Source organism: Helicobacter zhangjianzhongii (genome assembly GCF_030249855.1).
Taxonomy (GTDB): Bacteria; Campylobacterota; Campylobacteria; order Campylobacterales; family Helicobacteraceae; genus Helicobacter_B; species Helicobacter_B zhangjianzhongii.
In genome coordinates, this window is sequence record NZ_JANURN010000003.1 from 171,034 (window position 1) to 268,226 (window position 97,193).

Sequence of the window (97,193 nt, forward strand, 5' to 3'; positions counted from 1 at the left end):
GAGCGATCTCATAGCTTAAAGCAAGCTTGCTGCTATGGGGCAGATGTGTCATAGCACTAGAGTCTAGATTCTGGCGATTTAGCAAGATAAAGCGATTATGCGCTGCGCCAAAAGGGTTGGATTCTAGGGTGTTTAAGCACACTATCTCACAATCCTTGCCTCCACGCGCAATGGGCAAAAGCATAGCCCTAGCATTAGCAAGCCCTGCTTCAAGCGAGTCTTCTGCCTTAAAGCCCACTTTGACAAAGTCGCTAGAATCTAAGCTTGCTAGTATGTCTTGGGTGGATTCTAGGGTGATGTGCAGCTGCGTGGTTTGGGACTTTTTGATCTTGCTTGTAGCACTCTGCTTAGGCGCGAAATCCGCCAAAGCCGCCGCCATAAAGAGTATCACACGAGAATCTGTGTCTTTATGCTTGTCTCTAGCTTGCTGTGCTATATCTAGGAGAGCAAGCTTGTAGTCGCTATTTGTGCGCACCTCTAGCGTGCTAATCTCGCTAGGCAGCGGCGTGGGGAAATTAGAGCTAATGAGACTAACACGCGCCCCAAGACTATAAAGCGCGATAGCAAGCGCACTTGCTTGCAAGCCGCTAGAGTGGTTGGTGATCGCACGCACAGGATCAAGCATAGCACTTGAGCCTCCACCGGTGATACACACCTCCCTATCCTGCCAGAATCCATCTTGCTTGCTTGCTTTAAGCATAGCAAAGATGATTTGACTCATATCCGCTAGCGCGCCATCTCCTGTTGTCCCGCACGCTAGCCGCGCACACTTTGGCGCAACGATCTGCACACCTTGTGCGGCTAGAGCGGTGAGATTAGCAGCAGTGGGCGTGGCGCGAAGCATTTGGGTATTCATAGCAGGGGCACAGATGATTGGCGCATTTGTGGCAAGCAAGGTTTGGATAAGCAGTGTATCTGCTATGCCGTGTGCTAGCTTGGCTATGCTGCTAGCAGTAGCGGGGGCTAGGATACATAGCTCTGCCCACTGCGCATAGGCGATGTGATTGCAAGCTAGAGTAGGCTCATCGCTAGAATCCACCTTTTGCCTAGGCTCTGTGTGCATACTCCAATCCTCACTACCTTGGTGCAAGACCTTGGTATGTGTGATTGCCTCAAAGCTTAGAGGCGTGATAAATTTCAGCGCGCTCTCGCTCATCACCACCGCCACTTTCACCCCAAGCTTAGTAAGCAAGCTCGCTAGATCTAGAGCCTTATAGGCTGCGATAGAGCCACTTACACAAAGCAAAATACGCCTTGGCATAGCAACTTGCTCTAGCAGTGAAATAAGCGCATTAGATTCTGTGCTATAAGCCATATCCACACGATCCTTATAAAGAGAAGTTATCCTGCGATTGTAGCCGATTTGCGTGGGATTTGCTAGCAGATATACTAGAATCCACTTTTTACACTTTAGCCATTGGGACTCTAAGATTGTGGTGCTAGATTGGGGCTTTCAAGGCATTTATCTAGTCGATGATGAGCAAGCCCGCGCCGCAAAATCCGTAGCCCACAAGCCCGCCCTAGAATCTCACATTGGCTTTATCTTTCTTGTCTATACTTGCAGCGTTTATGGATTTTTCTATAAACTACACCACTTTAAAGGATTAGAAATGAACACATTGCGATCAGTTATCGTAGCGACAAGTGTTGTGGCGTGTGGATTTAGCATAAGCTTTGGCGCGGATTTTAGCAAGCTTAGCGATGAAGCGTTGGTGAAGAAAGTCGCAAGCCTAAGCGCGCAAGATGAGCCAGAGTTTGTAATGGAAGTGCATAAGCGACTAAAGGCAAAAGATGAGCCACAGGCGAAAGCATTTAGAGACGCTATCCACCAAGCACGCAAAGCCGCGCACGATAAGCTATCTAAAGAGCAGCGACAAAGCCGCGCAGTAGAAGTGTGCAAAGCTATGCAGAAAAAGACAGATTCTATGAGTGGCAAGGAGATTAGAGAAGCGGGGCTGAAAATCCACGCCGACTGCGAGAGGCTAAAAGAGTCCAAACGCAAAGAGTCAAAATGCCACAATCATAAAGATAAGCCCAAAAAGGACAAATAGCACAATGGCAGCAAAACTCCTGCTTGTAGAAGATGATGTGCTGCTCTCTAGTATGCTTACTTCTATCTTACAGGAGAAGGGCTTTAGCGTGTGCTTGTGCGAAGATGTGCAAAGTGCTATGGAGGTGGGATATGAAGAGCATTTTGACCTCTATATCTTTGATGTGAAACTCCCAAGCGGTGATGTGCAAAAAGTGGATTCTAGCCTAGAATCTAATGGCTTTACTCTCCTGCGCTATCTACGCGAAGCTGGCAAAACTAGCCCTGCGATTATGCTCACTTCTCTCGCCCAAGCTAGCGATGTCAAAGAGGGCTTTGAGTCTGGCTGTGATGATTATATCCGCAAGCCTTTTGATGTAGAAGAGCTGCTGCTGCGTATCAACTCCTTGCTAAAGCGACCATTTTACCACCAAGACTCTCCCACAATCACGCTGCATAACGGCGTGCGCTTTGACTGCATACAAAAGACGCTCTACTCCCCACAAGGCGAGCTAATCGCGCTGACAAACAAAGAGCGCGAGCTTTTAGCCCTGCTTGTGCAAAAAAGAGGGCAGTTTGTCTCTCAAGATGAGATATTTGAGCGCGTATGGAGCTATGATGAGACCCCTACAAGTATGGCTCTGCGCGTGTATGTGAAAAATCTGCGCAAGATTTTGGGGAAAGAGAGCATTATCACGCAGCGATTTTGCGGCTACTGCTACAAGGCATAAAATGCGCTCCACAATGTCTAAAAGCGCGAAGTTTCATAAAAGCATTGTATATATCCTAGCTCTTTACCTTGGCACAAGTATCGTGCTACTTGGCGTGATATGCTCTGTGATGTATCACAAAGGCTTGCAAAATCTCAAAGCCAGCCAAGTAGCACAAATGCGCGATGACTTTATGAAAATCGCCACGATCCTCTATGAGCATAACAATGTGCAAAAAGCTAAAAATGAGCTACAAAGCGCGATAGATACGCCATTTGCCCTAGTGGATTCTAGTGGAGTGATCCTACTTAGCACCATAGATGATGATCTCTCCACAATCACGCAACGCATTGCAAAAGAGCCGATTGCGCGCGTGGGGGAGAAGCTCTTTGTCGATCATAGATTTTTGCGACATATCCCGCCACCTAGTCAAAAACTCCCAAAAAAGATCTTCCACTATGTCGATAGCCTGCATATCCGCGTGATTTTGCAAGGCTACAATATCGATGATACCCTGCCCTTGCCATTTTTCTCACACCCTCCCACACAGCTAGACCTAGCATTTATTGATATACCCAAAGAAGTGCGCAAGCTAAAGGTAGAGATCTTGCTCTATTTTGCCATTGCTATCGTGCTTATGGGGATAATCGCCTACTATCTTACGCGCCTAGCCCTCACACCCATACGAGAAAAAATCCAAGCCCTAGAACGCTTCATCAAAGACTCCACGCACGAGATCAACACCCCTCTTAGTGTGATTCTAATGAGCGTGCAGACCTTTGATACTAGCAATCTTAGTGAAAGCAATCTCACCAAACTCCAGCATATCAAGCTCTCTGCCCAAAATCTCAACCACCTCTACCAGAATCTTATTTTCCTAAACTTCTATCAAGGCAAGGGCGTGCTACAACAAATCGATATGCAAGGGCTTGTAGAGCGAAGGCTAGAGTATTTCAGCGCACTTTTTGCGCAAAAATCCCTTACAATCATCAAAGATCTAGCCCCAGCCTTTTTATACGCAAACTATGATGAAATTGTCATTTTGCTTGATAATCTCCTAAGTAATGCGATGAAATACAACACAAAGGGCGGCAGCATTAGTATAAAGCTCTGTAAGCTAGAATCCACTTTTACACTCATCATCACTGATAGCGGCTACGGGCTAGAATCTAGCCAGATAGAGCAGATTTTCACGCGCTACACGCGCTACCACGAGAGTCAAGGTGGCTTTGGCATAGGGCTATGCCTTGTGAAAGAAATCGCCACGCGCTATGGGATAACTATTAGCGTGGAGAGTGAAGTGGGCAAGGGCACGCGATTTTGCTTATCGTGGCAGTAGGGATTGAAGCATTGCAAAAGTGGATTCTATGATGGCAGATTCTTGGGATTTAGTGATATGGGCTAAAGGCTCTTTTATAATGCAATAGCGTTTGTCTTGGCTGCCCCAACGCTTCGTATCCTTGAGAGAGACTAGGGCGATACTTGGGGTGAAAAGATTTTCTGCTAAATGCAATGCCCCTGTGCTAGGCGTGATGATACAGCTCATCGACTCCAAAAATGCTGCGAGATTGTGGAGATCGCCTTGATTGTGGTAGATGATACAGCGATCTTGCAGGGTGCAAGAGTGCGTGGAGCTGTAGTCTTGCAGGGCTTTTTCTAGCAGTGCGTGTGTCTTGCCATAGGTGCAAATACAAGGGATACAATTAGGCAAAGCAGCGATTTTGTCAATAAGTGTGAGATAGCTCTCAAGGTGGAGCGTGTGTGAAGCCATTATGCTAAAGGGATTTACACAGACCAAGAAAAGCGGCGTTTGCGAGCTGCTTAGACTTAGGGCGCAAGGATCTAGCACAGGATCACAAGGATCTAGCTTGATGGCTTTGCGATGGGCTTTAGTGAAAGCGATTTTTGCTTGTAGATTGGCATTGTGATTAAAATCATCGCGAGAAAAACGCTTTAAGCTTTGTGCAAGAAAGGCTATCACGGAGTCTTTATCACTTGCTTTTACCCTAGAATCCACAAAATCGATAGAATCAATCTTTGAATCAAATCGCACCTTGTCAATCTTACGCGCTAGCAACAAAAACATTTCCCTGTGTGTAATGCTAGAATCTAGGAGCATTACAGGCGAAAATCTTGGGCGCAAAATATTTGCAAGCTTTGCCCTTGTGATAATGGTGCGTGCATTTGTAGAGGCAAAAAATCGCAGCTGCCACGCCTTGCAACTAAGCGAGAGCAAATACCTAGGCTGGTAGGCATTGATCCTTTCTCTATTGATAGCAGTAGTCAAGCTGCCTTCAAGCAGACAAAACTCATCGACAAAATCAAGCCCTTTAAGCAGCTCTTGCAAAACATCGCGTGCAAACACCACCAAAGATGCGCGATAGATCCTCTTCATCGCTAAAAGCGCATCAAGGATAATCACATTATCCCCCAATCCATTCACACTATCGGCGTGGATAACAACAATGGTGTCTCCTTGAGTAGCTGGCTGGCACGGAAGATTATGGTTATTAGATGAAGTGGTGGTAGGCTGGCTTGCAGTGGGCTTTGATACATTTGACATAGAGAATCTTTAGAGTGAATTAGCTAGAATCAAACCGCCAAAATCAAGCTGGCGCACCCAAGAGGATTCGAACCTCTGACCTACGGCTTAGAAGGCCGTTGCTCTATCCAGCTGAGCTATGGGCGCAGGCTAGGTGGTGCGCCCGAAGGGAGTCGAACCCCTAACCCCCAGATCCGAAGTCTGGTGCTCTATCCAATTGAGCTACGAACGCACAAAGTATGGGGTGGATGATGGGGCTCGAACCCACGACCCTCAGTGCCACAAACTGATGCTCTAACCAACTGAGCTACACCCACCATAAGAAAATATCAAAAAGAAGAAAAATAAGCTTCCCAAAATGGTCGGGGCGAAAGGATTCGAACCTTCGACCCCTTGGTCCCAAACCAAGTACTCTAACCAGACTGAGCTACGCCCCGATTACTCGATACCCAAACATTTTAGAAACGCAGATTATAGCTAAAGGCTATAAAAAATGTCAAGATCACGACCTTAAGCTAGCACCTTTGTAAAAGAAAAATACAGCCGCTAGTCCATACAGCACAAAGCCCATAATCACAAACATCTCAATAAGCCCAAAGGCTTTAACAACAGGCTGGGTGAGAAAAGGCGAGCAAAACTGCCCCATAAACAAAAAGCTCGCCAAAAATCCATACGCTTTAGGACGCTCACTATCACTTGCTAGCATATAGAGCCACGAGCTATTATTGATAAGCATTAGCCCAAGCCCTGCGCCTATGCACATAAGCGCAAAAAGCAGTGAAATATAGTTGTGAAAAAAGCCGATGATAAATAGCCCTGTCCCTATAAGCATAAGCGCGGCAGATGCAATATGTTTGATAGAAAGAAACGCACGCACGCGGTTATACATTAGGCTGAAAAACGCCATAGCCAAACTTGTGCTTGCCATAGAAATACCGATTTGAGAATTGGGCTTTTCTAAGATATGGGAGATAAAAAATGGGATTTGCGTAGGCACGACATTAAACATCATCATCGCAAAAAACCCTAGAAAATACACAGGGGCAAATTTATACAGCCAAGCACCCATAGCACGCAGGCGTTGCACAAAAGAGTCGTGTGAGACCTTTGGGGCTTGTGGGATAGCGCGTGGCTCAAAGAGTGCGAATTTAACATAGAGCAGGATAAAAATCCCACCCAGATAGGCAAGAAATGGAAATCTCCAGCTAATTTCTGCAAGCACACCTCCACCTACAAGAAATATCGCCCCGCCAATTGCCATAGCAAAATTCTGCGTGCTAAGGACCTTTTCTCTCGCCCTACCTTTGTAATAATCCCCTATAAGCACGCCCACACCTGTGGCTAAAAATGCCGTGGCGACCCCTAAGAAAAAGCGCGATACAAGCAAGGCATAAAGATTATCTAGCATAAAGCCACTTGCCCCCGCCACACTCCATAGCAACAATGCAGCAAAGATGACAGGAAGCCTTTTATATGCCGCATAGACAAATCCGGCTAGAGGTGAGAAAATCATAATCGATAGTGCTGGCAGCGTTAAAATAAGCTTAGAGAGCATATCCGCGTGTGGCGTGCTGGCAAAATGCGCTTCAAGCTCAGGCAAACTTGGCGCGATGATAGTAGGACCAAGCACAGTAGTAGAAGCGATAGCAAAAATGGCAAGCCTAGTAACTAGCGATGGATTCTGTGATGTCATAATATCTCCATAAAATTTCAAAGAAGCATTAAAGTAAGCCGCATTGATATATGTGGTGTAAGAAAACATTGTAGCAAATTCTTAATAAAATAAAACAGATTGATGAGCTAGCCTAGAATCCAACTCGTGCCATAGGCAATAAGCCCCTAGATACTAGCACACTTGATTACCCCAAGTAGGATTTAGCACGATCCAATCATCAGGCATTATATTGATCGTGCAATCAGGCTCATCAAGCAAATGTATGCTAGGCATTATGACTATTTTATGGGGATTTTCTATAAGATAGGCAGCCCACCAGCTAAAAGTGCTATTAGCAGTGATGGCGTGCTGGCAACTGCGCATAAGCATTAGCTCTTGTGTGGGATTGCTCTCGTCATTATTATCAATAAAGCTAAAAGAACATCCAGCATACACATCACGATCTAATAGCCCTAAAAACTCTTGCTTGCACCACGCAATATCATTGCTAAATATAAAAAAATGCACCCCGCCACCAAGAGCCTTAAGCACTTGGGTAATGGCGCATTCATAATACGCCTTTCCTAGCTCAAGATATTGCCACAAACGCAAGTAATCCCCTCTTCTAATGTGGATAAAAGTTGCATTAGGCGTGGCTTGTATTTGGGCTTGTAGATTGCGGTTTGCTGGCGTTAGGGGACAAGTGAAGTCTCTACGCAAAATCTCTTCTAATCCCTTGATATAAGAGAGATTTCCATAGTATCCAAACACGCGAGTATCGCTTGTGATAGAGTGCAGTGGTATGGCTTCACCTAATTTGGCTTCTGTGATTGTGGATTTATATGGGTGGGATTTGCGATTGCTTGGCAGCAATGCTTGTAGAATCTGGTAAAGGGGCTTTGGCGCAATACGCATAAACTTATGATATATACGAAAAAACCAAAACCACCTATCGCACCCATAAAAGTGGCTAAAAAGCTCAGGCTTAGACAAAATAGGCAGTGTGATAGCAAAATGCGCTAATTCTAGATCGCGCGTATCTTGCCCCCCCCCCCCCGATTCCAGCGGAAGCGTTGGCTAGCCCAAAGGCTTCTTTGGATTCTGGGAGGAAATGCGTCGCCTCTAGTGCCACTGCAAAGCCTTTGGATTCTAGAAATTTGGCAAAGGCGTATTGAAACATTTGATTTCCAAGTCCTCCGCACAAGTAGATAGTAACCATCGCTTGCCTTTTGTCCTTATCCCTATTTCGCGCCTACGGCTACCATTTTACGGCGCAAATAGGCGATTTTGCTTTGAAGGGGGAGATTTTTAGGACAAGTATCGTGGCAGGCGATAAGACTCATACAGCCAAACACGCCATCATCATTGCCCACTAGCTCGTAGAAATCTTCATCACTGCGTTTATCGTGGGAGTCGATCATAAAGCGCACGATTCTATTCATACCAGCTGCACCGACAAAATCTTCGCGCATAAGCTTGGTCGCACAGCTTGCGATACAGCAACCACACTCAATGCAGCGATCTAGCTCAAACACATCTTGCGCTTCTTGCGGATCGATGGGCTTCTCAAGCTTGGAAATATCTGTCTCCTCATTGCTATGCACCCAGCTCTCCACGCGCTTTGTCATACCAGCAAACCACTCGCCCGTATTGACACTTAGATCCTTGATAAGCTTGAATGCAGGCAGAGGCATAAGCGTGATAGTATCGGGGAAGTCTTTTGTCAGCGTGCGGCAGGCAAGCCTTGGGCGACCATTGATCATCATCGAGCAGCTACCGCAAATCCCAGCGCGGCAGACAAAGTCAAAGCTTAGATCTGGGTCTTGATTTTCACGGATAAGATTTAGCGCGATGAAAATCGTCATAGAATCCGTTTCTTCGATCTTATACTCAGCAAAGTGTGGCTTTGACACTGCGCTATGCGGATCAAACTTCAAAGCACGAATAGTAAGTGTTCTTCCTTTTGCTTCCATTATTTATCTCCTAGTCGTTGATTTTTTTCTTTATACTTGGGCTGTAAGTCAAAGTCCATAAGAGCCTGTTGTAGCTCATAGCGATCGCCGCCACGAGCTTGCACTTCTTGGGTGATTTTATCAATCTCGGCTTGGCGTTTGGCAGAGAGAGGATTTTCAATAATCATACCCTTTGCCCCATAGCCACGGAATCCGGGCGCGATCTCCATAGACATAATATCTAGGTCTTCATAGGAGAGTGTGGGTAGTGTTTGTGTATCGCTCTCCCACGAAGCAAGCGTGCGCTTTAGCCATTTTTCATCATCGCGTTTTGGATAGTCTTCACGCGTATGTGCGCCTCTAGATTCTGTGCGATTAAGCGCACCAAGAGCCACACAAAGGGCGAGTTTGATCATTTTAGGCACGCGATAGGCGTCCTCTAGCTCGGGGTTGTTATGGAGCTTTTTGTTTTTGATACCGATGTTTTTGCTTCGTTTGTAGATTTCTTCCAAACGAGCAACAGCATCTTCTAGCCCCTTGCCATCGCGGAAAATCCCCACATCTTCTTCCATAATGTCTTTCATCGCGTTTTTAAGCTCATAGACATTTTCGTGTCCGCTATTATTGACAAGAGATTCTAGGTAAGCTTGCTCTTTGGCGACAAACTGCTCAATCACAGAAGTTTGCAAGTCCATTTTCGCTTGCTCACAATGCTGCGCAAAATAATCCCCAATAATCATACCGCTAACCACTGCTTCACTCACAGAGTTTCCACCTAAGCGGTTAAAGCCGTGCATATCCCAGCACGCTGCTTCACCAGCGGCAAAAAGCCCTGCAAGTGCAGTGTGTCCTTGATAATTTGTGCGGATACCGCCCATAGAGTAGTGCTGCATAGGCTTCACAGGCGCCCATTTCTCCGCTGGGTCAATCCCTGCAAACACTTGGCAGATCTCTTGCACATCGCGTAAGTTGCGCTCGATATGCTCTCTCCCAAGGATTGAAATATCAAGCCACAAATGCTCTCCATACGCAGACTTCACGCCCTTGCCCTCTCTAATCCTTTGGATCATACGGCGAGAGACGACATCGCGACTTGCAAGCTCCTTTTTCTCCGGCTCATAATCAGGCATAAAGCGATAGCCATCGACATCGCGCAAGATCCCGCCATCACCGCGGCAGCCCTCTGTGAGCAAGATCCCACTAGGGAAAAGTGGCGTTGGGTGGAACTGCACCGCTTCCATATTGCCAAGCTTTGCTACTCCTGTCTCCATTGCAATAGCAAGCCCAATACCCTCGCAAATCACGGCATTTGTGGTGTTTTTGTAGATCCTACCATAGCCACCTGTGGCGATAAGCGTGCCTTTTGCCACATAGGCGATAAGCTCACCTGTGATGAGATCGCGCACGACAGCCCCATAGCAGATCCCATCTTTGTGAATTAAGCGCAAGGCTTCTTTGCGGTCTTGTATATCTACGCCGTGTTTATAGGCTTCATTTGCCACAGCGTAGAGCATAGAATGCCCCGTGGCATCAGCGGTGTAGCAGGTGCGCCACTTTTTTGTCCCACCAAAGTCGCGAGAGTGGATATAGCCGTGGCGGAAGTCTTCTTCTGTGATAGTGGTCTTTTGCGCGTTAATGACAGCGGTGCGATCGCCTTTTTGGATTCTAGTCCAAGCCACTCCCCACGAAGCAAGCTCTCTAATCGCCTTAGGCGCAGTGGTAACAAACATTCTAGCTACCTTTTGATCACAGCCCCAATCGCTTCCTTTAACAGTGTCTGCAAAGTGCAGGTCTTCATTATCCCCATCGCTCATTTTTGAATTACCAAGACTTGCTTGCATACCGCCTTGTGCTGCTGCCGAGTGGCTGCGCTTGACAGGCACAAGAGATAGCACGATTGTGCTTAAGCCCTTTTGCTTTGTCGCAATAGAGGCGCGAAGCCCAGCCAAACCGCCGCCGATAATTAACGCATCTGAATATACTACTTTCATCTACTCTCCTTTTCCTTTTGTGGCTACATCAACTGCGCGATAATGCTCTATGCCCTTGCTAGAATCCAGCCCTTGACCGATTTTGATATATGCAGCATAGGAGCAAAGCCCAAGCACGATACAAAACACCGATAACGCCCACTTAACACGGCGAAGATTTTGTATGCCGAGCTTCTCAAACCAACCCCATTTGATACAGAGACGATAGAGTCCAATCGAGCCGTGTAGCTCCACAGCAAAAAGCAAAAATATATATAAAAGCCAATAGTTTTGATGCACAAAGCGGAATGATGATGCAAGTGGTCCTATGTGTTCAGGCTGGGTAAGGTTGGTAAAAAGATGAGGCATCGCTAGGAAAAACATCGCAAACCCTGTGGCAGCTTGGATCACCCACAAACTCGTATCGCCGTGTTTCATCAGCTTTTTATGCGTTTTTAGCGCGATAAATTGACGATAATTGACAGGAAACTTGCGCAATGCCAAAAATGCGTGCGCGACAAAGGCTACAATCACCACAGCCGCCACAATCGACACCAAAAACGGCTGCCCCTCATCACCAAAGATGAAACTTCCTTCAAAGAATGTCGTTACTGCAAACATCGCCTCTTGGCTAACCAAAATGCTAGATACAAACAGCAAATGCGCGAGCATAAATAATGCCAAGAAAAGCCCCGTAGCACTCTGCCAAAAATCTAGCCGAGCAGGCATTTTGCTCTTTTTTCTCTCCTTTGTTACACCTGTGTAACTTTCAATGATCTTGTCTTCTTGCATTGAATCTCCTTAAGTGTGTTCGCCCTAGATTCTAGGGTTGTGCGTGAATTATAATCTATTTATAAGCAAAAATACCTAAAAAATGAGAAATTTAAGTCTATGATTACATTGCCAATTGTGTGGCAATGACTCTTGTGTAAAATCCCAAGAACCATTAGAGAGTGTGAAGATAATTGGTCGTGCTACGCGGGCTTACTTCTTGAGCAATTGAGTCTGCAAATATTCCCTTTTGCCACTCTGGGATCGCAGCACGCCCTATCATCGCAGCATTATCAGCGCAAAACTCTAGCGGTGCTAGATGCAGTCTAAGTCCAAAGCGCGTGCAAAGTCGCTCTATCTCAGCGCGCAAGCTTGCATTACTACTCGCCCCACCTACAATGGCAAAATCACGGATACCATCATTATTTTTATGCTTGAGATATTTTTCTACTTGATTGCTAATATGAGCTATGGCAGCTTTTTGAAACGATGCGCACACCAATGCTTTATCGCTCTCATTGAGACTAGAATCCACTTTTAGCCTAGAATCCACTTTGCTAGGATCGTGGCTTGATAGAGATTCTATGAGCAATCGCGTGGCATTTTTAAGCCCAGAGAAGCTAAATCCGTGCTTGTCTTTTAGCGGGAGGGGGAGAGAGTGGATTCTAGTGGTGGGCGATAGCTTGGAGGCATAGGATTCTATAATAGGTCCGCCCGGATAGCCAAGGGAGAGCATTTTAGCGACTTTATCAAAGCTTTCACCAAAGCTATCATCTAGACTTTGAGCGATGATCAAAAACTCTTCTTCACTGCGTGCTTGCATAATCTGCGTATGCCCGCCAGATACAAGCAACACACTCATAGGAAAAATAGCTTCGCACTGATTGATAAAAAGTGAGTAAAAATGCCCGATTAGGTGGTTGATAGCAATAAGCGGGATACGCAAGCTTAGAGCAAGAAGCTTTGCCATCATTAGCCCTTCAATAAGACTCACAGACAGCCCCGGCTCTGTGGTGATCGCCACTGCTTTAAGGCGCGTAAAATCCCCTAGCTCGCCCTTTAGTATAGCTAGAATCTCTGGCAGTCCCTTTGTATGCAGTCTTGAGGCAATCTCTGGCACAACGCCACCATACACACTATGCGCACTATCTTGTGAAATTTTATGGTGGAATACAAGCTTGGCACTTGCTATGTCTGTGAGAGCAAGTGAGCTATCATCACAGCTACTTTCTATGCTTAAAAGCATTGCCACTCCTTATAGTAAAATACAATTATACAAAGAATTAGCGCGTATTAACATTTGCGCGTTAGAATCTACGGCACCGGACTTTAGATCTGGTGCAATCCCACAATGAAGGACATTTATGAAAAAGTCTCTACTTGTTAGCTCAATCTTGGCTCTAGCTCTCTCTGCAAGTAGCGCAGCACAATATGATGTTGATGTATCGCATTCTGCAGTGAATTTTCAAGTTACGCATATGATGATCAGCGATGTCGATGGCGCGTTTAATACCTTTAGCGGTGTGGTGGATTTTGATGAGAGCACCAAAACCCTAAAAGCTCTTAGTGGTGAAGTGCTTATCTCCTCCATTGATACCAAAAATGACTCACGAGATAAGCACCTAAATGCGCCTGATTTTTTTGATTCTGCGAAATTCCCCAAAGCCACGCTTGTGATGAAATCTATCAAGGGCAAAAAGCTTACGGCAGATGTAACAATCCGCGGCATTACAAAGCCTGTTGTATTTGATATGAGCATAAAAGGTCCGGTAACAAACCCAATGAGCAAAGAAAACAAACTTGCAATCGCCATCAAGCTTGAAGGCAAGCTAAACCGCAAAGACTTTGGAATCGGTATGGATACAAAAGATGCCCTTGTAAGCGATGAAATCGCACTGCGCATCCAGCTTGAAGCCCATAGCAAATAAGCTTGACCTAGATTCTATCTAGGGTTTTGGGCTAATGTATCTCTGTATGCTCTATATAGTAGCGATTTAGCCCAAATGTATGCTGCATTAGTTCTACACGAAAACCACTCCCGAGATAATCCCGCACCACTTCAATAGGCAAGCCTGTGATAAAAAAGCAGCGTTTATGTGAAGTTAGCGTTGCTAACGCCTCCCAAGGATCCTTGATGAAATAATAAAGCCGCAAGTCATTAAACCACGCAATCACTCTTGTAGAAGAATAATCGCTTATATGACTATAAATCGTAGGGATCGCCCTATCGCCTTGCAATTCTGTATCAAGTATAGGCTCCATTTGATACACGGCAAAAGACGCTCTGTCTTTTTCCTCTGGGTAGGATAAAAACCCTACTTTATGATATAGCATAAGACTTAGGATAATCCCAGCCCAAGCCACACACGCTACAAGACTTCTGCGCAAAAGCATCGGCATAAGCACAACGACAAGAAGCAAGCATAGCAATGGCAATGAAGCCACGACAAAGCGCAAGATCTTCCACGGAGCCACAGCCATAATCACCACCCCAAAAACAAGAGCCAAGACCCCCATAAGCACCGCTAGAAACACCTCCTTGCTCCATAGATTTTGCATAAGGCGAGCATTTTTATACCACACAAAAAGCGACACACAACACAGCCCTAAAATAATGGGCGTAAAAATATTTTGCCCTAGAATCTCCCCGTAAGCATTCATAGATTCTGCAAGATTTGTCCCTACTCCACCTGCCCTATCAAGTGCAGAGCTAGCGTGCCCACCAAAGAAGCCCTTGTGATAGATAGGATACATCGCATAGGTGAAGCCTACACCAAGCCCAAAAGTAGCTAACAAGGCTTTGGCTTTTTGGGCAGATGCACCAAGCGATAAAAACACCAAAATCCCCCCAAGCATAAGCACATATAGCAAGACAAAATACCCACTAAGCAAGAAGCAAGCTAGCACAAAAGCCCCTAAGATAATCTCTGCCCTAGAGACACTTGCGCGACAAAATTGCCGCGCCATAATCCAAGCAAACGCTAGAAACAAGCACTCCTGCAAGGCATATTCTCGTATTAACATCGTATTAGAAATACTTGCGCCATTAAGAAAAGCTAGAGATACAAATGCCAACACAAGCACACTACTGCCAAACAGCTGCCGCCCAAGCAAAAAGCCAAACAAAAACGCAAGCGGATAAAAGAGCAGGAGATTTACCCCCACGCCCCTTTGGATAATCCAGCCCAAATCCCCTGTGCGCACGCCAATATGCCATAAACGCAAAATCGTATAATACAAATTCGCGTGTGAATGGGAATCTCCATTATTTGTGAGATAAAGATCCCCTATATCTTTAAGCGCGGAGATAGGGCTTGCATTATGCCATAGCTCTAGCTCTTTAATCTCTTTACCATAATATACCCCATCGCGACACTCCCCACCCCATAAGCACCCTTTAGAATGCGAGCTAATCGCTACTGACCACACCTCATCGCCGTGCAAGTGGATCTTTTGCCCCATATACCACCAGCGCAAGCCAAAGCCGATGAGAAATACCACACCACACGCAATGAGAATCCACCTTTTGTAGCTAATACCACAAAACACGCTTGAGCTTTGATGTAAAGAATTTGTAACTGCAGCAAAGCTTTGTGCCGGGATCTTGCTATACCACCGCTTGGCTAGAATCTGCAAGGCGTGGTATTTATAAGATACTAAGCTAAGCAAAAGACATAGCCCTGCGACAAAGCCATAGCCTAGCAAAAGCTTTTTCCATAGTGTGGGTGCTATGGCGATTGTATAATGCAAAGTGCTAGAAATAGCCGATATGGGGGATTTTGTCTCTAAGACAAGATAGTTTTTATCCAGCGTGATTGTGCTAATTAGCTGTGTATCGGGTGCATTGAGTATGAGCTGTGTAGATAGATCTGTAAGAAGTGTAAAATCTCTTTGATAGCGAAATATATGGCTTGGGAAACGGAGCTTAGCGCGATAGATATAGGTCCTAGTTTGTGTGCTGGCTATGGGGGGGGGGAGGCAGTAGCAGAGGTGAAAGTCGCTTCTATTGTCGCTTCATAGCTATGGGATTTTGCATAATGATGTATGCCATAAAGTGCCAAAGCACAAAGGACAAACACCCCGCTTAGCCCCGCTAGAATCCACAACCAAAGCACTGATAATCTTCTCATATACACCCTTTAGCCAAAATAAAAGCACGCATTATAGCAGACCTTAATAATTTCTGTGCAAAGCCGCCATACCTTGAATAGCAAGTCAAGGACGCATCACACAAATAAAATCTATGTAAATCAAGGATTTTAGGGCGATTGACAAAGGCTCATTAACTTTTCTATTAAAATATTAGGCGTTTTGTCGATATACTTTCCGTGAGCAAAGCTCAACTTCACAACAAAGGACACAAGATGAAAAGCAAACTTTTGATAAGTGCTGTTCTTGCTTCAGCAGTTGCCACAGGTGCAAATGCAAATGTAGAGCTATTTGGGCATTTAGGTGTAGTGTATAATCAAGAATTTGGCGATTATATGCATTTTAACAAAGACGGCGTTAATTATGGTGGCTTCACTGGACATCTAGGCATTGATATTGGATCTAACAGCGTTGGATTTGGTGTTGGTGGCTGGGGTGGCTCACAAATTTGGGCGACAGATAATTACGCAAAACATAATGTATATGGCGATAAATACATCGATCTATCCGACTTGTATTTCCGCTATAACGGCTCATTTGATTTCTATGCAGGGCGATTTGATGGTAGCTTTATGCGATCAGATTGGCTTAATAGCTATATACAAGGTGTGGGCTTTAGCTACAACCTAGGCAAGTCAAACATTTGGGTTACTTGGGCAAATGACTACACGACATTTGGTGTGCTACCAGGGCGTATCGCAAGTGAGCTTACTGCATACACTAGATTCCCATCAAGCTTTAATAACTTTGACATCGGTAGCCGAGACATTATAGCTGGTGGTGCGAATCTTGACTTTGGTATCGCGCAAATCGATCCTTTTGTGCATTACTTCCTAGACTCTTACTCTCAAAGCAATGTGCTTCAAGCAGGGACTAGAGCGGCACTTGTGCTAGGTGGTAGTGGTGTGAAATCTATCACTTCTGGTAAGTTTATGTGGCAAAATGGCTGGAATGGCAACACAATGTTCGTGCAGCTTGAAGAAGAGCTTCGATTCCAAGATATTTTCAAACTCGGTGGTGGCTGGTATATGGTCGGCGATAATGCTGGTATCAAAACAATCAGCGACAACACTCGATTCTATGGTCGCTACCTTATGCCATCTCACGCCGGACACTTTGGTGCAGGGACAAGCACTTGGTATGCTTTTGGCGGTGTAGAACACGAGAGAGTAAAGCTTGATGTGCTCTATGCCGGTGGCGATTATAGTGAGTTTTCTGCCGTGGCTTCTGTGCGTGTGTTTGACCTAGGGCTAGGCTTTATGAGAGAAGGTTTAGCTCTTGATGTAGGCGGTGGCTATGTCAATAACGGCTTTGGTGGCAACCTACAATACCACAATGCCATAGCATTTGCAAAACTTGTATTCTAAGCCTATGATAGCGGGACACCCCGCTATCGCTTTCTCTTTTTTCTCTTTAGTAAATCACTTTTTAGATTCTAGGTATTTGGATTCCTACTCTATATCCATAAGGTCGTGCAAAGCAAAGTGCTAGATTCTAGCGATTAGTAATTGTCTCTGGGTAGAGATCGTGATTGGCTAGGCGCATTTGTGCCATTTGCTGATATTGTCCCTTGCCATAATTACAATACGGATCGATACTTAGCCCACCTCTTGGGAGAAACTTCCCCCACACCTCTATATAATGCGGCCCTAAAAGTTTGTTTAAATCTTTCAAAATAAGGTTCATACAATCTTCGTGGAATGCGCCGTGATTGCGGAAGCTAAAGAGATAGAGCTTAAGTGATTTGGATTCTACAATGAGCGTATCTGGGATATAGCTGATATAAATAGTAGCAAAGTCTGGCTGCCCTGTGATCGGGCATAAAGAGGTGAACTCTGGGCAATTAAATTTGACAAAATACGCCACATCTGGGTGGGGATTTGGGACTGCTTCTAGCAAGCTTGGCGCGTAGTTATGCTCATAAGTCGTGCGTGAGCCTAGGGCTTTTAAGTCTAAATCATTTGCCATTGATACTCCTTGGTATAAATAGCAAAGCTAAAGCAAAACCTATGCCTTGATACGCATTGCAAGCTCGCGCAGCATAGAATCCACCTTTGCTTCTAGCGCGGGAAGCGTGCTGCTATTGTCTATGACAATATCACTTTGGGCGATCTTTTGCCCTAGTGGCATTTGTGATTGGATTCTAGCTTTTGCCTGCTCTAGTGTGAGTGTGTTTCTTTGCATTAAGCGCGCAAGCTGCAAGTCTTCTCTAGCACCCACACACACCACCATATCCACACCATAGCGCGCCCTCCCACCACTTTCAAAAAACAATGGTATATCAAGGAAATACCACTTTTTACGCGCTTCTAGCATATGGGCTTTAGCGATGATTTGAGCGTATATGCGTGGGTGAGTTATGGATTCTAGTAAAGTGCGCTTTGCAGGATCGCTAAAGACAATCTCCCCAAGGGCTTTGCGATTGATTGTAGTAGGTCCATTAGATTCTACAATACCCTTGCCAAAGGTGCCAACAAGCACGCCAGCACATTCTTCAAGCACACAATGCGCGATACTATCAGCACAGATAATCTCAAAACCACGCGCTTGCAAAAGCCTACTAACGCTACTTTTTCCACACGCTATACCGCCTGTCAGCGCGACTCCATAGCGCAAGTAGAGAGACTTGGCAAAAGTGGATTCTAGGGAGCTAGAATCCACTTTTTCTAGTTTTTGACCCACGGCTGCAAAGTGCTTGCTAAACGCGTGGGCATAGCAAAAGCGGCATTATGAATATCAGCATTATAGAAGCTAAGATTATCAAGCATATCAGCCCTTTGCAGCCACAAATCAGCCAAGGGATGCGTAGCCTTAGAAGCAAATACAAAAACCTCATCGCCAAAAAATGGCATAGCAAACGGCATAGTGATAGAAAATAGCGCACTCACGCTACTTAACATCTGTTTGCACTCATCTGCTTGCAAATACGGATGCGGAAGCCTTGCGATAAATACCCCATCTGTATGCAGCATACGGCTTAGTCCATCAAGCTCGTGGGCATTGGGGGTGGCTTGGTGAATGATTAGATGATATTTACCTAGCGGCAGATCAATCGCTTTAGCATACAGCCCAAAGTCTCTATGCTCGCGCACACTTTGAAAATGCGGCAAAAAGCTTATAAGAGAATCTAGCACCTTGCTATCACTCTGTATATAATGTATAAGCATATTATGCTTAAGTAGCTCAAAAGCAAGCTCGAGATTAAACCCCCCAAGTATGAGAGCTTGATCTTGCGGGGATTCTGGGGCTTTTACCCGCAAGCAGCAAGCCCCAATATGTGCGATAAACTCACTCACATAGCCCAAATGGCATTCAAGCAATAGCTCGCGCTCATCGATAAGAGCAATTTGCCCAAATTTTTTGCTTTTAAAAATTTCTAAAATATGATCACTTCGCACATCAAGGGTTTTTTCTTCGATGGCATATTCTTTATGAAAGTCTGCGCTAAGTTGGTGATTGAGCCACATAATAAATCCTTTATAATGATGAATATGCTGCGATTATAGCGTATTTACCCACGCTAGAATCCACTTTTAGCCTAGTGGCTAGCTATCTTGCTTGTGTTTTACTTTTCTGCTCTTTTTGGATTCTCTTTAATTCTTTTTCAAATTTTTTACGCCGTAATATTGGCAGTCTATCGACAAACAAAACACCATCTAAATGATCCATCTCGTGCTGCACCGCTATGGCGAGCAAGCCATCTGCCTGCAAGACTCTCTCCACGCCAAATCGATCTTGATACCCTATGCTTACTGACTCAAATCGCTCAATCTCTTCATAAAATCCCGGGACAGACAAGCAGCCTTCTTGGTAGGTTACTATGCCTTGAGTTTTTAGCAAAGTGGGGTTAATAAGCTCTAATCTATCTTCTTCATATTGCTGCCCATCTTCTTCGCGCGGCAGAGTGATCACAAGCGCACAAATAGGCTTATTGACCTGAATCGCCGCAAGCCCTATGCCATTTGTAGCAATCATCGTTTCATACATATCATCAAGCAAAGTATGAAGACCCTCATCAAATTCCCTAACTTTTTGGGATTTTGTCTTAAGCCTTTTGTCTGGGTATTTAACTATCGGCAGAATCGCCATTGATATCATCCTGCTGATAGATTTTGCAATGTCGCTTTTCATCAAGCGCGATTTTTAATGTCGAAAGGCACGCGCTTTGTGTCTCTTCAATAGAGCGTTCTGGCATAATTTTTGCGATACTTGAGGTTACATCAAGTTGCAGATTCATATCCCCTACAAACACATCAGTTGTCTGGGCTGATTGGTAGAGAAACACACAAAGCTCTTGGGCTTCAATCAAGTCCGAATACTTTAGCAAGATCCCAAACACACCATCACCCATATATGCGATAAAATCGCTAGTTTGTATGTGTTTTTGCAAAAATTTCGCCATAGTTTTTAGAAGAATGGTAAAAACAGGAGAATCCTGCCCAACCTGATGAGATAAATCTTGAGACAGAGTAATGTAGATCAATACTGAAGAGTGATTAAACTCCAAACAGAGCTTTTGCTCTTTAAGCAAAACATCAGTAAAGTAGCTTTTATTATACACATCAAGATTGAGATCATAGACAGAATTTTGGCTGATTTGCTTAAGGTTTTTATCAGTCTTTGCATAAAGCTCGCGGATTTGATCAAGCTGCTTGGAAGTGATCTTTGTAACTTTCGTCATATCGCGGATAAAAAAGTCCATCACATTGCGCATAGTGAGCTTATTATCTGCTTGCTCCACATCTTTGGAATATTGCTTTACTACATTTTCAGCGATTAAGAAATTTTGATACACGACAGACATACAGCCAAGCACCTGCTTAATAATGCGCAAGCTCTCGCCTACGGATTTCTCAAACACAAGTGCGCGATTTTCTAAATCTGATTGCATACGCATAATAGTGCGGATTTTCTCCCTAATGGCTGGCGGCTCTTTTTGCAAAAACTTCTCAAAATATAAGCGGTAGTTTGAAGGTAGGCAAGGCAAGGATTCTGCTTGAAGGGTATGGATAGTGGTCTCTGAAAGGCGATTTACCACCTCTATGAAATCACCACTTTCTCCAGATCCCGGCGCAATATCAGAATGCACATCCGGATTGATCCCCGATAAGAAAGGATTAGAGCCTATATCAGAGGCTTTTTCTTGATTTTTCTCCATTGTCTTCCTTGCTTATGTGATCTATTTAATGCTTTTTGTCAAAACCTTATCGATTAGTCCATAATCCTTAGCTTCTTTAGCACTCATAAAAAAGTCTCTTTCTGTATCTTGGGCGATTTTTTTCAGTGTTTGCCCAGTGTTGCTAGCCATAATTTCATTAAGCACTGACTTAAGTCGTAAAATCTCTTTGGCTTGGATCTCTATATCTGTGGCTTGTCCTTGCGCACCACCAAGAGGCTGATGAATCATAATGCGAGAATTTGGCAGAGAATATCGCTTGCCCTTAGCCCCGCAACTAAGCAAAAACGCCCCAGCACTCGCAGCCTGCCCTATGCAAATCGTGCAAATATCTGGGCGGATATATTGCATAGTGTCATAGATACTAAACGCACTTGTGATCACGCCACCAGGGGAGTTGATGTAGAGATTGATGTCTTTTTCTGGATCTTCTGCTTCAAGAAACAATAGCTGGGCAACAATGGAGCTTGCTACCATATCGTTGATCTCCCCACTTAGCAAAATCACGCGATCTTTAAGTAGCCTTGAGTAGATGTCATAGCTTCGCTCACTGCGCCCTGTTTTTTCAATCACATAAGGAATATAGTTCATCGCATTAAGCCTTTGGAGTTTTTTTGGTTGTTTTGGGTTTGGTGGCTTTGGCAGGGCTTTTGCCTTCATTAGCACTAGAATCCACTTTTGTAGAATCCGCCTTTTTGGAGTCCGCTTGGCTAGAATCCACTTTTGTAGCCTTTGCTTTTTTATCGAGCAAGCCGGCTTTTTCATCAAGCAGATGATGTAGCACGCGATCTTCTATCATTGCCATTTTTACTGCAGGGATCAGCCCATTTTCTCGATAGTATTCAAGCACCTCTTTTGGATTTTGACCTTGCATCATTGATTCATAGTAAATAGCCTGCACTACTTCATTGTCATTGATAGTAATGCCCTTTGCCTTAGCGATAGCATCGACAATGAAAGTAATCTTCACACTCTTGCACGCCTCATCACGGAAGCTCTCGCGCTTATCTTTGGCTTTTTGCACATCTTGCTGATAATCTTTTAGCTCATCTGGCGCGATTGTGGAGAGCGCATTGCGGAATAGCACATCCATTTCTTGCTCGACAATAGCATCGGGCAAATCAAAGCTAAAGCCGCTATCAAGGGCTTCAAGACATTTTTGCTTCATTTCATCATTGTAGTGGCGGTTTTTCATCTCTAGGGCAAGTTCATCTTTCATACGAGATTCTAGCTCTGCAAGCGTCGCATCATCTCTGCCTAGAATCTTTGTCGCAAGCACATCATCAATCGCGCATTTTACGCGCTCTTGGATTTTATTGATCTTGACCTTGAAAGTCGCGAGTTTGCCTGCTAGCGCACTTGAGTGATAATTCTCCGGGAAATTGACCTCAATGCTCTTTTCTTCGCCATTTTTGACACCTATAAGCGCATCTTCAAAGCCGGGGATAAACTGCCCGCTGCCAATCGTGAGATCAAAGCCTTCTGCCTTGCCACCCTCAAAAGCTACGCCATCAACAAAGCCTTCAAAGTCAATATTGACAATATGATCTTTTTTGACTGCTTTATCTTTGGATTCTACTAGCTCACCTTGTGATTGTGCCATCATATCAAGTCGCTCTTGTATGTCTTTTTTCTCTGGCGTGGGGATTTTGGGCGTGGGGATTTTGGATTCTAGGGCTTCTAGGCTAAATTCTGGAATCAATGAAATAGCAATCTCCACCTCAATTGCCTCTGCCCCTTTATCAAACTTCGTGATAATAGGATCGCCGATGAGCTGCTGGGGAGTGAGCTGCAATTCTTTGAGTGCATTTGATAGCATATCTTGCACAAGCTCTTTTTGCGCGTCTTTTTCTAAGGAATCTTTGTAGCGAGATTTGACAACTTGCACAGGCACTTTGCCGGGTCTAAACCCAGCGATTTTAAGTGTCTTGCTTGCTTTTTGCGCGATAGATTCTAGCTTCTTCTCAAGATCTTGAAGCGCGATTTTGCCTTTTGCGATCGCATTGGCGGTGTTGGTTTTGCTTGTTTGAAGATTCATACCATATCCTTGAAATGTGAGTAAATCTGGGCATTTTAGCCAAAAATATCAAAAAACATTATAAAATTACACGATTTGACTTCTTAAGGAATGTAATGTCGCTCCGTGTGCTTAAACACAAACTCGCCTCGCGCCCAAATCTCTCGCCACAATATGGTGTCATCTCCAAGATCACACCCACAATCATCTATGCCAAGGGCATTAGCCCATCAGTTGGCGATATTGTAAAAATCACGCACAAGGATTCTAGTCAATCGCTAGGGATTGTTACGCTAAGCGATGGGCAGAGCTTCGGGTTTAATCCCTTTTCTTTCGTGGAGCATTTTGGGATCAATGATATTGTGATGATTGAGAAAAATGGCTTAACTTTCCCTATGGCAGAATCTATGCTTGGGCGCGTGTTTGACCCACTTGGCACGCCCATTGATGACAAGCCCCCACTGCTAGAATCCACGCATTTGCCTATCATCACGCCGCCCATTCGCGCACTAAAGCGCGGTATTATCGATGAGATCTTTGATGTAGGTGTGCGCTCAATCAATGGACTGCTTACTTGCGGCAAGGGGCAGAAGCTTGGGATTTTTGCCGGATCTGGCGTGGGGAAATCCACCCTTATGGGAATGATTGTCAAAGGCTGCAAAGCTCCTATAAAAGTCATCGCTCTTATTGGTGAAAGGGGGCGAGAGGTGCCGGAGTTTATCCACAAGTCCCTAGGCGGCGATCTTAGCAGCACTGTGCTAATCGTAGCCACAAGCGATGACTCACCGCTTATGCGCAAATATGGCGCATTTAGTGCTATGGCAGTGGCGGAGTATTTTAAGTCTTTGGGGAATGATGTGCTGTTTATTATGGATTCTGTTACGCGCTTTGCTATGGCGCAGCGAGAGATTGGGCTAGCCCTAGGCGAGCCACCTACAAGCAAGGGCTATCCGCCATCAGTGCTAACGCTTATGCCCCAGCTTATGGAGCGCGCAGGCAAAGAAGAGGGCAAAGGCTCTATCACGGCATTTTTCACCGTGCTTGTAGAAGGCGATGACTTAAGCGACCCTATCGCTGATCAAGCTCGCTCAATCCTTGATGGGCATATCATTTTAGAGCGAGCTTTGACAGATTTTGGGATTTATCCGCCTATCAATATCTTAGCCTCTGCTTCGCGCGTGAGCAATGACATCATCACCAAAGAACATAGGGAGCTGATACAGAAATTCCGCCGCTACTACGCGCTGCTAAAGGACAATGAGATTCTCCTACGCATAGGCTCCTACCAGCACGGCAGTGATCCCGAGCTTGACTACGCGCTGGCGATCAAGCCTGTTATGGAAGAGTTTTTAAAGCAAGCAGAAGATGATAGCGTGAGCTTTGAAGAAGCTCTAATAATGCTAAAGGCGGTGTTTGCGCTGCCACAAAGCGAGCTTATGCAAAATCCAAACACATAGATTCTATCTCTTACCCCAAGGATCACAATGGCGCAGCAACAAGTCGTATTTCTCACAGGAGCAAGTAGCGGGATCGGCAAAGAGACAGCGGTGATACTCCATAATGCAGGCTACAAAGTCTATGCCGCTGCTAGACGCATAGAGTGTATGCAAGATTTGCAGGATATGGGGATTTGCGTGGTGTTTATCGATCTGCTACAAGAAGAGTCCATTAGATTATGCGTAGAATCCGTTATGCAAAAAGAGGGCGGTATTGATATTTTGATTAGCAATGCTGGGTATGGATTCTACGGCGCGGTGGAGGATACGCCGCTAGAATCCGCTAAAGCACAGCTAGAAGTTAATCTCTTTGCCTTTGCGCACTTGGTGCAGCTAATCGCCCCTAGTATGCGAGCAAAGGGGGCTGGCAAAATTATCGCCGTAAGCTCCATAGCTGGCAAGGTATGGACACCCTTTGGTGGGTGGTATCACGCAAGCAAGTTTGCCCTTGAGGGGCTATGCGATAGCTTGCGATTAGAGCTAAAGCCCTTTGGCATTGCAGTCATCATCATTGAGCCCGGCGGGATTAAGACTGATTGGGGGATCATTGCTGCAAGGCATTTGCGAGAGATTAGCGAGAGTGGCGCGTATAAGCAGCAATGTGAGCATTATGCTAGGGCGTTGGAGCAAACTTATCAAGGCTCTTCACTCTCTAGCCCTAGTCTCATCGCACGCACCATCTATCAAGCCATCTCTGCCAAAATCCCTAAAACACGCTATCTTGTAGGCTTTATGGCACGCCCTATGCTCTATGCTAAACGCCTTTTGGGGGATAGGCTGTTTGATGCAATTATCGCCTATGCGTGGGGCAAGAGGTGGTAGTGAAGTGGTAGTAGAATCTAGCTACCACGCTTCATAACTAGATGTGATGACTAGGGGTTTTGATTGAGAATTGCGCGAAACAAGATTCTACCCTAAAGTGGTTACAACGAAAATTTTTGTAAAAATTATGTAAATATTTACTTTTATATTTCATAATTCCACCCAGCCGGATGGCATATCCGGCTAACGCATTTTGAGAGTGTCTTTTACATTATCTTAGTTTTTATGCGTTGCTCTCCTTTTTGTTTATTTAACTCCTTATCATCTTATCGCTCCCCCCTAGCGATAAGGTGTTAATCTATCACTTCATACAACAATCCCCAACAAATCCCACAAGCAATAAAAGATAAACACAATAAAGACTAGAATCCAGCCTAGATGTCAAGTCCCTAGAGATAATTGACAAGCGACATTTGGTTGATCCTACTTGTAGAGTTCATCACAGCATTTAGGTTTGTCGTGATATTAGAAAATTTATTATAAGTATCTGCAATATCCGTGCCGATATTTTGTCCTTTAAGCCCTTCAATCTGTGTTTTTAAAATCTCGTGGCGGCGTATGACATTTTCAAAAGTCTTGCCGTGTGAGCCATTGAGCGCGATGATTTTTTCTATATGATCGCTTAGGTGGTCAAATGCCGTTATGCCATTTTGCACGCCTTTATTACGCATAATAGCCCCATACGAATCCTTTGCCCCTGCGCGATACACGCCCTTTCTCACTGCTTCGATAATGTCATCAATTTCTTTAAAAAAGTTAATTTCTGGTGTATCAATCACAAGCGCATTATTGGCATTTAAGCGCAGAGAATTTGTATTGCGCTGTAATGTATCGTGTGAAAAATCATTGCTACTTGCATCATAAAACATCACATTCATTCGCGTAACAGAGCGCATTTTGTCTTGGATCTGGATTCTACCATCTGGGGTCATTGCCACATCAAACATTCCCTTTGCATCAGTAAGTAGCTGGACATACGCATCTTTGGTCGCTTGCACGACACCGCCCTTTGGTGGCTCTACTGCTTTATAAGAATTATGATCTTGGTTGCTATAATTTAGTGCGATACTTAGCGCATCCATAAGCTGGCGATATGTTACATCATCAGGCTTAGTAATGCTCACTCCGGGCGGCTCATCGATAGGGTTAAAAAGCGGGATCGTGTAGTCTTGCCCATCTTCTGCGACATTTGGCAGCAGCATATATGCCCCAGCTTCATCAAAGACAATGCGCGCTTCTATCTGCACACCATTCATATCATTGACTTTTAGCACATAGCTTTGTCCCTCAATGCTCGCCCCCACCACATCGCTAAGTTTTGTCTCGCCATTTGCATAGCCACTGCCATTTGCCAGCACTTGCGAGAGACTAGAAGTAAGCTTTGAGCCCTCTACTTGAAAAAATGTCCTATCATATTCATTGCCATAATCTGTCGGCACACCATCAGTTTGTGCGCCAAATTCATCAAGTGTTGTCAAAGCGATCGAGAATCCGTGCTCACCATTAAAGGGCGGATCTTGGAAGTCGTGCGCTTGATTTGCGACATTATTATCAATCACAATCAAACGCCCCTTGGTGATTGTTACATCAATATTACCGCCAAAATGCTCTTTAATCGCTTGGGCAAGATCCCTAGCAGTAGCCCCCTTAATATCAAAGCGCAAGAAATCTAGCGGCTCTTGATCTTCTCCTGTGTTTATCTTGCCATCTGGCGTATTTGGACGGGTCCCGCTAATAAGCAGTGTCGAGACATTAGGAGGGAAGAGATCTTCAAGCTTTGTAGTCATTTCTGCGGCTTTGTTATCCCTAGTGATGAAAGCCGTAGGCAGCTCTACTTTGCGGAAGTCGCTTTTGTCCGTTACGCCAACGATGGTAGATACCACCCTATCTGTCAAAAACGCACTTTGATTATAGGCTGTAACGCGCGCTCCATTAGTGATCAAATCATCAATATTATCGACATTCATATCGCTTGAAATCATATGAAAATCTATCCCTGATTTACCGGGCTCTAAGTCTTTGATCTCTATTTGCCCCCATTGATTAAGTGTAACTTCTACGACTTTATTTAACGCCGTATTGCCAAACTCCTTGCCAATGCGATCAAGCAAGTCCTGCACCTTTGTCGCTCGCGCATCATTAGAAAATCCTTTATCCAAGGCAAATTTAGACTTAAACACCGAGCCATCAGATCGCACACCCCGCAGATAAAAATACTCCGGCACATCATTGCTAGGGTCGCTATCATCATCGCCGATCAAATCGCGCAAAGTATCGCTGGCTTTGATATAGACTTCTTGGGAGAGATTGCTGCGGTTTGAGCTATCCATAATGCCCGGGTGCAGCTTGGATTGATTAAGCATTTTTAGGTTTGTGGTGATGATACGCTGCTTATCACTATCCCTGCCAAAAAACAGCTCCTGCCCTGTTACATTATATGGCACAAGATTATGCGAGCTTACTAGGACATTGAGCTTTTCATCATTGCCGTGGTAGTTGCCATCTTCATCAAATGGCGGGTGATCGACTCTACTCCCGCCAAAGATGAAATTCCCACCGATAGAAGTATTTGCTAGGCTTAGAAAATGCTTTTTCAACGCCTCCATATCATTGGCGATAGCCTCACGAGAGGCAGGGGAGTGTATGTCATTTGCCGCTTGGATTAGCTTTGTCTTAAACTGCACCATTGTCTCTGATAGATCGGATAAGGTTTTATCGGTATTAAGCGTGGCGGTTTGTGCGTGCTCAGCGACATCAATGCCTTGGGCTAGGGTGTTGATCTCATTTTCAAAGCGGAGATTTTGATTATACACGCTTGCATCTTGGTAGCCGTATTGGATTTTAAGCCCAGAAGCAATCTGCGTATTTTTGTCATTAAGCTTGTTTTGCAAGGTGTTTTGGTAGTGGTTCATTTGGTTATACTTGGTCCCAAATGTGATACGCATAGAATCTCCTTGAGCTTAAAATCCTAGAATCCACTTTTCACTTGTGGCGTTGGCTTTTGGGCTAGAATCGCAGATTGCTTCATCTTGCTTCGTCAATAGACTCCAAGTCTTATTTCCTTGCAAGCCTTGCAAACCCCAATTCTAGCCTCAAAATCCTTCCGCCTACAAGGTGGTTATCAAACATACTTTCAGCCTCTGTTTCATCGCAAATCCTGCCGCCTGCTAACCTTTGAGCGTTTTTGTCAAAATCCTAGAATCCGCGGCGTTTTAAAGCGATTTTGTCAAAAGTGGATTCTAGGTTTTTGGATTTTTGGCATTGCTAGAATCCTCGTTTCACACCCCACCTCCTAATGCAAAGTAAGCAAAAAAGGTGCCACTTTAGATCCTACCCCTTACTTCCACGCTTGGGTGAGGATCTTTGTGTAGTCTTTATAGATGTGCTTGGCGTTTGGCAGAAGCTTATTGCTTACCTTTCGCAATGGATAGATGGCAAAGTTTTTGCCCCCACTCTCATAATGCGTCCAAATAAGCTCTGCACGCAAATCGCTTAAAGATACCCTAGGCACAAATCCCCTCTCTGCCCCAAGCCTAGCAAGAAGGGCTTCACGCTTTTTTGTATCAAACAAATGTATGCGCACAGAAGTGAGCATACCCACGCGCTTGTTTATGCCCTTTTGCGCGGAGATGAGATTGCCGTGCGAGTAGATCACAAGGGTGTTGCCGATTTTTTCAATAGGCTGGATCACATGGGGGTGATTGCCGATGACAATATCCACGCCAAGGCTCGCTAAAAGCGCGGCAAACTCGCGCTGCTCCTTGCTTGGGGCAAAGTCGTATTCTATGCCCCAGTGCATTGAGACAAGCAGCAAATCCACCTTATCCCGCAGGGCTTTGACATCGCGTATAAGCATATCTTTGGTATAGACATTGACAAGATATTCCTTGCCCTTTGGGATAGGGATACCATTGGTGCCATAAGTGTAGGCAAGCAGCGCGTAGGTAATGCCATTTTTCTCATAGATTCTAGGCTTATCTCTATCCTCTTGACTTGCATAGCTTCCAGCGATGGTGATTGGCATTGCTCGTGTGATAGACTCTGCCTCTTTTGTATGCCAATACGCAAGCATTGTCCGCACACCGCGCTCGCCTTTATCAAGCGTGTGGTTATTGGCTAGGGAGATGAGATTAAAGCCAAGGGAAAGCATCGTATCGCCAAATTCTTGCGGGGAGTTAAAGCTTGGATAGCTACTAAGCCCAAGCTCTGTGCCGCCTAAAATGGTCTCTTGATTGTAAAATGCCAAGTCATAGCGTGCGATGAGTGGGGCGATAGGCGCAAACATCTTGGCGAAGTTATATGTGATAGCACCAGTGCTAGAATCCACTTTTTGCGCATCTGTATATACCGGCGTATGCAGCAGCGCATCACCTGCCATCACAAGCGACAAAGAATGCGCGCGCGTAAAAAGCCGCTTCGTGCGCTTAGGTGGAGAGTCTGGCGCGATCTTAGCTTGTGCCTCTTGGGCTGATTTTTGCGGCGTATTTGCGCTGGATTCTAGCTCTTGCGATGAAGTGGATTTGACAAAATTAGATTCTATTGCAATGTCTTGAGACACTGCGTGCAGCGGATAAGCGAGCCATAAGCACGCAAGATAAGCACAAATCCACGCCTTAGATCTATGCAGATCGCCCTTGGTAAGAATCATAAGCCCATTTTGCCCGGGTTCAAAATATTGTTTGGATCAAATGCCTGCTTGATTGCCTTAAACAAATTCATCTCTTCTTGCGTGAAAGCTAGGTGCATAAAGGGGGCTTTGGATAGCCCTATGCCGTGCTCGCCACTAAGCGTGCCCTCTAGCTCCACCGCAATGGCAAAAATCTCTTCAATACACGCATAGCCGCGAGCTAGCTCATCTTTATCATCGGGATTTGGCACCATCACATTCGTATGCACATTGCCATCGCCCGTATGCCCAAAGCAAGGGATCTTAAAGCCATATTTCTCGCTCATTTCTTGGATCCTAGCAAGCAGCTCTGGCAAGCGAGAGCGCGGCACGGTAATGTCTTCATTAAGCTTTTTTCTGCCATAGATTGTGATACTCTGGCTTGCATTGCGTCTTGCAAACCACAAGTCCTCTTCCTCCTTAGAATCCTTAGCTACGACAAACTTCGTGCAGCCATTTTCCATAAATCGCGCTTCTAGCTTGCTAAGATCAGCTTCTAATGCCTCTGGCAAATCACCATCAACTTGCGTGATCAAAATCGCCCCAGCGTCCTTTGGCAGCCCCTTATGAAATCGCTCTTCAACCGCTTGGATAGAGAGCTTGTCTAAAAACTCCATAGCCACAGGCGTAATCCCACTTGCCATACTTCTATACACCGCATTCATCGCATCTTCAATGCTTGCAAACACCCCCATAGCCGAGCGTTTGTATTGAGGCTTGGGCAGCAGCTTCAAAGTAAGCTCTGTGATGACTGCAAGCGTGCCCTCACTAGCGATCAAAATGCCTGCGATGTTGTAGCCTGCGACATCTTTAATCGTCTTTTTGCCTGCGCGGATAATATCGCCATTTGGCAGCACCGCACGCAAGGCAAGCACATAATCTTTGGTGATCCCATACTTTGCCGCGCGCATTCCTCCGGCGTTTTCACTGACATTGCCCCCTAGCGTGCTGTAATCTTGGCTAGCTGGATCTGGCGGGTAGAAAAGCCCCCGTTTTTCCACTTCGTTTTGAAAGATTTTATTCACCACGCCGGGCTGGACTCTAGCAATGAGATTTTTCTCATCGATTTCTAAGATTTGATTGAAGTGCTTCTCAAGGCTTAAGATGATTCCACCACTAGCAGGCAGAGCCCCACCTGTGAAGCCACTCCCCGCCCCGCGCGGCACAATGGCGATTTTGTGGGTATTACAATAGCGCAAAATCGCGCTTACTTCAGCCTCATCGCGCGGATATACCACCGCATCTGGCTCATATCGCTCCCTTGTAGCGTCATAGCAGTAGGCAAGCAAATGCGCCTTATGTGTGTGGCAATTATCTTTCCCTACTATCGCACTTAATGCTTGTATATGTGTGGATTCTAGCATAGCAGCTCCTTAGCCCTTAGTTATCTTACTCTTGTCTTGGCTCACGCCCATCTAGTGCAATCATATCTATACCCACACCAACAATGCTTTGCTCTCACTTACCCTACTCCTTTGACGCCTTAAAATCCTTGCCCTGCGCGATTAGCGCGTCATAGTAGCGGAAATACTGCTTGGAATACTTTTTAAACAATGCCGTATCAAGCGATCCACTAGAGGCATACTGCACTCTAGAGAAAAATGGCGCGATCGTGCTAGCATTTTCAAGCTCACTCGTGGAGAATTCACGCTTTTCTAGCACCACTAAGCTTTGGCAGTCAAGGATATTAAGCGACTCTGTGGCGATCACAAATAGCAAGCCTGCATTATAGATCCTACACACTTTATTCAAAAATGCAGGCTTGGGATCAAACCCCCCCATATCAAACAAATACCCAATCATCAAATCAGAGTTTAAAAACTCAATAGCAGGATACGCACTGCGCACTTGCTCGTAAGATTCTAGTGTAGGAGCGATGATGAAAGCGCGATTATTGAGCGTGCGGAAATACACCTCATCGCCTTTTGTGGGGGCATTGGTGGGCGAAGGCAGGTATTTTTGCTTTAGCACACTATCGGCTTGGATTTTTCCATACGCCACCCCAGAATCCACCTTTATCACCGCCACTTCTGCAATCACGCTTGCATAATTGCTATCAAATCTATGCCACACAAGCCCACTCTCACCCACTTGCAAATCCATAGCAGGGATCTCGATAATCTGTGCTTTTTCATCAACAGCTTGGATACTAAGTTTAAGTGGATTCTGGAGCGAATGCCCATAAGCCCACAGACAGCCCATAATCATCACGCAAAAAACATATCTCACACACAATCCTTAAGCAATATAGAATCTAAACTAGCTCCCACCTACGCACCTAATCAAGTATTGTATTGATCAAAAAAATAATTGATCGCAAAGGCTAGGGCTGGGGTCTTATGATAGCTTTCATCTTTGGTAAATGCTAGTGCGCTATCGCGCTTAAGATACAATACCTCTATCTTCTCATCATCAATCCCACCGCCCAATGCTCGCTTGTCCTTCTTGGACACTTTGGCGAAAAATATCGTCTGCCTAGCCCCACTAATCCCAACTGATGTATAAAAAGTCGTGATTTTTTCCAAGCGATTAGGGCTAATCTCATAGCCGCACTCCTCAAAGACTTCTTCTACTGCAATTTCTTCTAAGCTCTTTTTAGACTTATCCACAAGCCCCGCACAAAGCTCATAGATATAGCCATCATTATTGCGCATAAACACCGCTGGGCGAAACTGCTTGACAATCACAAATGCATCAAGATCAACTTCATAAAGCATAATTGATACGCTATCGTGAGAGTGGATAATATCCCAGCTTTTCTCTATCCCATCTTGCTTATAAAATAATCGCATAGGCTTAATGAAGCGAGAATCCTTACAAGAATCCTGCCTCAAATCCGTGATCTTGGGCGTAGGAAGCGGGGAAGAGAGAAAATACTTTTTCATAACTACTCCTTGGCAAAAAGATAAAATGACTGCACACTAAAATCGCTTGCTTGCAAGGCAGCATCTATGGTCTGCTGATAGCCTTGTGCTACGGATAAGAACTCCCTTTTTTCCTTGCCGCTAAGCTCACTTTTGGCTGTGCGGATTCTACCTAGGGGGTTGATTGGCTGATTGAATTTATATACACCAAAGTGCAAATGCGGTCCTGTGCTCATTCCTGTGCTGCCCACTCTGCCGATAATCGTGCCAGATCGCACATACGCACCAGAGCGAGTGTGGATACTCTGCATATGCGCATATAGTGTCTTTAGCCCCCCCTCGTGCGCGATCTCCACTACCTTGCCATAGCCCCCTCGAACTCCAGCGAACACCACCTTGCCACTTGCTGCTGCGCGGATAGGCGTCCCAGCCTTTGCTACATAATCCACACCATAGTGCGGACGCACGATCTTTAAAATAGGGTGCTTTCTGCCGTGAGAAAAGCGCGAAGAAATACGCGTGTATTGCACAGGGACTTCTAGCGTGAAGCCTGCCATTTCCTTGGCATTACTATCGTAGTAATGCCCATTTGTATGTAAAAATACGAAATTTTGCTTTTTAGCCGTCTCGATCATACCAGCTTGTATATTTGGTATCCCAAAGGGCTTGCCTAGCCGATAATCGCGCTCAAACACAATCGCTAGCCGATCGCCTGCGTGCATTGTGCGTGAAGCCACGCTTTTTTTGTAAATATTAGAAAACTCCGAAGCAAGCAGGACATCTGTGGTGGCATTGACAATATCTTGATAGGGGGAGTTTTGCACGGAAATGGCAAGGGTTTGTGATTTAGCAAACGCAATAATAGGGATAAAATCTAGCTTATAGGTGTCTTTAGCTTTATAAATGTGCATTTGCACGCTATCGCTAATGGGGATAAGAGCGTGGAGCAAATCACCAGCATCATTACGCAAAGTATAGTAAGTCGCATTAGCCTTGACTTCAGCGGTAAGCTCTTTATCTTGGGGTGAGAGATTGTAGTAAAGCTTTAAGGGGATAAGATTTTGCTCAAAAAATCCAAGCAGTGTTAAGCCGCTCCCCCAATTTAGCCGCTCCCCAACTGCACCATAGCCCACTTGCACACCACACAAACACACAAAAACTAATGCCGCTAGCCTCTTGCTACAAGCACGAAATAGCCAGACAATACTGCTTTTTTTCATCATCAATGCCAAATAAACCATTAAAATCCTTAAGAAAATAGCCCAAGTATCTTTCACCAAAAGTATCTTTCATCTTGTAGGGATCAATACTGCCAATACCCATATTAAATCCGCAATTATAATAAATTTTTATGAAATCTTGAAATATTTTGTGCTGTATATTATATAATGCCTAGCCTAAACAAGCGCATTTATGGCTGTAAATGCAATCGTGAGATTCTCTACTTTTCTCTATTTTGGGAGTTGGTGTTATGGATATTAAAACTTGGTTATTTCCTACTATTTGTTTCATACTTTTTTGCTATGCGATGGTGTTTGTCGGTATCTTTACTTACCATATCAATCCAAATGTATCGCTGTTTCAAGATGGGCAGCAGAGAAAAGAGACAACAAATGTGGAAAATTTCCAACGCGAAATAAATAAAGCAATAAATAGATAATAAAATGCTAAAATCCTAAGCGCAAAAGGTCGATATCGATCTTATAGAAACTTAAAAGGAGTGAATATGATCGGCTCTATCAACTCAAGTATCATAGCGGCTACTGCCAATACACAAGCCCAAAGAGATGAAGAAAGTAGGATTCTAGCTAGAAAAAGCAAGGACATAGAAGAAGTAGCAGAGCAAAATCGTGTCGCACAAATCAAAGAAGCCATCGAGAACAAAGACTACAAAATCGACCTACGCAAAACTTCAGAAAAAATGGCACTAGATTTGCTTAATGTCTAAAAACCTGTTTGGCTCTCTCTAAGCTACCGCTTAGGTGTGGCAGCAGGCGATAAAGGATTAAGCAATGCTGATTCAATATTTGCAAGGTGCCATACAAGATTTACATACTCTCATATCTTATACTCAGCTTGACATACAAGCCATAAAGCGTGCTGATCACGATGAAATATTCGCACGCAATATCCAAAAAGACGCACTTATAAAAGAATTTGAGATCAAAAGATCACTACTTGATCAAGAAGTGCGCACGCTTATGGAAAAAGACCCCCACAAAAATATGGCAGAAGTCATTGGGCAAGAGGCAGTGGATCTCTTTGGCGTGATGCGAGAATCTCTCAATGAGCTAAAAAGGATCAATAGCGATTATGCGCGTATGGTGTTTGCTGTATCAGAGTTTTTCACCTCTCTTATGGATAGACTCATACCAAAAGATCTGCCAGCCTATGGAGAAAACAGACGCATAAGCACACCAAAGCAAGCAAGCTTCCTGCAAGTCCAAGCATAAAGAGTAAGATATGGGCGGGATCCTCACTTCACTAAACACCTCTTACACAGGCTTGCAAGCCCACCAAGTTATGGTGGATACCACGAGCAACAACATCTCCAATGCAAGCGATGAGTTTTATAGTCGCAAGCGCGTTATCGCCCAGCCTGAAAAGCCACTTGTTATGCACCAAGGGCTTATTATGGGAAGAGGTGTCGATGTCCAAGCCATACGCAGAATCCACGATGATTTTGTGTTTGACCGCTACACTAAGGCTGGATCAGAAACGGCATTTTTCCAAAATAGCTTTGATACTTTGCGAGAAATCTCAGCGCATTTTCCCGATGTAGATGGGGTTGGGATCTTTAATGACCTAAGCACATATTTTAACGCGTGGAAAGATCTCTCCAAAAACCCAAAAGACGCCGCCCAAAAGCAAGTGCTCGCTGAAGCTACACAAGTTTTGACAAGAAATATCCGCGACACACGCCTAAAGCTTGTGAATATCCAACGCCAAGCTAGTGAAAATCTCGAAACACTTGTCAAAGAAGCCAATCGCCTAGGTGGGCAGATCGCCCAGCTCAATCAAAAAATCGGCGAAATGGAAGATGCCAAGCAATACAAGCAAGCAAACGAGCTACGCGATAGGCGCGATGAGTATGAATACCATTTGATCGAAATCATCGGCGGCAAGGTGTTTAAAGGGCATTTAAAGACAGATTCTCAAACCTCGCCCAAAACAGCGGACTTTGATGAAAACTATGTGATGAATGTCGCACAGGGCTTTAATATTGTCGATGGCTATACTTTCCACCCTCTAACTTTGGAGAAAGAAAACAATGCCGAGCATTTAAATCGCGTGTATTATCGCACCTATGATTTTAAAGATGTGGATATTACCGATAAGATGAATGAGGGCAAGGCTGGCTCGCTTATCAATCTCTACAACACCGGCTACAATGGCACAAAAGTCGGGCATATCCAGCGTTATATTGATCTGCTTGATACATTTGCCCAAGGATTTATGGAAGCCACAAACGCCATCTATGCCCAATCTGCCGCCCACTCACTTGTAGGAGCGGAAGTGAGCTTTGAGCGCAATCAAGCCCTAAAGGATTCTGGCTACAACTTCAAAAACGGCTCATTTGATCTCATAGCCTACAACACCAATGGACAAATAGTCGCTAGCAGGAGAATCTACATCGATAATGTAACAACAATGCACGACATCGTGCGCCAAATCAATGCCAACACCGATGACAACAACGACAACAACGACACAAATGATTTTGATGACTTTTTCCACGCGCAGTTTGATCCTGTGGTGAAAAAATTTGTCGTAGAAGCCAATCGCCCTGCAGATGGATTCTATGTGGGTATCAAAGATAATGGCACAAATTTCACAGGGGCAATGGGGATCAACAAATTCCTACAAGGCGATAGTGCCAAGGATATTCACCTACACCGCGACTATGAAAAAGACCCTACTTATATCCGCCCGTGGCTCACCCCTATCAATGGGAATTTCGATGTGGCAAATATGATGCAGCAGCTTCAATATGACAAAGTAGATTTCTACAACAAACGCACCAAAATCAACTCCACAATGAAAATCAGCGAGTTTTATCAATATGCCTCTGGACGCGTAGCCACCGACACAGAAGAAGCGCAGCGCACCCTAGATACAAAAAAGTCTGTCTATGAAGCCACGAAAAAAGAGCATTTATCGATCACGCAAGTAAGTATCGATGAAGAAATGGTGGATCTCATTAAGTTTCAAGGCGGCTATGCAGCAAATGCGAAAGTCATCACAACAATTGATAGAATGATAGAGACACTGCTAGGGATTAAGCAATAGTGGGCTTGTTTAGAGTCCTTGTGTAAGCAATGCGATTGATCGCGCTATTTAGGTAGCCAAGCCCCATACTCGCCTACACACGCGAGCATATCACCCCAAAAGCCAGCCCCCAACCCCCAAAAATCGCCCCTTTAATCAAACCCCCTAGAATCCACTTTTTTATTAGCGGCGTTTTCATTGTCATTGCGAGCGGATTTATCCGCGTGGCAATCCACTGCAGCTTTGTCATCGCGAGCAAGCGCGGTAGCGATTGCGTGGCGATCCACTCTCCCACTAGAATCCACTTTTGCAAAAGTGGATTCTAGGAATAAAGCCTTTTATTGTCAGGAGATTTTGCACTGACCATTTTCGCGCTAGAATCTTGCCTATCATTCAGCCTGATCTTTAGCTGAAGTATTTACAGCAATCACGCACAAAACCTTGCCACAAAACCTTGCAAGAGAGAGTCCAAATAGCTATGATTGCGCTTAGTATTGTGTTTGCACTTTTACTAAATTTATAAAAAATTAAGGTTCGCTATGAAACCAAACCAAACCAAACCAAACCAAACCAAACCAAACCAAACCAAACCAAACCAATCTTTAAGATCACTTATCCAGCTTTTATTTATGCGTTGTTGCTTGTTTTGTATTGTGCGGGTATGGTCGCCTACTCTCGCTACACTTTCAATCTTGATGATATTTGGATGTGGCTTGAAATCTACTATGATATGCCTATTTTTAATGGCTGGGATCCACAAGCTGGGAGATTTTTCCCCTTTGCTTCGCTGGATTTAAATATATTGATGCGATGGACAAAAAGTCCTTATGCATTTTTCACTTTCAATGCGTGTATTGTGCTATGTGTGGGGCTGCTTTTGTGGCAGATTTCGCGCTTGATTTGTGGAGAAGCATACAAATGGCTTAGAGTATTTGCGCTTTTGCTTATTCTCTTTCACCCCGGGTTTGCCACTATAATGCTTGGTATTTGCTATCCAGAGCGGATGCAGATTGTATTTTTGCTGCTATTTGTGTGGGCAAGTATGAAATTTGCTGCAACAAATAAGTCGCGCTATGCTTGGATTGGCTTCATTGCTGCCACCATTGCTTTATATTACAAAGAGCCTACATTTTTATTCATTGGATTTTTTGGTGTGTTTGGCGTTGTGGTGCATTATATACGACATAAACAGCTACATATCTACTACGCATCTTTAGCGTGTAGTGCGTTGCTATATTTTATACTTTATTGTGTGTTAATTATCCCTAATGTTAATGGGTATTATGGTGTGGGCTATGAAAGTCAAAGAGCAATGATTTTGTCATTTATAAGTGGCATTTTTAATCTTGCGACAAATGATATGTTTTTGCTTATACTTCTTCCTATGCTTGTAGCATATAGGATCTATTTGTATGTGCGGTATAGATGTGCGATTCATAGTATTTATGATGGTTTGTTATTTGGCTCTTTGCTTTATGTCTGTGTTTTTATAAAAATGGGGTTTTTTAGAAATTATTATATTTTGCCTATGTATTTTATGGCATTTGGTGGGGTGATATATTTTCTTTTTGTGCAAGGATATTGGAGAAAATTTGTTTTTAAAGCAGCGGGTATTGCTACACTTGTTTTTTACATAACAAATTCTTTGCCTCAAGGTATCACAACATATATAGGTTTAAAGACAGAGGGTATTAAATTTCACAATGCGCTAATGTTTATCGCTCAAGAGGCAAAACATACAGAGCATATCAATCTCTATTTTGATGGTGATGATAATGATAAATGGCGAGATTTTACTTGGTATTGGGGCTATTTTGACATCTATCTAAAGGCTTTTTATGATACTTATAATGTCTCAATCCAGCCGCAAAAAGCACCACAAAGTGGTGATTATATTATGCTTAATCTCAATACAAATAAAATGATAGATTCTAGCTATCTATCTACTATGCGGCAAAAATACACGCTTGTATATGAAAGTGCGTGGTTTGGGCTGCCATACATTGGCTTGAGACCTATAATTAAATACATTTTTTCTAATCAAGTTGAAGAAGTTACACAAGGGTATGAAAATTTCTTTAAGCTTCCTTTGCGTGATTACATATATAAGATTCCATAGATTTTGGCTATCCCTTAGAATCCACTTTTTACATTCAACGCTTTTTTACTTGTCATTGCGAGCGGACAAAGTCCGCGTGGCAATCTATAAACAAAAAAACGCATAAAATACGATAATCACAAAAGTGATTCTAGGGCGTGCGATAAAAGTGGATTCCAGCACCTATGCTAGCTGGGCTTTTACCATCCAGATAGCCTTTTCTAGCTCGGCTAGCTTATCATCACAATATGAAGCAGTTACTCTATCTTCATCTTTGTCAGCAAGCTTTGCTAAGTCTGTAAAATCTTCGTGCAAGTTTTCATAAATTTTTAGCACTTCTTTTAGAATCTCTTTTGAAGTGAAAGTTGTCTTTGTCTCTTCTTTAATCTTAGAGATCTTGATCGCCTCAGCAAGTGTTACCACAGGCGTCCCGCCAAGCTGGATCACACGCTCTGCCAAGTCATCAAACATATCGGCAAAACCATCATAAATCTCCTCCAAAGCTTTGTGAGCTTGCGGGAAATCACTGCCTCTAACATTCCAGTGGAAGTTATGCACTTTCATATATAGCACAATGCTATCAGCCTGAAGCTTTCGCAAACTCTCAACAACCTTATCTGCCTTTTTCTTCTCTTTCATTGCCTACTCCTTAAATATGGGTTGCCCATATTCTACTCTAAATAAAGTAACAATAACTATATATAAATAATTTATTGCCCGATTTCTAGCATCGCGCTGGGGTAGATTCTATATAATACGCATTTTACTTAAGGATTCTTATGGGACTATCGCTCTATGACTTCTATCAAAATCACCAAGCCCTGCTGCACAGCGTGCTGGTGCTTGTGGTTGCGTTTTTGACTACGATTCTTACGCGTTTTATGCCCTTTATCATATTTCGCAAAAAAAGCGCACCAAAATCTATCATCACCCTAGGGGAGATTCTACCTCCAGCGATGATTGGTATGCTGCTTGTCTATTGCTTTGCTTCCACAGATATGGCGCACGCGCCATTTGGGCTTAATGAGCTATGTGGATTTATCTTAACCGCATTGCTTTATCTCATCACTAAAGTTGGCGTGATAGCTGTCATTGGCGGGACACTAGGATATGCTACGATTGTGCAGACACAGATTCTAGATAAGCTCTTTTTGCCTATCTAGCTTAGACGCTCGCTACTTAAACCCTTGCACAAGCGAGCCTATGAGCAGATTAAACCCATCAACCAAGATAAACACCAAAATCTTAAAGGGTAGTGAGATCATTACCGGTGGGACCATCATCATACCCATTGCCATAAGGATCGAGCTTACCACCATATCAATCACCAAAAATGGCAAATACAGCAAAAAGCCTATCATAAATGCCGTTTTTAGCTCACTAATCATAAAGGCAGGGATAGCGATTGTGATAGGCACATCAGCTGTGGTTTGTGGATTAGGCAGCCCCCGAATACGATAAAACAATGCCAAATCTTTCTCGCGCGTGTTTTTTAGCATAAATTTCTTAAAAGGCTCAACCGATCGCTCAAACGCCTCTTCATAGCCGATTTGCTCCTCTACATAGGGCTTCACACCAGCTTGCCACGCTTCTTTGCCAATAGGCTCCATAATAAAAAATGTCAAAACCAACGCCAAAGAGACTAGAATCTGTGTGGGCGGGGATTGCTGCGTGCCAAGTGCGGTGCGCAAAAATGAAAACACAATAATAAGCCGCATAAAGCTCGTCATCACAAGCACCAATGAAGGCGCAAGAATTAGGAGCGTTAAAACGACAACGACATTAAGCGAAGTTACAAGCTGCTTTGGGGTATCTGGTGCGCTTAAAGAGAGATTGACTGTAGGGATAGTAGGCGCAGCACTCACGCCAATCACACACGCCGCAGCAATAAACGCGCAAAGCCCCAACCGCCTAACGCCTAATGCAGCAACATCTCGCATCACTTCTCACTTACTATGCGCATAGTGCCATTTTCATACACGATATAAAGGATCTTTTGGCTATTTGATGTGTAGCTAGGCTTGCCATTTTTATACGCGCGATAATCTTGCGTGAAGCTAATGCGAAACATCTGCCTATGCTCTTCATTGGGATAAGGCACGACACTAATATTGCTAAATCGTATTACTTTTTCTTCACTCTTGGCAAACACTTGCTTTTTATACGAAGCAAAAGCGTTGTATTTCGTCCCATCTGGGCGTGCAAAATCCTTAGAGTAAAAAGACAAATACTTCTCCAAGTCATTTGCGATCCACGCCGCACGCCACACATATAGCTGCGCTAGGAGCAAGGCTAGCTCATCTTTGGTGGGTTTATGGATATTTTGCTCATAAGAAATCAGCAATGCTTCTTTGTAATTCACTATCTTTCCAAAATCGCTTAAGACATTATTCTCAATGGCAATACAGCCCTTTGTATTAAGCTCTTCTCTGTTGCCATCAAGCGGAAGCCCGTGGATCCAGATCCCATATCCTGTTTTCTTCAATGATTTATCGTAGTTGTTTGGATAGTCAGTCGTATAAGCCAGCGGTCCATAGTATGGAGGCAGTCTTGTAAGCTTATCAGTAAAGTCATATACACCAAGAGGCGTGGTCAAATCCCCAGATAAACGCTTATCCCCCTTGCCCTTGCCCACAAGCGCGGGGAGCTCTTTTACAAGCGTTAGCTGCCCCTTTGGCGATATGGTATAGAGAGCTAAATTAGGGATACTTTTATCAGAGACAAAGAGATATTTATAGCCCTCAAAATACCCATAATCTGTATGCCTATCTTGCAAGACACGAAGCCAAAATTCCTTATCTTGCAAGTAGCTATCTAAGATTTGTGTAACCTTCTGCATATCGCCTGTGCGATAAGTTTGCACAATCCTAGCAGTATCTGTATCAAAGCCTTGCAGCACACCAAACCCAAGCAGCATTAGCACAAAGTGCTTAATCCTCATATACTTCCTTCCCATATCACTTACTCATATCGCTACATTGCCTTATTTGCTTTGTTGCAGCTGCAAATTATACCCAAAACTCTTAAGATTATTTGCGTTTTTTGCCCATTGTTTATCGACAATCACCTGCAAACGCAAAAACACCCGCTCGCCCAAAATCCGCTCGATACTCTCCCTAGCAGCCGCGCCTATACGCTTAATGGTGCTGCCATTTTGCCCGATGATAATGCGCTTTTGCGATGGCTTTAGGACATAGATATTGGCATAAATATGCACAATATGCATAGGGGCATTGGTGGTTGCAAAAGTGGATTCTAGGGTAGTGGTAGATTTTTGTGTGGATTGCCACGCCGACAAGTCGGCTCGCAATGACGATAAAAGGGCGTTGCCCCTAGAATCCACTTTTTTACTTTGCGGCTGGTTTTTATTTTCAGCAGATTTTTCACACTTGCCCAGATAATCTTCTTTAAGGATTCTAGGATTTCTAAAGAAACCTGCTTGCGTGCCCCCGCCTTGCACCGCTGTCGCTTGTTTTCTAAAGAAACATCGCCTAGCGGCGAGCGGTATCCCTTGTTTTCTAAAGAAGCTTCGCTTTGCGGTGGGGCTTTTGGAGTTTTTTGGGGATTCTAGGGTAGGAGTTACCTTGTCGGTAATGACTACCCTAGAATCCCCAAAATCTGCGGAATGCTTGCCCAAGACCAAATCCCTCGTGCGAGGCTTATAAAAAAACTCCGTTACAATCACATCACTCTCATAAGGGATCTCATCGCTTAGATTCTCAAAGATACTTTGACGCACCATTTCTTTAGCGATTTCGCGCATTGTATGTGTCGTCATCTCATCTTCATCAAAAAGCGGCGGCGAGTCTGGCAGCAGCTTGGCTATGGATTCTAGCAGCTCGGTAATATTATGTGATTTTTTCACACTTATGGGGATAAGTGCGCTAAATTTATCGCTAAATTTTGCATATTTTTCAAGCACGCCTAGGAGCTTTTTAGGCGGGAGCATATCGGTTTTGTTGATGACAAGGATATGTTTTTTATGTGAGTCATTAGCATAAAATAGCTCTAAAAACTCCTCATACTGCTTTGTATCATCAAAGACTGAAGCCATAAACACGCACACATCGCAATCGCGCATAGTCTTTAGCGCAGCCTCTAGCATAAATTGATTTAAAAGCTTTTCGCGTTTGTGAAGTCCGGGCGTATCCACAAAGATCATCTGGCAAGCGGTGCGATCCTTTGTAGTATAGGGGACAATAAAGCGCATAGTATTGCGCGTGGCATTTGCCTTGTGTGAGATCAGGGCTAAATGCTCGCCTACAAGCAAATTGAGCAAGCTGGATTTGCCGGTATTGGGGCGACCTACAACTCCAACAAACCCCGCTTTTTGTGTTTTGGGCGTTAGGGGCGATTCAGCTTTGCTGGTGGATTCGGCTTTGCGCGATAAATCGGCGATTTCTGCGCGCGCGCTTCGGTTACATACGCCAAGTATGCGCCCTTGCACGCGCTTGAAAAGCCCCGATTTCTCATCGCAAATCCTAGAATCCTTTGCGGACTCGTTTAAATTTTGAGCTTCAATCTTAGAATCGCTAGGGCTTGGTGCGGGCGTTGGCTTTGCCGCCTGCGGGTTGTTTAGATTTTGGGCATTTTGAGTAGAATCCATTTTTCTGCCGCCTGCGGCGTTTGTATCAAACACGCTTTCTGTGTTTTCATTCTGCGGCGTTTTGAGAATTTGAGTGTTTTTCCTAGAATCCTTTGTGTTTTGTTTAGATTTGTTGCTTTTTCTGTCATCGCGAGCCTTGCTCTGCAAGGCGTGGCGATCCATAGCCTTAAACCTAGAATCCACTTTTTGTTTGTGTAAAGCTTGGGTCGCTTCGCTCCCTCGCAATGACACTAAAATCGCTTTACTCCTAGAATCCATTTTTATTCCTTTTAGACTGCTTCCCTAGAATCCACTTTTTGATTATGGATCGCCACGACTTCCTTACGGAAGTCTCGCGATGACAGATAGGGGGACTCATCATCTCACAAAGCCAAATCCCCACAACACTCTCTCATAAAATATACCGCGACATATCAGCACTACTCACCACCAAGCCCAGCTTCTCCTCCACAAGCTCTTTGGTAATCGCCACCTTGCCCCCAGCATACTTCTGCGCATTAAAGCTAATCTCTTCTAGCACGCGCTCTATAATCGTATGTAGCCGCCTAGCACCAATGTCTTCTGTCTTTTGGTTTGCCATATAGGCAAAATGCGCTAACGCACGCAAGGCTTCTTCCTCAAACACCAGCTCCACGCCATCTACACTAAGCAAATGTTGATATTGCGTGATGAGTGAGTTGCGCGTTTTGGTCAAGATCGCATACATCGCTTCTTCACTCAAGCTATCTAGCTCCACGCGGATAGGGAATCGCCCCTGTAATTCTGGGATAAGATCGCTAGGCTTGCTTAAATGAAACGCCCCTGCCGCGACAAAGAGTATATAGTCTGTGCGGAGCGTGCCGTATTTGGTGCTAATCGTGCTGCCCTCGATAATTGGCAGCAAATCGCGCTGCACGCCCTCTTTGCTAGGGTCTAGGCGAGAGTCTTTGGTGCTTGTGGCGATTTTGTCAATCTCATCGATAAACACCACCCCACTCTGCTCTGCTCTGCGCAAGCCATCTGCTTGGATTGCCTCCATATCAAGCACGCTATCACGCGCCTCTTGCACTAGGGCTAGCTTGGCTTCTTTGACACTTAGAGATTTTTTGACCTTCTCTTCGCGCTGTAAGACCTTGATGATAGATTCTTGCACCCTAGCAATATCTGGTGGCATACCATTATCTAGCGATTCTGCTTGCTTGTGGATCTCTACATCGATTTGTAAATGATCTACTTCGCCATTTCGCACCTTTTGGCGCATTTTTTCTAGGCTTTGCTCATAATCGCGCTTTTTCTCATCGCTCACGCCCTTTGGCAGAGCTGGGAGCAGCAGGCGGGCGATTTTATCGATGATATATGCTTGTATGGCTTCTTGGCTTTTTTGCTGGGATTCTTGCTGCACTAAGGCAATAGAGGCATTGACTAGATCGCGTATCATCGACTCTACATCGCGCCCCACAAAGCCCACTTCTGTGTATTTGCTCGCTTCTACTTTGATAAAGGGCAGCCCCATAATTCTCGCCATCCTACGCGCAATCTCGGTTTTGCCCACGCCTGTGGAGCCGATCATTAGGATATTTTTGGGTGTGATTTCTTCTTGCACTTCTTTGGGCAGCTGCATTCTGCGGTAGCGATTGCGCAGTGCCAAGGCTATGGCGCGCTTGGCGTCATCTTGCCCGATGATATATTCATCTAAAAACCCTACAATCTCCGCTGGGCTCATCATTTCTTTGCTTTGTTTTAGCTCCATTATGCAAGCTCCAAAATAGAAATATTTGTATTAGTATAGATACATAGCTCACCTGCTATATGCAACGACTGCGTAACAAGCTCCTTTGGCTCTATGCTAGCGTGCCGATCTAACGCCCTAGCCGCGCTTAGAGCGTAGTTCCCCCCGCTACCAATGGCAGCGATCTTGCCATCTTCTGGCTCTAGCACATCGCCTGTCCCACTTAGGATAAAGAGATTATCCCTATTTAGCACGATCATCATCGCTTCAAGCTTGCGCAAATACTTATCGCTACGCCACTGCTTGGCAAACTCCACCACAGAGCGCATTAAATCCCCCTTCCTCCCCTCTAAAATCCGCTCAAACGACTCAAACAAGCTAAACGCATCTGCCGTGCTTCCTGCAAATCCGCTTAGAATCTGTCCGTTATAAAGCGTGCGGATTTTTTTGGCATTGCCCTTCATCACGCAATTACCAAAGCTCACCTGCCCATCGCCGCCGATGACTGCCACGCGCTTGCCCTGATACTCTCCGCAATACGCAAGTATCGTTGTCGCTTCAAACATTACTTATCCTTGATTCTATGTGCTTATAAGCCAACCAAATGTCTCTAAATAGCCCAAAGCCCTTAAACAAAGCCCGAGATTGTAGCATAAAAAGCCCATAGATTCTAGCGCGGATCTAGCACCAAAGCACCAAAGCCTAGAATCCACAAACACAATGCGTTTATAAAAGTAACATTCACCCAAGAAATGCGAAAAATTACTAAACACATATTGTGTTTTATAGAAAATTTGCTTATAGTGGCTGCGTATATCACCCAAAGGAGTCCAAATGCTAGAATCCACTTTCCACCCAAGCACGCTAGCCCTGCACGCAGGCTATGGGTATGATTCCCAGCGCACTTTAAGCGTGCCGATTTATCAAAGCAGCTCCTTTCGCTTTGATTCAAGCGACCAAGCCGGCAGACGATTTGCCCTAGAGGAGCTAGGCAATATCTACTCGCGCCTAAGCAACCCCACCACCGATGTCCTAGCCAATCGCCTAGCCCAAGTCGATGGCGGAGGGTTTGGTGTCGTTACTGCGAGTGGGGCTAGCGCGCTGTTTTATGCCTTTGTCAATCTCGCCCAAGCAGGCGATAATATCCTCTATGCCAATAAAATCTATGGCGGCACACAGACGCTTCTAGTGCATACACTCAAGCGATTTGGCATAGAGGCTCGCTGCTTTGATGTCGATGATCTAAGCACGCTAGAGCCACTTATCGATAATAACACTAAGGCGATTTTCTTTGAGTCGTTGTCCAATCCGCAGATTTCTATCCCAGATATTTGCGCTATCACCGAGCTTGCCAAGCGACACAAGCTTGCTACCATCTGTGATAACACCATAGCACCGATGATTTTCCGCCCCTTTGACTTTGGGATAGATATTGCCGTGTATAGCTGCACCAAGTATATCAACGGGCACGGCAGCGGACTAGGAGGAGCGATCATTGAAAGAAATGGGCTAAATGAGCTGCTAATAGATAATCCCAGATATAGTGTCTTTAACACCCCTGATCCAAGCTACCACGGCTTAGTCTATGCGAGCCTGCCTTATCCTATCTATGGTATGCGGCTTATCCTAGAGTGGCTACGCAATATCGGGGCTAGTCTATCGCCGCATAATGCGTGGATCCACCTGCAAGGCTTAGAGACTTTGGAGCTGCGATTGCAAAAGCACAGCCAAAACGCCCTAGAAATCGCTACATTCCTAGAATCTCACCCCAAAGTCAAGCAAGTAGAATACCCTGCCCTAGAGTCTAGCCCCTACTATGGGCGATTCAAGCAGTATTTCACAAGCGGCTATGCGAGTGGGCTTTTTAGCTTTGAGCTAGAGAGCTATGAGAAGGCGAAGGCATTGTGCGATAGGCTAAAGCTCTTTTGTATCACGGCAAATATCGGCGACTCTAAATCGCTTGTGATCCACCCAGCTTCCACCACACACTCCCAGCTCTCCCAGAGCGAGCTACTATCAGCGGGGATCTCGCCTGCGTGTGTGCGTGTGTCGGTGGGGTTAGAATCTAGCGCGGATCTAATCAATGACCTAGCGCAGGCTTTGGAGTAGCTTGGTTGGTGGATTCGGCTTTGCGCGATAAATCTTTGATTGCATCGCCGCGCTGCGTCGATAGACACCCAAGTCTTATCTCCTTGCGCGGCTCGCAAAGCAAAGATTTCTCATCGCAAATCCTAGAATCCTGTGCGGAGTTTTTTACATTTTCAGCTTCAAGGTTAGAATCCACTTTTTGCGTTTGTTGGGTGTTTAAAAGTGGATTCTAGGATTGCCAAAAATGCGTAAAATGTGTTTTTCAAACGCAACTAGGCGGCAGGATTTTGCGATGATTTTCTAAAGAAACTTCGTTTTGTGGGTTGTCAAGCGGTGGGCGAAGGGATTTACCTAAGCGGTAATGAGCAAGCCCACCGCGCAGACTCCCGCAAAAGCGCGCAAAAGCCGACGCCCAAACCAAGCAAAGCCAAATCCACCAATAACTAAGGAGCCAAAGATGCCTATCATTATCCCCAAAACCATCCCCGCATTTAGCACCTTGCAGGAGCGGATTTTTGTAATGGACACAGAGCGTGCCACCACGCAAGACATACGCCCACTAGAGATTTTGCTCTGCAATCTTATGCCTACAAAAATCGAGACAGAAAATCAGCTCCTATCCCTCCTAGCAAACTCGCCTTTGCAAGTGCGTATCACACTACTTGCCACGCAGAGCTACATCGGCAAAAACACCCCCCAATCTCACCTAGATAGATTCTACAAATACTTTAGCGAGATTGCACATAAACGCTTTGATGGCGCGATCATCACAGGTGCGCCTATCGAGCATTTGGCGTTTGAAGAAGTGCAGTATTGGGAGGAGCTTAGGGGGATTATGGACTTTTTGCGTGCTAATGTAACAAGCACGATGTATCTGTGCTGGGGGGCTATGGCTGGGCTATATCACTTCCACAAGATTCAAAAGCACGCCCTATCTAGCAAGTGCTTTGGGATCTTTGCCCATAAGCAGTGCGCCACTTCGCCGCTGCTTATGGGGCTAGATGATGAAGTGCTTATGCCTCACTCACGCCATAGCGGCATTGATGAAGGCGCAGTGGCTAGGGCAGATGATCTGTGTGTGCTTTTAGCAGGGGAGCAAAGCGGGGCTACAATGCTTAAAGATAGCAAAGATGTCTTTATCCTAGGGCACCCAGAATACGCCAAAGATACGCTAGATAAAGAATACAAGCGCGATCAAGCAAATGGGCTAAACACGCCAAAGCCCACAGGGTATTACGCGCCAAATGGGGAGATTATGTTTCAGTGGCGATCAAGTGCGAGCGTGATTTTTAGCAATTGGCTAAATCTCGTCTATCAAGACACGCCATTTTTGCTTTAATCTGCTACAATGCACGCTTTTATACCGCACTATCTTTACCACTTTTAAGGAAGCATTATGACTGATCCTTGCTTTGCCATAGTCTTTGGGCTAGATGATAACTACGCCAAATACGCCAGCGTGAGTATGATGAGCATCATCTACTCTATCAACCCCACCGCCCAAAATGCAGAAAAACTCATAGGGGGGGGCAGCTAGATCCTAGTGTAAATGCTGCGCCAGATTTTGGTGCGAGTCTAGAATCTTGCCTAGAATCCACACTAGATTCTAGGCAAGATTTTGCTTTAGATTCTAAGACAGGATCTAGCCCTAGCCCCTATCCCACCTGCCACGCCCCACTTATCCACCGCTTCATTCATCTTGCTCATATCACGCCATTTTACGCAAGCCCAGAATTCTCGTTTGAAAACGCGGATTCTAAGAAAAACGCCAAAAAGGCAAACCCCCTAGAATCCACTTTTGAAAAAGTGGATTCTAGGGTAAATGTGGATTGCCACGATTTTGACAAGTCAAAATCTCGCAATGACGATAAAAACGCCGCTAGCAAAAAAGTGGATTCTAGCAGCAACGCCCTTTCTCCGTCATTGCGAGCTTTGGCGCAAGACAAAGCGCGGCAATCCATAAACAAAACGCCCAAAGCAAGCAGAGATCTCCCCATCCACTTCCACCTCCTAGCCGACTCCCTCTCTCCCTCCACCCTATCACACCTACGCACGCTAGAATCCCACCTAGACACCATCTACCCCACGCAAATCCATATCCACAGCCTTAATCAAGCCGAGTTCAAAGCCCTTAATCCGTGGGGCGAAGCGGGGGCAAATTGGTGCGCGTATTTCCGCTTGAAGCTTGGCAGCGTGCTACCACAAGAGCTTACAAAAGCTCTCTATCTTGATGTTGATACGCTGATTTTGCGCGATATACGAGAGCTTTTTGCCTATGATTTGGGGGAGTGTGCCATAGGTGCGGTGCGAAGCGGGCTAAGCGGAGATAGTATCAAGATCGTCCGTGAGCACAAAATACACGCGCAAAACTACTTCAACTCCGGTGTTTTACTCATCAATCTCCCCAAATGGCGCACCAAAGATCTAGCCCTTATACACACTAAGGAGTATGCGGAGTATGCGGAGTATGCGGATCAAGATTTTTTGAATCTCATTTTTAGAGACTCGGTGTGCTTTTTGCCCTATCACTACAACCTCCAATGGCTTGCACAAAGCAGGATCCACTTTGATAGCTCCCCGCCCCACACGGATACAAATGGCATCGCCTCGTATCCTAGTGCCATAGATTTTAGCGAGTTTGCTAGCGCGCTTATCAATCCCTCTATCGTGCATTTGCTTGGGGGCTATAAGCCTTGGGAGAAGTCAAACTTCCAAAGCAACCCCGCAAAGCCCCCTATCTTTGCGCAAAATCCCTACCACAAGCTCTGGTGGGCTATCGCTAGAGAAAGTCCCTTTGCTAGGCAAATCCACCTAGCCTACTACAAACGCACCGCGCTTATCACTATAGCTGCTTATCTACGGGCTTACGCGCCTTGGGCGTATGCGGGCTTACGCCCGTTTGTGCGCGTGCTAAAGCTCCTAAAATCCGCCCTAAGCTCACCAAACCCACAAAGGACACACAATGCCAAATAGCCTAGATCTCTCCACCCTATCCGCACGCCTTAAACTCCTTAAGCACCCTACTTTCAAGCAACGCTACATATATCGCAATATCGCCAAAGCTACACAGGCATTCCTATGGGCAAACTACAAAGCAAAAATCGCTTCAAACCCCATAAGCGCGATATATCTTGTGCCTTTGCTAATCTTGCGCAAAGCACTCTATATCCTAGAATCCAAAGCCGCTCCCCTACACGCTAAAATCCTATCCTGCCCTATGCCCAAAATCCCCACAAACGCCCAAAAACCTATGGTCTGGGTATTTGTCAAGGCTATTTTGTGGGCTATGCTTGTCCTGCCTTGCTGTGTGTGCAAGAGCCTGCTATGCGCACTGCTAGCCCCGCTTAGTGGCATTATGCGTGCTAGAATCTATGCGCGCTTTTTGCTTGGCAAAGTAGATATGCCCTACTTCGAGCTAGTGCTGACAACGCGCTGCACATTGCGCTGTGAGAGCTGCAACAATCTAATGCAGTATTTTGACTCCAAAACCGCCTACACCTGCACGCTTAGTGGCATACAAAGCACACTTGAAGCTCTGCTTGAGAGAGTGGATTCTATCTATTGGGTGCGGATTATCGGCGGTGAGCCGCTGCTTTTTAAAGATATTGATACAGTGGTGGAAATACTAGATTCTAGTAGCAAGGTAAAGTCCTTTGATATTGTTACAAACGCCACAATTATCCCAAAGCCTAGGCTCTTAGAGGCATTGCAAGCAAGCTCTAAATGCTTTGTGAGTATAAGCGACTACACCAAATCGCCAAACCTATCTGTAAAGCTCCATATACAAAAGCTCCAAGATCTCCTATCAGCGCGCAAAATCCCGCACTCTGTCCTCTGGCAAGAAGCCACAGCCGCGTGGTTTTCTCCCGGGCAAATCTACAAAAGAGGGCGTGATAGGCAGGGCATAGAGGCAAACTTTCGCTCTTGTCTTATGCCGTGTGTGTCGGTGATGAGCCACGAGGGCATACCAAAACTCATAGGGGGGGGGAATCTGTTAAGGATTCGGCTTTTTGGCTAGAAGCAGCGATTTCATCGCCTAGCTCACGCGATAGACCCGAAGTCTTATCTTCCTTGCGCGGCTTGAAAAACGCCGTTTCTAGCTCAAAAATCCTAGAATCCCAAAACAACACTGAAATTACAAACAACCGCGAGCAACTTGAACTAGAATCCACTTTTTCAAAAGTGGATTCTAGGGTAAATGTGGATTGCCACGATTTTGACAAGTCAAAATCTCGCAATGACAACAAAAATGCGATAAGTGAAAAAATGGATTCTAAGGATAACTCCCCCTCTCTGTCATCGCGAGATGATGAAGCTCCCCTTTTGTCATCGCGAGCGAGTGAAGCGAGCGTGGCGATCCATAACACAAACCTAGAATCTAGTTTTGAAAAAGTGGATTCTAGTGTGGATTGCCACGCCGCAGCTCACGCAGTGTCTCGCAATGACAGCAAAAATGCGGATTCTAGCACCGCAAAAAGTGTCGGGGAGATCTTCATCTGTCCTATTGCCAGCTCACTCTCACGCCTAAAAGGGCTAGAAGAATTTAGGGGCGATTTTGTCTCCTTGGATCACGCGTGTGATAAATACACGATCCTTGCCTTTTATGCGCAAGAATTTTTCAAAGCCTGCGACTACTGCCACGATATGGCAGCCCCAAAGACCCCTATCCCCATAGCCGTGCAGACCAAAGCCACCCTAGAGCTCACACGCTAGGAGACTAGGCAGACACCTTGCCCGTGCGATTTCTTTACCCGTGTGTTGTAATAGCCTGCGTTTCTCTTAGCAAAATTTGCAGGCTTTCACTGCTTGCTAGAGCGATTGCAAATCAATGTGCTTATGGGCTAGTAAGATTCTAGTTTATTGCTGCCCCTTATGCTTCTTTTTGGCTTTTGCAGGCTCTAGGTGCGGCGTGAGTGTGATGATGACCTTTCGTAATTGCAAAAGATTATCAATATCCATAATATACCATTCCTTTGCGCCCGGATATGGCGGGGCTTTAGGGTGGTTTGGCAAGATGGATTCTAGGATCTTATGCGGCTTGGCAAAAAGCATATCATCACAGAGCAGAAATATGGGCTTTGGGCTTTGTGGGGCTAGATTGTGCGCAGGTGTCATATCGCTAGGGCTAGAATGTGAGCCTAGAGCCAAGGCAGAGCCAAAATCTTGCACATAGATACAATACTCGCCAAATATCTTGCGACTTGTAAAAACATAGCATCGCTTGAAATCACCAGACTCCAGCAAATCGGCTCGCGTGCTTGCCATAGTAGAATCTGTGTCAAACTCCGCTACGCTAGAATCTAAGCTTGCTTGCAGCTGCTCTAAGCAATATGCTAAAAATTCCTTACTGCTTGCCATTGCGTGCCTTTATGTGGGTGGATTCTATATGAGATTCTTACTAAAATACCTGCTTAAATGATCGGCAAAGAGCGTTACAATAAGCTTATTTTCTACCTGCCTAGCGAGCTTCAAACACGCTTGCAAGCACGCGCCAGATGAGATCCCTACTAGCAGCCCCTCTTCTCTAGCCAAGATTTTTAGCCCTTGATATGCTTCCTCATCGCTAATTTTTTGCACCATATCTATAAAGCTTGTATCCATAGTCTTTGGGATAAAGTTATTGCCAATGCCCTCAATATTCGCACAGCCCTCCTCCCCTCCGCCAATCACAGAGCCGATAGGATCGCATAGCACAGCTTGTATCCTAGAATCCTGCTCTTTTAGGTATTTGGCTATGCCGCTAAAGCTACCGCCACTCCCAGCACCGCAGACAAAGTAATCCAGCACAGGTGCTAAATCCCGCACCCCCTGCATTTGCGTATAAATCTCCTTGCCACTTGTTTCATAATGTGCCTGTGGATTGAGCGGATTTTCAAATTGATGCAAGCTAAAAGAATGCGGAGTAGAATCTAGCAATTCCTTTGCTTTATCAATCGCCCCTTGTATGCCTAGCTCTTTTGGCGTGTTGATGACTTCGGCTCCTAAAGCGCGCATTAGAATCTGCTTTTCAATGGAAAATTTATCCGGCACGACCAAAATCGCCTTGATATTAAAATGCAAGCACACAAAGGCTATGCCTAGCCCCGTATTGCCAGCAGTTGCCTCTATCACCACAGAATCTTTGTGTAGCTTGCCCTGCTTTTTTGCTCTTTGCAAAATATGCAGGGCGACCCTATCTTTCACTCCCCCTGCGGGATTGTAGGATTCAAGTTTTGCAAAAATGCGGTTATTGTTTGGAATCTGTATGCGTGAAAGCTCCACAAGCGGCGTATTACCGATAAGATCAAGACTTGAGTAAAAAAGCATTGCATATCCTTACTTTGAAATATACATCTTTGAAATTTGTAAAAATAGTAAAAAATGTTTTTAATTGTATAACAAATAGCAATGCAATAAAGCAAAACTTAAAACAAACAAGACAGAATCCACTTTCACACGATTTATGCAAACAAACCTACACAATGGCAAAACAGCAAAAATAGCAAACGCCAATCTCCACGATGCAAAGAAAAATAAAAAAGATGAGTTCTACACGCAACTAAGTGCTATAGAAATGAGCCAAAGCACTACAAAGAGCATTTCAAAGATAAATCGTGCATTGCAGCTGCAATGACAGAGAGCATTATGGCTAAAATCCTCGTTTAAATCCGCCTTAGAATCTAGCTTAGATTCTAGGCTTTATGGGCTTGGGCGGGATTAAGCGGATCTAGCCTTGTGCTTGGAGGGCAGTAAGTGCTACTACGCCGACAATATCAAGCGCGCTGCACCCTCTTGAGAGATCATTGATAGGAGCTGCCATACCCTGTGAGATGGGTCCATAGGCTTCAGCTTTAGCAAATCGCTGCACGAGCTTGTAGCCGATATTGCCCGCATCAAGATCGGGGAAAACAAGCACATTTGCCCTGCCTGCGACATTTGAGCCTTTTGCCTTAGAAGCCCCTACGCTTGGGACAATGGCGGCATCAAGCTGCAGCTCGCCATCAATGGCAATATCTGGGGCAAGCTCTTTGGCGATTTTGGTCGCTTCGACAACCTTGCTTACATCATCGTGCTTGGCACTGCCGTAAGTGGAGTGGCTAAGCATAGCGACATAGGGCGTGGCTTTGATGACAGATTGAAAGCTTTTCGCGCTAGAGATAGCGATATGGGCTAGCTCATTTGGCGTGGGGTTTTGGCACAATCCGCAATCAGAAAAGACTAGAATCCCATTTTCCCCGTAAGTGTTATCAGGCATTACCATCACAAAAAAGCTCGATACAATCGCCGCATCTTTTGCCGTGCCTACAATCTGCAATGCCGCACGCAGCACATCAGAAGTCGCGTGGATCGCGCCTGCTACCATACCATCTGCCCGCCCAGATTTCACCAACGCCGCGCCGAAATACAGCTTATCCCCGCGCAAAAGCTCGCGTGCTTTGGTCGCGTCCATCCCCTTGCGCCCACGCAGCTCGACAAAAAGCGCGATAAACTCTTCTAGCAGACTTGATTCTCTAGGGTTTATGAAAGTGGCTTTTTCAAGGTGGGCTAGTGCCTGCTCCTGTGAAATATCTGCTAGCTTTAGCTCTCTTACTTTGGCTAAAATCTCTTCTCTATCGCCTAGCAAAATAATGTCTGCAAAGTCTTCTTTAAGCACCAAAATCGCCGCTTCTATCGTGCGCACATCGCTTGTTTCTGGCAGGACTATGGTCTTTTTGCTCGCTTTTGCCTTTGCTTTGATTTCTTCTATAAAGCTCATTTTCTCTCCTTTGTGTAAGTGGATTATTTAATCTTAAGCAAAGTTGCTTAAAGCCACTTATTTTTACACGCAAATTCTCCTAAGCTTTTCTTATTGTAACTTAGAATCTAACTTTATAGATACGATCTTGGGACTCTCTCAAATCTCTCTCTTCTTGTATCCCAAAGGGTATGGGATAGATTCTAGCTCCCTTGCTGGCAAATGTCTCTAAGAGATCTTGCAGCGTGTCTTCTTCTACGAAATAGCCATCAAGATAGAGAATATCGCCTGTGTGGAAGTGGCGTTGGGCTAGCTCTGGCACACCTATGCGTAAAAACTCCGCCCTAGGCTTAAATCCATAGACCTCATACTGCCGCTGCTTTGTAGCCATTGCCGTGTGCAAATCGATGATATAGATTCTAGGGTTTATGCTGGATTTATTGGCTTCATTGCTAGAATCTTGCGTGATGAAAGCAAATTTCGCGCGTGCATTATCGCCTACGCCAATGGGCTGGATTTTATGATCTAGCAGACTTATGCTAAGCGCGCATACGCCAAAGGCGATTAAGTAGCTTGCCTGTGCCCCTGCTAGTCTCCTAGCTACAAGCACGATCCCCACGCTACACAATGCCAGCATAAAGGCATAGGTCGCATAGATAGCGTATTTGGGGTAGTAGATAGGGCGCACAAAGCTAGCGATAAATGGCAGCAGCACGCCAAGGGCTATAACAATCGCGCAAAAGTTTAGGAAGCGGTTTTTGAGCAAAGGCGTTAGCATAAATAGCACGAGAAAGACAAATGCCCCACTAGAGCTGCCAAAGGCTTGGGGCAGAAACTGCAGCAGTCCATTAAGCGATGGGGCTGGGATCCAAGTATTGAAGCTTGTATCACTTAGGGCTTGCGTGTAGGCAGTGATAGCAAAAAACGGCACCAAAGAGCTAGTGATAAGCATATCAAGCAAAAGGACAAGGGCTAGGGTTTCGCGCTTTTTGCGTGTGCTAAGCGTTGTATCTTGATAGACAAAGAAGCCACTTGCGATAAAGCCAGCTGCTATCATCACCGCGCCAAAGTAGTGTGTATTGCACACCATAGCCCCGCTTAGCACATAGCCTAGCGCGTTTGAGAGTTTGGGATTTTTAAGAAAATGCAGCAAGAAGTAAAACACAAGCGGCAGCAGTGCTAGCTCTAGCACATAGCCGCGCACCTCGTGGGCTGCGCCGATGGCGACAAAGGATATAGCATAGAAAAACGCCCCTAGAGTGGGTATGAGTAATTTTTTGGAGGATTGGGCTTTCGGGCTAGAATCGTGGATTTCTGCGTGCGTGCTGCGGTTACATACGCCAAGTATGCGCCCTTGCACGCGCTTGAAAAACCCCGATTCTAGCTCCAAAATCCTAGAATCCTTTGCTAGCTCGCTTACATTTGGGGCAGTGTTAGAATCGCTGGGCGTTGGGGTTTGTGTAGTTTCATCGTCATTGCGAGATTTTGCGCTAGCAAAATCGTGGCAATCCATACTAGATTCTAGTTTGTCTTTGTGGATTACTAAAGAAACTGCGGCTGCGCCTTGTTTTGCTTCGCCTTTGGCTCGCAATGACGGGGAAATGGCAGTGCCGCTAGAATCTACCTTTTGTAAAAAGGTGGATTCTAGTGCTTCTCTATTTTGTGCTTTCTTAGAATCCGCTTGCGCGGATATGGATTGCCACGCTTTGCGGAGCAAAGCTCGCAATGACGATGAAGCGGAGTTTTCACGCCCAGCCCCTTTTTCTTCTTCTAAGATTCTAGGAATTGCGGTGGTGCTAGTGGGGCTTTTTGTGGATTTTAGGGCAGAGCTAGACTTGTGGTCTGCGGTTGCCTTAAAACAAGGGACACCGCTCGGCGTTAGCCGATGTTTCTTTAGAAAATCCACAAAATCGCTGCTATGATTACCCAAAGCCGAATTTTCACAAGCGTGGTCGCGTAGAAGCAAGTAAATCCCCACCACCCCCATCGTGCCGATCACCACACTAAGCCCTCTAGCCGCCGCGCTTGTGTAGCCAAAGCAATGTAGCCAAAGTTTGAGCAAGAAATTATAAAAAGGCGGATTCCCCGGATCGTTAAACACACTTGAGAAATCCCCATCAGGATAGCCCACAACCCCCACAGAGTATAGCTCATCGCCCCAAAGTCCAAAGCTGTCATAATGATAAAGCCGCAAGATTAAGGCAAGTAAAAGTAGCAAGACAAGCACGCCTAGCTCTTGATATGTGCGAGCTGGGATTTTGCCCTTTGGGTGCTTGGGCTTTAGTGCGATGAATGTCCAAACACACATAAGCCATAGCAACAAAAATGGCGGCGAGAGAAAATAATATAGCCAGCTAAGAAAGGTGCAGGGGGATTTGTAGAGGTTTAGGATCTCGCTAGTGGCGTTGAGCTTGTAAGTAGATAGATCTAGGGTGATGTCTGTCGCCCTAGAATCCGCGTTTGCGCTATGGATCGCCACGCTCGCTTCACTCGCTCGCGATGACGATGAAGCGGAGTTTTCACGCCCAGCCCCTTTTTCTTCTTCTAAGATTCTAGGAGTTCTAAAGAAACCTGCTGCGGCTTCGCCTTGCACCGCTGTCGCTTGTTTTGTGGTGGTGCTTTCGTAGCTTTTGGTAAATTTTGGGGGCGAGACTAGACTAGAGGTCTGCGAGCCTCCAAAATTTACCAAATCTAGGGAATGATTACCCAAGACCGAATCTATGGGGATATAAAAGCTCTCACTCCCCATAGTTAGAGCAACAAACGCAATATTCTCCATATCACTTGCATTTGCTCTAAGCTTTAGGCTAGTGAGTGGGGCGGTGATGGCGTTTCTAGCTAGGGCGCAGATATGCGAGCTAGAATCTGGCTTTTTAGATTCTAGGGGGCGCGTGTGGGCATAGTCTGTAATGGTGTAGAATCTAAAAGGCTCTTGTGTTTTGTCATAATCTAGGGTGATTTTATTGGTGCTAGCAAGTAGCTCGTAGGCTTCACAGGGGGATTGTGTGGCTATGGTGATATGTGTGGGGGCAAAGGCATTTGGCATATTGGCATAAGATTTGGTGTAGATGGGCTTAAGCACGATGATAGCAGTAGCTATGATAAGGCAGCAGACAAAGTAGGCTTGTGGTGTTAGTCGCATTGAGACTCCTTATAGATGAGAAATTTGGCAAAGAGAAAGTTGCTAATAAATGCGCAGATAATGCCAAGGGCTTGGAAGCACAGCAAGAGATGTCGCCTAAGTGCGCTAGGATCTTGCGCATTAGGGCTAAGAGCGTTTAAAAGCGGCTCTAGCAGGAGATTTTGACACAGAGCTAGCACGAAAAGATTGATACAAAGCCCAAAGAGATTTGCCCCCACATAGCTTAGATACGCGCGCCATTTTAGGCTATGCTTAAAGGTGATAAAGCTATTTAGCACATAGTTTTGGCTCACCGCTAGACCAAAGCACAAGCAGGCATTAAGCAAATACCACACATTGAAAAAATCAAGCACATAAAAGCACACAAGATTGCTCAAAGCCCCAAGCGCGCCCACAAGCCCAAAGAGTGTGAGCTGCTTCATCGCTCTGCCCTTTTGACTCTTAGGCGTAGCAATGGCGTGCGCCACAGGGCTTCTAGCACGATTGTTTTGCTCATTTTGGACTTGCCAGCTACGCGGTCTTCAAAGATTATAGGTAGCTCAAGGAGTCTTAGCCCAGCTTTGTAGGCGCGGTATTTCATCTCGATTTGGAAGCAGTAGCCGCTAGATTTTATGCTGTGCAGATCGATCGCGCTCAAAGCGCGCGCGGAGTAGGCATTAAAGCCTCCGGTAAAGTCCATAACCCTAGCCCCAAGCCAGAGTCTTGCATACAAAGAGCCAAAGCGTGAAAGGATCTTGCGCCCTAGCCCCCAGCCTAGCACGCCGCCGCCGATGATGTTGCGCGAGTTTATCACCACTTCAAAATGTGGGAGATTAGCTAGAGTCTGGGCGAGATAGCGCGGGTGGTGGGAGAAGTCGGCATCCATTTGGATAAAGTGTGAGTATCCGCTTTTCAGTCCCCACGAAAAGCCATCGATATACGCGCTTGCTAGCCCTAGCTTGCCTGATCGCTTTAGGAGGTGGAGATGGGGGTAGGTGTGGGCGAGAGAGTTTAAGATCTCTTGCGTGCCATCGGTGGAATTATCATCAATCACTAGGGCGTGGATCTCTGGGAAGCGTGAGAAGATCTCGCATAAGAGTGCGGCGATGTTGTTGGACTCGTTGTAGGTGGGGATGCAGATGAGAGGTTTGGGCGTTTTGGCTTCTTTGGAGGATTTAGCTTTGCTATGAGAAGTTTCTTTAGAAAACAAGGGATACCGCTCGCCGCTAGGCGATGTTTCTTTAGAAATCCTAGAATCCTTTGCTAGCTCGCTTAGATTTGTGGCGGAGCTGGAATCCGCGTTTTTACTTGTGGCGTTGTTTTCAAAAGTGGATTCTAGTGAAAAGGCGTTTTTATCGTCATTGCGAGCGGTGTTAGCCGCGTGGCAATCCACAGATTCTGCGCTAGCAGAATTAACTACCCTAGAATCCACTTTTGTATTTTCGGCTGTTTTTTCACAAGTGGATTCTAATGCTTCTCTATTTTGTGCTTTCTTAGAATCCGCTTGCGCGGATATGGATTGCCACGCTTTGCGGAGCAAAGCTCGCAATGACGATAAAAGGGCATTTTCCTTAAAATCGTGGCTTTGCGAAAAAGTGGATTCTAGGGGCTGTGCGTTTTTTGTAGTTTGTGCTTCAGTGCTGCTTTGGGATTCTAGGATTGTGGAACTAGAATCGTGGCTTTGTGTATTTTTTGGATAACTTTGCTCGCGGTTGGATTTTCGTGCTAAAAATGGGGCTTCGCAAGGCGATTCAAGGGATTTACCTTGAGTGGTAATGAGCGCAGAATCGCCGTAGCGATCGCCATTTTTAGCCGGAAAGCCTACGCGCCTAAGTTCCCCCCCCCCCCCGTGAAAGCGGACTATTACCTACTCTTCCCATAACCATCCTTTGACATTCTGCCTTTGAAATCCTGCATCGGTGAGATGAGAGCGGATTATACAGAAATTTTGCGCATTAGAGTAGTAGCAAAATAAGGCTTCTCAAAGCACGATGATTTTCCAAATACAATGACTTATGCACCCCTTAGCAAATGGAGCACTGATGATGTATGGGCGTATTTAAGCACACATAAGCCTTTATGGGAAAAAGATCATAGTGAGCTTTTTAAGCTCTATGCAAAGGCAAGTGGTGATGAATGTCAGTTTATTACGCATTTAGCTCAAAGTAGTTGTGGTGGAAGTAGGTTTGGCTGCTGGGTTTGCACTGTGGTGAGTTGGGATAAGTCCTTGCAAGGTTTTATAGATACAGGGGAAAGTCAATTAAAACCACTCAATAATTTTAGAAATTATATAAAGCTTTTAAGAGAGGATAAGAATGCGAGAGCAGATTATAAAAGGGACGGCAGAGCGGTATATAAAAATGGAGGGCTTGGACCATTTTTAAGCAAAACACGCATAGAGATTTTTACAAAGCTTTTAGAAGCTGAAGCAGAATTTCTAAGTCTTGGTGGAGAGAAAGAGCTCATTAACTCTGCGCAGATTCTAGAGATACAAAAAGAATGGGACAGGGACTTTGACTTTGAAAACACCGCATTGCAAATAGCAATGAAATTTAACAAGAAAGGAGTTTGTATGCAGGATAAAAAGCAAAAGATTTTGCACGAAGAGATTCTAGAAGATATTGTGGCAAAGGGTGGCAGTGTAGAAGTAGGGCTTGATGATGTGAAATCACTGCTGCAAAAAAGCCTTGAGATTTGTAATATTTATGGGGAAAGGGGAGTAAATAGCGCGCCAGCAAAAATAAAAGAAGAAGTTGAAAAACTGCTGAATGATAAAAGCACAAAAGAGGAGGAATAATGTTTATAGAAGAGGTTAGCATTTGCAATCTTTTTGCCTATTATGGAAAGATAAGCGTTACATTTAGGCAAAGTAATGATAAGAATCTCTACTGCCTTTATGGTGATAATGGCTTTGGCAAAACAAGCTTTATCCGTTGTGCGAAATTACTTTTTCTTGGCACGGGTTTAAATGAAACACTGATGATTATTTGTTATCATTAATTGCATCACAGCATTAAATTGCAATAATAAATTTATAGTAAAATATAAAAACTTTTATTTAAATGTCAGCAAGGCTATTGTAATGAGTAAAAATATAATTGATTGCATAACACAACAAAACATAGAATCCATTTTTGATATATTTAATGCGTTGAATAAAGACAATTCTCATAAGTTAAGCAGTGATGATATTTGCACACCTATGGAATGTGTGAAAGTTATGCTTGACTACATTCCAAGTGATTTTTGGCAACAAGAGAATATAAGAGTGCTAGACCCTTGCTGTGGCAATGGAAATTTTGGTGCGTATGCTATGTTTAAAACGGATATAAAAAACATATATTTTAATGAGATTAACGAGAAACGACTGCAAAATTGCAAAAAGATTCTAAACCCTTTGCATATAAGCGATTATGATTTTTTAGGTATGGAGTTTAGCTTTTTAGGAAAATTTGATTTAATAATGGCAAATCCTCCCTATTCTGGTGGCGGAAATAAAAACCGCTCACTCTCTAACAAATTTATAGAATCTAGTATTGATAAGCTTAACGACAAGGGCTATCTTTGTTTCGTAACGCCAAATAATTATATGACTTACAATAACAACAATACGACTTTAAAAAAGCTATTAAATCTTGGCTCATTTATAGTAATTGATAATGATGTAAAAAAGTATTTTAAAAATGTAGGAAGTTCATTTAGCATTATGGTATGGCAAAAGGGTGTGATGGATAATAAAACAACGATTATTAATAATTATTTGCTAAAAGACATTCAGCACAATATTGCAATCCCAAAAGATTTACCATTTTTACCACTTTATATGTCGCAGAATATATTAAATGCTATTGAAAAATTAGTTTCAAAAACGCCCAATAATTTTACCTATCGTTGCGATTTGCATAACTTCACGCAAAAAGCATTTTTAAGCGATACGCAAGATAATGTTTATAAATACCGCACAATTCATACTCCACGCAAAACCCGCTATGCAAGTAAAAAGCAAGATATTTATGATAAACATATTATCATCATTCCACTATCAACTTATTTTATCCCATACATAGAATCTAAAGCTAATACTACGCAATCTGTGGGTTATTTTGCCTTTGATTCTCAAAAAGAAGCAAGTGAATATGTAAAAATATTAAACAAACCGCATTTTAAAGTCCTGATACACCTTACTCGCTATGGTAATTTCAATAACATAATGGTTTTAAAGCATTTAGCATTTGATAAGCAAATAGAGCTAGATTCAAAAGAGCTACACGATATAGAACAACTACATAAAAAAATACGCTACTAAAGGGTAAAAATGGCAAAAGATTCACTCACTCTAAATCAGTTTATCTCTCTTTGTGATGAGATAAATGGTGTATATATTCAAAAAAGTGGCGATGACTACTTAAACGCATTGTCAAAAATTTTTCCGCTTAATAATAAAAATGACAAGCCCTTTAATCTAGTAGAAATTCAAGCCCAACCCACACTTAAGGATTTTAGCTTTAGCGGCAAAGATGATTTTATTTTTATTTGTAATTTAAGGGCAAAACCGCTTGAGATAAAAGATTCTATCCGTAAAAATGAAAAAATATTAGCTTTAAACTTTGCCAATGAAAACGCAAAGAAAATTTTTGACAAAGCATTGGGAGTAGCCTATATCCTTACTTGTAAAATTGAAAACAAAGAGCATATTATAAAATTTGGTCAATCTCGCACTACTTTTAAGAAACGACTTGGCTCTTATAATTGTGGTGTGGTCAATAATTGGCGGACTGCCTCTACTACAAATATTAAAATGCTTCAATCATTAGTCGCTACTCGTAAGACCTTTAATCTTTATCTTTATGATTGTAGTGATGAAGTAACGATAATAGAATGGCGTGGCGAAAAATCTGTCCCCTTTGCTTCACCAAAATCACTAGCAGTTGAAGATATTATGATTAAAAAATTTATCGCACAATTTGGAGTAAAACCACTTGCGAATATACAGGGCGATGCCACACAAGTGAAGTGAAGACAGAGGGCATGCGAAAATTAAAAGTGTGCAAGATTCTAATGAATTATTTTAGGAGTGAATATGGCAGATTTTTACACAAATCAAACTGAAGAAAACCTCATCTATCGTGTGATAAAAGAGGGCTTAGGCTTTGAATCTGAAAATGAGATTCCAAAATATCTTATCCTGCGTTTAGCCCTAGCCTTAGCGTTGCGATTAAAGCCTTTGCCGCTAGACTCACATATTTGGGCAGAAAAAACCCTAAATGGCGGTAAAGGTAAAGAATATCATTTAGAGCAGCTCACAGGCAAGGATAAAGATGAGAGTGAAGATATGGATCTTTTATATCGGGCTTTGCTTACAGAAAAATTTCACGCCTATTTACAAGCTGATGTATTTAGCGATGATAAGGCTTATACTGATTTGCTTGGCAAAAATATCCAAAGGGGACTTTTTGAGATCTATCACTCGTGGAAAAATAATGACTGCTTTTATCAATGGTGCAAGGATAATTTAGGCTTGCATTTACAAAAAGAAGACTTTACGCAGTCTGGCACAGATTCTACAAATCCACAAGATTCCACACTTTTTACAGAGATAGAATCTTGTTTTGCTAAATATAATATTGCCCTTACGCATTTAGAGACGCTTAATTCTTATAGGCATAGAATCTGCAAAGTTGAGATAAAAGACCCGCTTAAAATACAAAGCTTTGAAACACAGGCAAAATATCTTGATAAAGCCACTAAATTATCTAATGTGAAAATCACTTCTTGCAAGGGTTTAGCAAGGACCTATAATATTGAGGAAGAAAAAATAGATTCTGAGTGGAGCTATCCTAGCAAAACAGAGATTGAAAATGCTCTCTCTTTATTGCCATCACAGGGCTACAAATTGCCTATTTTTGCAGGATTTGATATAGAGAAAAAGCCTTTTTATTTTGACTTAGTAAAAGCAGTGCATTTAATTGTCGCAGGGAAAACAGGCAGCGGAAAAACGATATTACTGCAAAGCATAATACACTCTCTTTTATTGAGTAATAAAGTAGAAATTGTGGTGATAGATCCAAAACTTGGCATTGATTATCAAATCTTTGGCGATAAAATAAGGCTTATTACAGAGAGTGAAGAAGCGTGTGAGTTTTTAGATGATTTGATAGAAGAGATGAAAGAGCGAAATGAGCGTATGGTAACAGCAAAAGTAAGCGATATAGAATCACTTGGCTTGACATATAAGATTGTTTTTGTTGAAGAGCTCAATTTTGTGATTAGGGATAATAAAGAGATTGAGAAAAAGCTTGCAAAAAATATGTTTATTGTGCGTCAAGCAGGGATTCACATCATACTTGGTATGCAAAATCCAGATTCTAAGAATCTAAGCAGTGATTTACGCAATAGTGCTAGTCGCATAGCTTTATGTGTGGCTAAGGCAGAAAACTCTAGGGTTATACTTGGTGAAAGTGGAGCTGAAAAACTGAGTGGCAGGGGTGATATGCTCATCAAGTTAGATGGTGCAAGCAGTCCAAAACGCGTGTTTGGCGTAAAGTTTGCATAAGACTAAGGATAATAGTCTTACTAGACTTCCGTATCCCAAGACTTCCACGCTAGATCCACCCCCTGCCTTCTAGCCCCACGCTACCCTAGAAGTCAAAATCCACAGCCAAGCCCTTACTCATACTTTTATACACTGCCTTGATATAGCTATCTCGTATCTCGCACTGCTGCATTTCATCACACCCAAAGCACCCCTGCCTATGCGGATCGCTAGGATCTGGCAGTAGCCCTCTTGTCCCTTGGCATTCTTGCAGGCGTTGCAGCCGCTCATCTAGCTCTCTTTCAAACACATCTTCACTAGGATTTTGGCTCATCATCTCTCCTTATTCATATAGATTGCGCGCACTTGGGCTATTTCTTCTGTGCTGCCCAAGAAGCAAGGTGTGCTGTCGTGCAAGCCATCACACGATAGACTAAGCAATCGCTCGCGCCCATTTATCGCCTCTCCGCCAGCCCTTTCATAGATAAAGGCAAAAGGGAAAACTTCAAAAAGCTTCCTTAGCTTGCCATTTGGCGCATCGCTTGTAGCAGGATAGCTAAATAGCCCACCCTTCTTACACAAAATCTGGTGCAAATCCGGCACCATACCCCCAGAATACCGCAAGCGATACCCTTTGGCAAACAGACTCTCCACCAGCTCTTTATGCTCTTTGCTCCAGTGCTTTTGCGTGCCGCCCGGAGCATTAAGCTTGCCCTTAGATTCTAGCTGCAAAGCACCCTTGCTTCTCCACTGCCCCCCACTATACACACAATGCTCCACCCTCTCGCACGCTAGCACGACTTCTAAGCGCGGTCCATACACGATATAGGCTGCTGCTACAAGTGCGCTCGCACTAAATGCGCCATTATAAATCCCAAATATACTCCCCACGCTTAAATTGGAGTCAAAAAGACTTGAGCCATCAAGCGGATCATAGGCTATAAGCAGACTGGATTCTAGAGACTGGCTAGAATCCAGCTGCAAAAAAGTGGATTCTACTAGACTAGAATCCACTTTTTGCTTATAGAGTGCGCTTGATTTTTCTTCTGAGCAGACTCCACCCACACACGCAAGCTTTAGTAGTGCATCTTCTAGTATTCTATCCGCTCGCACATCAACTGCTAGCTGCGTATCGCCACTAGCATTGGTGCTAGCTAGGTAGCCACTATCATCGCATTGTAAAAGCTCTTGCAATGTAATGGCGCATTGTTTAATACAGGAAAAAATCTCCAGAATCCTAGAATCCATCTTGTGTCCTTTCTGTAAATATCTATGAATTTGCCAACGCCTGCAAACTCTTTGAAAACTTTGGCACAAATCGTGTAGCGATCTATTTAGCCTTAAATCTCCAGCGATTATAATCTAATGCAAATTATGCTATGCTTTAATTCTATCAATTCCATATATCCAAGTGCTACTTTAGACTAAAGGTTTTTTTATGCTTGTTGCCCCTAGTATTTTATCTGCGGATTTTTTGCGGCTTGGCGAAGAAGTGGATTCTATCTGTCAGGCTAAGGCGGATTATTTACACATTGATGTGATGGATGGACACTTCGTCCCTAATCTTACCTTTGGACTGCCTATCATCTCTCAAGTCGCCAAGCGCGCGAGTATCCCGCTTGATGTGCATCTAATGGTAGAAAATGTCGAGTGGTTTGTGGAGTATTTTTTGCCTTTGCGCCCGGAGTTTATAAGCGTGCATATCGAAGCTGTAACGCATTTGCATAGGCTTATCTCTCATATCCGCGCAAATGGCGTGCGCCCAGCAGTCGTGCTGAATCCACACACGAGCCAGGAAAGCTTGCGCTATATTTTGCCAGATGTGGATATGGTGCTTTTAATGAGTGTGAATCCGGGCTTTGGAGGGCAGAGCTTTATCCCAAGTGTGCTTGAAAAAGCCTGCCGACTCAAGGAGTTAATAGAATCCAAAAACCCAAACTGCTTGATCGAAGTTGATGGCGGAATCAATGCAGATAATATCAAAAGCCTGCAAGAAGTAGGCGTTGATGTCGCAGTGGCAGGGAGCTATGTGTTTGGCAGTGATAATTACGCCAAAGCCATAGCATCACTAAAGCCCTAGAGAGAGATAGGCTTTGAGCAATAATCTCCACGCGCTTGCCAAAACCCTAGACTCAAGGCTGTGTGAGCGTGCGATAGGATATGATGATATGGAGCATTTGCTAAAAAGCTTTAAAGCAAATGCTCTAGAGCTAGAGCTGCTAAAAGCCCAAGGCTTCCCACTAGAATCCAACGCGCAAGCCTACTTCCTCCACACTGCCACCACGCCCTATACTAAGCAGAGATTTTGCTTTGTCGATATAGAGACTACAGGGGCACGCCCACAAGAATCCCAGATCATAGAAATTGGCGCGATTATGTATGAAAATGGTGAGATTGTGGGGAAGTTTGATGAGTTTATTTACGCACCATTTGTGCCAGAGTCTATCACGCAAATCACAGGCATTACCGCGCCTATGCTAGAAGATGCGCGCCCAGCCAAAGCAGTGCTACAAGACTTCCGCGCGTTTTTGGGGCAGAGCGTGTTTGTGGCACACAATGTAGGCTTTGATTATAGTTTCATCAGCCACGAGCTGGAGCATTATGGACTTGGCAGTTTGCTTAATCACCGCTTATGCACAATTGACCTAGCGAGAAGAACCATTCTCTCCAAACGCTATTCCTTGCAATATCTCAATGAATTTTTAGGGATCAATACGCCCTCTGCGCACAGAGCCTATGCCGATGCACTCACTGCTTTAAAAGTCTTTGAAATCGCACATCTCTGCCTACCTAGCTCGATTTATAGCACACAAGATTTACTAGCATTTTCTCGCGCTAAGCACAAGGCTTTCTAGGTATGGTTTTTGCTTACTTTGCTATAATACACACGACAACACCACAAGGAGCCTAAGTGCCGCAATCAATCCTTTCTGCCCTTGCGCGATTAGTGTCAATAAGCTTTTTAGGTTTATTGATATTGCCATTTGTCATCTTAGGTTGTGCTAGCAATGCTGCAAACCCCTTAGCTGCAAATATCAGTGGCAACGCCCCACATCAAACCAATGATCCATTAGCCATAGGCACCAAGCCAATCGCCCCAGCAAAGCAAAGGATACCAAGCTTTATCCACAATGCCAAATCATCTCTTAGCCCCATTATGGGTGATCCTAGGGATTTTGTCGCTATGCTAAATCAAGGTGCAGGTGTAATCACAATATGGGCTAGCGCACCTGCTAGCTGGGTGTGGGCGCATTCTGCGGCATTGCATACGCAATTTGGCGATGCGTTTAATTGGATTATGCAGCCCATTGGCGATGGCTTTATCCGCTTTATCAACAAGCTCACACACACCTGCTTAAATGTTTATGGGCAAGGCGTGATTCACTACCCCTGTGATCCCAAAAACCCCAATCAATTTTTCCGCTTACTTCCTATGCAAAATGGCGCAGTCGCTATCCAAAGTGCCAGCACTAATCGCTGCTTGCAGACAAGTATGCGCACCAAAGTAAATCACCCACTCGTGCTAAACAAATGCCTAAAGGTGGCAAACTCCGAACAGCAGTGGTTTATCATCCCGCCTTTTGCTAAACCCACACCAATCCTATATCCATAAGTCAAGGAAGCCCTATGTCTTATATATCACGCCATCAAATATTGCATAGATTTGTGTTTGTATATAGCACGCTGTGTCTCATCATCGCACACGCTTTAGCCGATATGCGCGACTACAAAATAGGCTCGTGGAATCTCAATGACACACAAATGCCCATTGAAGAAAAGTGGAACAATACCATCCGCAGTCTCCTTGGCGGAAGCAATGGCGTAGATATTTTGGCACTACAAGAAGTGGGCGGTCTCCCCACAAATGTGGATTTTATCAAGACTTTCACCCTACCCTATGCCACCACACTGCCTATCCAAGAGTATCAATGGGATCTAGGCAAAGGATATGGCAAAGTATTTGTCTATTTTATGCGTGCTGATACAAATATGCGCGGTATCAATCTTGCCATCATCACAAAAAAACGCGCCACTGAGGTCTTTGCCATTAAGCCAAGCAATAAAATCTCGCTGCCAATGTTAGCAATCGCCTTGAATGATGATGTGTTTATCACAATGGATTCTATCGATAGAAAAGGAGCAGACACCCCTGCTAATATCGCCAATACATTTGACTACTTCGCCAAACACCCAAGAGCGCAAACGCTGCAGTGGCTTATCCTTGGGAGCTTTAATACCCACCCACAAGCCCTGCAAGCAGCAATCCCCCCAAGCTTGCAAGAGCGGATCGCTATCATCGCACCATCTGTAGCAACTAGGAAAAATGGTGGAATCCTAGAATATGCGCTTAGTGGTAATTCTGGGAAGTCTCCCTACCTAGCCCCCACACTCAAAGCCCACCTAGGATATAGCAATGTAAGGCTACAATTTGATTCGGCTCATATCCCTATAATATTTAGCAAATAAGGACAATGTATGATCGCTATCAATCATTCTAAACGACTATGGATTCTAGCTAGTATATTCCTTTGCACAGGATTCTCTCTAGTCTATGCCAAAAAGCAGCCGCTAATCACCAATCAATCTGTATCTATCCGCGCTATGAGCACAGGAGAATCTCTCTATGCAAGCGGCAGTATCGCAGAAGTGAATTGGAATCTTGTAGAAGTAATGCTACCGGGCTATTTAAATAAAAAATTCCCTTTTGGTGCAGTGCAATTCCGCCATATCAGCAAGCACGATCAATGCCTTATGAGTGATGGATTCTGGCTTGGTCTTGGAGAATGCTCCACGGTGCGTTTGGGTGATCATCGCACGCTTTTTTCCTTACTGCCAACTTCTAGTGGCGCACTACAAATCCAATCCATCGCTGCTGAAGGATGCTTAGTTGTAGAATCTAGTGGCAAGAAAATCGCTCAAAGTCTAAGAATCTTACCTTGCTTTACCGCTGCGCATACGCCGATAGATTTGCGCTGGCTTTGGGTGCTCACGCCACCTCGCATCGACACAAAACTCTCAATGTGATTTTGCAGCATTTATTCACATCAATTAAGCGCGATGCTTTGCGCTTGGTAAAAATCTTTAAATATTGCCTATTGAGAATAAATCCCCCTACATAACTTCAGGCACACAATCCAAAAAATAATCTAATTTAGACATTAAATATCTCTTGACAACAAGGGGTAATTTTATGTATAATCCCGATTTTTTTAATGCTGGTTTAGCTCAGTTGGTAGAGCATCTGCCTTGTAAGCAGAGGGTCGGGGGTTCAAGTCCCTTAACCAGCTCCATTTTCAAACTCTAACAGACTTTTCTGATTCAGTGTTTGACCAGTTTTTGCTGATTTGGTGAGTTACTCAAGTGGCCAACGAGGGCAGACTGTAAATCTGCTGACTTTGTCTTCCGTGGTTCGAATCCACGACTCACCACCATAGTTTAAGCATTGTCTTAGATGTGGTTTGTAGGAGCATTTTCGCGGGAATAGCTCAGTTGGCTAGAGCATCAGCCTTCCAAGCTGAGGGTCGCGGGTTCGAGCCCCGTTTCCCGCTCCATACTGGGAGCTGAAGTAATCTTCACTATATAGTCGCTCTCAAGACCATTTATGCCCATATAGCTCAGTGGCAGAGCACTTCCTTGGTAAGGAAGAGGTCGGCGGTTCAATCCCGCTTATGGGCTCCAGTTTTTCTAGCGGTTTTGTTGTAATCTTTATCTTTACATAAAGAAATAAGGATTATAATCAAGGCTTCAAATTCAATTTTAGGAGACTTTTATGGCAAAGGAAAAATTTGTCAAGAATAAGCCCCATGTCAATATTGGGACAATTGGGCATGTTGACCACGGTAAAACAACTCTAAGTGCTGCTATATCTGCTGTTCTTGCGACAAAAGGTCTTGCAGAAATGAAAGATTACGACAAAATCGATAACGCTCCTGAGGAGAGAGAAAGAGGGATTACTATCGCAACTTCTCATATCGAATACGAAACAGAAAATCGCCACTATGCACATGTGGATTGTCCAGGACACGCCGACTATGTAAAAAATATGATTACAGGTGCGGCACAAATGGATGGGGCTATTCTTGTTGTCTCTGCTGCAGATGGTCCTATGCCACAAACTCGTGAGCATATCTTGCTATCTCGTCAAGTAGGTGTGCCATATATTGTTGTTTTCTTGAACAAGCAAGATATGGTTGATGATCAAGAATTGCTTGACTTGGTGGAAATGGAGGTTAGAGAGCTTCTTAGTGCGTATGACTTCCCTGGAGATGATACACCTATCGTAGCTGGATCAGCTCTTAAAGCCCTAGAAGAAGCCAAAGCTGGTAGCGTTGGTGATTGGGGACAAAAGGTTCTAGATCTTATGGCGAAAGTTGATGAGTATATCCCTACTCCAGAGCGCGATACAGAAAAAACTTTCCTTATGCCAGTAGAGGATGTTTTTTCAATTGCTGGTCGTGGGACAGTTGTAACCGGCAGGATTGAAAGAGGTGTTGTTAAAGTTGGCGATGAAGTAGAAATCGTTGGCATTCGAGATACACAAAAGACAACAGTTACTGGTGTCGAGATGTTTAGAAAAGAGCTAGACAAAGGTGAAGCTGGGGATAATGTTGGTATTCTCTTGAGAGGGACGAAGAAAGAGGAGGTAGAGAGAGGTATGGTTCTTTGTAAACCCGGTTCCATTACTCCTCATAGCGAATTTGAAGGTGAGATCTATGTCCTATCCAAAGATGAAGGTGGCAGACATACTCCATTCTTCAATAACTATCGCCCACAATTCTATGTGCGAACGACCGATGTAACAGGTTCTATCAAGTTACCAGATGGTGTAGAAATGGTTATGCCTGGCGATAATGTCAAAATCACTGTCGAGCTTATCAGCCCTATCGCACTTGAGCTTGGGACTAAATTTGCCATCCGTGAAGGCGGTAGAACTGTCGGCGCTGGTGTTGTAAGCAAGATTATCAAGTAATCAAGGCTCACAAAATGGCTAAGGGTAATGTGATAAAAATTGGTTTGAAATGTTCGGAATGTGGGGACATTAACTACAGCACAACTAAAAATGCTAAAACAAAAACAGAAAAACTGGAGCTCAAGAAGTTCTGCCCTAGGCTTAACAAACACACTATTCACAAAGAAGTTAAGCTTAAAAGCTAGAGTTTATCTCTAGCTTTTCTAGGTCAGTAGCTCCAATGGTAGAGCGTCGGTCTCCAAAACCGGTTGTTGGGGGTTCGAGTCCCTCCTGACCTGCCATTAGCAATAATACAAGGCAAGAAATGAAAAAAATAATTACTTACTATAAAGCAGCAAAAGAAGAGCTTCTTAAAGTTGTTTTTCCAACAAAAGAACAAATTCGAAATGCTCTAATATCTGTAGTTGTTGTGGTTATTGTGGTTGCTTTGTTTTTGGGTCTAGTCGATCTTATTTTGTTTGCTTCTGTGTCTAAATTTTTTGGAGATTAGGAGATTTATATGTCGCTAGGTTGGTATGCTATACAAACATATTCTGGCAGTGAGCAATCAGTAAAAAAAGCCATTGAAAATCTTGTTCAAGAGCTTGGTCTCCAAGACAGAGTAAAAGAGGTGGTTGTTCCTACAGAAGACATCTATGAGATGAAAGATGGAGCAAAGAAAATAAGTGCGAGAAGTATATATCCAGGATATGTATTTATACATGTGGATTTGGATACATCGCTTTGGCATACGATCCAATCCCTTCCTAGGGTCAGCGGTTTCATTGGTGAGAGCAAGAAGCCAACTCCACTGAGCGAGGCAGATATTACCCATATCCTAGAGAAAAACACAAACCGCGCAGCACCTAAGCCTAAGGTGTCGTTTGACCCCGGAGAAGTTGTAAGAATCAATGAAGGTCCTTTTGCTAACTTCACTGCAACTGTTGAAGGATACGATATTGAACACAAAAAGCTGAAGCTAAATGTTTCTATCTTTGGGAGAAATACTCCAATAGAAATCTTGTATTCACAAGTGGAAAAAATAGTTTAAGAAAGGTAAAAAATGGCAAAGAAAATAGTAGGTGAATTAAAACTTCAAATTCCCGCAGGAAAGGCGAATCCATCTCCACCCGTTGGTCCAGCTCTTGGACAAAGGGGGATCAATATTATGGAATTTTGCAAAGCTTTTAATGAAAAGACTAAAGACATGGGTGATTTTAACATACCAGTTATCATTACTGTCTATCAGGACAAGAGCTTTACTTTTATCACAAAAAAACCACCCGTAACAGATCTTATCAAAAAGGCTTCTGGTATCTCGAAAGGATCCGATAATCCCTTAAAAAATAAGGTTGGTAAGCTCACTTCTAAACAGTTGCAAGATATTGCTGAGGCAAAAATGGAAGATCTTAACGCTAATGATATAGAAGCGGCTAAAAAAATTGTTGCTGGGTCTGCGCGAAGTATGGGTATAGAAATTGTAGGATAAATGGAGAATACAGATGAAGAACAAAGTAGCAAAAAGAATCCAAAATTTAACTGAAAAAGTCGATGCCAATAAGTTTTATGATATAGATTTTGGTATTAGCGTGGTTAAGTCTCTAGCATCGGCTAAATTTGATGAAACAGTCGAGTTGGCTTTACGGCTGGGCGTCGATCCACGCCACGCAGATCAAATGATCCGAGGAGCAGTTGTTTTACCGCATGGGACAGGCAAGAAAGTTCGTGTTGCCGTATTTGCTAAGGGGACAAAAGCTGATGAAGCTAAAAATGCGGGAGCTGATGTTGTAGGCGATGATGATCTTGCAGAAGAAATCAAGAATGGCAACATAAACTTTGACATTGTTATTGCAACGCCTGATATGATGGCTCTTGTCGGTAAAGTTGGTAGAATCTTAGGTCCAAAAGGACTAATGCCAAACCCAAAAACAGGGACTGTTACAATGGATGTAAGCAAAGCAGTTTCTAATGCAAAAAGCGGACAGGTTAATTTCCGTGTCGATAAAAAGGGAAATATACACGCACCTATAGGAAAAGTGAGCTTTTCTGAAGATAAAATTAAAGACAATATGCTTGAGCTAGTCAAGACAATTAATCGACTCAAACCATCTAGTGCAAAGGGTAAGTTTATCCGTGGTGGAGTGCTATCCCTAACTATGTCCCCTGCTGTCAAGCTTGATGCGCAGATTCTTATGGATGTAAAGTAGCCTTTAATTGATATTTATCTTAGACTGATGACTACAAGGGCGCAAGCTTAATATCCAACCTTGTATAAGTCTTGTCTGAAAGGAGGAAATATGACCAAAGTTCAGAAACAAGAAATGGTTGAAACACTAACACAAGAGTTTAGAACTGCTCAAGCTCTGCTTGTGTGTGATTACAAAGGGATTGGAGTAAAATCCCTAGAAGAGTTGCGCCACAATGCTAGGCAAGCAAATGTTAAAGTCCAAGTCATAAAGAATACCTTGGCTCGCATTGCTCTAAACAATGCGAATATGCCCGAGCTTGACATTAAAGATACAAATATCTTTATTTGGGGAGAAGATCAAATCTCTTTGGCAAAGATTGCTGTCAAGTTTGCCGAAGCAAATGCGGAAAAGTTTGTTATCAAGACTGGTAGTTTTGAAGGACAAAAAGTGGATAAAGACCATATTATATCTGTCTCTAAACTTCCAAGTAGGGAAGAGCTTATTGGTATGCTTTTATCTGTTTGGACAGCTCCAGCTCGCTATTTTGCGACAGGGCTAGACAATCTAAGAAAGCAAAAAGAACAAAACTCATAGCGTATGCTATGTAATTTAAAATTTAAAAGGAGCTAAAATGGCTATCACAAAAGAAGATGTGTTGGAATATATCGGCGGACTCTCTGTTCTAGAACTTTCAGAACTTGTAAAAGCTTTTGAAGAGAAATTTGGCGTTAGTGCTGCGCCAACAGTAGTTGCTGGCGCAGTTGCTGGTGGAGCAGCTGGTGGAGCAGCTGAAGAAAAAACTGATTTTAGCGTTGTCCTAGTGGAAGCTGGTGCAAACAAAATCAATGTTATCAAAGTTGTGCGAGAAATCACTGGTCTTGGGCTCAAAGAGGCAAAAGATGCGACAGAAAAAACTCCCCACACACTCAAAGAAGGTATCAATAAAGATGATGCTGAAGCGTTTAAGAAAAAACTTGAAGAAGCTGGTGCAAAAGTTGAGATTAAATAATCCTACTACACCCTATTTGTTTGTTGAGTCGCCCAAATATAGTTATCTATATTTGGGCTATTTGCATTTATAGCTCTCTATGAGAGTATATAACCTACATTCTCATAGAGAGCTATCTCTACCATCTCTCATTAAGGATTACCTATGGCTAAAAAAGAAATTAAAAATAGACTTCGTATTGATTTTTCCCAACAACGAGGATTAGAAGTCCCAAATCTTTTACTTCTACAAAGAGACAGCTACGATTCTTTCTTATATGCAAAAGATGGAAAAGAGAGTGGGATTGAAAAAGTATTTAAATCAATATTTCCTGTCCAAGATGTTCAAAATCGCATTACCCTTGAGTATGTTGGGTGTGAATATGGCAAGCCAAAATATACCATTAGAGAAGCAATGGAGCGTGGGATAACCTACGCAATACCCCTTAAGATAAAGGTCCAACTTATCCAATGGGAAAAAGATGAAAAAGGTGAGAAACTAGCCCCAAAAGATATTAAAGAACAAAGCATTTTTATCCGCGAAATCCCTCTAATGACTGATCGAATCTCTTTTATCATCAATGGCGTAGAGCGTGTTGTGGTAAATCAGCTACATAGGAGTCCGGGTGTAATATTCAAACAAGATGAATCCAACAGCACAGCCAGCAAGCCGACCTATATGGGACAAATTATTCCCGATCGTGGCTCTTGGCTGTATTTTGAATATGATTCTAAAGATACGCTTTATGTTCGCATCAATAAACGAAGAAAAGTCCCAGCGACAATATTTTTTAGAGCACTTGGATATAGCAAGATAGATATTTTAAAGATGTTTTATCCTCTTCTTAAAATTAGAGTGGAAAAAGGTAAGTTCCTGATTAAATTTAACCCATCAGATTTTGAAGGTAGAGTAGAATTTGACATTAAAGACATTAAAGGCGAAGTTGTTGTAGCATCTGGCAAACGTCTCAGTGCTAGAAAAGCTAAAGAGCTTCAAGACAATGGACTTGACTGGATAGAATACCCCATAGAGACCTTGTCAAATAGATATTTATTTGACCCCATTATAGACAAGAAAAGTGGGGAAGTAGTCTTTGATACACTAACCCAGCTTGATGATGCCAAGATCAAAAAACTTGGCGAGCTAAAGGTTAAAGAAATTATTATCATTAATGATTTGGCAAATGGGCTTGATGCATCAATTATCAATTCTTTTATCACCGAAACAGAGTCTTTAAAACTTCTTAAACAAACAGAAAAAATCGATGATGAAAACGACCTTGCCGCTATTCGTATCTACAAAGTTATGCGACCAGGGGAGCCTGTTACAAAAGAAGTTGCTAAACAATTTGTTCGTAGATTATTTTTTGATGCAGAATCCTATGATCTAACACGCGTTGGTCGGATGAAGATGAATCACAAATTAGAATTACAAGTCCCAAATTACATCACTGTCCTTACGCACGAAGACATCATAGAAACAACACGCTATCTTATGAAAGTCCGCAATGGTAGTGGTAAGATTGATGATCGCGACAATCTCGGCAACCGCAGGATTCGAGCCATTGGTGAGTTATTGGCAAATGAACTACACGCTGGCTTAGTAAAAATGCAAAAAGCTATCAAAGATAAACTTACCACAATGAGTGGTGGCTTTGATTCTGTTATGCCCCACGATCTCATCAACGCCAAAATGATCACAAGCACCATTATGGAGTTCTTCACAGGTGGGCAACTTTCACAGTTTATGGATCAAACCAATCCTCTCTCTGAAATTACGCATAAACGCAGACTATCCGCACTTGGCGAAGGTGGGCTAGTAAAAGAGCGAGTTGGCTTTGAAGCACGCGATGTGCATCCTACACATTATGGCAGAATCTGTCCTATCGAAACACCAGAAGGGCAAAATATTGGGCTTATCAATACTATTGCCACTTTTACGCTTGTTAATGATCTGGGCTTCATTGAAGCTCCTTATCGCAGGGTAGTTGATGGAAAAGTTACTGATGAGATTGTCTATCTTACCGCAACACAAGAAGATGGTAAGATTATCGCTCCAGCTAGCACTAAACTGGATTCTAACAACAACATCGCTGACACGCTCATTGAGACGCGCTGTGGCGGAGAAATAGCTCTACGAAAATCAGAAGAAGTGGAATTTATCGATCTAAGTCCGCGAATGCTCGTTGGTGTTGCAGCAAGCTTAATTCCTTTTCTAGAGCACGATGATGCTAACCGCGCACTTATGGGATCAAATATGCAGCGTCAAGCAGTGCCACTTCTTAGACCCGATGCACCACTTGTGGGGACAGGGATTGAACAAATCATCGCTAGAGATTCTTGGGAGGCAGTTAAGGCGACTCGTGGTGGTGTCGTTGAAAAAATCGATGCAAAAAACATTTACATTCTAGGCGAAGATGCCAATGGTGCATATATTGATGGCTATTCTCTGCAGAAAAACCTGCGCACCAACCAAAATACCTGCTTTGCCCAGCGCCCTATTGTCAAGCAAGGCGATGTTGTGGAAGCGGGACAGATCATCGCTGATGGTGCAAGTATGGATCAAGGTGAGTTGGCATTGGGAAAAAACATTCGCGTAGCATTTATGCCGTGGAATGGCTATAACTTCGAAGATGCTATTGTTGTCAGCGAACGCCTTATCAAAGAAGATGCATTCACATCTGTGCATATTTATGAAAAAGAAGTGGAAGCCAGGGAGCTAAAACACGGCATTGAAGAAATTACTGCTGACATACCGGGGGTGCATGAAGAAGAGATTGCCCATCTTGATGAAAGTGGGATTGTAAAAATTGGGACTTATGTTACGGCAGGTATGATTCTTGTTGGCAAAGTTACCCCTAAGGGCGAAGTTAAGCCAAGTCCGGAAGAACGACTATTGCGCGCTATTTTTGGGGAAAAAGCCGGACATGTTGTCAATAAATCTCTCTATTGTCCGCCATCACTAGAAGGCACGGTTATTGATGTCAAAATCTTTACCAAAAAGGGCTATGAAAAAGATGCGAGAGCTATCAGTGCCTATGAGCAAGAAAAATCTGTATTAGACATTGAGCACCACGACCGCCTTACAATGCTCAATAAAGAAGAATTGCTTCGAGTGGGTAGTATGCTATCTAAACAGGCATTAAGCGCGGATGCAACTATTAACGACAAAAAATACAAAAAGGGGCAGAAAGTTCCTAAATCAGAAATTGCTAAGATAAATCGCTTTGCTCTCAATACGCTTATTAAAAGTTATGAAAAAAGCGTGCAAAGCAAATACGAAAAAATCAAAGTTAATTTTCTTGAGCAGAAAAAAACACTAGGAGAAGAGCACGAAGAAAAGCTATCAATCCTTGAAAAAGATGATATTCTACCAAGTGGGGTCGTTAAACAAGTGAAAATCTATATCGCCACAAAGCGCAAACTCAAGGTGGGCGACAAGATGGCTGGAAGACACGGAAACAAAGGTATTGTTAGCACTATTGTCCCAGCAGTTGATATGCCCTATACTGCTGATGGCGAGCCTATAGATATTGTCTTAAATCCACTTGGTGTGCCTAGCCGTATGAATATTGGTCAGATTCTAGAGGTGCATTTAGGACTTGTAGGGAAAAATCTAGGCAATCAGCTAAATACTATTCTTGAGAGTCAATCAGCCGACTTTGTGCAGCAGCTTCGCCAAAAAATGATCGACATAGCAGAGCTTACCAATGAGAAAGATTCTGCTATGGTGCAGTTTATCAAAGACTGCAAGGATAGTGAGCTTCTAGATTATGCAAGAGATTGGAGCAAGGGGGTAAAATTTGCCATCCCTGTATTCGAGGGTATTTCACAAGAGAAATTCAACAAGCTCTTTGAGGCGGCAAAAATCGATATGGATGGCAAAGTTGAGCTATATGATGGAAGGACAGGTGAAAAAATCCGTGAAAAAGTCAATATCGGCTATATGTATATGCTTAAGCTTCACCATCTTGTTGATGAAAAAGTCCATGCGCGTAGCACCGGTCCTTATAGCATTATTACTCAACAGCCAGTTGGTGGGAAGGCTCTATTTGGTGGGCAAAGATTTGGGGAAATGGAAGTTTGGGCTCTAGAAGCTTATGGCGCAGCCCACACACTCAAAGAAATGCTTACGCTCAAATCCGATGATATTGTAGGACGAGAAAATGCCTATCGCTCAATTACCAAAGGCGAGCCTGTTGGAGAATCTGAAATCCCAGAGACATTTTATGTCCTTATTAAAGAATTGCAAGCCCTTGCACTTGATGCCAATGTGTTTGACAATACTCTTGATGAAAACGGTAATCCCAAAGCACTAGAAATCAAAGAGGACAATCGCCCAAAAGACTTTAGCTCATTTCAGCTTGTGTTAGCGAGCCCGGAGAAAATACGCTCTTGGAGTCGTGGCGAAGTGAAAAAACCAGAGACAATCAATTATCGCACACTCAAGCCAGAGCGCGATGGATTGTTTTGCACCAAAATCTTTGGACCTGTGAGAGACTATGAATGTCTATGCGGCAAATATAAAAAACCTCGCTACAAAGGTATGGTATGCGAAAAATGTGGTGTCGAAGTTACTAGCTCAAAAGTTCGAAGATCAAGAATGGGGCATATCGAGCTAGTAACACCTGTGGCACATATTTGGTATGTAAATTCTCTCCCAAGTCGCATCGGCACACTACTTGGTGTCAAGATGAAAGATTTGGAGCGCGTGCTGTATTATGAAGCATATATTGTTAAGGAGCCTGGAGAGGCATTCTATGACAATGAATCCACCAAGCCAGTAATGAAATATGATGTGCTTAATGAAGAGCAATATCAGAATATTTATCAGCGTTTTGGTGATAAGGGCTTTGTCGCTCAAATGGGTGGCGAAGCAGTCAAAGAGCTTTTAGAGCAGCTAGATCTTGCAACACTGCTCACATCACTACGCGAAGAGATAAAATCTACAAATTCTGAAGCAAAGAAAAAGATCATTGTCAAGAGGCTAAAGGTTGTTGAAAGCTTTATGAACTCTGGCAATCGCCCAGAATGGATGATGCTTACTGTGCTTCCTGTATTACCGCCAGATTTACGCCCTCTTGTCGCCCTTGATGGCGGTAAGTTTGCTGTAAGTGATGTAAATGACCTATATCGCCGCGTCATCAACCGCAACCAGCGCTTGAAGCGTCTTATGGAGCTTGATGCCCCAGAAATTATTGTGCGCAATGAAAAGCGTATGCTTCAAGAAGCAGTCGATGCACTCTTTGATAATGGACGCAACGCCAATGCAGTAAAAGGCGCAAATAAACGCCCGCTCAAATCACTCTCGGAAATCATCAAAGGTAAGCAAGGAAGATTCCGCCAGAATCTACTTGGAAAACGCGTAGATTTCTCTGGGCGAAGCGTTATTGTCGTGGGACCAAATCTACGAATGGATCAGTGTGGCTTACCAAAAAATATGGCACTTGAGCTATTTAAACCCCACTTACTTGCACGACTTGAAGAAAAGGGCTATGCAAGCACACTAAAACAAGCCAAAAAAATGATTGAGCAAAAGACAAATGAAGTGTGGGAATGCTTGCAAGAAATCGTTGATGGCTATCCTGTATTGCTCAATCGCGCTCCAACCTTACACAAACAGTCGATCCAAGCTTTCCATCCTAAGCTAATTGATGGCAAAGCTATCCAGCTACACCCATTGGTGTGCTCAGCGTTTAACGCGGATTTCGATGGGGATCAAATGGCGGTGCATGTGCCACTAAGTCAAGAAGCCATCACAGAATGCAAAGTGCTAATGCTAAGCTCTATGAATATCCTTCTACCAGCAAGCGGTAAGGCAGTGGCAGTGCCTAGCCAAGATATGGTGCTAGGTCTCTACTATCTCTCCCTAGAGAAAAAAGGCGTAAAAGGCGAGCATAAGCTATTTGGTGATATCAATCAAATTATGATCGCCATTGATGCAGGCGAACTTGATATCAATGCCAAAATCCAAACTGTCATCAATCGCTACCCTGTAACAACCACAGCAGGCAGAATGATCTTGCGCGCCATATTACCAGATTTTGTGCCTACTGACTTGTGGAATAAGGTCTTGAAAAAGAAAGATATTGGCGTGCTTGTTGATTATGTATATAAAGAAGCTGGCACAGGCATCACTGCAGCTTTCTTAGATGACCTAAAAAATCTAGGCTTTACTTACGCTACCAAGGCAGGGATTTCTATTTCTGCGGCTGATATTATTATTCCGGAAGACAAAGATGAAATCATCTCACAAGCTCGAGAAAAGGTGCGTAAGCTACAAGATGACTTTGAGCACGGGGCAATGACTGAAGCTGAACGCTACAACAAAACAATCGACTATTGGACAGAGGCTAGCAAGCAGCTTGGGGAAAAAATGAGCACAATCATCGCGCAAGATAAAGATGGATTTAACTCTATCTATATGATGGCGGATTCTGGAGCTAGAGGTAGTGCTGCACAAATACGACAGCTCTCAGCTATGCGTGGTCTTATGGCAAAGCCAGATGGCACAATCATCGAGACACCCATTGTGTCAAACTTCAAGGAAGGATTAAATATCCTAGAATACTTCAACTCCACCCACGGAGCGCGAAAAGGTCTTGCGGATACGGCTCTTAAAACTGCTAATGCGGGATACTTGACAAGAAAACTTATTGATGTAAGTCAAAATGTCAAAATCTCTATGGAAGATTGTGGCACACACGAAGGATTTGAAATAAGCGACATTATCGATGGATCGGAGTTGTTAGAATCTTTAGAAGAAAGAGTGTTTGGGCGCGTGCTTGCTGCTGATGTTATCGACCCAATCACTAATGAAGTGCTCTTTAGTGCAGAAACTCTAATTGATGAAAAGGCTGCAAGGCGCATAGTTGAAGCCAATGTAAAATCTGTTGTAATACGAAATTCTGTTACTTGTAAGGCGCCTAAGGGTGTATGTGCTAAGTGCTATGGAATCAATCTTGGAGAAGGCAAAATGGTGCGCCCGGGAGAAGCAGTAGGGGTCATTGCAGCACAATCCATCGGTGAACCCGGCACTCAGCTTACACTGCGCACATTCCATGTTGGTGGGACTGCCAGCAGAACACAAGAAGAAAAAGAAATTCGAGCCGAGAAAGAGGGCTTTATTCGTTATTACAATATCAAAACCTACAAAAACAAAGAAGGCAAAAATATTGTTGTCAATCGAAGAAATGCGGCTGTGCTTGTAGTAGAACCAAAAATTAAAGCTCCTTTTGATGGAACATTGCATATAGAGACAGCGCACGATGAGATTACAATAATTGTCAAAAACGGCAAACAAGAGAAAAAATACAGCGTGCGCAAAAGCGATGTAGCCAAGCCAAATGAATTAGCTGGCGTAAGTGGCAGACTAGAGGGCAAGCTGTATATAGCACACGAAAGCGGATATAAAGTCGCCAAGGGTGGTAGCATTGTCGATATTGTCAAAGATGGCTGGAATGTGCCCAATCGTATCCCATACGCAAGTGAAATCATCGCCCAAGATAATGCACCCATTTGCCAAAAGATCTACTCTAAAGAAAAAGGTGTAGTCAAATACTACCTACTACAAGGTGATCATTTAGAGCGTATGCACGACTTCAAAAAAGGCGACATCATTGAAGAAAAAGGTATTTTTGCCGTAATTGCAGACCAATACGATAGGGAGGCGACTCGGCACTATATTGCTAGGAATTCTAAGATTTTAGTCGATGATAATAGTCAGGTCGATACAAATACACTTATCGCAGAGCCTGCAAAAGATACAAACAATCTCATTGCCACTTGGGATTCTTACAATACAATTACCATCAGCGATATTGATGGGGTTGTGTCGTTTGAAGACATTGTGCTAGGACTCACAGCAACAGAGCAAGAAGACAAAACTGATGGCAAGAAAAAACTCAAAATCAACGACTATATACCATCAGGCTTTAAGCCAAGTTTGATTATCAAAAGTGGCAAAGATGTTAGACGCTATGCCCTTGAGCCTAACACAACCATCGCACCAGAAGTTGTTGAAGGTGTTAAAGTAGCCAAAGCCGATGAATTAGCCAAAACCCCAAAAGCTGTAGCAAAATCAAGAGATATTACAGGGGGTCTTCCTCGCGTATCAGAGCTATTTGAAGCTCGCAAGCCGAAAGATTCCGCCATATTGTCCGATATTGATGGGGTCGTTAGCTTTGGAAAATCCATACGCAATAAAGAGCGTATTATAATCACTGCGCAAGATGGGAGAGTGAGCGAATATCTTGTAGATAAGGGCAAGGGTATCCTTGTGCATAAAGATGAGTTTGTCCATGCTGGAGAGGCTTTAACCGATGGAATCACATCAAGCCACGATATTTTGCGCATTGGTGGCGAGAAAGAATTGCTACATTTTATTGTCAATGAAGTGCAGCAAGTCTATCGCGGTCAAGGGGTAAATATTGCGGATAAACATATTGAGGTTATTGTCTCACAAATGTTGCGCCAAGTGCGAATCATCGATCCCGGAAATACTCGCTTTATTGAAAATGATCTTGTCAGCAAGCGACACTTTAAGGAGGAAAATGAGCGCATTATGAGACTTGGTGGAGAGCCAGCTATTGCAGAGCTTGTGTTGCTGGGTATTACACGCGCTGCAATTAGTAGTGATTCGATCATTTCGGCAGCTTCATTCCAAGAAACGACAAAAGTTCTAACAGAAGCCAGTATTGCAGCCAAAAAGGATTTTCTAGAAGATTTAAAAGAAAATGTTGTCCTAGGGAGAATGATTCCAGTCGGGACAGGGCTATACAAAGACAGAAATTTTGTTGTCAAAACTAAGGACTTAGATTCCTAGAATCTAAGAGAAATAAAAGATTAAATAGTGTAGAATCGCGCGTTTAATCTCAATCCCAAATTAAGGAAATACATTGCCAACCATCAATCAACTTGTTCGCAAAGAGCGAAAAAAGGTCATCAAGAAAACCAAGTCCCCAGCCTTGCTGGAATGCCCACAAAGAAGGGGTGTATGCACAAGAGTTTATACAACAACTCCCAAAAAGCCGAACTCTGCCTTGCGCAAGGTAGCCAAAGTGCGTTTAACTAGCAGGTTTGAGGTCATTAGCTATATCCCAGGTGAAGGGCACAACTTACAGGAACACTCTATTGTCCTTGTGCGAGGTGGAAGGGTAAAAGATTTACCGGGTGTTAAGTATCATATTGTCCGCGGTGCGCTTGATACAGCTGGAGTTGCCAAAAGAAGCGTATCTCGCAGTAAATATGGTGCTAAAAAAGCAAAAGCCAGTGGCGATAAGAAATAAAGGATAAATAATGAGAAGAAGAAGAGCTCCTAGTAGAGAGATTTTAGGCGATCCAATATATGACAACAAAGTTGTTACAAAATTCATCAACAAAATGATGTATGATGGCAAAAAAAGCATTGCAGAAAAAATCATCTATGCGGCATTTGCAAAAATAGAAGAAAAAAGCGGTGAAAAAGGTATTGAGGTATTTGAAAAGGCTTTAGATCGTGTCAAACCGTTGGTCGAAGTGCGCTCTCGTCGTGTTGGCGGAGCGACTTATCAAGTCCCAGTAGAAGTTCGACCGGTTCGCCAGCAGTCTCTATGTATTCGCTGGATTCTTGAAGCTACAAGAAAGCGCAATGAGCGCACAATGGTTGAGCGATTGGCAAATGAGCTAATGGATGCAGCTAGCGATAAAGGGGCGGCATTTAAAAAGAAAGAAGATGTGCATAAAATGGCAGAAGCCAATAAAGCATTTGCACATTATCGTTGGTAGTCAAGGGGATTGTTATGGCAAGAAAAACTCCTTTAGAAAAGATTCGAAACATTGGGATTGCTGCCCATATTGATGCTGGTAAAACAACAACATCAGAGAGAATTTTATTTTATACAGGCGTAAGCCACAAAATCGGTGAAGTGCATGATGGTGCTGCCACGATGGATTGGATGGAGCAAGAAAAAGAGCGCGGAATCACAATCACTTCTGCTGCGACAACTTGCTTTTGGAAAGATCATCAAATAAATCTTATCGACACCCCCGGACATGTGGATTTTACCATTGAGGTAGAGAGGTCTATGCGCGTGCTTGATGGAGCTGTGGCTGTATTTTGCTCTGTGGGTGGCGTGCAACCACAGAGTGAAACAGTATGGCGACAAGCAAATAAATATGGTGTCCCACGCCTTGTGTTTGTCAATAAAATGGACCGCATCGGGGCAAATTTCTACAATGTAGAAAATCAAATCAAAGAACGCTTGAAAGCCAATCCCATCCCAATCAATATTCCCATTGGGGCTGAAGATAATTTCAAGGGTGTTGTTGATTTGATTCAGATGAAAGCTATCGTATGGAATGACGAAACTATGGGGGCGCAATACGATATAGAAGAGATTCCTGCTGATTTACGGGAAAAAGCAGCCGCCTATCGAGAAAAGCTTATAGAAGCAGCCGCGGAGCAAGATGAAGCACTAATGGAAAAATATCTTGGCGGAGAAGAGCTTAGTATAGAAGAAATAAAGCAAGGTATCAAACTTGGCTGCCATAATATGAGCCTAATCCCTATGCTATGTGGTTCAAGCTTTAAGAATAAAGGTGTCCAAACACTGCTTGATGCTGTTGTAGATATCTTGCCCGCGCCAACAGAAGTAACCAATATCAAAGGCATAGATCCAAAAAATGAAGAAGAAATCTTTGTAGAATCCAGCAATAAAGGCGAATTCGCTGGGCTTGCTTTCAAAATTATGACAGATCCATTTGTTGGGCAACTTACATTTGTGCGTGTCTATCGGGGTATGCTTGAGTCTGGTAGCTATGTGCTAAACTCCACAAAGGGCAAGAAAGAGCGCGTGGGGCGATTGCTCAAAATGCACTCAAACAAGCGAGAAGATATTAAAGAAGTATATGCGGGTGAGATTTGTGCCTTTGTGGGACTCAAAGAGACACTCACAGGCGATACACTCTGCGATGAAAAACGCCCTGTCATACTCGAGCGTATGGAGTTCCCAGAGCCTGTTATACATATCGCCGTTGAGCCAAAAACAAAAGCCGATCAAGAAAAAATGGCAGTGGCACTCGGCAAGCTCGCAGAAGAAGATCCAAGCTTCCGTGTCAGCACACAAGAGGAGACAGGACAAACACTTATTGGTGGTATGGGCGAGCTTCACCTAGAAATCATTGTCGATCGCTTGAAAAGAGAGTTTAAAGTCGAAGCAACTATTGGTCAGCCACAAGTAGCCTATCGAGAGACAATACGAGGTAGTGTAACACAGGAATGCAAGTATGCCAAACAATCCGGTGGGCGCGGACAATATGGACATGTCCATATCAAACTTGAGCCAAAAGAAGCTGGAACCGGCTATGAATTTATCAATGAAATTAGCGGTGGTGTAATCCCCAAGGAATATATCCCAGCAGTTGATAAAGGGATTCAAGAAGCTATGCAAAATGGTGTGTTAGCTGGCTATCCGGTGGTAGATTGTAAAGTTACTCTCTATGATGGGAGCTACCACGATGTGGATTCTAGTGAAATGGCGTTTAAAATAGCTGGCTCTATGGCGTTTAAAGATGCGTGTCGCAAGGCTAGCGCGGTCCTACTAGAGCCACTAATGAAAGTAGAAGTAGAAGTGCCAGAAGAGTATATGGGCGATGTTATTGGCGACCTTAATCGCAGGCGCGGTCAAATCAACTCTATGGATGATCGAATGGGGCTGAAAATTGTCAATGCCTTTGTTCCACTTGCAGAAATGTTTGGCTATTCTACAGATTTGCGGTCAGCTACACAGGGGCGAGGCACATACACGATGGAATTTGACCACTATGGCGAAGTCCCAAGCAATACAGCAAAAGATATTATCGATAAGCGCAATGGCTAAATTCTAGCTATGGGACACTGCGATGCTTTAGATAGCATTTTTTATACAAGCACACAAAGTCCTATCTTCTCTCATTTTCCCATTGATTTTGTCCAAACTTGCGCCCTTGGTGGCGTAAGCCAAGCACCTTTCACAGGCTGCAATCTCGCTTATCATACGGGCGATTTAGCCGAGTCTGTTACCACCAATCGCAAACACATTCTACGATATTTTGGTGAGAACAAGCAGCTTTTATGGTGTGATCAAATCCACTCCGCACACATTGCCGATGCAACAGACCCAAACATAATCCACTCCCTTGCCGCTGGCACAATCCAAGCCGATGGGATTATTTGTGCTAGTCCATCGCATATCGCACTCATTATGGTCGCGGATTGCAACCCCATTATAATCTACAGCCCACAGGACAATATCTTCGCACTTTTGCACGCTGGACGCGCCGGGGTATGCGGCCAGATACTCACAAAAGGGGTAGAAGCATTAGCGCAAAAGGGAGTAGATTCGCGCGATATGTATGTATTTATCGGCTCATCTATACGAGTCTGTTGCTATGAAATCAGCCCATCGCTAGCTAGGCAAATCGCAAGCGCATTTGGTGAAAAATACATACACACACGCAATGGATCTACCACCTTAGATCTCGTTGCAATGTTACAAGATGAGTGCAATGCCCTAGGGATAGACAAAAAGCACCTTGAGATTTTAGATTCTTGCACAGCGTGCGATGAGCGGCTATTCTCCTATCGCAGAGCAAGCAAAGCTCAAGCACAAACAGGACGCTTTGGGATTTTAGCAAGCCTACGCCACTAGCCAGATGCTCTTATATTTTTCCCACACCTATATCTTGGAGATTTTGTATATAGCCCACAATATCAAGTCTGCCAAAGTTATCAATATCAATTTCAATATAATTGCCATCTTTAATAAGACTCTCATTGTATCTCTTGCTTAAAAAGTCTATGACCTGATTGCTAGAGCCACGCAAATGCAGGTTTAAATCGCGCAAAGATTCTATATATCTACCATAAATTAGCACATCTATAAGGCTAAATATAGAATCCTTTTTCTTTTCTATTAACTCATTTTTTTCATAACCACTATATACGATAATGCCTAAATCTATCGTTTTTATCAAAGACACAAGTTTATATAACTCATCATATTGATAGAAAGGCTCACCCCCTAGAATTGTAACGGCTTGTATCGGCAGTGTTGTAGAATCTTTTTGCGCTTTAATGCGATGAAAGATAGATTCTATATCCATAGCAAAACCGCCTTTACTATCCCAAGTGTGTGTATTCCAGCAACCTTTGCAGCGGATCGGGCAGCCTTGTGTCCATATCACAAAACTTGGCTCAAAGCCATAGATATGTGAGTGTTCCTTTAGACTTGAGAGCTGCATATTTGCCCTATGCATACCGCACACATACAAGCTGAATTTTATCGCCTTTTTTTACTTCCTTGACTTTGTAGCCCTGCTTCTTGGCTTTTTCAATGATTTGGGCTTTTTGCGCTTCTTTAAAGGCTTCTAGTCTTTCTCTTCCTTTCCTTGCTTCTTCCTCTAATCTCTCTTTTTCTAATCTCTCTAGCTTTGTTTTATAGATTCTTAAATATGCTGTATTTACAGATTCTACAAAACTTCTTTCATCTATATGATCGCTGTAATAATTCACACTAAAATGCGTGTCTCTTTGCGTGTATGTTATGCCATAGCCTATTTGTGCAATGATTTGATTGCCTTGGTCTATATACTGGCAATTACTCGCTTTCAATGCTTCTATCAAACACTCTCTATCAATAATTGGTATCCTTGTGGTAACTCTTCTGCTCATTTTTTGCTCCTTAATGTAACTTGCTGTGTTTGTGAAACTTTTTGATAATATTCATCTGTCTTTTTGTCGCTTTCTATATCCATATCTTCGCTAAGTAGGGCTTCTATCTCGCCCATACACGCTTCACCCTTTATGCCCTCACTCTTTAACTCTAGGCTGCCATCTTCATTGATTGTTATGATGATTTTCTCTTCTTTCATATTTATCCTTTCTGTTGTGATGAGTCTTGTTGTCTTATGCTGAGTTTTGCTTTAAGCCTTTGTGCCTCTTGTTTTGCCATCTCTACTTCACTCCAAAGGCTAATCTCTAAAAGCCGCTCATTTTTATCATTTTTATCCTCCTTTAATACACCTGTGTTTGGGCAATCTTCTTTTGGTATAGGTATGTTTATTTCACGCTTTGCTGTGCTTTTCTTGTCATACATGTAGTTCAAAGATGATTCAGATTCTTTAGAATCCTTTTCATCGTAGTGAAACTTTTCGTATTTAGTCTCTAAGTCATTATTTAAACTCTTAAGTTTATCTTCATCTTTTTGCAGTTTTTCTTTTTCTGTTTTTATATGCTTGTCTAGAGCTTCTTTGTTTTTCTTTTCTGTATCATAGGCGTTGTTTCTAGAATTTAGGGTTTGCGTGGTTTGACTTAGCCTAGATTCTATATCTGTATTTTTATCTTTAGAATCTTGTGGCGTGTTTAGCTCGTTTTGTAGATTATCGCACTCCTTGTGCAGATTCTGTATATCTTCTTGCATAGAATCTAGATTTGCTTCTTTAGCTTTATATTCTTTTTCTTTGTTGATTAGCTCTTTTCGCTTCGCTTCGCAATCTTGTTGCAATCTTTGTATCTTTTCTACTAGCTCATTTTTGCTTATCTGCCATTTATCATACTCTTTTGCTTCATCAAGCTTTGAATTTATCTCGCCACTATTTTCACTAATGGTGTTTGCAAACTCTTGCAAGTCTTTTATGTAGCTTTGTGTAGAATCTATATTGAGAGTTTCAAGAGTAGCTTTATCTTTTATCTCATTTAGCTTTGTGGCTATGTCTTTTAGATTTGTATTTTTGCCTAAGAAAAATTGCTTAAATGATTTCTTGACACCTTCTAGCAATGCCCCAAAGCCTTCAAGCTCTTTTTGCTTTTCTTGTGTTTTTTCTATATCCTTTAATGCTTCATTTATCGCATTATGCAAGGCTTTATGTGTATTATCCCATTCATTGTATAAATTTGCTTTTGTAAAATGTGCTGGTGTGTAAAAGGGAATAACATCAAAGCTATATGAAACCTTACAAGTATGTGGATATTTATCCTGCCATATTTGTGTGTAGTCCAGGTCTTGTCTCTCAAGCTCATCTTTATCCAAAAATTCCTCACATTGTATAGAATCTGTGTGGGTTATGCTTTGTTCTACCTTTGCAGTTGTGCCATCTAAATAATGCAGCGTTTTATCTATGAGTTCATTTAGGGCTACTTCGTGTACAAAAGTCTTTGTGATGACAATGGATTCTCTTAGTTTTTTAAACATTGTATTTTGCGTGTCATTAAGGCTTAAGCGATACAACAATGCATTGTTATCACTTAGAAAAATATCTGTATCTATGCTATCAAAGCCGATATTTGTAATGACAAAGTTGCTTGTGGTGCTGTTTTCTAAAATTTCATCACTCAAAATTTTAGAGTCTTGTAAGAGAAAATTACACGCTTCAAAATCTTGCAATAAATCTATAAGTGGTGAATTTTCTTGTAGTTGTATGAGAGCATTGCTTTTTCTTTGTGATATAGAATCTGTTATAAACTCTGTATCAAAGTCATTTTGAAAAGGGGATATAAAGTCTTTTTGATTTATTTCTTTTATTTCTTTTTCCTGCCCTGCGATATATTCTTTTTTTGCGTCTTTCCAAAAGCAAGTGATGAAGTAATGCCAAAAATCATTGCATTGATTAGAATCTAGCTCTAAAAAAAGCTGGTTAGATTCTATATCAAAATCTTTTGTGCTAAAAAAGCCTTGAATGTTTTTATTCTTTTGTATTAACACAAAGCTTCCCGCAAGGTTTTCTCCTATACGCACAAGGCTGTGGTGTGAAATCTCTTGTAGTGTATTTTGATCTTTTGTATAGATATAGATTCTAGTGTTGTCTGCAATTTTTGACACAAGCCTTAGAATCTCAGGGTCTAAAAATGGTGTGTAAAGGCATATTATAGAATCTTGTGCGGTTTGCAAAGCCTCTAGCATAGATCCTTTTATTGCCCGCGTAGATTCTATGCTTAATTTTTGCTTAGGCTCACTAGAATCCACCCATACATTTTTTATAACACTATTCCCATAATCTTTTGTGATTTCTCTATGGCTGTTTGCTATTGTATCCATTATTTTTTCTCCATTGGCAATAAATCATTTATTGCATAATAATGCCAAAAGGCTGTTTTATCCTTTTCTTGTTTGAGTGAAGATTCTAAGTCCTTTATATACTCTTTTTTATTTGCAGTTTGTAAAAACTCACTTAAACCTTTGTGTTTAATATAAGATTCTAGTTTAGAATCTAAATCATCTTGTGTGAGATAGGACTCGCTTAAATCTTTTAATAAGCAAAGAGTTAAGATATATTTTGCATCGCTCTCTTCCTTTGGATAGAGTGGCATTTTGCTAAATGTAAAATCTTTTACCGTGCAATTTGCCATTAATGTGCGTATATCTTTTATAACTTGTTCCTCCAAAAATTCGTTTAATTCATTTTCATCGATTCTATATGCTAGATTTGTTTTATCCCAATTAGGACCTAAGGCTTGTTCGTATTTTTGTATAAAGCTTTGCGTGTCTAAAAAGTTTTCATCTGCTTCAATGGCAATCCCATTTAGCTCTTCTTTGTCTTGTATCACATTGCCTTTGCTGTCAATTTCATAGAATCTTTGATAGGTTATATGAGATTGTGTAGTGCCATTTTTTTGTATTTTGGCGGTTGTTGTGATGATTTTATCTAGTCTTTTGTTTTTATCATCAAGCAGCAAATATGGGTCATTACCAAAATCTATTTGCTCTAATTCTGTCTCATCTTCATTTACTTTTTCCCTTTTTACCTTAAAGATTCTGTTATCAAAAATGTCATCATCAAGGCTAAAGTCTATTTTGTATTTACCGCATTCTTTTATGTATCTTTGCTTAGTTTCTATAAGCTTTTTACCTTCTTTTGTAAGGCTATTATTAGAATCTAAAAAGCCAAGATTTTGCATTTCTCTTTTTGCTCTTGTTTGTAGTGGCTCTTCAAAAAGCACTTCATTTTTCTGTAAAGATTCTAAAAACGCTGCCATATCGCTTGCATTATGCAGCACTTCAATTTCTAAAAATGCATAGCCACTTTGTAGCGTTATTGTATGACTTAATTCTATTTTCATTTACTCCCTTTATGTAGTGTATCTTTGTGGTGCAATGCAAACTGCTTTAGCATATCATCTCTGCATTTCCTAAAAAAATCATATTTTCCCACTATCACAAGTTGAAATTTTGCTCTTGTGATACCGACATTTAAGCGGTTTGGATTATCTAAAAAGCCAATTTTATCTGTATTTACCATTGAGAGAAACACAATATCAGCTTCTTGCCCTTGAAACTTATCTACGGTGCAAAGCTTCATTTGTATCTTTGTGCCATTCCACTCTTTAGTAAAGTCTGTGCTCTTATGCTTTAATCCTGTGTATTTTTGTAGCTTAGATTCTAAGATTCTAGTTTGTCCCTTATAAAAACTTAGCACAGCTATACTCCAAGTTTCATTTAAAGGATGTGGATTTTTACTCGCAAAATCTATAAAGGCTTGAAGTTCTTTTATAAGAATCTCTGCTTCTTTTTCATTTCTACCTCTATAACTCTTGCCATCTACATTTATCCATACACTTCGCTTTTTATATCTTGTGTAGCTCCATTCTCGCTCTAATTCTGGTAAATCCTGCAAAGCATTCGCTTCTTTATAGAACTGCTCTCGTGGAAAGCGTGAAATATCTGTGTGCATTCTGCCTTGTGTGCTTAGTATGCTATGCCTTTTTTCTAGCTCATCTTTTGTAAAGCCACTGCGGATAGCAGAGTCTTCTCTCTCACTTCGCCTATCGCTCACACCTTTAATCAAAGATTCTAAGATTGAAGGCAGGGCAATATTTGCAATACTTGAGATTTTATTGCGGATAAGGTTTCTATCTTTATGACTTTTTGGGAGTAACTCATCAATTGTTTTTGTATATGATTGATTTTTATTTTTAGCCTTATTGGAATCTGAAAAGGTCCTTAACTCAAACTCCCTACTAAGTCGCCAAGCAATCTCACTAGCAAAGCTTCTCTCTTGTCTATACTCCTTAATCGCTTTAAGAAAAGATTCTAAATCTCTATCTCTACTATCAAACATTAACTTCGTATTTTTATGTCTGTATTGATATTGATACAATAAAGAAAGATTGCTAAAGTCTATAAAATCGCTTGGGATAAGGCTTTTTAATGGACTGTGTAGCAAATCTTTTTCTACTAGATTTTCATCATAAAAAATCCAATGTTTGCTGAGATTGTCAAAATATGAAGAAGTTTGTAAGTCTTCAATGTAGCCAACTTCTAATTTAGAATTTAGCACACCAAAAGTATCTCTTTTTTTCTCTCTTCTTATTGTAATTTCTTTCTGTATAATCTCTAGAATCCTACTTGATACGCCCATAGCAATTTTTATATTAAAGCCATTATCTTTATAGATTTTTGCTAATAAATAAAGCAAGAAGCAAGATTGTTGATAGCTAGGTTCTAAAGAGTCGAAGCTTTTATTGCTTTTATTGTATCCCAAAGCAAGATTGCTGATATTATTCTCTAGCTCATCTCTATCTACAAATGGACTAAGTTGCCTTGTATCACCTACGATAATCCACTTTTTCGCATACATTGCTGGGACTAGAAACTCTTGAAAAGTCGTTTTTGAAGACTCATCAATGATTAAATAATCAAAGTCAGGCATTATTGGTTTTATAAATTTTTGATGCTTTTTGTTGCCTTTTCTATTTTGTTCAAAGCCAGGGTATTTCAAAATCCCAATTGTTGTGCCACATACGAGATTAGCGCACTGCATAAAGAATTTTAAGCCAATTTTGCCTTGATTGTTTTCATCGTTAGAATCTTTTTCTATATCATCATAAACGCTATACTTTTCAAGCAATGAACCTTCATAATTTCTACCAAAATCACCGAGTCTAAATTCCTTTACCTCTTCACTCAAAGCCCCTTCCCTTCCTACTCTTATGGGGAATATATTGAGCTTTTCTATGAGATTTTTCTCTTTTAATCTCTCTAGCACATTGTCTATTGCGATATGTGTTGAGCCACACAGCAGCACTCTTTTATTTTGTTTGATAATTTGCGCGATAAGCTCTAAAATAGTCGTAGTTTTGCCACTGCCCGGAGGTCCCTCCAGCAGGGCAAAGTCTGTTGTATTGAGTGCTTGTTGTATGAACTTTCGCTGAATGTCAGCACCCTTTCTATTCTCATCTGTTAGCACTTCCCATTCTGTAATATTTGTTGTTTTAGAATCTTGTGTTAGCCAATTTATTTTATCTTTTTTCCTTGAAGCAAAAAGATCTAAGAGTGTATGGCTTTGGGATAGTGGCATTTCTCTAAGGTTTTGTATAGCATTTTTTTGACATTTAAGTGTATGGGGTTTTGGCTTTGTCTTTAGTATAGAATCTTGCCTCGGAAGTATTGGTCTGTTTTTATATCGCAACTCAATGATAAACTCATCTCTATCCACAACTCTCACTTCGCATTCTTGTGGCTTTTTATGTCCATCTAAATGTGCTACAACTTTAGAATCCAAAAAGAAACGCAAAGGCGATTCTATCTCATCTTCATCTTCTTTTTCACTATCATCTTTTAGCAGCTTGATATGACACCCTTTATCTTCAATCTTTCTTAGAGTATAGGATATTCCATTCTTATCATACAATCTTGCTTTATCACCTAGCTTTTTTATATCTTTTATGAATACTTGTTTAGAATCTAAATCCACCTCTCCGCTACCAAGCCACACTGCAAGCTTTTTAGCTTGTATATCATCACCACTCCACGATATTTTTTTAATCGTATTGCTTGCTAGCTTTTGCCTATCCCTATCATTTAGCCCTAAAGAATCCAAGCAAATAAACCCTCTATCGCTAGAATCTAGCCTCTCGCTATCTTGCATTCCAGCCCCACTCTCACCTGCAAGATTGCAAAGCGCATACAACGCCCATTTGCCTTGTGCTATATCGCCAGCTTTTAGGTGTATTATTACTTTTTCATCATTGTCTAAAGCAATAAACAGCTTTTCATCATAATCTCTATGTTGTGGGAGATTCTCTAAAAATAGCATAGAATCTAAACGAGTGTAAATCTCATCTTTTAAGCGTATTTGGCTTAAAGGCTTATATTCATAAAAATACCCATTTATCTCTAAACTCGCATTAAACTCTGTTTCGACTCTTTCCCATCTAGCCTTTACTTCTTTCTTTTCTAGTGTAGTAATGGCAGTCTTTATATATTGGCTAAATGGCAATATCTCTTTTTCTATACATTCTCTTTTTCTCTTTGCCTCATCTGCATTTTGTGAAAAGGCACGATAATAATGCTGCATACAACCCCTTTAAGCATTAAAATAGTCTTACATAAATGGATTAGCGGTTATCTCTTGCTTTAATTGTGGGACATCTTTATCATTTTTCAGCTCACCATCAAACTCTTCACTAGAGGCATAAACAGCCCTAGCCTTAGCCCATTTACGCATAGAGGCAATACTCTCACTCATAGTCTTTGATAGCGGATAGGTCTTTTTAGCAGAATCTAGAATGTGGCTATCCCCTATCTCCACACCATCATCAAAGGCATTAAAAAGCGCGTCCTTGATACACTCCTCAATCTCTGCACCAGAAAAGCCCATACAAGCTTGTGATAAAACATCTAAGTCAAAATCACTTGGATTTCTTTTTAATCGTTGTAAATGTATTTTTATAATCTCTTTTCTCGCATTAAAGCTCGGCAAATCTACAAAGAAAATCTCATCAATCCTACCTTTACGCAAAAGTTCAGGTGGGAGTTTGCTAATATCATTTGCAGTTGCTACGACAAATACAGGCTTGCTCTTATCTTGCATCCATGATAGAAAAGTGCCAAGCACCCTTGAAGTCGTGCCACCATCAGTAGAACCAGAGCTAGATAAGCCAGAAAAGCCCTTTTCAATCTCATCAATCCACAAAATTGAAGGCGCAATCGCTTCTGTAATCTGCAATGCCTTGCGGATATTGCTCTCACTCTCACCCACAATACCACCAAAGATTCTGCCCATATCAAGCTTTATAATGGGGAATTTCCACTCACTTCCTATCGCCTTAGCACTTAAACTCTTACCAGTCCCAGGAATCCCTAAAAGTAATACTCCTTTTGGAATCTCTAGCCCATACTCCTTTGCTTCTTTATAAAATGCTCTACCTCTTTTTGTAAGCCAAATTTTAAGATTATCCAAGCCACCAACATCACTAAGCCCCTCTTTATGATGATAGTATTCTAAAAATCCGCTATTTTTTATAATATGCTCTTTTTCGCTAACAATTAGCCTAATCTCATCTTCTCCAAGTTTTCCATTTGTCCGCTTGATAGCCATTGTAAAGACTTTTCTAGCCTCCATAATGGTAAGTCCTAAGGCAGATTCTATAAGTCTATCTTTTAGGTTTTCATCTAGTTTTTGCGATCCATATTTAGCATCTTCAACGCATTGGCGAAAGATTACTTCTAAATCAGCCTTACTTGATAAATCAAGCGTGATAGTATGCACATCTTTATCTAGCTCTTGTGGGATTCTTTGAAATGGTTGCGATAAGATAAGTGTCCTATCCTTTGGTCCCCTTGCGATATTTCTAAAGATTCTAATATTTTGTGGATTCTCATCAAACAATGGATAAAAATCTTCTAAGATTACGATACTATTTTTTGCATCATTACTTTGAAACCACTCTAAAACTTCACTCGCATCTTTTTCATCAAAAGATCCAAATATTTTATTTTCATTATCAAAGCGAGATAAGCCTTGAGCTACATTCCATTTATACAAACTTTTCCCTGCCTTGTGTGCTACCTTTGCTGATATAGCATCAATCCTTTCCCATTCAAAACTCACCATTTGGATAATATTGATAGAATCTAGCATTTCTCCTATCTCTTCTTCACAGCACATAGCCAAGCTCCCTTGTAATATGAAATTCTAATAGTATATATATATATATATATCCTTAATCTAGCAAAAACATTTATAGAAATGCACCAACAAACTAAAAATATAATGAGTAATAAGAGCTATCCTAACACTAAGCAAAAACAATAAGTAAAACACAAGAAGTCAAAAGAAGAATCTCCCTTATCCCTGCATCGACCTACATTCCCACACC

Annotated in this window: 94 protein-coding genes and 9 tRNA genes (1 of these 103 running past the window's edge); 50 read left to right on the forward strand and 53 right to left on the reverse strand. The window is 43.0% G+C overall.

Annotated elements, in window-relative coordinates; genetic code table 11:
• A protein-coding gene (coaBC, locus tag NYG90_RS04195) for a bifunctional phosphopantothenoylcysteine decarboxylase/phosphopantothenate--cysteine ligase CoaBC (protein ID WP_285257038.1) crosses the window boundary here: on the reverse strand, nt 1-1,315 show its 5' portion. The gene continues 32 nt to the left of window position 1, outside the view; the window shows 1,315 of its 1,347 coding nt (coding positions 1-1,315); it begins with the start codon at nt 1,313-1,315; its stop codon lies off the left edge, out of view.
• A 52-nt stretch (nt 1,316-1,367) separates the two neighbouring features.
• Here coaBC and NYG90_RS04200 point away from each other — a divergent pair, with 52 nt between their 5' ends.
• The 3 genes from NYG90_RS04200 to NYG90_RS04210 are packed head-to-tail and all read left to right on the forward strand — an operon-like array spanning nt 1,368 to nt 4,078.
• Complete coding sequence (locus NYG90_RS04200) at nt 1,368-2,051, forward strand: DUF1104 domain-containing protein (RefSeq protein WP_285264740.1); 684 nt, start codon at nt 1,368-1,370, stop codon at nt 2,049-2,051.
• Nucleotides 2,052-2,055: 4 nt separating this feature from the next.
• Nucleotides 2,056-2,760 carry a response regulator transcription factor gene (locus NYG90_RS04205; RefSeq protein ID WP_285264741.1) on the forward strand — a complete coding sequence of 235 codons (705 nt, stop codon included), beginning with the start codon at nt 2,056-2,058 and terminating at the stop codon, nt 2,758-2,760.
• A 1-nt stretch (nt 2,761) separates the two neighbouring features.
• Entirely contained in the window at nt 2,762-4,078 is a 1,317-nt protein-coding gene (locus tag NYG90_RS04210; RefSeq protein WP_285257041.1) for a sensor histidine kinase, read from the forward strand.
• Here NYG90_RS04210 and NYG90_RS04215 read toward each other — a convergent pair.
• The 12 genes from NYG90_RS04215 to tsaD all read right to left on the reverse strand — a co-directional run bounded on the left by NYG90_RS04215 (nt 4,064) and on the right by tsaD (nt 12,874).
• Entirely contained in the window at nt 4,064-5,302 is a 1,239-nt protein-coding gene (locus NYG90_RS04215) for a glycosyltransferase family 9 protein (protein WP_285257042.1), read from the reverse strand. The genes NYG90_RS04210 and NYG90_RS04215 overlap by 15 nt on opposite strands.
• A 49-nt stretch (nt 5,303-5,351) precedes the next feature.
• A tRNA-Arg gene (locus NYG90_RS04220) sits at nt 5,352-5,428 on the reverse strand.
• 8 nt (nt 5,429-5,436) lie between these two features.
• Nucleotides 5,437-5,513 (reverse strand) — tRNA-Arg (locus NYG90_RS04225).
• 8 nt (nt 5,514-5,521) lie between these two features.
• A tRNA-His gene (locus tag NYG90_RS04230) sits at nt 5,522-5,598 on the reverse strand.
• Nucleotides 5,599-5,640: 42 nt separating this feature from the next.
• A tRNA-Pro gene (locus NYG90_RS04235) sits at nt 5,641-5,718 on the reverse strand.
• 65 nt (nt 5,719-5,783) lie between these two features.
• Nucleotides 5,784-7,043: an MFS transporter gene (locus NYG90_RS04240; protein WP_285264742.1), complete on the reverse strand. Its 1,260-nt coding sequence runs from the start codon at nt 7,041-7,043 to the stop codon at nt 5,784-5,786.
• Between the two features lie 84 nt (nt 7,044-7,127).
• Nucleotides 7,128-7,850: an alpha-1,2-fucosyltransferase gene (locus NYG90_RS04245; RefSeq protein ID WP_285257044.1), complete on the reverse strand. Its 723-nt coding sequence runs from the start codon at nt 7,848-7,850 to the stop codon at nt 7,128-7,130.
• 70 nt (nt 7,851-7,920) lie between these two features.
• On the reverse strand, nt 7,921-8,115 hold the full coding sequence (locus NYG90_RS04250; RefSeq protein ID WP_285264743.1) for a hypothetical protein: 195 nt from the start codon (nt 8,113-8,115) through the stop codon (nt 7,921-7,923).
• 61 nt (nt 8,116-8,176) lie between these two features.
• Nucleotides 8,177-8,908, reverse strand: coding sequence for a fumarate reductase iron-sulfur subunit (locus tag NYG90_RS04255; protein ID WP_115012175.1), 732 nt, complete (start codon nt 8,906-8,908; stop codon nt 8,177-8,179).
• The gene (locus NYG90_RS04260; RefSeq protein WP_285257046.1) at nt 8,908-10,878 is read right to left on the reverse strand and encodes a fumarate reductase flavoprotein subunit; all 1,971 of its coding nucleotides are present in this window, start codon (nt 10,876-10,878) and stop codon (nt 8,908-8,910) included. Before NYG90_RS04260 ends, NYG90_RS04255 begins: the two co-directional genes overlap by 1 nt.
• Nucleotides 10,879-11,649 carry a fumarate reductase cytochrome b subunit gene (locus NYG90_RS04265; protein ID WP_115012177.1) on the reverse strand — a complete coding sequence of 257 codons (771 nt, stop codon included), beginning with the start codon at nt 11,647-11,649 and terminating at the stop codon, nt 10,879-10,881.
• A 154-nt stretch (nt 11,650-11,803) separates the two neighbouring features.
• Nucleotides 11,804-12,874 carry a tRNA (adenosine(37)-N6)-threonylcarbamoyltransferase complex transferase subunit TsaD gene (gene tsaD / locus NYG90_RS04270; RefSeq protein WP_285257047.1) on the reverse strand — a complete coding sequence of 357 codons (1,071 nt, stop codon included), beginning with the start codon at nt 12,872-12,874 and terminating at the stop codon, nt 11,804-11,806.
• Between the two features lie 118 nt (nt 12,875-12,992).
• Here tsaD and NYG90_RS04275 point away from each other — a divergent pair, with 118 nt between their 5' ends.
• The gene (locus NYG90_RS04275; protein WP_285257048.1) at nt 12,993-13,556 is read left to right on the forward strand and encodes a YceI family protein; all 564 of its coding nucleotides are present in this window, start codon (nt 12,993-12,995) and stop codon (nt 13,554-13,556) included.
• A 31-nt stretch (nt 13,557-13,587) separates the two neighbouring features.
• Here the strand turns inward: NYG90_RS04275 and NYG90_RS04280 are convergent, their stop codons facing one another.
• Together NYG90_RS04280 and NYG90_RS04285 are read right to left on the reverse strand one after the other, a co-directional pair.
• Nucleotides 13,588-15,378 (reverse strand): hypothetical protein, encoded by a 1,791-nt coding sequence (locus NYG90_RS04280; protein ID WP_285257049.1) that lies wholly within the window; start codon nt 15,376-15,378, stop codon nt 13,588-13,590.
• A 212-nt stretch (nt 15,379-15,590) separates the two neighbouring features.
• Nucleotides 15,591-15,758 carry a hypothetical protein gene (locus NYG90_RS04285; RefSeq protein ID WP_285264744.1) on the reverse strand — a complete coding sequence of 56 codons (168 nt, stop codon included), beginning with the start codon at nt 15,756-15,758 and terminating at the stop codon, nt 15,591-15,593.
• Nucleotides 15,759-15,992: 234 nt separating this feature from the next.
• Between NYG90_RS04285 and NYG90_RS04290 the strand changes: the two genes are divergently transcribed.
• Nucleotides 15,993-17,144 carry a hypothetical protein gene (locus NYG90_RS04290; RefSeq protein ID WP_285257051.1) on the forward strand — a complete coding sequence of 384 codons (1,152 nt, stop codon included), beginning with the start codon at nt 15,993-15,995 and terminating at the stop codon, nt 17,142-17,144.
• A gap of 127 nt (nt 17,145-17,271) precedes the next feature.
• Here the strand turns inward: NYG90_RS04290 and queF are convergent, their stop codons facing one another.
• The 7 genes from queF to tig form a co-directional block, all read right to left on the reverse strand.
• The gene (gene queF, locus NYG90_RS04295) at nt 17,272-17,745 is read right to left on the reverse strand and encodes a preQ(1) synthase (RefSeq protein WP_285257052.1); all 474 of its coding nucleotides are present in this window, start codon (nt 17,743-17,745) and stop codon (nt 17,272-17,274) included.
• 39 nt (nt 17,746-17,784) lie between these two features.
• Complete coding sequence (gene coaE / locus NYG90_RS04300) at nt 17,785-18,459, reverse strand: dephospho-CoA kinase (RefSeq protein WP_285257053.1); 675 nt, start codon at nt 18,457-18,459, stop codon at nt 17,785-17,787.
• Nucleotides 18,444-19,244, reverse strand: coding sequence for a spermine/spermidine synthase domain-containing protein (locus tag NYG90_RS04305; RefSeq protein WP_285257054.1), 801 nt, complete (start codon nt 19,242-19,244; stop codon nt 18,444-18,446). Before NYG90_RS04305 ends, coaE begins: the two co-directional genes overlap by 16 nt.
• Before the next feature lie 82 nt (nt 19,245-19,326).
• A complete protein-coding gene (gene def / locus NYG90_RS04310; protein WP_285257055.1) occupies nt 19,327-19,866 on the reverse strand; it encodes a peptide deformylase in 540 nt (179 codons plus the stop codon).
• Nucleotides 19,844-20,935, reverse strand: a complete 1,092-nt coding sequence (locus NYG90_RS04315) for a nucleotidyl cyclase domain-containing protein (RefSeq protein WP_115012186.1) — start codon at nt 20,933-20,935, stop codon at nt 19,844-19,846. Before NYG90_RS04315 ends, def begins: the two co-directional genes overlap by 23 nt.
• Nucleotides 20,936-20,956: 21 nt before the next feature.
• Complete coding sequence (clpP, locus tag NYG90_RS04320) at nt 20,957-21,544, reverse strand: ATP-dependent Clp endopeptidase proteolytic subunit ClpP (protein WP_115012187.1); 588 nt, start codon at nt 21,542-21,544, stop codon at nt 20,957-20,959.
• Between the two features lie 4 nt (nt 21,545-21,548).
• Nucleotides 21,549-22,991, reverse strand: coding sequence for a trigger factor (gene tig, locus NYG90_RS04325; protein WP_285264745.1), 1,443 nt, complete (start codon nt 22,989-22,991; stop codon nt 21,549-21,551).
• A 95-nt stretch (nt 22,992-23,086) separates the two neighbouring features.
• Here tig and fliI point away from each other — a divergent pair, with 95 nt between their 5' ends.
• Both fliI and NYG90_RS04335 read left to right on the forward strand, forming a co-directional pair.
• Nucleotides 23,087-24,427: a flagellar protein export ATPase FliI gene (gene fliI, locus NYG90_RS04330; protein WP_285257057.1), complete on the forward strand. Its 1,341-nt coding sequence runs from the start codon at nt 23,087-23,089 to the stop codon at nt 24,425-24,427.
• A 27-nt stretch (nt 24,428-24,454) separates the two neighbouring features.
• Nucleotides 24,455-25,288, forward strand: a complete 834-nt coding sequence (locus tag NYG90_RS04335; protein WP_285264746.1) for an oxidoreductase — start codon at nt 24,455-24,457, stop codon at nt 25,286-25,288.
• Nucleotides 25,289-25,677: 389 nt separating this feature from the next.
• On the opposite strand, the gene flgL is transcribed toward NYG90_RS04335, so the two are convergent.
• Complete coding sequence (flgL, locus tag NYG90_RS04340; RefSeq protein ID WP_285257059.1) at nt 25,678-28,233, reverse strand: flagellar hook-associated protein FlgL; 2,556 nt, start codon at nt 28,231-28,233, stop codon at nt 25,678-25,680.
• A 117-nt stretch (nt 28,234-28,350) separates the two neighbouring features.
• Here flgL and NYG90_RS04345 point away from each other — a divergent pair, with 117 nt between their 5' ends.
• Nucleotides 28,351-28,584 carry a hypothetical protein gene (locus tag NYG90_RS04345; RefSeq protein WP_285257060.1) on the forward strand — a complete coding sequence of 78 codons (234 nt, stop codon included), beginning with the start codon at nt 28,351-28,353 and terminating at the stop codon, nt 28,582-28,584.
• A 41-nt stretch (nt 28,585-28,625) separates the two neighbouring features.
• On the opposite strand, the gene NYG90_RS04350 is transcribed toward NYG90_RS04345, so the two are convergent.
• From NYG90_RS04350 to NYG90_RS04370, 5 genes are all read right to left on the reverse strand, one after another.
• On the reverse strand, nt 28,626-29,936 hold the full coding sequence (locus tag NYG90_RS04350; protein WP_285257061.1) for a CapA family protein: 1,311 nt from the start codon (nt 29,934-29,936) through the stop codon (nt 28,626-28,628).
• Complete coding sequence (locus tag NYG90_RS04355; RefSeq protein ID WP_285257062.1) at nt 29,933-31,318, reverse strand: FAD-linked oxidase C-terminal domain-containing protein; 1,386 nt, start codon at nt 31,316-31,318, stop codon at nt 29,933-29,935. Before NYG90_RS04355 ends, NYG90_RS04350 begins: the two co-directional genes overlap by 4 nt.
• A 103-nt stretch (nt 31,319-31,421) precedes the next feature.
• The gene (locus tag NYG90_RS04360; RefSeq protein WP_115012193.1) at nt 31,422-32,183 is read right to left on the reverse strand and encodes a plasminogen-binding N-terminal domain-containing protein; all 762 of its coding nucleotides are present in this window, start codon (nt 32,181-32,183) and stop codon (nt 31,422-31,424) included.
• Nucleotides 32,184-32,236: 53 nt separating this feature from the next.
• The gene (locus NYG90_RS04365) at nt 32,237-32,839 is read right to left on the reverse strand and encodes an NUDIX domain-containing protein (RefSeq protein WP_115012194.1); all 603 of its coding nucleotides are present in this window, start codon (nt 32,837-32,839) and stop codon (nt 32,237-32,239) included.
• Between the two features lie 2 nt (nt 32,840-32,841).
• On the reverse strand, nt 32,842-34,059 hold the full coding sequence (locus NYG90_RS04370; protein WP_285257063.1) for a peptidoglycan DD-metalloendopeptidase family protein: 1,218 nt from the start codon (nt 34,057-34,059) through the stop codon (nt 32,842-32,844).
• 485 nt (nt 34,060-34,544) lie between these two features.
• Between NYG90_RS04370 and NYG90_RS04375 the strand changes: the two genes are divergently transcribed.
• The 3 genes from NYG90_RS04375 (at nt 34,545) to flgK (ending at nt 37,108) form a co-directional block, all read left to right on the forward strand.
• Nucleotides 34,545-34,766 carry a flagellar biosynthesis anti-sigma factor FlgM gene (locus NYG90_RS04375; RefSeq protein WP_115012196.1) on the forward strand — a complete coding sequence of 74 codons (222 nt, stop codon included), beginning with the start codon at nt 34,545-34,547 and terminating at the stop codon, nt 34,764-34,766.
• 64 nt (nt 34,767-34,830) lie between these two features.
• Nucleotides 34,831-35,271 (forward strand): hypothetical protein, encoded by a 441-nt coding sequence (locus tag NYG90_RS04380; RefSeq protein WP_115012197.1) that lies wholly within the window; start codon nt 34,831-34,833, stop codon nt 35,269-35,271.
• 10 nt (nt 35,272-35,281) lie between these two features.
• Nucleotides 35,282-37,108 (forward strand): flagellar hook-associated protein FlgK, encoded by a 1,827-nt coding sequence (flgK, locus tag NYG90_RS04385; protein WP_115012198.1) that lies wholly within the window; start codon nt 35,282-35,284, stop codon nt 37,106-37,108.
• 131 nt (nt 37,109-37,239) lie between these two features.
• Here the strand turns inward: flgK and NYG90_RS04390 are convergent, their stop codons facing one another.
• Nucleotides 37,240-37,374 carry a hypothetical protein gene (locus NYG90_RS04390; RefSeq protein WP_258552290.1) on the reverse strand — a complete coding sequence of 45 codons (135 nt, stop codon included), beginning with the start codon at nt 37,372-37,374 and terminating at the stop codon, nt 37,240-37,242.
• Between the two features lie 374 nt (nt 37,375-37,748).
• Between NYG90_RS04390 and NYG90_RS04395 the strand changes: the two genes are divergently transcribed.
• Nucleotides 37,749-39,206, forward strand: coding sequence for a hypothetical protein (locus tag NYG90_RS04395; protein ID WP_285264747.1), 1,458 nt, complete (start codon nt 37,749-37,751; stop codon nt 39,204-39,206).
• A gap of 162 nt (nt 39,207-39,368) precedes the next feature.
• On the opposite strand, the gene NYG90_RS04400 is transcribed toward NYG90_RS04395, so the two are convergent.
• Complete coding sequence (locus NYG90_RS04400) at nt 39,369-39,824, reverse strand: Dps family protein (RefSeq protein WP_115012201.1); 456 nt, start codon at nt 39,822-39,824, stop codon at nt 39,369-39,371.
• 140 nt (nt 39,825-39,964) lie between these two features.
• On the opposite strand from NYG90_RS04400, the gene NYG90_RS04405 reads away from it, so the two are divergent.
• Nucleotides 39,965-40,348: a branched-chain amino acid transporter permease gene (locus NYG90_RS04405; RefSeq protein ID WP_285264748.1), complete on the forward strand. Its 384-nt coding sequence runs from the start codon at nt 39,965-39,967 to the stop codon at nt 40,346-40,348.
• A gap of 12 nt (nt 40,349-40,360) precedes the next feature.
• On the opposite strand, the gene fliP is transcribed toward NYG90_RS04405, so the two are convergent.
• The 6 genes from fliP to NYG90_RS04435 form a co-directional block, all read right to left on the reverse strand.
• On the reverse strand, nt 40,361-41,125 hold the full coding sequence (fliP, locus tag NYG90_RS04410) for a flagellar type III secretion system pore protein FliP (RefSeq protein ID WP_285257066.1): 765 nt from the start codon (nt 41,123-41,125) through the stop codon (nt 40,361-40,363).
• Nucleotides 41,125-42,126: a L,D-transpeptidase Cds6 family protein gene (locus tag NYG90_RS04415; protein WP_115012204.1), complete on the reverse strand. Its 1,002-nt coding sequence runs from the start codon at nt 42,124-42,126 to the stop codon at nt 41,125-41,127. Before NYG90_RS04415 ends, fliP begins: the two co-directional genes overlap by 1 nt.
• Before the next feature lie 42 nt (nt 42,127-42,168).
• Nucleotides 42,169-44,049: a GTPase Era gene (gene era / locus NYG90_RS04420; RefSeq protein WP_285257067.1), complete on the reverse strand. Its 1,881-nt coding sequence runs from the start codon at nt 44,047-44,049 to the stop codon at nt 42,169-42,171.
• A gap of 133 nt (nt 44,050-44,182) precedes the next feature.
• A complete protein-coding gene (hslU, locus tag NYG90_RS04425; protein ID WP_285257091.1) occupies nt 44,183-45,493 on the reverse strand; it encodes an ATP-dependent protease ATPase subunit HslU in 1,311 nt (436 codons plus the stop codon).
• A gap of 26 nt (nt 45,494-45,519) precedes the next feature.
• Entirely contained in the window at nt 45,520-46,065 is a 546-nt protein-coding gene (hslV, locus tag NYG90_RS04430; RefSeq protein ID WP_115012206.1) for an ATP-dependent protease subunit HslV, read from the reverse strand.
• 15 nt (nt 46,066-46,080) lie between these two features.
• On the reverse strand, nt 46,081-46,347 hold the full coding sequence (locus NYG90_RS04435; RefSeq protein ID WP_285257068.1) for a hypothetical protein: 267 nt from the start codon (nt 46,345-46,347) through the stop codon (nt 46,081-46,083).
• On the opposite strand from NYG90_RS04435, the gene NYG90_RS04440 reads away from it, so the two are divergent.
• On the forward strand, nt 46,334-47,608 hold the full coding sequence (locus NYG90_RS04440; RefSeq protein WP_285257069.1) for an O-acetylhomoserine aminocarboxypropyltransferase/cysteine synthase family protein: 1,275 nt from the start codon (nt 46,334-46,336) through the stop codon (nt 47,606-47,608). The genes NYG90_RS04435 and NYG90_RS04440 overlap by 14 nt on opposite strands.
• On the opposite strand, the gene NYG90_RS04445 is transcribed toward NYG90_RS04440, so the two are convergent.
• A complete protein-coding gene (locus NYG90_RS04445; protein WP_285257070.1) occupies nt 47,580-47,783 on the reverse strand; it encodes a hypothetical protein in 204 nt (67 codons plus the stop codon). The genes NYG90_RS04440 and NYG90_RS04445 overlap by 29 nt on opposite strands.
• 122 nt (nt 47,784-47,905) lie before the next feature.
• Here NYG90_RS04445 and NYG90_RS04450 point away from each other — a divergent pair, with 122 nt between their 5' ends.
• From NYG90_RS04450 to NYG90_RS04460, 3 genes are read left to right on the forward strand one after another with little or no spacing between them, the layout of a single operon-like run.
• A complete protein-coding gene (locus NYG90_RS04450; RefSeq protein ID WP_285257071.1) occupies nt 47,906-48,034 on the forward strand; it encodes a hypothetical protein in 129 nt (42 codons plus the stop codon).
• 10 nt (nt 48,035-48,044) lie between these two features.
• Nucleotides 48,045-48,926, forward strand: coding sequence for a homoserine O-succinyltransferase (locus NYG90_RS04455; protein WP_285257072.1), 882 nt, complete (start codon nt 48,045-48,047; stop codon nt 48,924-48,926).
• Between the two features lie 57 nt (nt 48,927-48,983).
• On the forward strand, nt 48,984-49,124 hold the full coding sequence (locus NYG90_RS04460; RefSeq protein WP_285264749.1) for a hypothetical protein: 141 nt from the start codon (nt 48,984-48,986) through the stop codon (nt 49,122-49,124).
• A gap of 181 nt (nt 49,125-49,305) precedes the next feature.
• On the opposite strand, the gene NYG90_RS04465 is transcribed toward NYG90_RS04460, so the two are convergent.
• A complete protein-coding gene (locus NYG90_RS04465) occupies nt 49,306-49,548 on the reverse strand; it encodes a hypothetical protein (RefSeq protein WP_285257074.1) in 243 nt (80 codons plus the stop codon).
• Here NYG90_RS04465 and NYG90_RS04470 point away from each other — a divergent pair.
• Genes NYG90_RS04470 through NYG90_RS04480 form a run of 3 tightly spaced genes read left to right on the forward strand, consistent with a single transcriptional unit; the run spans nt 49,520 to nt 52,300 of the window.
• Nucleotides 49,520-50,560 (forward strand): glycosyltransferase family 8 protein, encoded by a 1,041-nt coding sequence (locus tag NYG90_RS04470; protein WP_285264750.1) that lies wholly within the window; start codon nt 49,520-49,522, stop codon nt 50,558-50,560. The two genes, NYG90_RS04465 and NYG90_RS04470, sit on opposite strands and share 29 nt — an antisense overlap.
• The gene (locus NYG90_RS04475) at nt 50,550-51,605 is read left to right on the forward strand and encodes a hypothetical protein (RefSeq protein ID WP_285264751.1); all 1,056 of its coding nucleotides are present in this window, start codon (nt 50,550-50,552) and stop codon (nt 51,603-51,605) included. The genes NYG90_RS04470 and NYG90_RS04475 overlap by 11 nt, the downstream gene beginning before the upstream one ends.
• On the forward strand, nt 51,512-52,300 hold the full coding sequence (locus NYG90_RS04480; protein ID WP_285264752.1) for a hypothetical protein: 789 nt from the start codon (nt 51,512-51,514) through the stop codon (nt 52,298-52,300). The genes NYG90_RS04475 and NYG90_RS04480 overlap by 94 nt, the downstream gene beginning before the upstream one ends.
• A gap of 144 nt (nt 52,301-52,444) precedes the next feature.
• Here NYG90_RS04480 and NYG90_RS04485 read toward each other — a convergent pair whose 3' ends face one another.
• On the reverse strand, nt 52,445-52,945 hold the full coding sequence (locus tag NYG90_RS04485) for a transcriptional regulator (protein ID WP_285257078.1): 501 nt from the start codon (nt 52,943-52,945) through the stop codon (nt 52,445-52,447).
• Nucleotides 52,946-52,969: 24 nt separating this feature from the next.
• On the reverse strand, nt 52,970-53,893 hold the full coding sequence (locus NYG90_RS04490) for a PLP-dependent cysteine synthase family protein (protein WP_285257079.1): 924 nt from the start codon (nt 53,891-53,893) through the stop codon (nt 52,970-52,972).
• Nucleotides 53,894-54,029: 136 nt separating this feature from the next.
• On the opposite strand from NYG90_RS04490, the gene NYG90_RS04495 reads away from it, so the two are divergent.
• Entirely contained in the window at nt 54,030-54,200 is a 171-nt protein-coding gene (locus NYG90_RS04495; RefSeq protein WP_285257080.1) for a hypothetical protein, read from the forward strand.
• A gap of 93 nt (nt 54,201-54,293) precedes the next feature.
• On the opposite strand, the gene pta is transcribed toward NYG90_RS04495, so the two are convergent.
• The 4 genes from pta to NYG90_RS04515 all read right to left on the reverse strand — a co-directional run bounded on the left by pta (nt 54,294) and on the right by NYG90_RS04515 (nt 59,815).
• Nucleotides 54,294-55,322, reverse strand: a complete 1,029-nt coding sequence (pta, locus tag NYG90_RS04500; RefSeq protein WP_285257081.1) for a phosphate acetyltransferase — start codon at nt 55,320-55,322, stop codon at nt 54,294-54,296.
• A gap of 100 nt (nt 55,323-55,422) precedes the next feature.
• Nucleotides 55,423-58,443: a hypothetical protein gene (locus tag NYG90_RS04505; protein ID WP_285257082.1), complete on the reverse strand. Its 3,021-nt coding sequence runs from the start codon at nt 58,441-58,443 to the stop codon at nt 55,423-55,425.
• A complete protein-coding gene (locus tag NYG90_RS04510) occupies nt 58,434-58,865 on the reverse strand; it encodes a GtrA family protein (protein ID WP_285257083.1) in 432 nt (143 codons plus the stop codon). The genes NYG90_RS04505 and NYG90_RS04510 overlap by 10 nt, the downstream gene beginning before the upstream one ends.
• Nucleotides 58,862-59,815, reverse strand: coding sequence for a polyprenol monophosphomannose synthase (locus NYG90_RS04515; protein ID WP_285264753.1), 954 nt, complete (start codon nt 59,813-59,815; stop codon nt 58,862-58,864). Before NYG90_RS04515 ends, NYG90_RS04510 begins: the two co-directional genes overlap by 4 nt.
• Here NYG90_RS04515 and NYG90_RS04520 point away from each other — a divergent pair.
• From NYG90_RS04520 to NYG90_RS04545, 6 genes are all read left to right on the forward strand, one after another.
• Nucleotides 59,784-60,122, forward strand: coding sequence for a hypothetical protein (locus NYG90_RS04520; protein WP_285264754.1), 339 nt, complete (start codon nt 59,784-59,786; stop codon nt 60,120-60,122). The two genes, NYG90_RS04515 and NYG90_RS04520, sit on opposite strands and share 32 nt — an antisense overlap.
• A 308-nt stretch (nt 60,123-60,430) precedes the next feature.
• The gene (locus NYG90_RS04525) at nt 60,431-61,219 is read left to right on the forward strand and encodes an adenine nucleotide alpha hydrolase family protein (protein WP_285257697.1); all 789 of its coding nucleotides are present in this window, start codon (nt 60,431-60,433) and stop codon (nt 61,217-61,219) included.
• Nucleotides 61,219-61,422, forward strand: coding sequence for an ATP-binding protein (locus NYG90_RS04530; RefSeq protein ID WP_285257698.1), 204 nt, complete (start codon nt 61,219-61,221; stop codon nt 61,420-61,422). The genes NYG90_RS04525 and NYG90_RS04530 overlap by 1 nt, the downstream gene beginning before the upstream one ends.
• An 82-nt stretch (nt 61,423-61,504) precedes the next feature.
• Nucleotides 61,505-62,728: a methyltransferase gene (locus NYG90_RS04535; protein ID WP_285257699.1), complete on the forward strand. Its 1,224-nt coding sequence runs from the start codon at nt 61,505-61,507 to the stop codon at nt 62,726-62,728.
• A 9-nt stretch (nt 62,729-62,737) separates the two neighbouring features.
• Entirely contained in the window at nt 62,738-63,439 is a 702-nt protein-coding gene (locus NYG90_RS04540) for a GIY-YIG nuclease family protein (RefSeq protein ID WP_285264755.1), read from the forward strand.
• A gap of 63 nt (nt 63,440-63,502) precedes the next feature.
• The gene (locus NYG90_RS04545; RefSeq protein WP_285257701.1) at nt 63,503-64,975 is read left to right on the forward strand and encodes an FtsK/SpoIIIE domain-containing protein; all 1,473 of its coding nucleotides are present in this window, start codon (nt 63,503-63,505) and stop codon (nt 64,973-64,975) included.
• An 85-nt stretch (nt 64,976-65,060) separates the two neighbouring features.
• Here NYG90_RS04545 and NYG90_RS04550 read toward each other — a convergent pair whose 3' ends face one another.
• Together NYG90_RS04550 and NYG90_RS04555 are read right to left on the reverse strand one after the other, a co-directional pair.
• Nucleotides 65,061-65,291 carry a hypothetical protein gene (locus tag NYG90_RS04550; protein WP_115012218.1) on the reverse strand — a complete coding sequence of 77 codons (231 nt, stop codon included), beginning with the start codon at nt 65,289-65,291 and terminating at the stop codon, nt 65,061-65,063.
• On the reverse strand, nt 65,288-66,202 hold the full coding sequence (locus NYG90_RS04555; RefSeq protein WP_285257703.1) for a class 1 fructose-bisphosphatase: 915 nt from the start codon (nt 66,200-66,202) through the stop codon (nt 65,288-65,290). Before NYG90_RS04555 ends, NYG90_RS04550 begins: the two co-directional genes overlap by 4 nt.
• Before the next feature lie 190 nt (nt 66,203-66,392).
• Here NYG90_RS04555 and rpe point away from each other — a divergent pair, with 190 nt between their 5' ends.
• From rpe to NYG90_RS04670, 23 genes are all read left to right on the forward strand, one after another.
• The gene (rpe, locus tag NYG90_RS04560; RefSeq protein WP_115012220.1) at nt 66,393-67,034 is read left to right on the forward strand and encodes a ribulose-phosphate 3-epimerase; all 642 of its coding nucleotides are present in this window, start codon (nt 66,393-66,395) and stop codon (nt 67,032-67,034) included.
• A 13-nt stretch (nt 67,035-67,047) separates the two neighbouring features.
• The gene (locus NYG90_RS04565) at nt 67,048-67,809 is read left to right on the forward strand and encodes a 3'-5' exonuclease (protein ID WP_115012221.1); all 762 of its coding nucleotides are present in this window, start codon (nt 67,048-67,050) and stop codon (nt 67,807-67,809) included.
• A gap of 56 nt (nt 67,810-67,865) precedes the next feature.
• On the forward strand, nt 67,866-68,567 hold the full coding sequence (locus NYG90_RS04570; protein WP_285257704.1) for an RICIN domain-containing protein: 702 nt from the start codon (nt 67,866-67,868) through the stop codon (nt 68,565-68,567).
• Between the two features lie 14 nt (nt 68,568-68,581).
• Complete coding sequence (locus NYG90_RS04575) at nt 68,582-69,421, forward strand: cytolethal distending toxin subunit B family protein (RefSeq protein ID WP_285257705.1); 840 nt, start codon at nt 68,582-68,584, stop codon at nt 69,419-69,421.
• 9 nt (nt 69,422-69,430) lie between these two features.
• Entirely contained in the window at nt 69,431-69,979 is a 549-nt protein-coding gene (locus tag NYG90_RS04580; RefSeq protein ID WP_285257706.1) for an RICIN domain-containing protein, read from the forward strand.
• A gap of 190 nt (nt 69,980-70,169) precedes the next feature.
• Nucleotides 70,170-70,245 (forward strand) — tRNA-Thr (locus NYG90_RS04585).
• A 56-nt stretch (nt 70,246-70,301) separates the two neighbouring features.
• Nucleotides 70,302-70,386, forward strand: a tRNA-Tyr gene (locus NYG90_RS04590).
• 43 nt (nt 70,387-70,429) lie between these two features.
• Nucleotides 70,430-70,506: transfer RNA gene (locus tag NYG90_RS04595), tRNA-Gly, on the forward strand.
• A gap of 52 nt (nt 70,507-70,558) precedes the next feature.
• Nucleotides 70,559-70,633: transfer RNA gene (locus NYG90_RS04600), tRNA-Thr, on the forward strand.
• A gap of 91 nt (nt 70,634-70,724) precedes the next feature.
• Complete coding sequence (gene tuf / locus NYG90_RS04605; protein ID WP_115012225.1) at nt 70,725-71,924, forward strand: elongation factor Tu; 1,200 nt, start codon at nt 70,725-70,727, stop codon at nt 71,922-71,924.
• Nucleotides 71,925-71,938: 14 nt separating this feature from the next.
• Nucleotides 71,939-72,109 (forward strand): 50S ribosomal protein L33, encoded by a 171-nt coding sequence (gene rpmG / locus NYG90_RS04610; RefSeq protein WP_115012226.1) that lies wholly within the window; start codon nt 71,939-71,941, stop codon nt 72,107-72,109.
• Between the two features lie 20 nt (nt 72,110-72,129).
• Nucleotides 72,130-72,205 (forward strand) — tRNA-Trp (locus NYG90_RS04615).
• 23 nt (nt 72,206-72,228) lie between these two features.
• Nucleotides 72,229-72,414, forward strand: a complete 186-nt coding sequence (secE, locus tag NYG90_RS04620; RefSeq protein ID WP_115012227.1) for a preprotein translocase subunit SecE — start codon at nt 72,229-72,231, stop codon at nt 72,412-72,414.
• 9 nt (nt 72,415-72,423) lie between these two features.
• A complete protein-coding gene (gene nusG, locus NYG90_RS04625) occupies nt 72,424-72,954 on the forward strand; it encodes a transcription termination/antitermination protein NusG (protein ID WP_115012228.1) in 531 nt (176 codons plus the stop codon).
• 12 nt (nt 72,955-72,966) lie between these two features.
• Entirely contained in the window at nt 72,967-73,392 is a 426-nt protein-coding gene (rplK, locus tag NYG90_RS04630) for a 50S ribosomal protein L11 (RefSeq protein WP_115012229.1), read from the forward strand.
• 13 nt (nt 73,393-73,405) lie between these two features.
• The gene (rplA, locus tag NYG90_RS04635; protein WP_285264756.1) at nt 73,406-74,110 is read left to right on the forward strand and encodes a 50S ribosomal protein L1; all 705 of its coding nucleotides are present in this window, start codon (nt 73,406-73,408) and stop codon (nt 74,108-74,110) included.
• A 90-nt stretch (nt 74,111-74,200) separates the two neighbouring features.
• Nucleotides 74,201-74,686: a 50S ribosomal protein L10 gene (gene rplJ, locus NYG90_RS04640; protein ID WP_115012231.1), complete on the forward strand. Its 486-nt coding sequence runs from the start codon at nt 74,201-74,203 to the stop codon at nt 74,684-74,686.
• A gap of 37 nt (nt 74,687-74,723) precedes the next feature.
• Nucleotides 74,724-75,101, forward strand: coding sequence for a 50S ribosomal protein L7/L12 (gene rplL / locus NYG90_RS04645; RefSeq protein ID WP_285257707.1), 378 nt, complete (start codon nt 74,724-74,726; stop codon nt 75,099-75,101).
• Nucleotides 75,102-75,245: 144 nt separating this feature from the next.
• A complete protein-coding gene (locus NYG90_RS04650) occupies nt 75,246-83,903 on the forward strand; it encodes a DNA-directed RNA polymerase subunit beta/beta' (RefSeq protein WP_285264757.1) in 8,658 nt (2,885 codons plus the stop codon).
• Nucleotides 83,904-83,976: 73 nt separating this feature from the next.
• Nucleotides 83,977-84,366 carry a 30S ribosomal protein S12 gene (gene rpsL / locus NYG90_RS04655; RefSeq protein ID WP_285257709.1) on the forward strand — a complete coding sequence of 130 codons (390 nt, stop codon included), beginning with the start codon at nt 83,977-83,979 and terminating at the stop codon, nt 84,364-84,366.
• Between the two features lie 10 nt (nt 84,367-84,376).
• Nucleotides 84,377-84,844 (forward strand): 30S ribosomal protein S7, encoded by a 468-nt coding sequence (gene rpsG, locus NYG90_RS04660; protein WP_115012235.1) that lies wholly within the window; start codon nt 84,377-84,379, stop codon nt 84,842-84,844.
• A 14-nt stretch (nt 84,845-84,858) separates the two neighbouring features.
• A complete protein-coding gene (gene fusA / locus NYG90_RS04665; protein WP_285257710.1) occupies nt 84,859-86,937 on the forward strand; it encodes an elongation factor G in 2,079 nt (692 codons plus the stop codon).
• A gap of 9 nt (nt 86,938-86,946) precedes the next feature.
• Nucleotides 86,947-87,747, forward strand: coding sequence for a purine nucleoside phosphorylase YfiH/LACC1 family protein (locus NYG90_RS04670; RefSeq protein ID WP_285257712.1), 801 nt, complete (start codon nt 86,947-86,949; stop codon nt 87,745-87,747).
• Between the two features lie 10 nt (nt 87,748-87,757).
• Here the strand turns inward: NYG90_RS04670 and NYG90_RS04675 are convergent, their stop codons facing one another.
• The 7 genes from NYG90_RS04675 to NYG90_RS04705 are packed head-to-tail and all read right to left on the reverse strand — an operon-like array spanning nt 87,758 to nt 96,982.
• Nucleotides 87,758-88,339, reverse strand: a complete 582-nt coding sequence (locus NYG90_RS04675; RefSeq protein ID WP_285257713.1) for a 4Fe-4S single cluster domain-containing protein — start codon at nt 88,337-88,339, stop codon at nt 87,758-87,760.
• Nucleotides 88,340-88,346: 7 nt separating this feature from the next.
• The gene (locus NYG90_RS04680; RefSeq protein ID WP_285257714.1) at nt 88,347-88,769 is read right to left on the reverse strand and encodes a hypothetical protein; all 423 of its coding nucleotides are present in this window, start codon (nt 88,767-88,769) and stop codon (nt 88,347-88,349) included.
• Nucleotides 88,766-88,969 carry a DUF2997 domain-containing protein gene (locus NYG90_RS04685; RefSeq protein ID WP_285257715.1) on the reverse strand — a complete coding sequence of 68 codons (204 nt, stop codon included), beginning with the start codon at nt 88,967-88,969 and terminating at the stop codon, nt 88,766-88,768. The genes NYG90_RS04680 and NYG90_RS04685 overlap by 4 nt, the downstream gene beginning before the upstream one ends.
• 2 nt (nt 88,970-88,971) lie before the next feature.
• The gene (locus tag NYG90_RS04690; RefSeq protein ID WP_285257716.1) at nt 88,972-91,131 is read right to left on the reverse strand and encodes a coiled-coil domain-containing protein; all 2,160 of its coding nucleotides are present in this window, start codon (nt 91,129-91,131) and stop codon (nt 88,972-88,974) included.
• A complete protein-coding gene (locus tag NYG90_RS04695) occupies nt 91,131-92,153 on the reverse strand; it encodes a hypothetical protein (RefSeq protein ID WP_285257717.1) in 1,023 nt (340 codons plus the stop codon). Before NYG90_RS04695 ends, NYG90_RS04690 begins: the two co-directional genes overlap by 1 nt.
• On the reverse strand, nt 92,150-95,389 hold the full coding sequence (locus NYG90_RS04700) for an AAA domain-containing protein (RefSeq protein ID WP_285257718.1): 3,240 nt from the start codon (nt 95,387-95,389) through the stop codon (nt 92,150-92,152). Before NYG90_RS04700 ends, NYG90_RS04695 begins: the two co-directional genes overlap by 4 nt.
• Before the next feature lie 27 nt (nt 95,390-95,416).
• Nucleotides 95,417-96,982, reverse strand: a complete 1,566-nt coding sequence (locus NYG90_RS04705; protein WP_285257719.1) for an AAA family ATPase — start codon at nt 96,980-96,982, stop codon at nt 95,417-95,419.
• Nucleotides 96,983-97,193 lie beyond the last annotated feature (211 nt).

Excerpts from the sequence above, each read along its gene's own strand:
- NYG90_RS04205 (WP_285264741.1), top strand. The coding sequence starts at position 2,056 with ATGGCAGCAAAACTCCTGCTTGTAGAAGATGATGTGCTGCTCTCTAGT.
- NYG90_RS04210 (WP_285257041.1), top strand. The coding sequence starts at position 2,762 with ATGCGCTCCACAATGTCTAAAAGCGCGAAGTTTCATAAAAGCATTGTA.
- NYG90_RS04215 (WP_285257042.1), bottom strand. The coding sequence starts at position 5,302 with ATGTCAAATGTATCAAAGCCCACTGCAAGCCAGCCTACCACCACTTCA.
- NYG90_RS04240 (WP_285264742.1), bottom strand. The coding sequence starts at position 7,043 with ATGTTTTCTTACACCACATATATCAATGCGGCTTACTTTAATGCTTCT.
- NYG90_RS04245 (WP_285257044.1), bottom strand. The coding sequence starts at position 7,850 with ATGCGTATTGCGCCAAAGCCCCTTTACCAGATTCTACAAGCATTGCTG.
- NYG90_RS04250 (WP_285264743.1), bottom strand. The coding sequence starts at position 8,115 with ATGTTTCAATACGCCTTTGCCAAATTTCTAGAATCCAAAGGCTTTGCA.
- NYG90_RS04255 (WP_115012175.1), bottom strand. The coding sequence starts at position 8,908 with ATGGAAGCAAAAGGAAGAACACTTACTATTCGTGCTTTGAAGTTTGAT.
- NYG90_RS04260 (WP_285257046.1), bottom strand. The coding sequence starts at position 10,878 with ATGAAAGTAGTATATTCAGATGCGTTAATTATCGGCGGCGGTTTGGCT.
- NYG90_RS04265 (WP_115012177.1), bottom strand. The coding sequence starts at position 11,649 with ATGCAAGAAGACAAGATCATTGAAAGTTACACAGGTGTAACAAAGGAG.
- tsaD (WP_285257047.1), bottom strand. The coding sequence starts at position 12,874 with ATGCTTTTAAGCATAGAAAGTAGCTGTGATGATAGCTCACTTGCTCTC.
- NYG90_RS04275 (WP_285257048.1), top strand. The coding sequence starts at position 12,993 with ATGAAAAAGTCTCTACTTGTTAGCTCAATCTTGGCTCTAGCTCTCTCT.
- NYG90_RS04285 (WP_285264744.1), bottom strand. The coding sequence starts at position 15,758 with ATGAGAAGATTATCAGTGCTTTGGTTGTGGATTCTAGCGGGGCTAAGC.
- NYG90_RS04290 (WP_285257051.1), top strand. The coding sequence starts at position 15,993 with ATGAAAAGCAAACTTTTGATAAGTGCTGTTCTTGCTTCAGCAGTTGCC.
- queF (WP_285257052.1), bottom strand. The coding sequence starts at position 17,745 with ATGGCAAATGATTTAGACTTAAAAGCCCTAGGCTCACGCACGACTTAT.
- NYG90_RS04305 (WP_285257054.1), bottom strand. The coding sequence starts at position 19,244 with ATGTGGCTCAATCACCAACTTAGCGCAGACTTTCATAAAGAATATGCC.
- def (WP_285257055.1), bottom strand. The coding sequence starts at position 19,866 with ATGGCGATTCTGCCGATAGTTAAATACCCAGACAAAAGGCTTAAGACA.
- NYG90_RS04315 (WP_115012186.1), bottom strand. The coding sequence starts at position 20,935 with ATGGAGAAAAATCAAGAAAAAGCCTCTGATATAGGCTCTAATCCTTTC.
- clpP (WP_115012187.1), bottom strand. The coding sequence starts at position 21,544 with ATGAACTATATTCCTTATGTGATTGAAAAAACAGGGCGCAGTGAGCGA.
- tig (WP_285264745.1), bottom strand. The coding sequence starts at position 22,991 with ATGAATCTTCAAACAAGCAAAACCAACACCGCCAATGCGATCGCAAAA.
- fliI (WP_285257057.1), top strand. The coding sequence starts at position 23,087 with ATGTCGCTCCGTGTGCTTAAACACAAACTCGCCTCGCGCCCAAATCTC.
- NYG90_RS04335 (WP_285264746.1), top strand. The coding sequence starts at position 24,455 with ATGGCGCAGCAACAAGTCGTATTTCTCACAGGAGCAAGTAGCGGGATC.
- flgL (WP_285257059.1), bottom strand. The coding sequence starts at position 28,233 with ATGCGTATCACATTTGGGACCAAGTATAACCAAATGAACCACTACCAA.
- NYG90_RS04350 (WP_285257061.1), bottom strand. The coding sequence starts at position 29,936 with ATGATTCTTACCAAGGGCGATCTGCATAGATCTAAGGCGTGGATTTGT.
- NYG90_RS04355 (WP_285257062.1), bottom strand. The coding sequence starts at position 31,318 with ATGCTAGAATCCACACATATACAAGCATTAAGTGCGATAGTAGGGAAA.
- NYG90_RS04365 (WP_115012194.1), bottom strand. The coding sequence starts at position 32,839 with ATGAAAAAGTATTTTCTCTCTTCCCCGCTTCCTACGCCCAAGATCACG.
- NYG90_RS04370 (WP_285257063.1), bottom strand. The coding sequence starts at position 34,059 with ATGGTTTATTTGGCATTGATGATGAAAAAAAGCAGTATTGTCTGGCTA.
- NYG90_RS04375 (WP_115012196.1), top strand. The coding sequence starts at position 34,545 with ATGATCGGCTCTATCAACTCAAGTATCATAGCGGCTACTGCCAATACA.
- NYG90_RS04380 (WP_115012197.1), top strand. The coding sequence starts at position 34,831 with ATGCTGATTCAATATTTGCAAGGTGCCATACAAGATTTACATACTCTC.
- flgK (WP_115012198.1), top strand. The coding sequence starts at position 35,282 with ATGGGCGGGATCCTCACTTCACTAAACACCTCTTACACAGGCTTGCAA.
- NYG90_RS04395 (WP_285264747.1), top strand. The coding sequence starts at position 37,749 with ATGGTCGCCTACTCTCGCTACACTTTCAATCTTGATGATATTTGGATG.
- NYG90_RS04400 (WP_115012201.1), bottom strand. The coding sequence starts at position 39,824 with ATGAAAGAGAAGAAAAAGGCAGATAAGGTTGTTGAGAGTTTGCGAAAG.
- NYG90_RS04405 (WP_285264748.1), top strand. The coding sequence starts at position 39,965 with ATGGGACTATCGCTCTATGACTTCTATCAAAATCACCAAGCCCTGCTG.
- fliP (WP_285257066.1), bottom strand. The coding sequence starts at position 41,125 with ATGCGAGATGTTGCTGCATTAGGCGTTAGGCGGTTGGGGCTTTGCGCG.
- NYG90_RS04415 (WP_115012204.1), bottom strand. The coding sequence starts at position 42,126 with ATGAGGATTAAGCACTTTGTGCTAATGCTGCTTGGGTTTGGTGTGCTG.
- era (WP_285257067.1), bottom strand. The coding sequence starts at position 44,049 with ATGGATTCTAGGAGTAAAGCGATTTTAGTGTCATTGCGAGGGAGCGAA.
- hslU (WP_285257091.1), bottom strand. The coding sequence starts at position 45,493 with ATGAGCCCAGCGGAGATTGTAGGGTTTTTAGATGAATATATCATCGGG.
- hslV (WP_115012206.1), bottom strand. The coding sequence starts at position 46,065 with ATGTTTGAAGCGACAACGATACTTGCGTATTGCGGAGAGTATCAGGGC.
- NYG90_RS04440 (WP_285257069.1), top strand. The coding sequence starts at position 46,334 with ATGCTAGAATCCACTTTCCACCCAAGCACGCTAGCCCTGCACGCAGGC.
- NYG90_RS04455 (WP_285257072.1), top strand. The coding sequence starts at position 48,045 with ATGCCTATCATTATCCCCAAAACCATCCCCGCATTTAGCACCTTGCAG.
- NYG90_RS04460 (WP_285264749.1), top strand. The coding sequence starts at position 48,984 with ATGACTGATCCTTGCTTTGCCATAGTCTTTGGGCTAGATGATAACTAC.
- NYG90_RS04465 (WP_285257074.1), bottom strand. The coding sequence starts at position 49,548 with ATGGATTGCCGCGCTTTGTCTTGCGCCAAAGCTCGCAATGACGGAGAA.
- NYG90_RS04475 (WP_285264751.1), top strand. The coding sequence starts at position 50,550 with ATGCCAAATAGCCTAGATCTCTCCACCCTATCCGCACGCCTTAAACTC.
- NYG90_RS04485 (WP_285257078.1), bottom strand. The coding sequence starts at position 52,945 with ATGGCAAGCAGTAAGGAATTTTTAGCATATTGCTTAGAGCAGCTGCAA.
- NYG90_RS04490 (WP_285257079.1), bottom strand. The coding sequence starts at position 53,893 with ATGCTTTTTTACTCAAGTCTTGATCTTATCGGTAATACGCCGCTTGTG.
- NYG90_RS04495 (WP_285257080.1), top strand. The coding sequence starts at position 54,030 with ATGCAAACAAACCTACACAATGGCAAAACAGCAAAAATAGCAAACGCC.
- pta (WP_285257081.1), bottom strand. The coding sequence starts at position 55,322 with ATGAGCTTTATAGAAGAAATCAAAGCAAAGGCAAAAGCGAGCAAAAAG.
- NYG90_RS04505 (WP_285257082.1), bottom strand. The coding sequence starts at position 58,443 with ATGCGACTAACACCACAAGCCTACTTTGTCTGCTGCCTTATCATAGCT.
- NYG90_RS04510 (WP_285257083.1), bottom strand. The coding sequence starts at position 58,865 with ATGAAGCAGCTCACACTCTTTGGGCTTGTGGGCGCGCTTGGGGCTTTG.
- NYG90_RS04525 (WP_285257697.1), top strand. The coding sequence starts at position 60,431 with ATGACTTATGCACCCCTTAGCAAATGGAGCACTGATGATGTATGGGCG.
- NYG90_RS04530 (WP_285257698.1), top strand. The coding sequence starts at position 61,219 with ATGTTTATAGAAGAGGTTAGCATTTGCAATCTTTTTGCCTATTATGGA.
- NYG90_RS04535 (WP_285257699.1), top strand. The coding sequence starts at position 61,505 with ATGAGTAAAAATATAATTGATTGCATAACACAACAAAACATAGAATCC.
- NYG90_RS04540 (WP_285264755.1), top strand. The coding sequence starts at position 62,738 with ATGGCAAAAGATTCACTCACTCTAAATCAGTTTATCTCTCTTTGTGAT.
- NYG90_RS04545 (WP_285257701.1), top strand. The coding sequence starts at position 63,503 with ATGGCAGATTTTTACACAAATCAAACTGAAGAAAACCTCATCTATCGT.
- NYG90_RS04550 (WP_115012218.1), bottom strand. The coding sequence starts at position 65,291 with ATGATGAGCCAAAATCCTAGTGAAGATGTGTTTGAAAGAGAGCTAGAT.
- NYG90_RS04555 (WP_285257703.1), bottom strand. The coding sequence starts at position 66,202 with ATGGATTCTAGGATTCTGGAGATTTTTTCCTGTATTAAACAATGCGCC.
- rpe (WP_115012220.1), top strand. The coding sequence starts at position 66,393 with ATGCTTGTTGCCCCTAGTATTTTATCTGCGGATTTTTTGCGGCTTGGC.
- NYG90_RS04575 (WP_285257705.1), top strand. The coding sequence starts at position 68,582 with ATGTCTTATATATCACGCCATCAAATATTGCATAGATTTGTGTTTGTA.
- NYG90_RS04580 (WP_285257706.1), top strand. The coding sequence starts at position 69,431 with ATGATCGCTATCAATCATTCTAAACGACTATGGATTCTAGCTAGTATA.
- tuf (WP_115012225.1), top strand. The coding sequence starts at position 70,725 with ATGGCAAAGGAAAAATTTGTCAAGAATAAGCCCCATGTCAATATTGGG.
- rpmG (WP_115012226.1), top strand. The coding sequence starts at position 71,939 with ATGGCTAAGGGTAATGTGATAAAAATTGGTTTGAAATGTTCGGAATGT.
- secE (WP_115012227.1), top strand. The coding sequence starts at position 72,229 with ATGAAAAAAATAATTACTTACTATAAAGCAGCAAAAGAAGAGCTTCTT.
- nusG (WP_115012228.1), top strand. The coding sequence starts at position 72,424 with ATGTCGCTAGGTTGGTATGCTATACAAACATATTCTGGCAGTGAGCAA.
- rplK (WP_115012229.1), top strand. The coding sequence starts at position 72,967 with ATGGCAAAGAAAATAGTAGGTGAATTAAAACTTCAAATTCCCGCAGGA.
- rplA (WP_285264756.1), top strand. The coding sequence starts at position 73,406 with ATGAAGAACAAAGTAGCAAAAAGAATCCAAAATTTAACTGAAAAAGTC.
- rplJ (WP_115012231.1), top strand. The coding sequence starts at position 74,201 with ATGACCAAAGTTCAGAAACAAGAAATGGTTGAAACACTAACACAAGAG.
- rplL (WP_285257707.1), top strand. The coding sequence starts at position 74,724 with ATGGCTATCACAAAAGAAGATGTGTTGGAATATATCGGCGGACTCTCT.
- NYG90_RS04650 (WP_285264757.1), top strand. The coding sequence starts at position 75,246 with ATGGCTAAAAAAGAAATTAAAAATAGACTTCGTATTGATTTTTCCCAA.
- rpsG (WP_115012235.1), top strand. The coding sequence starts at position 84,377 with ATGAGAAGAAGAAGAGCTCCTAGTAGAGAGATTTTAGGCGATCCAATA.
- fusA (WP_285257710.1), top strand. The coding sequence starts at position 84,859 with ATGGCAAGAAAAACTCCTTTAGAAAAGATTCGAAACATTGGGATTGCT.
- NYG90_RS04670 (WP_285257712.1), top strand. The coding sequence starts at position 86,947 with ATGGGACACTGCGATGCTTTAGATAGCATTTTTTATACAAGCACACAA.
- NYG90_RS04675 (WP_285257713.1), bottom strand. The coding sequence starts at position 88,339 with ATGCAGCTCTCAAGTCTAAAGGAACACTCACATATCTATGGCTTTGAG.
- NYG90_RS04680 (WP_285257714.1), bottom strand. The coding sequence starts at position 88,769 with ATGAGCAGAAGAGTTACCACAAGGATACCAATTATTGATAGAGAGTGT.
- NYG90_RS04685 (WP_285257715.1), bottom strand. The coding sequence starts at position 88,969 with ATGAAAGAAGAGAAAATCATCATAACAATCAATGAAGATGGCAGCCTA.
- NYG90_RS04690 (WP_285257716.1), bottom strand. The coding sequence starts at position 91,131 with ATGGATACAATAGCAAACAGCCATAGAGAAATCACAAAAGATTATGGG.
- NYG90_RS04695 (WP_285257717.1), bottom strand. The coding sequence starts at position 92,153 with ATGAAAATAGAATTAAGTCATACAATAACGCTACAAAGTGGCTATGCA.
- NYG90_RS04700 (WP_285257718.1), bottom strand. The coding sequence starts at position 95,389 with ATGCAGCATTATTATCGTGCCTTTTCACAAAATGCAGATGAGGCAAAG.
- NYG90_RS04705 (WP_285257719.1), bottom strand. The coding sequence starts at position 96,982 with ATGTGCTGTGAAGAAGAGATAGGAGAAATGCTAGATTCTATCAATATT.